We start from the raw sequence: 112,706 nt of genomic DNA on the forward strand, positions 1-112,706 counted from the left end.
GTCGAGCTGAGCGTGTCCGTCCCGCCTGCGCGGACCCCTCCGGGGCCCACTCGGCGCGACCCCGCGGCCAGGAGCCGTTCCCCGGTCGAGCTGAGCGTGTCCGTCCCGCCTGCGCGGACCCCTCCGGCGCCCACTCGGCGCGACACCGCGGCCAGGAGCCGTTCCCCGGTCGAGCTGAGCGTGTCCGTCCCGCCTGCGCGGACCCCTCCGGGGCCCACTCGGCGCGACCCCGCGACCGGTCGATGGTGCTGCGCCGTCGTAGTGTCGGGGTGTGACGACTGCTGGTGCCGAACTGACCCTGCGGCACCCGGTGGAGCGGTTCACGCTCGACAACGGGTTGCGCGTGGTGCTCGCCCCCGACCGGAGCGTCCCCGTGGTCGCCGTCAGCGTCTTCTACGACGTCGGCATGCGGAACGAGCCCGAGGGGCGCACGGGATTCGCCCACCTCTTCGAGCACATGATGTTCCAGGGGTCGGCCAACGTCCCGAAGATGGAGCACGCCCGCCTGGTGCAGGCCGCCGGCGGCACGTTCAACGGCTCGACCCACCAGGACTACACCAACTACTTCGAGGCGCTCCCGGCCGAGGCGCTGGAGCGGGCGCTGTTCCTCGAGGCCGACCGCATGGCGGCACCGGCCATCACCGAGGAGAACCTCCGCAACCAGATCGACGTGGTCAAGGAGGAGATCCGGGTCAACGTCCTCAACCGGCCCTACGGCGCCTTCCCCTGGCTGCAGCTGCCGCAGGTGGCGTTCGAGAGCTTCGCCAACACCCACGACGGCTACGGGTCCTTCGTCGACCTGGAGTCCTCCACCGTCGACGACGCGGCCGACTTCTTCTCCACCTACTACGCGCCGGGCAACGCCGTCCTCTGCATCGGCGGGGACCTCGACGTCGCCGAGACCGAGCGGCTGGTGCAGCGCTGGTTCGGCCCGGTCGCCGCCCGGGAGGTGCCGCCCACCCCGCGCACCGGCGAGCCCGCGCCCACCTCGGTGCGCTCCGCCCTGGTCGAGGACCGGCTGGTCACCGCTCCGGCCGTCGCCCTGGGCTGGCGGGTGCCCGACCCCGTCGCCGAATTCAACTCCTACCTCGGCACGGTGCTGCTCGCCGAGCTGCTCAGCGAGGGCGACGCCTCCCGGCTGGAGCGCCGGCTGATCCACGACGACCGCATCGCCATCGCCCAGAGCAGCTACGTCGGCCTGTTCGGCGACCCCTTCGACGTCCGGGACGCCACCCTGCTCACCACCCAGGTCCACCACCCGGCCGGCGTGCCGGTCGAGCGGGTCACCGCCGCCGTGCACGAGGAGATCGCCCGGGTCGCCGCCGACGGCGTCCCCGCCGACGAACTGCGCCGCGTGCAGGCGCGCACCGAGGCGCAGCTGCTGCGGCAGGCCGATTCCGTGCTCGGCCGCACGCTCGCCTTCGCCGCCGCCGAGCTGGTCCACGGCCGCGCCGAGCTGGCCGGCGAGCTCGCCGCGAGGCTGGCCGCAGTAACCCCCGAGCAGGTGCAGGCCGCCGCCCGCGGCCTGGATCCCGGCACCGTGGCGATGCTGGAGCTGCGACCGGCGGGCGGCCGGGCATGACCGCGACCCTGGACCACTCCCTGATCCCGCCGCTCGGTGACCCGCGGCCCCAGCCGGTCCCCGCCGCCTCGGAGACGACGCTGGACAACGGCCTGCGGCTGGTGGTCGTCCCGCGCCCCGGCGTGCCCCTGATCGAGCTGCGGCTGCGGGTGCCCTTCGCGGCGACGAGCGCCCGGTCCGCCGGTGCGCACACCGCGCGCGCATCCGTCCTCTCCGGCGCCGTCCTGCTGGGCACGGCGTCGCACGACCAGACCGGCATCGCCGAGCTCCTGCAGAGCCACGGCGCCGAGATGTCGGTGTCCGCGGACAGCGACCGGCTGCTGTTCGCCACGGCCCTGCTGCCCGGCGGGCTGCGTCCGGTCCTGGGGGTGCTCGCCGAGCTGCTCACCAGCGCGACGTATCCCGCCGACGGGGTCGAGGGGGAGCGCGACCGGCTCGCTGAGCGGATCACCATCGCCCGCTCGCAACCCGCCGTGCTGGCCCGGGCCGCGCTGAGCGCCCGCCGCTACGCCGGTCATCCGTACTCCGTCACGCTCCCGGACGAGGCGCTGGTCTCCGGCGTCACCGGCTCCGCGCTCCGCCGCCTGCACCGCGAGCGCGTGCTGCCCGCCGGCAGCACGCTCGTGCTCGTCGGCGACCTCGACCCCACCGCCGCCACCGACGCGGTCGCCGACGCGCTGGCCGGCTGGACGGCTCCCGGGACCGCCACGGAGTCCACACCGGCCACAGCGCTGCACGCCCCGGTGCTGGAGCTGGTCGACCGGCCCGGAGCCGTGCAGTCCAACATCCGGCTGGGTGGTCCCGCGCCCCGGCGCACCGATCCCGACCTGGCCGCCGCCCGGCTCGCCGCGATGGTGTTCGGCGGGTACTTCTCCTCGCGCCTGGTCGAGAACATCCGCGAGCGTCGTGGCTACAGCTACAGCCCGCGCAGCGCGGTGGAGCACCAGGCCGCCGACGCGTCCTTCCTCGTCGAGGCCGACGTCGCCACCGAGGTGACCGGCCCGGCGCTGATGGAGACGCTGTACGAGCTGGGCCGCATGGCCCTGACCCCGGTCACCGAGGCCGAGCTCGACGCGGCCCGCCGGTACGTCGTGGGCAGCATGGCCCTGTCGACGGCGACCCACGCCGGCCTGGCGAGCACGCTGTCCGCCCTGGTCGGTGCCGGACTGCCCGTCGGCTGGCTGGCCGAGCACCAGCGGGCGCTCGAGGCGGTCACCGTCGAGCAGGTGCAGGAGGTGTCGCGCCGCTACCTCGCCCCCGGTGCGCTCACCGCCGTCGTCGTCGGGGACGCCGGTCCGGTCGAGGCACAGCTGGCCGCGCTGGGCCCGCTGACCGTCCGCCGGGAGCCCGGGGCATGACCGTCCCCCCGGGCGGCAGCACTCCGGCCGACAACCCGCCACCGCCGCAGGGGCGGGCCGCCGCGTGGCCGGACGGCACGACGCCCTCGATCGGCTCCGTGCCGGTGCTCTCCCGGGTGGCGCACGACCGGGCGCACCTTTCGCGCGCCCTGCCCGATCCCACCGGCGGCCGACCGGTCCGGGTGCTCACGGTCGACGGGCAGCGCACCGTGCCCGTGCGCGAGACCCCGGAGGGCCCGCGGCTGATCTGGGACGAGCAGCCGGCGCTGCCCACGGGTGCGATCTTCCTCGGCGAGGCCGACGGCGTGCCCTACGCCGCCGTCCGGGGGGAGCGGGCCCTCACCGTCAGCGGGCAGCCGGTCGACAGCTGGACCGGCCTGCGGGACCTGGCCACCGTGCTGGGTGACCTGGACGCCGGCCTGCTGGTCCAGGCCATCGGCATCGTCGAGTGGCACGAGCGCAACCGCTTCAGCCCGCTGACCGGGGCGGCGACGACCATCGAGCGGGCCGGCTGGGTGCAGCGCGACCCCACCACCGGGACCGACATCTTCCCGCGGACCGACCCCGCCGTGATCATGCTGGTCCACGACGGGGCCGGTCGCCTGGTGCTGGGCCGGCAGTCGATCTGGCCGCCGGGACGGTTCTCCATCCTGGCCGGCTTCGTCGAGCCGGGGGAGTCCGCCGAGGCAGCGGTCGCCCGCGAGGTCGCCGAGGAGGTCGGGTTGACCGTCACCGACGTGCGCTACGTGGGCAGCCAGCCCTGGCCCTTCCCGCAGTCGCTCATGCTCGGTTTCGTCGCCCGGGCCGAGGAGGCGGGGGAGCTCGTCCTGGACCCCGACGAGATCGAGGAGGCCCGCTGGTTCTCCCGCGACGAGCTGGTGGCCGGCGGCAAGCTCGCGGCCCTGCCACCGGCGGTCTCGATCGCCCGGTACGTCATCGACCGCTGGCTCACCGGCGAGTTCGACGACTGCTGAAGGACCCCTTGAAGGACCCCCTCCTCCCCACCCACTCGCACGCTCGCGGCGGTTCCCAGGAGGGGGCCTGAGGCCGCTCGCAAGCTCGCGGCGAGCCTCCGGACGGGGCCACCCGGTCAGCTGAAGCGGTCGCCGAGTACGAGAGCCGGGCGGTCGGGGTGGTCGGCCAGCACCACGGCGTCGGCGAGGCCGGCCGGATCCACCTCGTCGTCGTAGCGGTCGAAGGCGGGCAGCGCCCAGGCCTGGTGGGCCGGCGTGCGCCGTCGCCGCGCGGCCGGGGCGACCCGCAGGTGGACCACGACGTCGAAGGGCAGCCCGATGCCCTGCAGCAGGGCGCCGGCGACCAGCAGGACGGCCTCGGGAGGCACGGGTTGTCGCCGCGCGCGGACGGCGCGGTCCCGCTCCAGGTCCCACAGCACCGGCAGGTAGCGGCCCGATCCGCCGGGCCCCAGCGGGGCGAGCACCTCGCGGGCCAGGGCTCCCGCGTCGAGCCAGTCGCTGTACCTCGCGTCGGGATCGGTGCGGCCGTGCTCCAGACGGAGCGAGGCCGGGCGGTAGAAGCCGTCGGCGCGGACGACGACCGCGCCCCGGCCGAGAGCCGGGAGACGTTCGGCGATCGCCTCGCCGAGGCTTTCCGGCCTGGCGAGCTCGGGACCGTCGACGGCGACGCGCAGCGCAGCGGCACCGGGTTCCGGCGGCCGGCCGGCGAGCAGCGTGGCGAGCCGGTCGGCCAGCGCGGCGGGGGTGAGCGGTTCGGGGCGGGTCAGGACCGGCCGTCCGCCGCGGCGACCGGAACGGCCGGTCCCGCAGCGACCGGTGGCGCCGGCGGTGCGTCCTGCGGGAGCCCGTCGAGCAGGGCCCGTGCCAGCTCTGCGACCGGCCGACCCTGCGAGCGGGCATCCCGGCGCAGCGTCTCGAACGCGGCGCGGACGCTGAGGCCGTGCCGTTCGGCGAGCACCCCGATGGCTCGCTCGGTGCTCACCCGGGCGGCGAGTGCGTGCTCGAGCTGGGACACGATGCGCTCCAGCGCGGCGATCCGCAGGGCGGCCTCGTCCACCACGGGCGGCGTGGCACCGGCGGCGACGACGGCCCCGCGAGCGGAGCGGCGGGTGGAGCGATCGGGTTCGGGCAACGAGCCGAACTCCTCGGCGATGAGGTCGGCCAGCGACATGCCCTCGACGACGTCGCCGACGGCGTGGCTGCCGGTGTCCGACCGGACGACCCAGCCTCGCGGCGTGCGCGTCAGCGCGACGGGCGCGGGGTCGCGGTCGAGGGCTCGGTGAACCGGGTCACCCGGCCCCGAGAGCGGGCGGGACTGCCCGTCGGAGGGGCGGGGACCGGGGATCATCGGCTGGTCACGCTCCTGCGGCCGCGGCGAGCTGCGCCTTGACCTGGTCGATGCTGGGGTTGGTCAGCGCGGTGCCGTCGGCGAAGATCAGCGTGGGGACCGTGCGGTTGCCACCGTTGGCGTTCATGACCAGGTCCGCCGCCGCCGGGTCGGCCTCGATGTCGACCTCGGCGAAGCCGATGCCCTCCATCTGCATGAGCTTCTTCAGGCGCAGGCAGTAGCCGCACCACGTGGTGGTGTACATCGTCACGTCGGTGCCGGGGATCGTGGTCATCGCGGTGGAGTCTCCCTGCTAGTTCGTGGTGGGTCCAGCCCCGAGAGGGCGTACCGCACGGTGTGTCGGGGGCAACGCGGCCGTCCTGGGGATGCTTCCCCGCGACGTCGGGGTCGGCTGGGAGGATCGGCACGTGACGCGAGCGAGGATCCGATGAGTGCGGCCACCCGATCGGGGTCCCGCGCCGAGGACGTCCTCGCCGGTCTCGACGAGGAGCAGCGGGCCGCGGCCCAGGCGGTGAACGGGCCCGTCTGCATCCTGGCCGGCGCGGGCACCGGCAAGACCCGCACGATCACCCACAGGATCGCCTACGGCGTGCACACCGGTGTCTACGTGCCCGAGCAGGTGCTCGCGGTGACCTTCACCGCGCGCGCGGCCGGCGAGCTGCGCACCCGGCTGGGCGCCCTCGACGTCGGCGGCGTGCAGGCGCGCACCTTCCACGCCGCCGCGATGCGGCAGCTGCGCTACTTCGCGCCGCGCGTCCTGGGCGGCCCCATGCCGCCGCTGATCGAGAACAAGCTGCGGGTGGTGGCCACCGCGGCGGCGCGCAACCGGCTCACCACCGACCGGACCAGCCTGCGCGACCTCGCCAGCGAGATCGAGTGGGCCAAGACCACCCTCGCGATGCCGGAGGACTACCCGGCGCGCGCCAAGGCGGCCGGTCGCGAGCCACCGTTCGAGGCCGCCGCCGTCGCCGCGGTCTACGCCAGCTACGAGTCGGCCAAGGAGCGCGACGGGGCACTGGACTTCGAGGACCTGCTGCTGGTCACCGCCTACGCGCTCGAGGGCCATCCCGACGTCGCCCGGACGGTCCGGGACCAGTACCGGCACTTCGTCGTCGACGAGTACCAGGACGTCAACCCGCTGCAGCAGCGGCTGCTGGACGCCTGGCTCGGCGGCCGTGCCGCGGTGTGCGTCGTCGGTGACCCGAACCAGACGATCTACTCCTTCACCGGCGCCGACCCCGACTACCTGCTGGGCTTCGCCGACCGCTATCCCGACGCCGAGGTCGTCAAGCTCGAGCGCGACTACCGGTCCACGCCCCAGGTGGTCGGCCTGGCCAACCGGCTGATCGGCATGGCCCCGCGGCGCAAGGGCCTTCCCGGCCTGCGCCTGCTGGGCCAGCGAGCCGACGGCGTGGAGCCCCGCTTCGTCGAGCACGCCGACGAGCCCGCCGAGGCAGCCGCCGTCGCGGCCCGCTGCAAGGCGCTGATCGACGAGGGGACGCCGGCCAGCGAGATCGCGGTGCTGTTCCGCATCAACGCGCAGTCCCAGGTGTACGAGTCGGCGCTGGCCGACGTCGGCGTCCCGTACGTCCTCCGCGGGGGTGAGCGGTTCTTCGAGCGGCCCGAGGTGCGGGAGGCCGTGCTGCTCCTGCGCGGGGCGGCCGCCGGTGGCAGCGAGCCGGGCATGCTCGTGCCGACCGTCCGCGACGTCCTGGCCTCCACGGGGTGGGTCGAGCACCGGCCGCCCGCCGGGGGAGCGGCCCGCGACCGCTGGCAGTCCCTCGCCGCCCTGGTCGACCTCGCCGTCGACCTGGTCGCGGAGAACCCGGAGCTGGACCTCCCCGGCTTCGTCACCCACCTGGCCCAGCGGGCCGACGCCCAGCACGCGCCCACCGTGCAGGGCGTGACGCTGGCGTCGATGCACGCGGCCAAGGGCCTGGAGTGGGACGCCGTGTTCGTCGTCGGCCTGGTCGACGGCGTGCTCCCCATCGCCCAGTCGCTGTCCCGCCCGGAGGCGGTGGAGGAGGAACGGCGGCTGCTCTACGTCGCCATCACCCGTGCCCGCGAGCAGCTGACCCTCTCCTGGTCGCTGGCGCGCAACCCCGGGGGCAAGCGGGCCCGGCCGCGGAGCCGGTTCCTCACCGGGCTGGCCCCTGACAGCGGGCCCACCGCGCCGCCGGCCCGCAAGGCCGCCAAGCGGCCCAAGGTGGTGCTCGAGGGCGAGGCCGGGGAGCTGTTCGAGCGGCTGCGCACCTGGCGCAGCCAGGCGGCCCAGACGGCCTCGGTGCCGGCCTACGTCGTCTTCACCGACGCGACCCTCCAGGCGATCGCCGAGACCCGGCCGGCGAACCTGCGGGAGCTGTCCGCGCTGCCGGGCATCGGCTCCCGCAAGCTCGAGCTCTACGGCGAGGACGTGCTCGCCACCGTCGCCGGCTGAGGTCCGCAGCACCGCTCCGGACCTTGATCGGTGGACGTGCCGATTAAATCGATTGACCCGGTCGGAGACGCCCCCCTAGTGTCCTGACCCAACGAGCTGCACCCAGCCCGAGCACGGCCGACCGGCCGCGCTGGCGACCCGGAAGGAGGGGTGGACGTGATCAGCACGACGTGGACCGACGCCCCCGCCGGGTTCTCCGGCCCGGGCCGCATCGGCGTGTCCCGGTACGCATGTTCCTCCGCCCTCCTCGGCGGCACCCCGGTCGTCATGGCGCCCATGGCAGCTCCGATCCGCGGGACCGGTCTGCCCGTCGCCGCCCGCCTGCGTCCGATCGATGAGCGCGGCGTGACCCACAAGTCCTTCCTGCAGGCAATCGCCGTCGCCGGCGCCGCCTCGCTCAGCACCACCACCGACAACAACGGCACCACCCTCGGGATCCACCCCCCGGGGAGACCGCAGAGCTAACCGCTCGCCGGTCCTCCTCGAGGCCGCGGAACCCGAACCCGGGATCCGCGGCCTCTTCGTTTCTCCGCGGCACCCGGCCCCGACTTCGGTCGGCGGGCCACCGCCGGCCGTCTGACGACGAGCACGAGGAGGAGCGGCAGTGCCGCAGACGATCGAGCGCGCGACGTCCCACCGCCGGACCGGCATGTCCGGAACCGGTGGCACGACGCCGCCGTACGGACCCCATCCACCCCGCCGGTGGCCGACGCCACCGCTGTCCCCGGCGCCGGTGCGGCGCCCCGTGCCGTGCCGCGAGGAGGACCCCGAGCTCTGGTTCGCCGAGAGCCCGACGGTCCTCGAGCAGGCCAAAGCGCTCTGCACCACGTGCCCGCTCCGGGACGCCTGCCTGGCCGGCGCCCTGGACCGGGCCGAGCCGTGGGGCGTCTGGGGCGGCGAGATCTTCGACCGCGGGGTGGTGATCGCCCGCAAGCGCCCCCGCGGGCGTCCCCGGAAGGTGACCGCCGCATGAGCACCGCAGAGCAGTCCGCCCCCGTCCTCCTGGCGGAGGCGTCCACACCGGACACGAGAACCGAGGAACCGATCATGTACGGCTACGAGCACGCACTGGCCCACAGCCGGATGCGCGAGATGCAGGAGGAGGCGATGGCCTCCTCCTGCGCGCACCGGCTGTACCGGGCCCGCAAGGCCGCACGTCGCGCGGAGCGGGCGGTGCGTCGCGCCGCCCGGCTCAGCGCGTCGGTCTACTGAGCACATCGCGACCCTGCGGGTCGCACCGCGGCCAAGACACTGTCATCCTCCGGATGACACCGCGATCAACGGCCGTCCCCCTGCTGCGCCGAGCGCGTCCGCCACGCCTGCGCGGAACCCTCCGGGTCCCACGCGGCGCGGCGGGGGGAGCCCGGCGTCAGCCGTTGAAGCCGGGAAGCCATTCCTCCAGGACGCCTCGGAAGTCACCCTCGGCGTCCAGCTGGCACAGGACACCGATGGAACCGATCGTCACCCGGTGGATGAGCAGGTAGGCCGGCGGCAGGTTGAGCTGCCGGCCCAGCCGGCTCGCCTCGAGGCGGGGGTCGGCAACCCGGGCCGCCTGCTCCTGCATCCAGGCCCGGGTGAAGTGGAAGCGGGGCTCCGCGATCGGGTCGAGCATCGGTCGCAGGAAGTCGTGCACGCCCTGGGCGTCGATCTGCGCGGTGGGCAGCACGAAGCCCTCGGCGCGGAGGTCGGCCAGCACCTCCTCCGCCTTGCCCTCCAGGGCCCAGCGCAGCAGCCGGCCGATCGGCTCCGGGTGGCCGTCGGGCAGCCGCGCCGTCGCCCCGAAGTCGATGACCCCGAGCCGGCCGTCGGGCACCAGCCGGAAGTTGCCCGGGTGCGGGTCGGCGTGCAGCAACCCGGCCCGCTGGGGTGCGGAGAAGTGCAGCATCGCCATCAGGACACCGGCCCGGTCGCGCTGCTCCCGGCTGCCGGTGGCGATGATCCGTGACAGCGGTATGCCCTCGAGCCACTCGGAGACGATCACCTTCGGCGCGCTGGCGACCACCCGGGGTACGGCGATCTGGGGGTCGTCGGCGAACGCGGCGGCGAAGCCCCGCTGGGCGTCGGCCTCCAGGCTGTAGTCCAGCTCCTCGACGACCCGTGCCTTGAGCTCGGCGATGAGCGGCTTGACGTCCATCCCCGGGAAGAGGACGGCGAACAGGCGGGCGAAGCGGCTGAGCTGGTTGAGGTCGGACATCAGCGCGGTGGCCGCGCCCGGGTACTGGATCTTCACCGCGACGTCGCGGCCGTCGCGCCAGGTCGCCCGGTGCACCTGGCCGATGCTCGCCGCTGCCGCCGGCTGGTCGTCGAACTCCTTGAACCGCTGCCGCCACGTGCCGCCGAGCTGCTGTGCGAGCACCGCGTGCACGGTGCGCACCGGCATCGGTGGCGCCTCCTCCTGCAGCTTCACCAGCGCTTCGCGGTAGGGGGCGGCCATCTCCTCGGGCACCGCCGCCTCGAAGACCGACAGCGTCTGCCCGAGCTTCATGGCCCCGCCCTTGAGCTGCCCCAGGACGGCGAACAGCTGTTCGGCGGTGCGCTGCTGCAGCTCTGCGGAGACCGCGTCGGCGGACTGGCCGGACAGCCGCTTGCCCAGCCCGAGGGTGGCCCGGCCGGCGGCCCCCAGAGGGAGGGAGGCCAGCCGCGCGGTCCGGGAGACCGACCCCCGCGGCATCACCGGTCCGTCGTCACTCACGCGGTCTCCTCGCTGGCGCTCGTCGGCCGCGTTCGCGGGACTGCTCTGCCCGTTGGTGAGCTCGCAAGCTCGCTCACTGGTCCTCCTCGTCGGCGCCGTGCCCGGCCTCCGCGGCCGCGCGGAGGCGTCTCGGGCGAACCCGCGAGCGCGCTCACGGGTCATTGTCCCCTGCCCGGGGGCCCACCCGCTGGGCGCAGCCGCACTGGGGGTGCGTCGTCCAGCGGCGCACCCCCGGAACCAGGTCGGGCGGAGCCAGCTCCAGGGTCGCATCCAGCACGATCGGGGCGGCGGTGCCGTCCAGGTAGGCGAGCACCTGCACCGCGGCGGTCACCGCCGTCAGCAGGCAGGTGACCGTGGCGCCGCTGGGCGGCGGTTCGGCAGCGGTCAGCTGAGCAGCGAGGTACGGCCAGCGTGGATCCGCGTCACGCCGGTGCAGGTCGGCGCAGCGCAGGCAGCTGGTGACCCCCGGCACCACCAGGGGCCCGACCACACCGGTGGCGCCGCGCACGGTGGCGACCAGGTGCGGCACGCCGGCCCGGGACCAACCGGCCGCGGTGGGATCGGAGGCAGCCCAGGGGCGGGCCAGCACGACGAGGTCCGGGACGGCCCCGTCGGTCAGGGGGCGCAGGTCGGTCAGCGGGCTGGCCCGCCGCACGGCGTCGGCCGCGGCCGCGGGCCGGGGGCGCCCTTCGTCCGCGGCGGTGGCGCCACCGACGACGGCGTCCCCCGCGGCCACCAGGCCGGTGTCCTGGACGCTCACCCGGCCGACGCCGCTGGCCGCCAGGACAGCGGCCAGCGGCGTGCCGACCCGGGTCGCGCCGTCGACGACGACGACGGCGGCGCGCCGGGCGCGCCAGCCGCCGGCCGGTGGCGTCTCCGCGGCGCGGCGGGCGACGGCGGCCGGCCCGGCGTCGGCGGCCAGCAGGTCGGCGGCGTCGACGTCCACCAGGAGGTCGGTGGCGCGCAGGCCGTCGAGGACGGCGGTCACCGCGTCGGCATCCAGGCCCTGACGCGCAGCGTCGGCGAGCACCGCGCGCTGGACCCGTCGCCCGTCCAGGCTGCGCAGCAGCGCGGCCAGCCCGTCCGGGTGCGGGCTCACCAGCAGGCCGTCGGCCGAGTCCACGCCGCCGATCTGGAGCGAGTCGGCGTCGCAGCGCAGCAACGGGACGGCGGAGGGCAGCAGGGGACGGGCCGTGTCGCTCACCGGGGGAGCGTGACAGCGCCGGGGAACGCGCCCGAGTCTCCGTCCACAGGCAGGCACCCGGAACGACGACGGCGGCGCCCCGAGGAGAGCGCCGCCGTGGTGACGTGATGGAGCGGCCCTCCTGCAGGGGCCCGCCGCGAGCCTGCGAGCGGTGGGGAGCAGGAGGGTCCTTCTTCAGGCCTTGCCGAGGATCCGGTTCATCTTGGTCCCGCACACCGGGCAGGTGCCCTGGGCCATGCGACGACCGGACTCGCTGACCTTGACCTCGCCGTCGAAGTCGCGCTTCTCCTTGCACTTCACGCAGTAGCCGTTGTAGCTCTCCGCCACGGGGATCTCCTCGCCTCAGGGGCGCCTCGGCATGCGCGCCGGGCGTCGTTGCGCAGGCACGCTACCCGTGTCGGCGCGTCCCGATACCGGCGGCGGCCCTCCGCCGACCACCGGCTTCCCACACCCTGTGGACAACGTTGTGGAGCACGTGGGGACCCGTCGGCGTGTCCCTGTGTGCGGCCAGGGGGCGTAGCGGGGGACAACGTCCCCGCGGTGGGGCACGCATGCGGTCCGACCTGCGCGGACGCCCCCGGCCGGGTTGTGGAACGTACCGGCCGGGGCGGGCGGTGACGCGGTGCGCCCGGGCCGTGTCCACCGTCCGTGCGACCTGTACCCGAGAGGGTGTCTCCGGGCGGGCGCGCTGGCGGTGGAGTGGCTTACGGTTCCCCCGTGCACGGACCGCCCCCCGACGCCTCCGCACACCCCGAGCTCTCCGGCGTCCCGCCGCTGCCTCCGGGTGCGGGCCGAGCCGTGCCCATGGCGCGGGGCCGGGCGCGCGGGGACGGCGCTGCCGTACCCCTCACCGGCGGGGACGCCGGGTCCGTCGTCGAGGTCCGTCGCAGCGCCCGCCGCCGGCGCACCGTGACCGCCTACCGCGAGAGCGGCCGCACCGTCGTGCTCATCCCGGCGGCGTTCAGCCCCGCCGAGGAACGCCGGTGGGTGGCCCAGATGGTCGCCAAGCTCCAGACCCGCGAGGAGCGGCGGCGCCGGTCCCTCGGGGGCGACGACGAGCTGATGGTCCGGGCCCGCGCGCTCTCGGCCGCGCACCTGGACGGACTCGCCGAGCCGGCGTCGGTGCGGTGGGTGGACAACCAGCAGCGGCGGTGGGGGTCCTGCACCCCGGCCGACCGCAGCATCCGGTTGTCCAGCCGACTGCGCTCGATGCCCGAGTACGTCGTGGACTACGTGCTCGTCCACGAGCTGGTCCACCTGCTCGAACCCGGCCACGACGAGCGGTTCTGGGCTCTCGTGGCGCGCTACCCGCGGGCCGAGCGGGCGCGCGGCTTCCTCGAGGGTGTGGAGCTGGCGAACACCGCGGGCGCGGCCGACGCCGACGAGGTGTCGGACGCCGATCTCGTCGACTGACGGCCCCCTCCCGGGCACCGCCCCGAGCCTGCGAGGGGTGGGGAGGAGGGGGTCCTTCTACTCCTCGGGCTTCTCCCGCTCGGCGTCGCCGTCGGTCAGCGCCTCGAGTTCGTCGTCCAGCCCGTGGCGGGCGACGAAGTCCATGGGCTCGTCGAGATCGTCCGACGTCGGCAGCAGGTCGGGGTGGTTCCACAGCCGGTCGCGATCGGCGCCGCCGTGCTGCTGGGTCATGGCCGCCCACACGGTGGCGGCGTCGCGCAGCCGGCGGGGGCGCAGCTGGAGTCCGACCAGGGTGGCGAAGGTCTGCTCGGCCGGTCCGCCGGAGGCCCGCCGACGACGCATGGTCTCGGCCAGGGCGGAGTGGCCGGGCAGCCGGTCCTTCGCGGCCGCCGCGACGACGGTGTCGATCCAGCCCTCGACCAGGGCGAGCAGCGTCTCCAGCCGGCGCAGCGCCATCGCCTGCTCGGGCGTCTCCTCGGGCTCCAGCACCCCGCTGCCCAGCAGCCGCTGGATGCTCTCGGGATCGCTGGGGTCCAGGCCCTCCATGCCGCCGCCGGCCATGGCCTCGGATATGCCGCGCTCGATGGCCTCGCGGTCGATGGTGATGCCGCGGGCGTAGGCGTGGACGGCGTCCTGCAGCTGCTGCCGCAGCCAGGGGACGTGCGCGAACAACCGCTGGGCTGCGGCCTCGCGGAGCGCGAGGAACAACCGCACCTCGTCGGCCGGGCGGTCGAGCCCGGCGGCGAACGCGGCGACGTTCTGCGGCACGAGCACGCCGGTGCCGGGCGGGGCCAGCTGCAGGCCGACGTCGGTGCTGGTGAGCACCTCGTCGGCAAGCTTGCCCAGCGCCGACCCGACCTGGGCGCCGAACATCATCCCGCCCATCCGGCCCATGATCCCGGCGATGGGGCCGAAGCTCATGGCCGCCTCCTGCGGCAGCGCGCTGGTCATCGCCGCCACGACCTTCTCCGCGAGCGGATCGATCAGCTCGGCCCAGGCCGGGTGGGTCTGCTCCACCCACTCGACCCGCGACCACGCGGCCGTGCGGTCGATGCCCGAGGGCAGCTCGGTGACCTGGTCCAGCCACAGGTCGGCCAGCCGCAGCGCCTCGGCCACGGCGGTGCGCTCGCCGTCGGAGGAGGGCTGGTGGCCCGCGGCCAGCTGGCTGATGGCGCTCTGCCGGGCGAGGTCCCAGTTGACCGGGCCGCCCGACCAGTTCATCAGCTTCTGCAGCTCGGCGAACAGCGGCATCTTGCCCAGCACGTCCTCGGGGGAGCCGCCGCCGGCGATGCCGCCGAACAGCGCACCCAGGCCGAACGGATCGCTCCCGCCCGGGTTGCCCCCGCCGTCGTCACGGCGATCGGGATCGCGGTCGGGGACACCGAAACCGAAGGGCACGTCGCTCATGCGTCCACGGTAGACGCGTGATCTTCTCCGAGGGGCCGGGAGCGCTCCGCTCACAGCGCACTCCCCGGCCGGGCACCGGGCAACCGCTCTAAGCTGGCCCGTCGTGACCCGTCGCAACGCCGTCCTGAGCGCCGGTGGCGTGCTGCTGGTGCTCTTCGGCCTGCTCGGCACGACGCTGCCGGTGCCGTACGTCGCCCAGGTGCCCGGACCCACCTACGACACGCTGGGCGAGATCGACGGCGAGCCGATCATCGCGATCGAGGGCCGGGAGCGGAACGAGGTCGACGGCAACCTCAACCTCACCACGGTGGGGGTGGGGCAGCGCGGGCTGAGCCTGGTCCAGGCGGTCCGCGGGTGGTTCGACGACGAGGTCGCCGTCGTGCCGGAGGAGTCGGTCTACCCGCCCGACCGCACGGTGGAGGAGACCCGCGAGGTCAACCGCCAGGCGTTCCTGACCTCCGAGCAGGCCGCGGAGTCCGTGGCGCTGGGACGTCTGGGTTTCCCGCGGAAGGTGGTCGTGCGGGCCGTCCCGGAAGGCTCGCCGTCGGAGTCGCTGCTGGAGGAGGGGGACGCCATCGAGTCGGTCGACGGCCGCCCGACCCCGGACTTCGCGGCGCTGGACTCCGTTCTCTCCTCGATCCCGCCGGGGACCGAGGTGACGGTCGAGTACAGGCGGCTCGGCACCCCGGGGAGCACGACGGTGACCACGCGCGCCGCCGAGGAGGGCGAGGGCTCCGCGCTCGGGGTCAGCGTGCTCGAGCAGCCCTCCGCGCCGTTCGACATCGACATCCAGGTGGAGGACGTCGGCGGCCCGTCGGCAGGGCTCATGCTCACCCTGGGCATCCTCGACCTCGTGGGGGACGAGGACCTGACCGGAGGCGCGCTCGTCGCCGGCACCGGCACGATCGACGGGGACGGGAACGTCGGGCCCATCGGTGGGATCCCGCTGAAGATGGTCGCCGCCCGCGAGATCGACGCCGACCTCTTCCTCGTCCCGGCGGCCAACTGCGCCGAGGCCCTCGCCGCCGAGGACCCCGGCTACCCGCTGGCGAAGGTCGCCACGCTCGACGACGCGCTCACCGCGCTGGCGGACCTGAAGGCCGGGCGCACCCCCGCCGGCTGCTGAGGCGGGGCGCCCGGGAACCCCGGCGTGCCTGGTGCGTTGTGCTGGGATGAGCGGGGGCGGCGCCGAGGTCGGGCGCCTCCACCTCGCCGGTGCCAGTGGCTGTGGCCGCACCACCGGATCCGCACCTGACGACCCGTAACTGAAGGAGACCGCTCGTGGCCATGCGGCCCCCCGTGCCGGTGCCGACGCTGTCGCGCCGCGCGAAGCTGGTCCTCGGCGCCATCGCCGTGCTGCTCGTGCTGTTCACCGTGATCGGCTCGCTGACCAACGTCTACGTCGACTACCTCTGGTTCGCCGAGACCGACTACACCGAGGTCTTCTGGACCGAGCTGCAGAGCCGTGCCCTGCTCTTCGCGGTGGCAGCGGTGGCGACCGGTGGGCTGACCGGGCTGGCGATCTACCTCGCCTACCGGTTCCGCCCCACCTTCCGGCCGATGTCGCTGGAGCAGCAGAACCTCGAGCGCTACCGGCAGTCGCTGGAGCCGCGCGCCGGCCTGGTGCTCACCGCCGTCGCCGTCGTCCTGGGGCTGTTCGCGGGCTTCGCCGCGCAGGGCAGCTGGGAGACCTGGCTGACCTTTCGCAACAGCACCGACTTCGGCGAGACCGACCCCCAGTTCGGGCTCGACCTGTCCTTCTTCGTGTTCGAGTACCCCTTCTACCGGCTCGTGCTGGGCTTCGGCTTCGCCATCGTGATCCTGGCGCTGATCGGCTCGCTGCTGACCCACTACGTGTTCGGCGGCCTGCGTCTGCAGACGCCCGGCCAGAAGCTGACCTCGGCGGCACGGGTGCAGATCTCGGTGCTGGTGGGCTTCTTCGTCGCCCTGAAGGCGGTCGCGTACTGGCTGGACCGCTACGGCCTGGTCTACTCCGACCGCGGTGACGTGTTCACCGGTGCCAGCTACACCGACGTCAACGCCCTGCTCGTGCCCAAGACGATCCTGGTGTTCGTGGCCGCGGTCTGCGCGATCGCGTTCTTCGCCAACATCTTCGTCCGCAACTTCCTGCTGCCGGCGGCGGCCCTGGTGCTGCTGCTGGTGTCGAGCCTGGTCATCGGCGTGGCCTACCCGGCGATCGTGCAGCAGTTCGTGGTGAAGTCCAGCGCCAACGAGCGCGAGGCCCCCTACATCGAGCGGGCCATCGAGCTGACCCGGCAGGCCTACGGCCTGGACCAGGTCGAGTACGTCAACTACGCCCAGGAGACGACCGGTGACGAGGTCGACCCGGAGGTGGCGCTCGCCGAGCTCCGGAACGACACCGAGACGATCCCGAACGCACGCCTGCTGGACCCCAACGTGCTGACCGACACCTTCACCGCACGCCAGCAGATCCGGAACGTCTACGGCTTCCCCGACAAGCTCGACATCGACCGCTACACCCTCGACGGCGAGACCGGCGACTACGTCGTGGCGGTCCGGGAGCTCAACAGCGCCGGGCTGTCGGAGAACCAGAGCACCTGGATCAACCGGCACACCGTCTACACCCACGGCAACGGGTTCGTCGCCGCCCCGGCGAACGAGGTGGTCGCCGGTACGGAGGGCGGGGAGCCGAACTTCACCACCCGTGACCTGCCCGTCCGCGGCGAAATCGTGCCCGACGAGTCGCGCATCTACTACGGGGAGCTGATCGAGGACTACTCGGTGGTCGGCGCTCCCGAGGGCGCCGAGCCGCGGGAGTTCGACCTGCCCGAGGGTGGCTCCGACGACCGGCAGATCAACAACACCTACGACGGCGAGGGCGGGGTGTCGGTCGGCAGCTTCTTCCGGCAGCTGACGTTCGCCATCTACTACCGCGAGCGCAACTTCCTGCTCTCCAGCGCGGTGAACGAGGAGTCGAAGGTGCTCTACGTCCGCGACCCGCGTGAGCGGGTCGAGAAGGTGGCACCCTTCCTCGAGGTCGACGGCGACCCGTACCCCGCGGTCGTCGACGGGCGGGTCGTCTGGATCGTCGACGGCTACACGACGTCGGACTCCTACCCCTACGCCGAGCAGATGGAGCTGGGCGAGGCCGCGGCGGACGCGCTCACCGGTACCGGCACGACCGCGCTGCCGAACGACACGTTCAACTACATCCGCAACTCGGTGAAGGCCACCGTGGATGCCTACGACGGCACGATCACCATGTACGCCTGGGACCAGGAGGAGAACCCGGACCCGGTCCTGCAGACCTACATGAAGGCCTTCCCCGGGGTGGTCCAGCCGCAGAGCGAGGCGTCCGAGGAACTGGTGAGCCACGTCCGGTACCCCGAGGACCTGTTCAAGGTCCAGCGCGACATCCTCACCCGGTACCACGTCGACGAGCCGATCACGTTCTACGAGGGCAGCGACAGGTGGCAGATCCCCGAGGACCCGACGCAGGACACCCAGCAGAACCAGCCGCCGTACTACATCCTGGCCCAGCGGCCGGGTGACGACGAGGCCAGCTTCCAGCTGACCAGCGCGCTGAACGCGTTCGAGCGGGACAACCTGTCGGCGTTCGTCTCGGCCTCCAGTGCGCCGGACACCTACGGCGAGCTGCAGGTGCTGCAGCTGCCCGGCAACACTCCGTTCCGGGGGCCGGGGCAGGTGCAGAACTCGTTCACGACGAACAACCAGGTCCGGCCCGACCTGACGCTGTTCGAGAGCGACAACTCCAACGCGGTGTTCGGCAACCTGCTGACCCTGCCCATCGGTGACGCGGGCCTGCTCTACGTCGAGCCCCTCTACGTGGAGGGGGCCGGCGACAGCGGCTTCCCGCTGCTGCAGCGGGTGCTGGTCAACTTCGGTGACCGGATCGGCTACGCGAACACCCTCGCCGAGGCCCTGGACCAGGTCTTCGGCCCGGGTGCCGGCGTGGTCGCCTCCGACGCCGATGCCGTGCCGGACGACGTGACGGAGGACGAGGACGTTCCCGGGGAGGAGACGCCGGCGGATCCGTCCCCGGTCCCGCTCCCGGAGGACGACGAGGGCGGCGAGGCGGCCACCCCGGACACGGAGCAGGCCGTGGACGACATCAACGCGGCGCTGAACCGGCTGCGCGAGGCCCAGCAGGGCGGGTCCTTCGCCGAGCAGGGGCAGGCCCTGGAAGACCTGGACGTCGCCGTCCGCGCCTACCAGGCGGCGCAGGCCGCGGGTTCGGGCGGCGGCTGATCCACGGGGGAGGGGAGGCTCTGCGACCGTGCGGAGCCGCCCCTCCCGGTGGCTGGTAGGGTTGGGCCACCGACGCGGGGTGGAGCAGCTCGGTAGCTCGCTGGGCTCATAACCCAGAGGTCGCAGGTTCGAATCCTGCCCCCGCTACTCGCACACGCAGGGCCCGGTCACCACGGTGACCGGGCCCTGCGTCATCTCCTGTCTCGACCTCGTCTGTCTCGACCTCGTCCCCGCTTCGTGGTTCGCTCGTCCCGCTTCCGGCTCGTCCGGACGACGTCCACCCGCACCGGACCACCGGGGAGTCGCAATGGCGCTGACGCGTGAGGCCACCGTCGAGGAAGCCGTCGAGGCCGTGGATCGCGACGGGTACGTCCTGATCGAGGGGCTGATGGACCCCGAGTGGGTGTCGGCCGCCCGGGCCGACCTGCAGCGGGTGCTGGCGGAGACGGGCACGGGGCGCAACTCGTTCGAGGGCTTCTCCACCCAGCGCGTCTACGCACTCTTCGCGAAGACCCGCTTCTTCGACGGCCCCGGTACCCATCCGCTCGTCCTCGGGGTCCTCGACCACGTGCTGGGCCACTACCAGTTCAGCGCGCCGGTCGGCATCCAGATCGGCCCGGGCGAGGTCGCGCAGGTCCTGCACCGCGACGACGACGTCTACCCGCTGCCCCGGACCGGCAGGGACGTCGTCGTCAACACCATGTGGCCGCTCGACGACTTCACCGTCGAGAACGGCGCGACGCGGTTCGTACCGGGGAGCCACCGGTGGGAGCCGGGTCGGAAGGCCACGGAGGAGGAGACGACGGCTGCGGTCATGCCGGCGGGCTCGGTGCTGATCTACGTCGGAAACCTCATCCACGGCGGGGGTGCGAACACCACCGACCGGCCCCGCCTCGGGGTCATCCTCGAGTACGCGGCCTCGTGGCTGCGGCCGCAGGAGAACCATGTCCTGGCCGTGCCGAGGGAGATCGTGCGAGAGCTGCCCGAGCGGCTGCAGGAGCTGCTGGGCTACAACATCCACCCGCCGTTCCTGGGATACGTCGACGGGCGCCACCCCCGGCGGTCGCTCTCCTCGACCTGACACCGGCGGGTGCGGGTGACCTAGGTTGGCGTCGTGGCCACCCCCGTGACGGAGATCCAGGTCCAGGCCGGCGGCCTGACGTTCGGCTGCCTGACGGCGGGACCGGAGGACGGGCCCCTGGCGCTGTGCCTGCACGGGTTCCCCGACACCGCGCACACCTACCGGCACCTGCTGCCCGAGCTGGCCGCTGCCGGCTTCCGGGCGGTCGCCCCGTTCTCCCGGGGGTACGCGCCGACCGGCATCCCCGCCGACGGGCGCTACCAGACCGGCGCCCTGGCCAGGGACGCCAACGCGCTGCACGAGGCCCTGGGCGGGAACGACCGCGCCGTGGTGATCGGCCACGACTGGGGTGCGCAGGCGACGTACGGCGCCGCGGTCGGCGCTCCCGAGCGCTGGCGCAGGGTCGTGGCCATGGCGGTCCCGGTCGGCCCCGCGCTGGCCGGCTCCTTCTTCACCTACGACCAGATCAAGCGGTCGTTCTACATGTACTTCTTCCAGAACCCGCTGGCCGACGTGCTGGTGGCGGCCGATGACCTCGCGTTCGTCGCGTGGCTGTGGGCGGACTGGTCGCCCGGGTACGACGCCACCGAGGACCTGGTTTGCGTCCGCGCCTCGCTCGGGACGCCGGAGAACCTGGCCGCGGCGCTCGGCTACTACCGGGCGCTGTTCGACCCGGCCCGGCAGTCACCCGAGCTCGCCGCCGAGCAGCAGGCGGTCAGCGGTGTTCCGCCGCAGCCGACCCTGTACCTGCACGGGAACCAGGACGGTTGCATGGGCGTCGAGGCCGCCGAGGCGTCCCGCGCCGTGTTCGCACCAGGCTCGGAGGTCGTGGTCGTCGAGGATGCCGGGCACTTCCTGCACCTGGAGCAGCCCGCCGAGGTCAACCGCCGGATCGTCGACTTCCTGACGCGGTGAGCGGCGCCCGGCGGGCCGCCGTCAGACGGGGCCGAGTACGGCAGCAAGATGAGTTGGTGTGTATATGGCTGGAAGCCGTGTAGGGCCGAGAGGCTCGGTCACAGCGGTCCGCTGAGCGGCACTTTGCGCACCGCATCGCTAGGTTCACGGCCATGACGGTGCTCGACTGGTTGCTCGACTCCGGTCCCGCCATCCGCTGGCAAGCGCTGCGGGACCTGGCCGACGCGCCGGAGGACGTCGTGGCCGCCGAGCGGGCCCGGGTGGCCACCGAGGGGTGGGGCGCCCGGCTGCTGGCGCAGCGGGAGCCGGACGGCCAGTGGGCCGGCGGAGCGTACTTCCCGGCGGCCTGGAGGCCCTCTGAGGGATCCGGACAGCCCTGGACCTCCACGCTGCCCGCCCTCGTGCTGCTCAAGGACCTCGGCCTGGAGCCGGAATCGGCCGCCGCGCGGGAGACGGTGGCGCTGGTCCGCGAGAACTGCCGCTGGGAGCACGCCGGCCAGCGCTTCTTCGACGGTGAGGTGGAGCCCTGCATCAACGGTAGGACCCTCGCCCTCGGCGCCTACTTCGGCGAGGACGTCGACGGGACCGCGCAGCGCCTGCTCGACGACCAGCTCGACGACGGCGGCTGGAACTGCTGGACGGAGCACGGCTCGACCCGCTCGTCGTTCCACTCGACCATCAACGTGCTTGAGGGACTCCTCGCGCACGAGCGGGCCACCGGCGGCACGCCCCAGACCGCGGCGGCCCGGCGCCGCGGCGAGGAGTACCTGCTCGAACGGTCCCTGTTCCGGCGCAAGGCCACGGGCGAGGTGGTCTCGCCCGCCTACCTGACGTTCGCCTTCCCGCCGCGGTGGCACTACGACGTGCTGCGGGCGCTGGACTACTTCCGCGAGGCCGGTGCCGCTCCCGACGAACGGGCGGCCGAGGCGGTCGAGCTGGTCCGCGGCAAGCAGCAGCCCGACGGCACCTGGCTGCTGGAGAACACCCACCCCGGCACCGTCCACTTCGCGCTCGAGGACGGCGACGGCCGGCCCAGCCGCTGGAACACTCTCCGGGCGCTGCGCGTGCTCCGGTGGTACGAGGGCTCGCCCCGCTAATCCGCGCGGCCGTCCGCAGGACCACAGCTGCACCGATGAGGACGCCGGCCTGGGTGGCAACGTCGGGCATGGAGAGTTCAGCGGCCGGCGCGGTCTCCCGGAAGCCGTCTACAGGGCGAAGACTGACGGTCGCGGTACCAGGCCGAACCTCGGAGGCGTTGGCGGCCGGCGGGATTTATACCCACCGACTCATCTTGCTGCCGTACTCAGACGGGGCTGAGCTCGTCGCTGTGACGTCGCCGGTTCGGGAACGTCTGCGGTGCGGCGGCCCGGACGGCCGGTTCCGGGCGGGAGGCCGGCGCGAGCCGGTCGTGGACGGCCGGCGGCGTCCGTGCGTGCTCCGGCTTCTGCGGCCGGACGCGCGCTCCGGCGAGCAGCGCGTGCGGGCGGGTGGCGTCGTCGTCGTCCGCCGTGTCGGGCAGGGCGCGGCCCGGGGCGGCGGGGAAGGTCTCGCAGCGGGGCGGGCGGGCCGGGTCGGGGAGCCGGAGCTCGGCGAGGTCCTTCCAGGTGGAGTGGCGCAGACCGTCGACGACGCAGCGGACGCGGGCCAGCACCCGCCCGTCCTGCGTGGTCCAGCCCAGCAGCTCGCCGGAGTACCAGATGCCGCGGTGGTGGATCTCCACGGGCTGCGGGTCGCCGATGAAGAGGCTCACCCCCGGATTCCCGCTCACGTGGCGGACTGTAGGTGTGGGCTCCGGTCCGACCCGGAAGGCGCGCGTGCGCCCGGCGGCCCGCGTGACGGGGCAGTCCCACCACTCACTCCGGTGCCTGCCGCACCCCCCGGCGGGCCGGGCCCCGACGCCGTGTAGAGTGGTACCTACCGACGCGGGGTGGAGCAGCTCGGTAGCTCGCTGGGCTCATAACCCAGAGGTCACAGGTTCGAATCCTGTCCCCGCTACCACGTTGGAACGGCCCTCACAGTCGCACTGTGAGGGCCGTTTCCCGTTCGGCCGACGTCGGCACCGCTCCGGCGCAGGAACTCCTGCGCTCCGCCGGGGCGAGCGTGCCGGCAGTCTCGAGGAGGAGCAGTGGCTCGACGAGGCCAGCCCCAGACGGGGGCTCGCCGCACCGCACCGCGCAACCAGCGGCGTGCCCGCGGGCCGGAGGACGTGATCTCCGTGCTCGCCCGCGCCGTGCGCGAGGTCGAGGCCGCGGTGCAGCGGGGTGCGGTGACCGGCTCGGTGCGCACGAAGTTCCAGGCCGTCGCCCTGGTGGCGCGGGACGAGCGGGCGCGGGTCCGGGCCGACGAGGAGGGCGGGCCGGCCCACAAGGCCGAGCAGCTCAAGCGCCTCGACGGCATCGCCACCATCCTGGCGAGGACCGCGGTGCGCGACTCGGGGCTCCTCGCACTCCTCGGCGAGGACGCCGTCGTCTCGGGATCGGCCAAGGCGCTCCGGCTGGAGATGCTGCGGGCCGCCGGCGTCGAGCCCGCCGTGGAGGAGGCGCCGCCCGAGGAGGCCGAGCCGGCCCTGGTCGCGCCCGAACGCCGCGTCGTCCCCCAGTCGGTGGTCTCCCGGCAGCTGGCCAACCCCTTCCTGGCTCCCGACTTCGAGGCCGCCCGGCAGAACACCCCCCGGCCGCGCCGGCTGGCCGGGTGGGAGCTCCTCGCGCCGCTGCTCAACTCCTTCGAGCGGGCCGGCGGCGGGGCCCCGGCGTGCATGGACCTGCCCTTCCCGACCTCCCGGTTCACGCCTATGGGCTCGGACCTCATGCCGCACCAGGGTCAGCTGGTCGCCGCGGCGGCGGCCGGCCACCGCACGTTCCTGCTCGCCGACGAGCCCGGACTGGGCAAGACGGCCCAGTCCCTGCTCGCCGCCGAGGCGGCCGACGCCTATCCGCTGCTGGTCGTGGTGCCCAACGTGGTCAAGACCAACTGGGCGCGGGAGGCCGGCCGCTGGACGCCGCACCGCAAGGCCACCGTCGTCCAGGGCAACGGCGAGACCGTCGACGGGTTCGCCGACATCGTCGTCGTCAACTACGAGGTTCTCGACCGCCACGTGGGCTGGCTCGGCGAGTTCGGGTTCCGCGGCATGGTCGTCGACGAGGCGCACTTCATCAAGAACAAGACCTCGCAGCGGTCGCAGCACGTGCTGGAGCTCTCCGAGCGCATCCGCGTCCGGACCCCGCGCCCGCTGCTCATGGCGCTGACCGGCACCCCGCTGATCAACGACATCGACGACTTCCGGGCGATCTGGCAGTTCCTGGGCTGGATCGACGAGGAGAAGCCGCTGGGCGAGCTGATGGAGTGCCTGGAGGACGCCGGTCTGACCCCGGCCGATCCGGGCTTCTACCCCGCGGCCCGGCAGTGCGTCATCGACATGGGCATCGTCCGCCGCCGCAAGGTGGACGTCGCGGCCGACATCCCCGCCCGCCGGATCGCCGACCTTCCCGTCGAGCTCGACGACAAGGCCGGCAGCTCGATCCGCAAGGCCGAGCGCGAGCTCGCCCGCCGGCTGGTCAAGCGCTACGAGAGCGCGCTGGCGGCCCGGGAGTCGGCCACCGAGGTCGAGGGCATCGACACCGACCTGGTGCGCAAGGTGGCCGGCTGGGAGCTCAAGGACACCAGCTCGAAGACCACCGGCGAGAACGTGTTCGGCATGATGCGGCGCATCGGCCAGGCGAAGGCGGCGCTGGCCGCGGACTACGCGGCCCAGCTCGCCCGCAGCGCCGGCAAGGTCGTGTTCTTCGCCAAGCACGTCGACGTCATGGACGTCGCGGAGGAGTCCTTCGAGCGGCAGGGCATCTCGTACGCGTCCATCCGTGGCGACCAGACCCCGGCCGCGCGGCAGCGCAACATCGACGCCTTCGTCAACGACCCCGACGTCGCGATCGCCGTGTGCTCGCTGACCGCGGCCGGCGTGGGGCTCAACCTGCAGGTCGCCTCCAACATCGTGCTCGCCGAGCTGAGTTGGACCGACGCCGAGCAGACGCAGGCCATCGACCGGAGCCACCGCATCGGGCAGACCGAGCCGGTGACCGCCTGGCGCATCATCGCCGCGCAGACGCTCGACGCCCGGATCGCCGAGCTCATCGACAGCAAGGCGGGCCTCGCCGCCCGGGCGCTGGACGGCTCGGACGAGGTGTTCTCCTCCACTGACGTGCAGCTCGAGGCGCTCGTCGCGCTGCTCACCGCTGCGCTCTCGGAGGCGCCGTAACCAGGGACCGGGCCGGTCGGACCGGGGAGAGCCGGCAGGAGTTGCCCTCGAGTGTTGTGCGTCACCCGTCGGCTCTCTACCGTCAGCGCTGACCGTTTGTCTTCGACAGTGAGGCGCGCCCCGTGTCCGTGAACACCCCCGTCGACCCCTCGCAGTTCGACATCGAGGCGATCGACCTCTCCGACCGCGACTTCTGGGCGGAGCCGCCGGCGGTGCGGCACGCGGTCTTCGACCGGCTGCGCGCCGAGCGCCCCTTCGCGCACTTCGCCGAGCCGGAGATGCCGGGGATGGAGGGGGAGCCCGGGCCCGGCTACATCGCGGTCACCCGGCACGCCGACCTGGACGCCATCAGCTCGCAGCCGCTCGTGTTCTGCTCCGGCAAGGGCGCGGTGTCGATCCAGGACATCCCGGCCGACCTCAACGAGTTCTACGGCTCGATGATCAGCATGGACGACCCGCGGCACGCCCGGATCCGGCGGATCGTGTCCAAGACCTTCACCCCGCGGATGCTCGAGCAGGTCATCGACTCCGTCGTCGGCATCGTCGACGACGTGCTGGCCGAGGCGCGCCGCAAGGCCGAGGCGGGGGACGGGTCCCTCGACGTCGTCGCCGACATCGCCGCCCCCATCCCGCTGCGGATCATCTGCGACATGATGGGCGTCCCCGAGGAGGACCGCGCCGAGGTGCTGGCGGCCTCCAACGTCATCCTCGCCGGTGGTGACCCGGAGCTGACCGACCCGGTCGACCCGCTGGGCGCGCTGATCAACGCCGGCATCACGCTGGCCGGGATCATGGAGCGCCTCGCCGCCGAGCGACTGGCCCGCCCCACCGACGACCTGACGACGGCGCTGGTCACCACCGAGGTCGAGGGCGAGAAGCTGTCCCACCAGGAGATCGCCTCGTTCTTCATCCTGCTGCTGGTGGCCGGCAACGAGACCACCCGCAACGCCATCTCCCAGGGCCTGCTCACGCTGTCGGAGAACCCGGACCAGCGGGCCCGCTGGATGGCCGACTCGTCCCTCGACAAGACCGCCGTCGAGGAGATCGTGCGCTACATCAGCCCGGTCACCTGGATGCGCCGCACCGCCACCCAGGACGGCGAGGTGAACGGCCACGCCTTCAAGGAGGGCGACAAGTTCCTGCTGTTCTACGCCGCGGCCAACCGCGACCCGGAGCTGTTCGCCGACCCGCACGTGTTCGACCTGACCCGCAACCCGAACCCGCACGTCGGCTTCGGCGGCCACGGCCCGCACTTCTGCCTGGGTGCGCACCTGGCCCGGCGGGAGCTGGCGGTCACCTTCCGCCGGCTGTTCGAGATCTGCCCCGACCTGGAGATCACGGGGGAGCCGGCCCGGTTGCGCTCCTCGTTCGTCAACGGCCTCAAGCGGCTGCCGGCGCGGCTGACGGGCGAGCGATGAGCCGGGTGCAGGTGGACCGGGAGCGCTGCGTGGGCTCGGGCGTGTGCGAGTCGCTGGCGCCGGACGTGTTCGAGGTGGACGACGACGGACTGCTGATCGTGCACCGCGAGGAGCCCGGCGACGACCAGTTGGACGACGTCCGGGACGCCGTCCAGCAATGTCCCGTGCGGGCGCTCGCGTTGGAGGAATGATCGAAGCAGCCGGTCGCGGGTAGGGCCCCACCATGGAACCCACGGTCACGAACGCCCCGGACGCCAGCCGCTACGAGATCCGCGACGGCGACCGGCTGCTCGGCCACGCCGACTACCAGCGGGACGGCGACACCTTCGTGTTCACGCACACGGAGGTCGACCCGGACGCCGGGCAGTCCGGTCTCGGCAGCACCCTGGTCCGGTCCGCCCTGGACGACGTGCGCGCCCAGGGCGGGTCGGTCGTCCCGGAGTGCTCGTTCGTCCGCGGCTGGATCGGCAAGCACGACGACTACGCCGACCTGGTCGCGGGCCAGGGGAGCTGAGCCGGCCGGTGGCCGTACGGTCAGCGGGATGATCCTCGAGCACGCACTGCTGACCGTCCGGCCGGGGGAGCAGGAGGCCTTCGAGTCGGCCTTCGGGCAGGCGCGGCGGCTGATCGCCGCCGCGCCCGGGTTCCGGGGGCTGCGACTGTCGCGGTGCCTGGAGCGCGACACCGGCTACCTGCTCCTCGTCGAGTGGGACCGGCTGGAGGACCACACCGACGGTTTCCGCGGCTCGCCGGCCTACCAGGAGTGGAAGGCGCTGCTGCACCACTTCTACGACCCGTTCCCGGTCGTCGAGCACTTCGCGACCGTGCTGACGGCGGACCCGACGTCCTGACTCAGGCGGTCAGCGCGGCCCGGGCCGGGGAGTCGCCGAGCTGCTCGACCAGGCCGTCGAGGGGCAGGCCCAGCGCTTGGGCCAGCGCGGCCACGGTGAAGAAGGTGGGGGTCGGCACGCGTCCGGACTCGATCTTGCGCAGCACCTCGAGGCTCACCCCGGAAGTCGCCGACACCTCGGCCGCCGTCCGATCGCCACGGGCCTGCCGGAGCAGCGCGCCGAGCCGGCGGCCGCGCTCGCGCTCCTCGGGTGTCAGGGGCGGCCGGACCATGGGCGTGATAGTAATACCGGCCTAGCGTCACCGGAAGCACCGAGGAGAGACCCGTGATCGAGCTGCGCACCCCCGGCGAGCTGGATGCCATGCGTGCGGCCGGCGCCGTGGTCGCCGACATGCACGCCGCCGTCCGTGCGCTCGCCGCACCCGGCGTGCGCCTGACCCAGCTGGACGCCGTCGCCCGTGACGTCCTGTCCGACGCGGGCGCGACCTCGCCGTTCCTCGGGTACGCGCCCCTGTCGACCACCCCGCCCTTCCCGGGCGTGCTGTGCCTGTCGGTCAACGACGTCGCACTGCACGGCATCCCGACGCCGGAGGTCCTCGACGACGGCGACCTGCTCAGCGTGGACGCCGGCGCGGTGCTCGACGGCTGGGTGGGCGATGCGGCGATGACCTACCCGATCGGCACGCCCCGGCCCGAGGACCTCGAGCTCGTCGCCACCACCGAGCGGGCGCTGGCCGCGGGCATCGCGGCGGCCGTCGTCGGCAACCGGATCGGTGACATCTCCGCCGCCATCGGCGCCGTCGGCCGGGCCGGTGGCTGCGGCATCAACACCGACCAGGGCGGGCACGGGGTCGGGCGCAGCATGCACGAGCCACCGTCGGTGCCCAACGAGGGCCGTGCCGGTCGCGGCGTGAAGCTGCGGGCCGGACTGGTCATCGCCATCGAGCCGTGGTTCCTGGCCGGCGGCAGCGACGACTACACCGTCGACGCCGACGGCTGGACGCTGCGCAGTGCCGACGGCAGCCGCGCCGCCCACGTGGAGCACACCGTCGCGGTCACCGAGGACGGGCCGCGCATCCTCACCCTTCCCCGCTGAGCTCCCGCTCCAGCTCGAGTTCGTTACCCGCCACGGTCGTGATCCGCGTCCCGGTGGCCCGGAAACCGGACTTCTCGTAGGCGCGCCGCGCCCGGGCGTTGTCCACGTGCACGAAGAGGTGGGCGCGAGGGAGGCCCCGCTCCCGGAACCAGCCGGCGGCCGCGTCGAGCAGCTGCGCCAGGACACCCGCGCCGCGGTGTGCGGGTGCGACGTAGACGGCGACCACATGACCGCCCGGCCGGTCGGTGACCGCACCCTCGAAGGCCACGTCACCGGGCTGCTCGACCAGCGCGAGTGCCGACCCGACCCAGCTCCCGTCGTCGGCGACCGCCACGAACTGGCGCGCGCGAGCACCCTCGCCGGCCTCGACCGAGGAGCTCCGGACCCGGTCCCGCCAGAAGCCGTCGGGCCAGGCGGCGGCCACCTCGTGCGTCTGGAGGAACGCCATCGGTGCCGCCTCGTCGGACAGCGCCTCCAGCCGGAGCGCCTTGACCGCACGCCACTCGTCCCCCCGCACCGGGCGGACCATGTACCCCAGCGCCATGCGCTCAGCCCAGTGCCTGCTCGAGGTCGGCGAGCAGGTCGTCGACGTCCTCGATGCCGACGGAGAGCCGGACCAGATCGCTGGGCACCTCCAGCGGCGAGCCGGCGGCGCTGGCGTGCGTCATCCGGCCCGGGTGCTCGATCAGCGACTCGACGCCGCCCAGCGACTCCGCCAGCGTGAACAGCTCCGTGCGCTCGCACACCCGCAGGGCCGCGTCCTCGCCGTCCCGGAGCCGGAAGGAGACCATCCCGCCGAAGCCCGACATCTGCTTCGCGGCCACCGCGTGACCGGGATGGCCGGGCAGCCCCGGGTAGAGCACCGCCGACACGTCGCTCCGGGCGACGAGGAACTCCGCGACCCGGGCGGCGTTGGCGCAGTGCCGGTCCATCCGGACCCCGAGGGTCTTGAGGCTGCGCAGCACCATCCACGAGTCGAACGGGCCGGCGACCGCACCCATCGCGTTGTGGTTGTAGGCCAGCCGCTCGCCGAGCGTGGTGTGCCGGACCACCAGCGCGCCGCCCACCACGTCGGAGTGCCCGCCCAGGTACTTCGTCGTCGAGTGCACCACCACGTCGGCGCCGAGCGTGAGCGGCCGCTGCAGGTAGGGCGAGGCGAAGGTGTTGTCGACGACGAGCAGCGCGCCGGCCTCGTGCGCGATCGCCGCCGTCGCCTCGATGTCGGTGATGTTCAGCAGCGGGTTGCTGGGCGTCTCGCACCAGACCACCCGCGTGGTGGGGCGGATCGCCGCGCGCAGGGCGCCGGCGTCGTCGAGGTCGACCGGGGTGTGCTCCAGGCCCCACTCCGACAGCACGCGGGAGATCAGCCGGAAGGTGCCGCCGTACGCGTCGCCGCCCAGGACGACGTGGTCGCCCGACCGGCAGAGGGTGCGCAGCAGGGTGTCCTCGGCGGCGAGCCCCGACGCGAACGCCAAGGCTGTCGTGCCCTCCTCCAGCGCGGCCAGCGCGGCGTGCAGGGTGTCGCGGGTCGGGTTGCCGCTGCGGCTGTACTCGTAGCCGCCGCGCAGCCCGCCGACGCCGTCCTGCTTGTACGTCGTCGTCAGGTGCAGCGGGGGGATGACCGCGCCGGTCGCCGGGTCGGGGTCCTGGCCCGCGTGGATGGCGCGGGTGTTGAAACCCTGCTCGTTCTCGCGGCTCATGAGCCGACCGTAGGGGCCAGCCCCGCGATGTGTCCCAGCACGTCCTGGCGGGTGACCACGCCGGCCGGCTTGCCGTCGACGTGCACCAGCAGCGCGTCCGCGCCACCGAGCTGGGCGACCGCCGCGCGGACCGCCTCGCCCGATCCCACGATGGGCAGCGGCGGCGACATGTGCTTCTCGACCCGGTCGGCCAGCGACGCCTTGCCGGCGAACAGCGCGTCCAGCAGCGTCTTCTCGTCGATGGAGCCGACCACCTCGCCGGCGGTGACCGGCGGCTCGGCCCGCACCACGGGCAGCTGGCTGACGCCGTACTCGCGGAGGATGTCGATGGCGTCGCGGACGGTCTCGTTCGGGTGCGTGTGCACCAGGGTCGGGGTGCTGCCGCCCTTGGCCTCGAGCAGCTCGCCGATGGTCTCGCCCCCGGCGGCCTCGAGGAACCCGTAGTCGGCCATCCAGGCGTCGTTGAAGATCTTGTTCAGGTAGCCGCGCCCGCCGTCGGGCAGCAGCACCACGAGGACGTCGTCCTTCGTCAGCCGCCCGGCCACCCGCAGCGCCGCGACCACGGCCATGCCGCACGAGCCGCCGACCAGCAGCCCCTCCTCGCGGGCCAGCCGGCGGGTCATCGCGAACGAGTCGCCGTCGGACACCGCGATGATCTCGTCGGCGACGTCCTGGTCGTAGGTGCTGGGCCAGAAGTCCTCGCCCACGCCCTCCACCAGGTACGGGCGGCCGGTGCCGCCGGAGTAGACCGAGCCCTCCGGGTCGGCGCCGATGACCTGCACCCGCCCGCCGGAGGACTCCTTGAGGTAGCGGCCGACGCCGCTGATGGTGCCGCCGGTGCCCGCACCGGTGACGAAGTGCGTGATCCGGCCCTCGGTCTGCGTCCAGATCTCCGGGCCGGTCGTCTCGTAGTGCGAGCGCGGGTTGTTCGGATTGGAGTACTGGTCGGGCTTCCACGCGCCGGGCGTCTCGCGGCTGAGCCGGTCGGACACCGAGTAGTAGGAGCGGGGGTCGGCCGGGTCCACCGCGGTCGGGCAGACGACCACCTCGGCGCCGTAGGCCCGCAGCACGTTGACCTTCTCCTGCCCGACCTTGTCGGGGCAGACGAAGATGCATTTGTAGCCGCGCTGCTGGGCCACGAGCGCCAGACCGATGCCGGTGTTGCCGCTGGTCGGCTCCACGATGGTGCCGCCGGGCTCCAGCTCGCCGCTGGCCTCTGCGGCGTCCACCATGCGGACCGCGATCCGGTCCTTCACCGAGCCGCCGGGGTTGAGGTACTCGACCTTGGCGAGCACCAGCGGCGCGTCGGGACCCAGGTCCCGGGTGACCGAGGACAGCCGCACCAGCGGGGTGTTGCCGACCAGGTCGATGACGGACTCGGCGTACTGCACGGCAGGCCTCCTCGCGGGCCCCGACCACCAGGACCCGTCGGCCACCATCCCACCAGAGGTGCCCAATCCGGTCACCTGGGACCAGGATGCGGGCATGACGCTTCCAGCACCTACGCGATCCCTCGGCGGCCTGACCGTCTCCGCCCTCGGTCTCGGCTGCATGGGCATGAGCCAGAGCTACGGCACGGCCGACCGCTCGGAGTCCCTCGCCACGATCCACCGCGCCCTCGACCTGGGCGTGACCTTGCTCGACACCTCGGACGTGTACGGCAGCGGGCACAACGAGGAGCTGGTCGGCGAGGCGATCGCCGGGCGCCGCGACGAGGTGCAGCTGGCCACCAAGTTCGCCATCTCGCGCGACGAGCGCGGCCGGATGCGGATCGACGGCCGGCCGGAGAACGTGCGGGCGTGCGCCGAGGCCAGCCTGCGGCGGCTCGGCGTCGACGTCATCGACCTCTACTACCAGCACCGGGTCGACGCCAAGGTGCCCATCGAGGACACCGTCGGCGCCATGGCCGAGCTCGTGCAGGAGGGCAAGGTCCGCCACCTCGGGCTGTCGGAGGCCAGCGCCGCCTCGATCCGGCGCGCGGTCGCCGTGCACCCGATCGCGGCGCTGCAGAGCGAGTGGTCGCTGTGGACCCGCGACCTGGAGGGCGGTGGGGCGGGTGGCGAGTCAGTGCTCGGGGTCGCCCGCGAGCACGGGATCGGCATCGTGCCGTTCAGCCCGCTGGGCCGCGGCTTCCTCACCGGCGCCATCACCAGCCCCGACGACTTCGACGACGACGACTTCCGCAAGAACCAGCCCCGCTTCCAGGGCGAGGCGTTCCAGGCCAACCTGCTGCTGGTCGAGGCGGTCCGCGAGTTGGCCACCGAGAAGGGCGTCTCGCCCGGTCAGCTCGCACTGGCCTGGGTGATGGCCCAGGGCGAGGACGTCGTCCCCATCCCGGGCACGAAGCGGCGCAGCTACCTGGAGGAGAACGCCGGCGCGACGGCGGTGCAGCTGACCGCCGACGACCTGGCCCGCCTCGACGCGATCGCGCCCCCCGGGGCGGCCGAGGGCAGCCGGTACCCCGACAGCGGCTACACCTACGGCGACAGCCCGGAGCGCGCCGCGTGAGTGCCGCGCCCGCCGCGCCGGTCACGAGCCGGGTGCCCGGCCGGGACGGCGTCGAGGTGGCGGTGCACCGCTGGGGTTCGCCGGGGGACCGGCCACCGGTGGTGCTCCAGCACGGGTTCGCCGCCGACAGCCTGCGCAACTGGCGGGACAGCGGTGTCGTGGCGGCGCTGCTGGCCGAGGGCCGCGAGGTGGCAGCCGTCGACGCCCGCGGGCACGGCGCCTCCGACAAGCCGCACGACCCGGCGCGTTACGGCGAGAGGGCCATGGCCGGCGACCTCGCGTCGGTCGCCGACGCCCTCGGGCTGGAGCAGTTCGACCTCGCCGGCTACTCGATGGGCGGGATCGTCTCCCTGGTGCTGGCCGGCACCGACCGGCGGGTGCGCCGGCTGGTGGTCGGCGGCATCGGGGCCGGCGTCGTGGAGCGGGGCGGCCTGGACACGAGGGCCGTTCGCACCACGGCCCTCGCGGCCGCGCTCGAGACCGACGACCCGGCGTCGATCCCCGACCCGATGGCTGCGGCCTTCCGCACCTTCGCCGACAGCACCGGTGCCGACCGGCTGGCGCTGGCCGCGCACGTCCGCGCGGTCAACGCGGAGCCGCTGCCGCTGGGGAAGATCGCGGCCCCGACGCTGGTGGTCGCCGGCGACGCCGATCCGCTCGCCGCCCGGCCCCAGGTGCTCGCCGACGCGATCCCCGGCGCCCGCCTGGTGACGGTGCCCGGCGACCACCTGGGCGCGGTGTCCACGCCGGTCTTCGTCGGCGCGCTGGTCGGCTTCCTGGGGGACGACGGGGGCGCGTGACCGGCGGGGTGTTCCTCGGCGCCGACCTCGGCACCAGCGGGCTCAAGGTGGTGGCCCTCGACGACGCCGGCGCCGTGGTGGCCCAGGCGGAGCGGGAGTACGCCTACGACCGGCCGGCACCCGGCCGGGCGGAGATCGACGTGCGCGTGTGGCGGACGGCGTTCGACGCCGCGGTCGGCGAGCTGGGAGCTGCGCTGGACGGACGGCCCGTCCGGGCGCTGGGACTCTCCGGGCAGATGCACGGCGCCGTGCTGGTCGACGCCGCGGGTCGGCCCGTCCGGCCGGCGCTGCTGTGGCCCGACGGCCGTGCCGCCGGCGAGCTGGTGCGCTGGCGGCGGCTGCCGGACGCCGACCGCGCCGCCCTCGCCAACCCGCTCGTCGCGGGCATGACCGGGCCGATGCTGGCCTGGCTCGCTGCCCACGAACCGGACGCCGTCGCCCGCGCGGCGGCGGTCCTGCTGCCCAAGGACGCGCTCCGGGCCGCGCTCGTCCCCGGCGGTCCGCCGGTGACCGATCGCAGCGACGCGTCGGCCACCCTGTTGTGGGACGTCGTCGCCGACGGCTGGTCACCGGCGGCCACCGCGGCGGCAGGCGTGCCGGCCGGGCTCCTGCCGGGCGTGCGTCCGGCCGGCGAGGTCGTCGGGACGACGTCGGTGGGCGGCGCCGAGGTGCCGGTGGTGGTCGGCGGCGCGGACACGCCGCTGGCGCTGCTCGCGGCCGGCACGACCAGGGGGCTGCAGGTCAACCTCGGCACCGGCGCCCAGGTGCTGCGTCCGGGGTGGGCGCCGCGGCCGGTCACCGACCCGGCCACGCACGGCTACGCCGACGTCTCGGGGAGCTGGTATGCGATGGCGGCGCTGCGGAACGGCGGCTCGGCGTGGGCGTGGGTCCGGGCGGTCCTCGGGCTGGGCTGGGCGGAGCTGGTCGATGTCGCTTCGGGTGCCGGGCCCGGTGCCGGCGGTGTGCTGTTCCGGCCGTTCCTGACCGGCGAGCGCGGCGGGGTCGCCGGACCGGACGACCGCGGGAGCTGGACCGGCCTGCACGGCGGCACGACCCGCGCGGACCTGGCTCGGTCGGCGGTCGAGGGGGTGGCGTTCGCGATCGCGGCGGCGGCGGAATCCCTCGGGGGTGCGGGCGGGGGAGACCCCGTGGTGCTCACCGGAGGCGGCGTCCGGTCGCCCCTGGTGCAGCAGGTGCTGGCCGACGTCCTCGGCCGTCCCGTCCGGCACCTGCGGCTGCGCAGCGCGTCGGCGATCGGTGCGGCCGTGCTGGCCGCCCGGGGCGTGGGTGTCGACCTCGTCCCCGAGCGGAGGCACGGGCCGGTGGTGGAGCCCCGGGCCGACCCCCGGCTGACCGACGCCGCCCGGCGGTGGACCGGCTCGCCCTGACCCGGGGCCGGCCCGCGGCCCCGTGGCTCAGTCGCTGGCGGGGCGGAGGTGCCGCAGCGCGGCGTCGTGCAGCGCGCCGTTGGTCGCCAGCGCGCTGCCGCCCGCGGGCCCGGGGGTGCCGGCCAGGTCGGTGAACCGGCCGCCGGCCTCGCGCACGATGACGTCGAGCGCGGCGAGGTCCCACAGCGACACCTCCGGCTCGCAGGCGATGTCGACCGCGCCCTCGGCCAGCAGCACGTAGCTCCAGAAGTCCCCGTACGCGCGGGTGCGCCACACCGAGCGGGTGAGGTCCAGGAAGCCGTCGAGGGCGTTGCGCTCCTCCCAGCCGGACAGGCTCGAGTACGACAGGCTCGCGTCGCCGAGCTCGCGCACCCCGGAGACGGTGCAGCGGACGGCGTTCTCCAGCCGGCGCCCGGTCCACGCGCCGACGTCCTTGGCCGCCCACCAGCGGCGGTTCAGCGCGGGGGCCGAGACCAGGCCGACGACGGCCTCGTCGCCGTCCATGAGCGCGATGAGCGTCGCCCACACCGGTACGCCGCGGACGAAGTTCTTCGTCCCGTCGATCGGGTCGAGCACCCACTTGCGCGAGCCGTGCCCGGTGGTGCCGAACTCCTCGCCCATGACGGCGTCACGGGTGCGGGCCCGGCTCAGCGTGATCCGCAGCTGCTCCTCGACGGCCCGGTCGGCGTCGGTCACCGGGGTCAGGTCGGGCTTGGTCTCGACCTGCAGGTCCTGCGCCTTGAACCGCTCCATGCTGATCGAGTCGGCCTGGTCGGCCAGCACGTGTGCCAGCCGCATGTCCTCTGAGAAGCCCCGACCCGACGTCATGGGCACCCAACCTAGTCGGGCTCAGTCGAAGACCGCGGAACTGACGCCGCTGGGTCCCTCGTACTCGCGGTCCTCGATGCCGCGCAGGGCCTCGAGCACGGCGTCGTCGCCGCCGTGCTGCTCGGCGTGGGTGACGATGTCGTCCTTGCTCGCCGGGTAGTCGATGCCGGACAGGGCCTTCTGGATGTCGATGGGGCTCACCATGGCTCCGGGCTACCCGCAGCCGCTCGCGTCGATGCGCCGATACCGTCGGGGAATGGACGCCGCGACGATCGCCGGGCTGCTCGCCGACCCGGCCCGGCTGAAGGTCGTCGCCGCTCTGGCGCTGGGCGCCGGCACCCTCGAGGAGGTCGCAGCGGCGGCCGGGCTGCCGCTCAAGGACGTCGCGCTCGCCGCCCGGAGACTGGCTCGCGCGGGGCTGGTGACCCGCGACCGGCACGCCCTCGCGCTGCGCGCCGAGCTGTTCGGGGCCGCCGCGCGTGCCGCCGCGGAGGCGGCGCCGCCGCCGGAACCGCTGTCGGCGGACCCCGCGCAGGACGCCGTCCTGTCCGCATTCGTGCGCGACGGCCGGCTGACGTCCATCCCCGCGCACCGGAGCAAGCGACTGGTGGTGCTCGACCACCTGGTCCGCGTCTTCGAGCCCGGCGTCCGCTATCCCGAGCGGGAGGTCAACGCGCTGCTGGCCGTCTGGCACCCCGACGTCGCGGCCCTGCGCCGCTATCTCGTCGACGAGGGGCTCCTGTCCCGCGAGGCAGGCGTCTACTGGCGCAGCGGCGGCTACGTCGAGGTGTGAGTCGGTGCATCGACGAGTCGACAGGTCGCCGAATCGCCTCGACGACCCGGGCCCACGTCTCCACACTGCTCCCGTGCCCACTCCCTCGGCCGACTCCTTCGCCGCTCTCGCGCGTTCCTCGCCGTGGCGGTGGTCGATGCTGCGCTTCTCGGTGTCCTGGTCCGGTGAGAGGTGGGGGACCGGTGCGGTGCGGGCCTGGCTGAGCCGGCCCGACCGGCTGCGGGTCGAGGATCTGGACGGCGCGCTGCTGCAGGTGGTGCGGGACGCTCCGGACGGCGATCGCGCGGTGCCGGTGCTGCGACCCGACGGGCTCGTCGCGTCCCGGCCCGCGCCGTGGGCGTCCGGCACCGACGCCCCGATGTACCGGAACTATCACTGGGTGGCGATGCTGGACCCGGCTGAGCTCGCCGACGGGATCGATCCCGACACCGACCTCCCGGTGCCCGGCGTCGGCTTCGGGTCGGTCGCCGAGGTCGAGCACGGCGGACGCCCGGCCTGGGAGGTCGTCGCCCGCCCGACCCCCGCCTACGAACCGCGCTGCGGGTGCTGCGCGCTGCTGCGGTCCCGCGCGGTCGACGTCGTCGAGTACCGGGACCATCCCGAGCACGTCCTTCCCGCCTATCCCGACGCTTACCGGGTGCGGCTGGACGTGCAGACCGGGGTCTGCGTGCTGACCGAGGAGCTCGGCGGGCTCGCCCCCGGCAAGGGCCACGACGTGCGGATCGAGGCGGTCGACGAGGCGATGGACGACGCGCTGTTCGTCCGCCCACGGCGAAAGTGACGCGATGGAGCGGCCATCCTTCAGGGGCCCGCGCCGAGCGTGCGAGGCGTGGGGGGAAGGGTGGTCCTTCTAGTAGCCGGGGCCGACCTGGCCGACCGCGCCGAGCAGCACGCGGAGCGCGGCCAGTTGCTCCTGCCGCTCCGGCGGGCCGGCCGCCGCCCACGGGTCCAGCGCGCAGTCGGGGTCCTCGGCGGTGTGCCCGCAGCCGGGCGGGCAGTCGGCCGCGACCTCGGCCATCTCCGCGAACGCGGAGAGGACGTCGGCAGCGGTGACGTGCGCCAGCCCGAACGAGCGGATGCCCGGGGTGTCGATGACCGTGCCCCCACCGGGCAGGTCGAAGAGCACGGCCGACGACGACGTGTGCCGACCCTTGCCGATCTTGCTGACGTCGCCGGTGGCCCGCAGCGCGTCAGGCACGAGCCGGTTGACCAGGGTCGACTTGCCGACCCCGGACTGCCCGACGAACACGCTCATCCGGTCGCGGATGCGGCTCAGCAGCTCGTCCAGCGGCAGCTCGCGGGACATCGGCACGGCCTCGAGGCGCAGTCCGGCGTACCGGTCGAGCAGCGGCTGCGCGGAGGCCAGGTCGGTCTTGGTCAGGCACAGCAGCGGTTCCAGCCCACCGGCGTACGCGGCGACCAGGCAGCGGTCCAGGAACCCCAGCGCGGGCTCCGGATCGGTGACCGAGGTGACGATGACCAGCAGGTCGGCGTTGGCCACGACCACCCGCTCGGTGGGATCGGTGTCGTCGGCGGTCCGGCGCAGCGACGTCGTCCGCTCCTGGATCGTCACGATCCGCGCCAGGCTGTCGGTGCGGCCGCTGGTGTCGCCGACCACTCGCACGCGGTCGCCGACGACGACGCCGTGCTTGCCCAGCTCCCGGGCGCGCATGGTCGTCACGTCCACCGGGCCCTCGGGCCCCTCCACCCGCACCGTCATCCGCCCGCGGTCGACGGCGATCACGAGCCCGGGGACGGCGTCGTCGTGTGCGGGCCGGATGCGGGTGCGCGGGCGGGAGCCCCGTCGCCCGGGCCGGACGCGGACATCGTCCTCGTCCATCCGCCGGGCGTCGCGCTGGTGGGCGCTCAGCGGGGCGCTCCGACCGGCTCGCCGAGCAGCCCGGCCCACCGCTCGCGGAAGTCCGGCAGCGTCTTGGTGACCGCCCCGGGGTCGGCCACCTCGACGCCGTCGATCGCCAGTCCCAGGACGGCGGCGGCCATGACCATGCGGTGGTCGGCGTAGGAGTCCAGGCGTGCCGGCCGGCGTGGGCCAGGCTCGATCTCCAGCCCGTCGGGCAGTTGCCGGACGTGCGCCCCGACGGCGCTCAGCACCTCGTCGAGCGCCTGCAGCCGGTCGGTCTCGTGCCCGCGCATGTGCGTGATGCCGGTGAACCGGGAGGGGCCGTCGGCCAGCGCGGCGAGTGCGGCGAGTACGGGGACGAGTTCGGTGACCTCGCCGAGATCGGCGGTCAGCGGCCGGATCGACCCCGTGCCCGTCGCCTGCAGCCCCTCGGCGGTACCCGTCACCTCGGCGCCCATCGTCGCCAGCAACCCGACCAGCTGGGCGCCGGCCTGGGTGGTCGCCTCCGGCCAGTCGCGCACGGTGACCCGGCCACCGGTCACCAGCGCGGCAGCGAGGAAAGGTGCGGCGTTGGAGAGATCAGGCTCCACCACGACATCGCGGGCGGCGACCGGTCCGGGGAAGACCCGCCAGCCCCCGTCGGTCGCGGCGACCTGGACACCGTGCTCGCGCAGCGACGCGACGGTCATCTCGACGTGCGGCATCGACGGGACGGCACCGATCAGGGAGAGGTCGATCCCTTCGTCGAACAGGGACGCCGCGAGCAGCAGACCCGACACGATCTGGGACGAGGCGCTGGCATCGACCTCCACCGCGCCGCCCCGGACCCGGCCGGTGCCGTGGACGGTGAACGGCGCCCGGCCGCGCCCACCGTCGTCGATCTGCACACCCGCGGCCCGCAGTCCGTTCAGGAGTCCGGCGTTGGGGCGCTCCCGCAGCCGCTGGTCCCCGTCGACCGTCACCGGGCCGACGGCCAGGGCGGCGACGGGAGGCAGGAAGCGCAGCACCGTGCCCGACAGCCCGGCGTCGACGGCCGAGGGACCGCGCAGGGGCTGCGGGGTCACCAGCCAGTCCGCACCGTCGTCCTCGACGCGAGTGCCCAGGGACCGCAGCCCGGCCGCCATCAACTCGCTGTCCCGAGCGCGTAGCGGGCGCACCAGACGGCTGGGCCCATCGGCGATCGAGGCCAGGACGAGCTCTCTGGCGGTGATCGACTTGGACCCCGGCAGCGACACGACGGCGTCGACCGGAGCGGGATGGTGCGGCGCGGACCAGACGTCACTCACGTGATCAGTCTGCCCGTCCGCGCCGCACCAGCGTGCACCTGCTCAGCCGGCCTGCGGCTTCTCGGTCTTCTTGACCGGGACCGTGCGCAGCAGCCGCCGGTTGGCGAACTCGAACATCGCCAGCTCGGAGAGCTCGCGGCCGTAGCCCGACCGCTTGATGCCACCGAAGGGCAGCTCCGGCGAGGAACCGGTGGGCTGGTTGATCCAGACCATGCCGGCCTCGAGCCGCTCGGCCACCGACCGCGCGTGGTCGAGGTCGCTGCCCATGACGGTGGCGCCCAGGCCGAAGTCGCTGTCGTTGGCCAGTGCGATCGCCTCGTCGGCGTCCTTCACCTTGTAGACGACGGCCGCCGGACCGAACAGCTCCTCGCGGTAGGCGCGCATCTCCGGGGTCACGTCGGTGAGGATCGTGGCTGCCACGAACGCCCCGGCGTGCTCCGGCCGCTGGCCACCGGCCACCACGGTGGCGCCCTTGTCGATGGCGTCCTGGATCTGGGCCTGCAGGTCCTGCGCCGCCTTCTCGCTCGACAGCGGCGCCAGCGACGTCGCCGGGTCGGCCGGGTCGCCGGGAGCGAAGATGCCGAACGCCTGCTTCAGGCCCTCGACGAAGGGCTCGAAGGCGTCCTCGGTCACGATCAGCCGCTTGGACGCCGTGCAGGCCTGTCCGGTGTTCCCCATGCGCCCGGCGGTGGCCGCCTTGACGGTCGCCTCCAGGTTCTCCCCGTCGAGGACGATGAACGGGTCGCTGCCGCCGAGCTCCAGCACCGACTTCTTGAGGTGCTTGCCGGCGAGCGCGGCGACCGAGGAGCCGGCCCGCTCGCTGCCGGTCAGGGTGACGCCCTGGATGCGGGGATCGGCGATGACCTGCTCGACGTCCTCGATGCGCAGGAAGGTGTTGGTGAAGACGCCCGCCGGGGCGCCGGCGTCGGTGAACAGCTGCTCGATCGCGACGGCGCACTGCGGGTTGATCTCCGAGTGCTTGAGGATGACCGTGTTGCCCAGCACCAGGTTCGGGCCGACCACGCGGACGACCTGGTAGAAGGGGAAGTTCCACGGCTCGATGGCCAGCAGGACGCCGACCGGCTTGGTCTCGATGACCGCCTCGCCGCCGCCCATCATCGGCTCGATGGACGTGGGCTCGAGGAACTTCGGGCCGTTGCCGGCGTAGTACTTCAGGATCATCGAGCAGAGGAAGAGCTCGCCGACGGCCTCGTCGCGGCGCTTGCCCATCTCCTTGGTGATGAGGGCGGCGTAGTCCATGATCCGCTCGTCGAGCAGCTCGGCGGCCTTCTGGACCACGGCCGCGCGCTCCTCGACGGAGCGGTCCCGCCACTCCTGGTAGGCGGTGTGCGCCTTCCCGATGATGCCGTCGATCTCCGACGTCTCGGTGAAGGGGAACTCCTTCTCCGTCTCCCCGGTGAACGGGTTGACGGTCGCGTAGCGCCGTTCGGCGCTGTCGCTGGCGGTCGTGGGGGCGTTCTGCGTAGCGGTCACGCGGTGATCCTCGTCTCTGGGGGGCTGTTCCGCCTAGGCCTACCCCACGAGTGCCCGGCTGTCACGGGCGGCCGGGTGTCAGCGCACGCACCTAGAGTGCGAACGGTCAGCCGTTCGGCGCCCAGGAGGCCACCCATGTGCGGTCGTTACGCCGCCAGCCGCAAGCCCGAGGACCTGGCGCTGGAGTTCGAGGCCGTGCCGGCGGGGGGACAGCCGCCGGTGCCGGCCGACTTCAACGTCGCGCCGACCAAGGACGTGCACGCGGTGCGCTGGAAGAAGGAGCGCGACGCGGAGGGCGCGCTGACCGGCGGCGGACACCGGGAGCTCCGGGCGGTGCGCTGGGGGCTGGTGCCCTCGTGGGCCAAGGACGCCGCCATCGGCAACCGGATGATCAACGCCCGCGTCGAGTCGCTGACCGAGAAGCCGGCCTTCCGCACCGCGGCGCGCACCCGTCGCTGCCTGGTACCGGCCGACGGGTGGTACGAGTGGGCGAAGCGGCTGGACAGCCCGGGCAAGCAGCCGTACTTCATCACCCCGCAGGACGGCTCGGTGCTCGCGCTCGCGGGGCTCTGGGAGGTGTGGGGCCGCGGTGAGGACCGCCTCTACACCTGCACCGTGGTCACGTCCCCCGCCACCGGTGCGCTGCAGGAGATCCACGACCGCATGCCGCTGGTCCTGCCGCGCGACCGGTGGGCGGCCTGGCTGGACCCGGCCCGGGAGGACGTCGAGGAGCTGGCCGGGCCCACGCCGCCGGAGCTCGTCGAGACCCTCGAGCTGCGGCCGGTGAGCACCGCGGTGAACAACGTGGCCCACAACGGCCGGCAGCTGACCGAGCGGGCCGAGACGGTGGCGGAACCGGCCGATCAGCCGGCGCTGTTCTGACGTGAGCCGCACCGAGTCGACGACCGGCGCGACCACCGAGGGCACAGGGGCGAGCGCGCCGCTGCCCGGCTGGGTCGCCGCCACCGTCACCTTCCTCAGCTCCGGGGCCGTCCTGGTCATGGAGATCGTGGGCCTGCGGCTCATCGCGCCCTACGTCGGCGTCACGCTGCAGACCAGCACCGCCGTCATCGGGTTCGCCCTCGCCGCCATCGCGCTCGGGGCGTGGACGGGCGGCGCCGTCGCCGACCGCGTCGATCCCCGCAGGCTGATCGCCCCGCTGATGGTGGCCGGCGGCGCGCTGGTCATCGCCGTCCTCCCGCTCGTGCGCTTCGCGGGCTCCGTCGTGAGCGGAGCGGACGCGGGCGCGGTGCTGCTGCTGGCCGCGGTCGCCGTCGTGGTGCCGGCCGCGCTGCTCTCGGCCGTTCCGCCCATGGTGGTCAAGCTGCAGCTGTCGAACCTGGACGAGACCGGCGCGGTGGTCGGCCGGCTGTCCGGGATCGGCACGCTGGGTGCGATTGCGGCCACCTTCGTCACCGGGTTCCTGCTGATCGCCGTCCTCCCGAGCAGCGTGATCCTGGTCGGCACCGGAGTGGTCACGGTCGCCGCCGGTCTGGCTCTGGGCGTGCTGCTGCGCCGGGGAGCGGCCGGTGCGCAGGGGCGGGTGCCGGTGGGGCTGGTGCTCCTCGCGGTGGTCGGAGCGCTGCTGGCCGCGGTCGCGCCGACCCCGTGCGAGGAGGAGACGGCCTACCACTGCGCACGGGTGGTCGCGGACCCCGAGCGGGAGTCCGGCCGGGTGCTGATGCTCGACACGCTCCGGCACTCCTACGTCGACCTCGACGACCCCACCCACCTCGAGTTCGACTACGTGCGGGCCATCGCCGCGGTCACCGACGCCTCCTTCCCGGCGGGGGAGCCGGTCTCCGCCCTGCACATCGGGGGCGGCGGGCTGACGCTGCCGCGCTACCTGGCGGAGGTCCGGCCCGGCACCGTGAGCCGGGTGGTCGAGGTGGATCCCGGTGTGGTGGCCATCGACCGCGAGCAGCTGGGCCTGGAGACCTCCGACGCGCTGCGTGTCGACGTGGCCGACGGCCGGGTGGGGCTGGCCGAGGAGCCGGCGGGGGAGCGGGACCTCGTCGTCGGGGACGCCTTCGGTGGTCTCTCCGTCCCGTGGCAGCTCACCACCGTCGAAGCCCTGGAGCTGGTCGACCGGTCGCTGACCGCCGGAGGGGTCTACGCCGTCAACCTCATCGACCACCCGCCGCTGGACTTCGTGCGGGCGGAGCTCGCCACGCTGCGCGAGGTGTTCGACCACGTGGCGCTGCTGGCGCGGGTGCCGGTGCTCACGGGTGAGGACGGGGGCAACGTCATCGCGGTCGCCTCCCAGCGGCCGCTGGACACCGAGGGGATCGCCGCCGCGCTGCTCGACCACGACCTCGCCTGGCGGGTCGCCGAGGGCGCGGACCTGGACGCCTTCGTCGGCGACGCCCCGGTGCTCACCGACGACCACGCCCCGGTCGACCAGCTGCTCACCCCGTACGGCCGGCCGTGACGGGCGTCGTCAGCGCGCAACCGCGGCGGTCCGGGCGCCGGTGAGCCGGATCAGCTGGTCCGGCGGCAGCTCCACCTGCAGCCCGCGCCGGCCGGCGCTGACCAGCACCGTGGGGAAGTCCAGCGCCGACCCGTCGACGACGGTGGGCAGCCGCGTGCGCTGGCCGAACGGGCTGATCCCGCCCCGCACGTAGCCCGTCGCCCGCTCGGCGTCGGAGGCCTCGGCCATCACCGCCTTGCGGCCTCCCGTGGCCGCGGCCAGCGCCTTGAGGTCGAGCTCCCCGCTCACCGGGACGACGGCCACCGTCATCGCCCCGTCCACCCGGGCGACCAGCGTCTTGAACAACCGCCGGGGGTCGACGCCGAGTGCGGCCGCGGCGGCCTCGCCGTACCCGGCACCGGCCACGGCGGGACCTGGGTCGTAGGGGCGGAGCGCGTGCGGCACGGACGCCTGCTCCAGGGCCCGGATCGCCGGGGTCGCTGCCACGGACGGAGCCTAGGACGCCCGGCGCAGCGGGAATCGGCGTGCACCCCGTCCCGTTGCACCGGCCGTGAGCAGCACCGTCTCCAGCACCCGCCCGCGGGTCGCGCGCCGGCGGCCCCCGGGCCGTCCGGATGCCGCGCGGCTAGGATCGATCGACGTGGCGCCCCGGATCAGGGGTGCCCAGAGAGGACGGTCGGTGCCCGAGGAGCCCACGATCGAGAACCCCGGTCAGCTGCCCGGTGCCCCGGTGGACGTTCCCGAGGCGCGCGAGGGCGGTAGCCGCACGGAGGTCGCCGAGACCCGTGCCGAGCGGGACGCCCGCTTCGAGCGCGACGCCCTGCCCTTCCTCGACCAGCTCTACCCGGCCGCACTGCGGATGACCCGCAACCCGGCCGACGCCGAGGACCTGGTCCAGGAGACGTTCGTCAAGGCGTACTCGGCCTTCCACCAGTTCGCCGAGGGCACCAACCTCAAGGCGTGGCTGTACCGGATCCTGACCAACACCTACATCAACAGCTACCGCAAGAAGCAGCGGCAGCCGCAGCAGTACCCGACCGACGAGATCCAGGACTGGCAGCTCTACGCCGCCGAGGAGCACAGCTCCAGCGGGCTGCGCTCGGCGGAGATCGAGGCGCTGGACCACCTGCCGGACTCCGACATCAAGGAAGCCCTGCAGCAGCTGCCCGAGGACTTCCGGCTGGCGGTGTACCTGGCCGACGTCGAGGGCTTCGCCTACAAGGAGATCGCCGAGATCATGGGCACGCCCATCGGCACGGTGATGTCCCGGCTGCACCGCGGCCGCCGCGGCCTGCAGAAGCTGCTGGCCGATTACGCCCGGGAGCGCGGTTTCGTCCGCGCCGGAGCCGGTGAGGAGGCGAGCTCCTGATGGCCGACGATGCCCCTGGGGTTGACGAGCCGATCGAGATCAACTCCTGCGACGACGTCCTGACCCACGTGTTCGAGTTCCTCGACCACGAGACCAGCGACGCACGCCGGGGCGTGATCGCCGAGCACCTCGAGGACTGTTCGTCGTGCCTGCGCGAGTTCGGCATCGAGCAGGAGTTCAAGGCGCTGGTCCGGCGCCGCTGCGGTGGCGACAAGCCGCCGCCGTCGCTGCGCGAGCGGATCAAGATGCAGCTGACCAGCGTCTCCTTCGAGGAGGACGGCACGCAGGTCACCGTCGAGCGGATCACGGTCGAGCGCTCCGGCGACCAGCCCCGGTAGAACGGCGAAGGCCCCGTTCCCGCAGCAGCGGGGACGGGGCCTTCGTGCGTTCGCAGCCCTCGACGAGAGCGCGTGCTCAAGCGTTGGGGCGCTTGCCGTGGTTGGCGCCGCTCTTCTTGCGAGCGCGACGCTTGCGTCCTCGCTTGGACATCGCTGCCCTCCTTCCTCTGCCGGTGGGCCGTCGTGACCCGGTGGTTCGCGGACCCGGCCGACGGCGCACGTATCGTGCGCGGCGACGCAGGACCCGCCAAGCTGACAGCGCCAGCCTCTCACGGGGCAGCGGCGGGCATGCGCGGGTGGGGGAACGCAGGAGGAGCCGTGGCACAGGTGGGTATCGAGAGCGTGCTCGTGGCCGGGCGCGGGCCCGCCGCCTGCGGCGTGATCGCCTCGTGTTCGCGGCTGGGTGTGAAGGCCGTGGCCGTGCACTCCGAGACCGAGCGCTCGGCGCGGCACGTGCGGATGGCCGACGAGGCCGTCCTGCTCGGCCCGGCGCCGGCAGCCGAGTCCTACCTCGCCGTCGACCGCATCGTCGAGGCCGCGCGCCGCAGCGGCGTCTCGGCGGTGCTGCCGGTCCCGCCCGCGCTGGCCGGCAACGTGCGGCTGGCCGCCGCCGTCCGCAAGGCCGGCCTGCTGTGGGTCGGCCCGGACGCGGACGTGCTCGAGCGGCTCGGGGGCGACGGCGTCGAACCGGCCAGCGAGCGCGGGCTGCTGGCCTGGGTGACCGACGACGGGCTGCACTTCCCCACACCGGTCGTGCGCGACCGTGCCGCCGGCATCGCGCGGGTCTCCTGGACCCCCGACGTCCCGGCGCCGGTACCCGCCGCTGCCGGCCGCCTCGCGGAGGTGGGCTGGCGCGGCCTGGTGACGGTGGGCATCGCGCCCGACGGCGAACTGGCCGAGGTGGCCGCCGGCTTCTCCTTGGACATCGCCGTCCTCGAGCGCGCGCACGGAGTGGATGCCGTGGAACTGGCCCTGCACAGCGCGGCGCCTCCGCGAGGCGACGCCGCCGCCCCCACCTCGGCGCCGTGGCGCGCGGCCGTGGCCGTGCAGCTGCGTGCCACGCTCCCGCCGGGGGAGGCGGGGCGGATCACCGGTCGGCTGCCCGGCACCGGGCGTCCCCAGCCGCGGCCCGAGGGGAGCGTCGACCTGGTCGCCGTGGGCGGGTACGAGCCGGGCGATCGGCTGGACGCCTGGTACGACGCGCTGCTGGCCACGGTCAGCGCCGGCGCCGGCGCCGCCGACACCGCCTCGGCCGCGCGCGCCGCGAGCCAGGTCCTGTCCGGGCTGGCGGAGGTCGGGGTGCCGCACGACGGCGCGGAGGTCTGCGGCGTGCTGCGACGGCTCGCCGACTCCGCCGCCGTGCCGGGGGCCTGAGCCCGGGCGCCGTGCCAGGATGACGGCAGGCGCCGTGATCTCGGCGCCGCGGTGCGCGAAGGGGGTCCGGTGGCGGTCGAGGAGATCCACGCCGAGATGGTCTCCAGCGTGTGGAAGGTGCTGGTGACGCCCGGCGCGCAGGTCGCCGCCGGGGACACCCTGGTCATCCTCGAGTCGATGAAGATGGAGATCCCCGTCCTCACCGAACTGGCCGGCGTCGTCCAGGCGCTGCACGTCGTCGAGGGGGAGGTGCTCCAGGAGGGCGACCTCATCGCGACCGTCGTCGACGGCTGACGGCCCCGTCCAGAGGCTCACCCGAGCGTGCGAGGGGTGAGGAGGACGGGGTCCTTCCTCAGAGGTCGAGCGTGTAGACGAGCAGGTCGATGCCGGGGACCGGTGACCAGTCCCGCTCCGGCAGCCGCGTGAAGCCCAGCCGCTCGTAGAGCCGGTGCGCCGCGGTCATCGCCGTGCTGGTGGACAGCACCATGCGCCGCTTGCCGGCTGCGCGCGCACGCCGCAGGCACTCGGTCATCAGCAACGCCCCGATGCCCTGGCCCTGCGCAGCCGGGTCGACGACCAGCATGCGCACCGCGGCCTCGTCGTCGGACTGCGCGACCTCGCCGAAGTCGCCGTCGAGGACGAGGGCCACGCTGCCGACCAGCCGGTCGGCCGCATCGCGGACGACGAGCAGCTCGGCCAGTCCGGCCCGCCGCGCCACGTCGGCCAGCTCCACGCCGTAGTCGGGGCCGGCCAGTCCGCCGCCGACGTAGATCGAGACGGTCAGCTCGGCGATGGCCGCGTGGTCCGCGGCGGTGGCGCGCTCGATCCGGACGGCGGGCGGGGCGGGGACGTCGACCACGTGATCAGCCTATGCGGCCCCGTCCCGGGCCCCTGCCCGAGCGGGCGAGGGCTGGGGAGGACGGGGTCCTTCTAGGCTCGGTCGCACCATGAACAGCCTCTCCGAGCGCCTCACCCGTGGATCGGCCTCCGGGCCCGCCCAGATCGACCACTGCCGCCGCCTGGTCGCCGACTGGCAGCTGCTGGCCGACCTGTCCTTCGCCGACCTGACGCTGTGGGTGCCGCTGGCCGAGGGGGCGTGGTGGTGCGTCGCCCAGGTGCGCCCGCTGACCGCCCCGACCAGCCGCCCCGAGGACCTGGTCGGGGTCGAGGTCGCGGGTGCCGGCGCCCAGCCCTTCCAGGCCGCCTACCGGGAGGGGCGCCCCGTGACCGACGGCGTTCCCGACCGGTCCGGGGCCGCACCCCGCCGCCGCGAGGTGATCCCGGTCCGCCACGATCGCGTGGTCGTGGCGGTGCTCGCCCGGGACACCAACCTGGCCGTGACCCGTGCCCCGTCCACGCTGGAGCTCACCTACCTCGACATCGCGGCCGACCTCTGCCTCATGGTCTCGGCGGGGACCTTCCCGCCGGAGAAGCTGCAGGACGCCGAGATGAGCCCGCGGGTGGGTGACGGGCTGCTCCGGCTCGACGGCCAGGGCCGCGCCGTCTACGCCAGCCCGAACGCCCTGTCGGCCTATCGGCGGATCGGGGTGGCCGGCGACGTCGTCGGCTGCGACCTGGCCGAGGTGACCCGGTCGGCAGCGCGCGAGCGCGTGGCCGGGGAGGAGGTCGGCGCAGGCATCGCGGCCGCCGTCGCGGGGCGGTTCCCCGACCCGATGGACGTCGAGGCAGCCGCCGCCACGATGTTCGTGCGGGCTCTGCCCCTGCGCGCTCCCGGCGCCGAGCCCGGCGCGCTGGTGCTGGTCCGGGACGTGACCGACGTGCGCCGCCGTGATCGGGCGCTGCTGAGCAAGGACGCGACGATCCGCGAGATCCACCACCGCGTGAAGAACAACCTGCAGACGGTCGCTGCGCTGCTGCGGCTGCAGGCCCGGCGCATGACCGAGCCTGCCGCGCGTGCCGCCCTGGAGGAGTCGGTGCGCCGGGTCGCCTCCATCGCGGTGGTGCACGAGACGCTGGCCGGCAGCCGGGAGGACGTCGTCGACGTCGACCAGGTGCTCGACCAGGTGATGCCGATGCTGGGTGACCTCACGTCCGTGGGCCCGGCCGCGCGCACCCGGCGCACGGGCTCGTTCGGCGAGCTGCCGGCGGCTGCGGCGACGCCGCTCGTCCTCGCCGTCACCGAGCTGCTGCACAACGCCGCGGAGCACGCCTTCCCCGAGGGTGAGCCCGGGGTCATCGAACTGGTAGCCGAGCGGACCGGTGACGACCTGGTCGTGCGGGTCCGCGACGACGGCCAGGGGCTGCCGGAGGAGTTCGACCCTGCCGCCGGTCAGGGCCTGGGGCTGCAGATCGTGCGGACGCTCGTGGTCAGCGAGCTGGGCGGCACCCTGGACATGGGGCTGCCGCCGGGGGAACGCGGCACCGAGGTCGTGCTCACGCTGCCGGGAGCGGGCCTGCCCCGGCGTTGAGGGGAGGACAGCAAGCGCCCGCTCCCTGCGGGAGCGGGCGCTGTGCGATGAGGTCTATCGGCCCCGCTGCAGGGCCCGCGATGAGCGTGCGAAGCGTGGGGGGCAGCGGGGTCCTTCGTCAGGCGGTGCGGACCCGGGTGCGAGCCTGGCGACGCTTGAGGGCGCGCCGCTCGTCCTCGGACAGCCCGCCCCAGACGCCGGAGTCCTGACCCGAGCTGAGGGCCCAGTCCAGGCACGACTGCACCACGGGACAGCGCTGGCACACGGCCTTGGCCTGGTCGATCTGGACGACTGCGGGGCCGGCTGTCCCGATCGGGAAGAACAGCTCGGGGTCTTCGTCCCGGCAGAGCGCGCGGTGGCGCCAGTCCATGGCTGTGTTCTCCTCGGTGTCGTCTACGGCTGCTACGTCAGTCGCTGAACCCGGTCCGGCGTGCCGGACCGACGCGGCCGGGCGGACACCGGAAGTCCCAGCGCCTTGTCGGCAGCGACTGCCTGCCTCGTTACCGGCAGGTTGCGTTCTGGATGCGATGCTTTCACGCGACCGTCGCCTGTCAAGCGAAACCGGCTCGACGTCGACCCCCGCGTGAGCAACCTCACCACGGCCGTGCTAGGCCCGCCACTCGGCGGGGCGAGGCTGCTTGCGCCGGCCGCGGATACCTGCGTAGCCGGAGTCAGGAGACGACGCGCAAGGCGTCCGGCACGGAGCGCAGGCGCAGCGCCGTCGCGGTGCCGAGGTGGTCGCCGTCGACCTGCCAGCCCTGCGGCCGCCCCGCGGTCAGCGACAGCTCCGGCACGTCGTGCCGACGGTGCAGTCCGCGACCCCGGAGCTGCGGCCGGGGGGACAGGGCCTGGCGCAGGGTGCGCAGCATGCCGACCGGGTTCGTGCGGCCCAGACCGAAGACGTCGAGACCGGTGTCGAAGGAGGCCTCGGGGGAGGGGTTGACCGGCCGCGCGCCCAGGTAGGTCCACGGGCTGACGTTGGAGATCAGGCAGAGGAAGAGGTCCTCGACCGGGGCCTCGCCGGGGACCTGCAGGGTCATGGCCGGCCGCCGCCGCTCGCGGCCCACCAGGAAGGCGCTGGTCGCCTCCCGGACGTACAGCGCCCCCGTGGAGCGGCGACCGCGGGACCGCTGCGCCTCCACCCGCGCGATGACCTCGGCGTCGAATCCGAGGCCGGCGGCGAAGACGAACCAGCGAGGCGTCGTCCACCCCGGCTGCTGCGCCGCGTCGACCTCGGCGGCGCGGGCGGCGGCGTCCGGGTCCCCACCGGCCAGCGGGGCGGTGCTGGTGCCTGCGGCGCTCGCCGTCCCCAGGGACACCGTGCGGGTCCGGCCGGCCCGGATCGAGGCGAGAATCTCGGCGGTGGCCTCCACCGGGTCCCGGGACCTGCCGAGCGCGCGGGAGAACACGTTGGTCGAACCGCCGGGCACGACGGCCAGCATGGGCAGGTCGGGGCGGGGGCCCTTCCCGAGCAGCCCGTTGACCACCTCGTTGACGGTGCCGTCGCCCCCGAGCGTGACCACCAGGTCCAGCCCGTCGGCCGCGGCGCACGCGCCCAGCTCCCGACCGTGCCCGCGGTGCGCGGTCTCGGCGACGTCGACCTTCAACTCGCTGGCCAGGGCGCCGACCAGGACGTCGCGCATCTTGGCGGTGGTGCTGGTCGCCGCCGGGTTGACCACCACGAGCGCACGCATGATCTCCAGGCTAACTGCGGGCCGTTGCGGGGCGTGGGAGGTGCGCTCGACGACGACGCCGGCCGGGGGCGGGACCGCGTAATCTCGCCGTCGTGCCCGAGCAGACGCCGTCGCCGCGCCGGCTGGCCGATCGCCTCTTCGGTGCGGTCACCGCCGCGCCCGACCCGCGGCCGCGGCAGCCGCGCCCCGAGGCCCCCTCGGCGGTGCGCCACGCCGCCGTGCTCGTCGCCGTGGAGTCCGCCTGCCTGGTCGCGCTCGCCGCGGTGCTGCTGTGGCTGACCCTCACCGGGGACCCCGAGAGCGTGTCCCGTGCCCTGGCCGAGGTCGTCCTCGCGGGGTTGGTCGCGGGCCTGCTGGGCGCGGCCGCCGCGGGGCTGCGCCGCCTCGCCGGCTGGGCGCGCGGACCGGTGATCGCCCTGCAGATCTTCTTCGCCGCCTCCGGCTTCGTCGCGGCCTTCCAGGCCGGCCGTCCCGGGATCGGCGTCCCGCTGCTGGCCGTGTCCGCGGCCGTGCTCTACCTGCTGCTGACGCCCGAGGCGCGGCTCGCCTACCTGGACCGTTAGGCCCCCTTCAGGGGCCCGCCCCGAGCGCGCGAGGGGTGGGGAGAAGGGGGTCCTTCTTCAGACGAGGTCGATGACGTCGGCGATCGAGTCGAGGATCCGCCCGGGGCGGAACGGGAACTTGGCCACGTCGGCCGCCGCGGTGGAGCCGGAGAGCACGAGGATCGTGTCCAGCCCGGCCTCGATGCCGGCGACGACGTCGGTGTCCATGCGGTCGCCGACCATGATCGTGGACTCCGAGTGCGCCTCGATCCGGTTCATCGCGCTGCGGAACATCATCGGGTTCGGCTTGCCCACGAAGTAGGGCTCGGCGCCCGTCGCGCGGGTGATCATCGCCGCGACCGACCCGGTGGCCGGCAGCGGACCCTCCGGCGAGGGGCCGGTCACGTCCGGGTTGGTGGCGATGAACCGTGCACCGCGGCCGACCAGGCGGATCGCGCGGGTGATGGCCTCGAAGGAGTAGGTGCGCGTCTCGCCGAGCACCACGTAGTCCGGGTCGGTGTCGGTCATGACGTACCCGACCTCGTGCAGCGCGGTGGTCAGGCCGGCCTCGCCGATCACGTAGGCGGAGCCACCCGGGAGCTGGGTGTGCAGGAAGTCGGCGGTGGCCAGCGCGGAGGTCCAGAGGGACTCCTCCGGCACGTGCAGCCCGGTACGGGCGAGGCGCGCGGCGAGGTCACGGGGCGTGAAGATCGAGTTGTTGGTGAGGACGAGGAAGCGGCGGCCGCGATCGACCAGCCGCTCGAGGAACTCGGCCGCTCCGGGGAGCGCCTTCTCCTCGTGGACGAGGACGCCGTCCATGTCGGTCAGCCAGCACTCCGCGGGGAGGCGCTCGGTGGTCACGTCGGCCACGCTAGTGCCCGGAGGGGACCGGGAGCGGTCCTACGGCCGGCCGGCGTCGGCGAAGCCGGCGAGGGCGTCGTCGGTGAGCCGGAAGACGGTCCACTCGTCCATGGGGACGGCGCCCGCGGCGCGGTAGAAGTCGATCGACGGGGTGTTCCAGTCGAGGACCGACCACTCCAGGCGCGAGTAGCCCCGCTCCACGCAGACCGCCGCCAGCGTTCGGAGCAGCTCCCGGCCCAGCCCCCGCCCGCGGTGCCCGGGCTGCACGTACAGGTCCTCCAGGTAGATGCCGTGGGTGCCCCGCCAGGTGGAGAAGTTGAGGAACCACAGCGCCACGCCCACGATCTGCCCGTCGTCGTCCTGGGCGACGTGGCCGAACAGGGCGGGGGAGTCGCTGAACAGGCACGCGTGGAGCTGCTCCTCGGTGAGCCGCACCTCCGACAGGGCGCGCTCGTAGTCGGCCAGCTCCCGCACCAGCCCCACCACCACCGGGACGTCGTCCGGACGGATCGGCCGCACGCTCACGTGCCCTCCTCGCCGGCGCTCGTCGTTCCCGTGCCCGCCGCTGCTCTGTCCTCTCGTGACCTCGCGAGCTCGGTCACGAGAGCGCCTCCTTCACCGAGGCCGGCACGAAGCGGGCCAGCGGGGTCAGCACCGGCACCAGCACCGGTGCGGACAGGTAGCCGTAGGCCAGCACGATGGCGGTGACGACCGGCGCCACCGCGACGGCGACGACGAGCACCGCGGCCACCGCCACCGGGCCGTAGGGCTTGCCGCTGCGCGGACTGACCAGCGAGCGGAACGAGCGGTAGCGGACGTTGCTCACCATCAGCAGCGCCGGGACCGCCATGACGAGCAGCACCCACAGCCGGTCGCGGCCCTGCATCTGGTCGCCGAACGCGAACACCGACGCCAGCACCACGCCGGCCGCGCCGGGGCTGGGCAGGCCGGTGAAGTACCGCTTGTCGGCGGTCGGGTCGATGGTGACGTTGAAGCGGGCCAGCCGGATGGCCGCGCACGCCACCCACAGGAAGCAGACCACCCAGCCCAGCAGGTCCCACTCGTCGCGGCCCTCGGAGAAGAGGGTGAAGGCCACCAGGGAGGGCGCGAGCCCGAAGGAGACGAGGTCGGCGAGGGAGTCGAACTGCAGCCCGAAGGGCGTCACGGCGCCGACCTTGCGGGCCACGGCGCCGTCGACGATGTCGAAGAGCACCGACAACCCGATGAGGATCGCGGCCAGCCCGTGCTCGCCGCGGATGGAGACCAGGATCGCGCCGAAGCCGCACCCCATGTTGGCCAGGGTGAACAAGCTGGGCAGGGTCGCCAGGGCGCGTCGGCGGGAGCCGCGGACGGACCCCCGGACGAACTCGACGGTAGCCGTGCGCCGTGTCGGCACCGGGGACCTCAGCGGGTCGCGGGCCAGCGGGCGATGACGGTCTCGCCGCCCCGCACGCGCTGTCCCTTCGTCACGGTGAGCTCGCACTCGAGCGGCACGAAGACGTCCATCCGGGAGCCGAACTTCATCAGGCCCATCCGTTCGCCGGTCTCGAGGCGCTGGCCGACGCCGGTGCGGGTGACGATCCGGCGGGCCAGGACGCCGACGATCTGCCGGAAGACGACGGTGCGGGTGGTGGGGCCCTCGACGTTGCGGAGCCGCAGCTCGCTGCGCTCGTTGCGGTGGGCGGACTCCCGCCGGTAGGCGGCCAGGAAGCTGCCCGGGCGGTACGAGCTCTCGACCACCTCGCCGCGGTAGGGGGATCGGTTGACGTGCACGTCGACGACGGACAGGAAGACGCTCACCTGCTGCCAGTCGCCGTCGGGCGCCACGCCCTCCTGCGGCTCGCCGGCGACCATGACGACGCCGTCGGCGGGGGAGAGAACCTCGTCGGGCGCGGGCGGCTCCCGGTCGCAGCGCCGGTCGGGATCCCGGAAGAAGAGGGCCATGTAGGCCGACAGCGCCAGGAACGGCCATCCGGCCCGGCCCATGCCGCGGCGTCCGGTCACCCGGCCGGCGACCGACAGCACGGCAGCCGGGACCAGGGGTCCGGAGAGGAAAGGCCACCCGGCCCGGTCGATGCGCATCGTGACTGAACCGTACCGGCCCGCGGACCGGCCGGTCGGGGGTCCGCCTAGGCCGGCCCGGACACCCGTGCCGGATCAGCGCCCTGCTCGGAGTCGCGGTCGCGCGGGCTCCCGCCGTACCAGTCGAGGCACACCATCGTCGCGTCGTCCTGCAGGTCGTCGTTCGTGGCCCGCAGGATGGCCGAGCCCAGCTCGTGGACCACCTCGCGAGGATGGAGGTGGGAGCTCTCGGCCAGTGCCTGCCCGACGTCCAGGTTGACGGCGTTGCGCTCCTGCATGCCGTCGGTGAGCAGGACGATGCGGTCCCCGGGCTCGAGGGAGAACTCCTGGACCTCGAAGGTCTTGCCCGGGATGACGCCGAACGGTGGCTCGATGCGCAGCTCCACCTCCTCGACCCTGCCGTTGCGGAGGCGCAGCGGGAGCGGATGACCGGCGTTCACGATCGCGGCCGTGCCGGCATGCAGGTCGATCCGCATCAGCTGACCGGTGACGAACTGCCCGGGCGGCGCGTTCTCGGCGAGGGCGTCATTGGCGTGCCCGGCCTGCGCCTCCAGATCGAGCCCCTTCCGCCGCCCGTTGCGCAGTGCCCCGACCAGCAGGGTCGCCAGCAGCGCGGCGGACACCTGATGGCCGACCGCGTCGGTGATCGACACCTGGAGCGAATCGCGGTCCAGCGTGTAGTCGAACGTGTCCCCGCCGACCGAGCTCGCCGGCTCGAGCCAGCCGGCGAGCGTGAACTGCCCCGCCTCGCAGGTGTAGGAGGCCGGGAGCAGGCGGCGCTGGATCTCGGCGGCGAGAGCGAACGGCGTGGAGCGCTGGCCCCACTCGAAGACGTCCGTGTGCCTGCGGGCGGCGATGACGACGTAGGCGAGCGCGTGGGCGGCGCTCACGATGTCGCCGACCTCCGCCGGCGAGGGGGGACGGCGGAGCACGAGGTCGAGCAGACCTATCGCGTCCCCGCGATCGGTGACCGGGACGATCATCCGGGCACCCTCGTCCAGCCGCTGGACGTCGGCCTGCTGGGTGCGCAGGACGCGCTCGTACACGGTTCCGGCCAGCGGGAGGGTCTGGGCCTGCTCGACGCCGTGGCTGCGGGCCCCGTCGACCCGGTCCGTGGACGTGAGGCGGACGACTGCCCGGCCGGTGAAGTCCGTGATCAGCAGGCTCGCGTCCCGCGCGTCCACCATGTCGCCGAGCGTGGACGCCACGGCCTGCACCGCCTCGATCGGTGGTGCGTTCTCGACCCGCCGGAGCAGAGCGCCGATGTCGATCAAGAGATCCTCCGACCCGCGCATGGGCAGACCCCAGGCGCACGCGCGGGCGCGCTCGGGCGTGGAGGACAGACGACTGCCGGGCCGCCCACGAGGGCGACCCGGCAGCCGGCCCCGTCCAGAGGCTCACCCCGAGCTGGCGAGGGGTGAGGAGGACGGGGTGTTTCTTCAGGCGGCCTTGGTCTCCCAGAAGATCTTGTCGATCTCGGCGATGTGGTCCAGCAGCTTCTGGCCCTCGGCGGGGTCCATGCTGCCCTTGCCGCCGGCGGCGCCGGCCTGCTTGGTGGCCTTGTTGAACAGCTCGTGCAGGTGCGGGTACTTCTCGAAGTGCGGGGCCTTGAAGTAGTCGGTCCAGAGCACCCACAGGTGGTGCTTGACCAGCTCGGCGCGCTGCTCCTTGATGAGCACGCAGCGCATCTTGAAGACCTCGTCGTCGCTGCCCTGGAACTTCTCCTGGATGGCCTTGACGGACTCCGCCTCGATGCGGGCCTGGGCGGGGTCGTAGACGCCGCAGGGGAGGTCGCAGTGCGCGGTGGCCTCCACGGCGGAGAACAGGCGGGTGAGACGCATGGAGGTGCCTCCGAATGTCGTGGAAAACGGTCGTCTGCGACCCTACCCGCGGTGAGCGACGTCGACAGTGCGGGTGACCAGCGGATACCGCCCCTGGCCAGCGCCTGGGCGCTCGCCCGGGTGCGCGGCCCCTCCATGTCGCCGACCGTGGCGTCCGGGGACCTGCTGATGGTCCGCCGGGTCCGCGACGCGACGTCGGTCCGGGACGGCGACGTCGTCCTGGCGCGGTTCCCGGCCCGGCCGGAGCTGCTCGTGGTCAAGCGCGTGCACCACGCCGTCGACGGTGGTCACTGGGTGCAGGGCGACAACGCGTTAGTCACCGACGACAGCCGGGCGTTCGGTACCGCCGTCGTGGTGGGCCGCGTCGTGGGCAGGCTGTGGCCGCGGCCGGGCCCGCTCCGGCCCGCGCCGGCCGCCGGGTGAGTCAGCGACCGCGCAGCTCGGCGTACCGGGCCATGCTCTCCGCGTAGGTGGGCAGCAGGCCCTGCTCCTGCGCCTCGGCCAGCGTGGGCGCCTCGCGGTCCTTGGCCGACAGCTCGAGCTCGACGTCGGCCGGCCAGGGCAGGTCCAGCACCGGGTCCAGCGGGTGGAGACCGAACTCGCGGGCGGGGTCATAGCCGCTGGAGACCAGGTAGGTGACCGAACTGCCGTCGGCGAGCGAGACGAACGCGTGACCCAGCCCCTCGGCGAGGTACACGGCCCGCGGCTGCTCGCTGTCCAGCAGCACGCTGTCGTGCACGCCGAAGGTGGGCGAGCCGACCCGCACGTCGACGACGACGTCGAGCACCCGGCCCACCGGGCAGTAGATGTACTTGGCCTGCCCCGGCGGGACCAGGGCGAAGTGCACGCCGCGGAGGGCGCCCCGCGCGGAGACGCTGTGGTTGGCCTGGGCGAGGGTCAGCGGGTGTCCCACTGACTGGGACAGCACGTCGGCGCGGTACCACTCCGTGAAACGGCCCCGTGTGTCGCCGTGTGGCACCAGGTCGACGACGTAGCTGTCCGACACGGCCAGTTCGCGGATCTCCACGGGGGCACGGTAGCGGCAGGAGTGCCCACGGCCACGGTTACGCTCTTGCATCCATGAGCGGGATTCGGCGCGCACAGGACGACGACCAGACCGACCGCTTCGCCGACGACCCGGCGTTCGCGGTGCACGAGGGCGGGAAGCTCTCGGTGGTACCCACGCGCAGGATCGAGTCGATCGCCGACCTGTCGCTCACCTACACCCCCGGCGTCGCGCGCGTGTCCAGCGCCATCGCGGCCGAGCCGGCCCTGGCGCGCCGGTTCACCTGGGCTCCGCGGGTGGTCGCCGTCGTCTCCGACGGCACGGCCGTCCTCGGGCTGGGCGACATCGGGCCGGCCGCGGCCCTGCCGGTGATGGAGGGCAAGGCGTGCCTGTTCTCCGAGTTCGCCGGTCTCGACGCCGTGCCGATCGTGCTGGCGACGACGGACGTGGACCAGATCGTGGACACGGTCGTGGCGATCGCCCCGTCCTTCGGGGGCATCAACCTCGAGGACATCAGCGCGCCCCGCTGCTTCGAGATCGAGGCCCGGCTGCGCGAGCGGCTGTCCATCCCGGTCATGCACGACGACCAGCACGGGACGGCGATCGTCGTGCTCGCCGCGCTGCGCAACGCCGCCCGGGTGACCGGCCGGACCCTCGCGGACCTGCGGGTGGTGGTCTCCGGCGCCGGTGCGGCCGGGGTGGCGTGCACCAAGATCCTGCTGGAGGCGGGCGTCGGGGAGCTCGCGGTGGCCGACTCGCGCGGCCTGCTGCACGCCGGCCGCGGCGACCTCTCCTCGAGCAAGCAGTGGCTGGTCGAGAACACCAACTCCGCCGGTCACGCCGGGACGATGGCCGACGCCCTCGCCGGCGCGGACGTCTACCTGGGGCTCTCGGGCGGCACGGTGCCGGAGTCGGCGATCGCGGCCATGGCCGACGACTGCATCGTCTTCTCGCTGGCCAACCCCATCCCCGAGGTGGACCCGCAGATGGCGGCCCGGCACGCCGCCGTCGTCGCCACCGGGCGCAGCGACCTGGCCAACCAGATCAACAACGTCCTGGCCTTCCCGGGTGTGTTCCGCGGCGCCATCGACGCCGGGGCCACGAGCATCACAGAGGAGATGAAGCTGGCGGCCGCCGAGGCGATCGCCGGCGTCGTCGGGGACGACCTGCATCCGGACTACATCGTGCCGAGCCCGCTGGACCGGCGAGTGGCCACCGCTGTCGCCGACGCCGTCGCCGCCTGTGCCCGGGAGCAGCACATCACGGTCTGAATCGGCCCTAGCCGCCGAGCATGCCGCTGCCGTCGCTGTTCGAACCGTGGGCGGGTGCGCCCGGGCTCGGGGGCAGGTGCGGCGAGCCCGTGTCGGCTCTCCGCTGGCGACGGTCGGCGACCAGCACGAGCACCAGCAGCAGCACGGCGGCGCCGGCCGCCCAGATCAGCAGTTCCACGTCGGTCCTCCCGGGGTCGGTCTCAACCGGAGCTGACGAACCGGTCGACGACCGGGTCGAACGTCTCACGGACGTCGGTGTTGATCCAGAGGAACGCAACGGTGGCGACCAGGAACAGCGGCACCAGGATCGACTTCTCCACGGTGGCGCCGGTGCGCAGCGGCAGGAAGACCAGGCGTCCGCGGTTGACCAGCCACAGCAGGGGAGTGGGCACGCCGGCCGTGGTGATGGCGTCGCCGACGATGTGGGTGAGCACGCCGGCGGCCACGGCCCAGGGGAGCCAGCCCGGCTGCGGGCTGTGCTCGAGGAGCTGCCAGGCGCCGCCCCAGGACAGGGCCAGGTTGCCCAGCACGGTGTTCTCGGTCCGTCCCGGGATGACGAAGTGCAGCGCCCTCAGGGCCAGCCCGATGGCCAGCGCCATGAGCAGCAGGCTGGACCAGTACGTGTCGGCGGCGAGCACGGCCAGCCCGCCGAAGGCCGCCGGGGCGAGGAGGGCGTCGTGGGTGCCCCAGCGGTGTCCGCCGGCCAGCCGGCCCACCGCGCCGGAGGGGACGTCGGTCACCGGCCCCCACATGTCCGAGACGGTCGAGCCCCGCTGGTCGAGATCGGGCAGCATCGCGAACCCGCCGACGGCGGCCACCCAGGAGATCTGCGCGACCGCGCCGTGGACGGGGGCCCAGGGGAGCGTCGCGGCCCCGACCGCCAGACCGGAGAGCGCGTGCGAGTGACCGAGCATTCACCCAGCGTGCAGTGGCCGCGCCGGGACGAGCGGTAGGCGCGCGACAACAGTGCGATCCTCCGGATCGCTCCGCGGCCACGAGCCGTCCTCCGGCAGCGTGGAGCCCCGTCGCTCGGACACGGGAGGAGCCTCCGGCCCCGTCCGTCCCTCGCAGGGCGGCTCCCGTCTACTCCTCGTCGTCCGGGTCAGCGCCGCCGCGGGCCAGCCAGGTGGCCAGCCGCTCGACGGGCACCTCGAAGTCGGGGTGCTGGTCGACGAACGCCTGCAGCTGGTCGGCGAGCCAGGCGAGGGTCACCTGCTCCTCGCCGCGCCGCTCGGCGAGCTCCTCCAGGCCGCGATCGGTGAAGTACATGCCGCAGAACCTACGACGCCCGGTCCCCGAGTAGATCTGGGACCGGGCGTCGACGGGGGACCGGGCTCAGTCGGCGAAGGCCTCGGCGACGAGCTGGCGCTGCTCGACGTCGTGCACCTTGGCCGAGCCGACGGCGGGGCTGGCCGACGCACGACGGCTGACGCGCCGGAAGGTCCGCCCCTGCGGCAGGTGCTCGGGGAGGTTGACGGCCATGAATTGCCAGGCGCCCATGTTCGCCGGCTCCTCCTGCACCCACACCACGTCGGTGGCGTTCGGGTACTGCTCCAGCGCGTCGGCGATCTGCTGGACCGGCAGCGGGTAGAGCTGCTCGACCCGGATCACGGCGACGTCGGTCGTGCCCTCGGACTCGCGCTGCGCCATGAGGTCGTAGGCGACCTTGCCGCTGCACAGCAGCACCCGACGGACGGCGGAGCCGTCCAGCGGCGTGCCGCCCACACCCGGGTCGGGCAGGACGGGCCGGAAGACCTCGTCGGTGAAGTCGCTGACCGGGCTGACCGCCACCTTGGCCCGCAGCAGCGACTTGGGCGTGAACACGACCAGCGGCCGGTGCACGTCCGAGAGCGCCTGGCGGCGGAGCAGGTGGAAGTAGTTGCCGGGCGTCGTGCAGTTCGCGACGGTCATGTTGTTCTCCGCCGACAGCTGCAGGAAGCGCTCGGGCCGGCCGCTGGAGTGGTCCGGGCCCTGGCCCTCCATGCCGTGCGGCAGCAGCAGGACGACGCCGGAGCGCTGGCCCCACTTGGCCTCGCCGGAGCTGATGAACTCGTCGATGACCATCTGGGCGCCGTCGACGAAGTCGCCGAACTGGGCCTCCCAGAGCACCAGGGCCTTCGGGTTGGCGACCGAGTAGCCGTACTCGAAGCCCACGGCCGCGTACTCGCTCAGCAGCGAGTCGTAGACGAAGAACTTCGCCTGGTCGTCGGTGAGGTTGGCCAGCGGCGTGTACTCCGAGCCGTTCTCCCGGTCGATGAGCACCGAGTGCCGCTGCACGAAGGTGCCGCGCCGCGAGTCCTGCCCGGCCAGCCGGACGGGGACGCCCTGCATGAGCAGGGAGCCGAAGGCGAGCAGCTCGCCCATCGCCCAGTCGATGCCGCCCTCGGTCACCATCGCGGCGCGCCGCTCGAGCATCTTCTTGAGCTTCGGGTGCGGGGTGAAGTCGGTCGGGAAGGAGACGTGCGCGTCGCCGATGGCCTTGAGCACCTCGGGGGTGATCGCCGTCGTGAGCTGCGACTCCTCCGCGGTGCGCGGGTCCATGACCGGCTCGGGCTTCGAGGAGTCCTTGGCGTCGTGCGTCTCGGCGAACGCCCGCTCCAGCTGGCCGCGGTAGTCCTTGAGGGCCTCCTCGGCGTCCTCGAGGGTGATGTCGCCACGACCCACCAGCGCCTCGGTGTAGAGCTTCCGGACCGAGCGCTTGCGGTCGATGATGTCGTACATCAGCGGCTGGGTCATCGACGGGTCGTCGCCCTCGTTGTGCCCGCGGCGGCGGTAGCAGACGAGGTCGACGACGACGTCCTTCCGGAACGCCTGCCGGTACTCCACGGCCAGCCGGGCCACCCGCACGCACGCCTCGGGGTCGTCGCCGTTCACGTGGAAGATCGGCGCGTTGACCATGCGGGCCACGTCGGTCGAGTAGAGGGTCGAGCGGGCCGAGGCGGGGCTCGTCGTGAAGCCCACCTGGTTGTTGATGACCACGTGCACGGTGCCGCCGGTGCGGTAGCCGCGCAGCTGCGACAGGTTCAGCGTCTCCTGGATGACGCCCTGGCCGGCGAAGGCGGAGTCACCGTGCAGCAGCACGGGCAGGACGGTGAACCCCTGCTCACCCTTGTCGATCATGTCCTGCTTGGCGCGGACGATGCCCTCGAGGACCGGGTTGACCGTCTCGAGGTGGGAGGGGTTGCTCGCCAGCGAGACCGCGATCTCCGCCTCGGTCCGGAACGGGTTGCGGAAGGTGCCCTCGGCGCCGAGGTGGTACTTGACGTCCCCGGAGCCCTGCACCGTCGACGGGTCGATGTTCCCCTCGAACTCGCCGAAGATCTTGGCGTAGCTCTTGCCGAGCACGTTGGCCAGCACGTTGAGCCGGCCGCGGTGCGCCATGGCGATGGCGACCTCGTCGAGGCCGTGCTCGGTGCCGGCGATCAGCACCTCGTCGAGGATCGGGATGACCGACTCGCCGCCCTCGAGGCTGAAGCGCTTCTGCCCGACGTACTTGGTCTGCAGGAAGGTCTCGAACGCCTCAGCGGCGTTGAGCCGGCCGAGGATGTGCTTCTGCTTCTCGCGCTCGGGCTGCTCGTGGGCCACCTCGATGCGCTTCTGCAGCCACTCGCGCTCCTCGGGGTCGGTGATGTGCATGTACTCCACGCCGACGGTGCGGCAGTAGGAGTTGCGCAGCACGCCGAGGATGTCGCGCAGCGGCATCATCCGCTCGCCGGCGAAGCCGCCGACCGGGAACGTGCGGTCGAGGTCCCAGAGGGTCAGGCCGTGCTCGCGGATGTCGAGGTCGGGGTGGGTGCGGACCTTGAACTCGAGCGGGTCGGTGTCGGCCATGAGGTGGCCGTTGCGCCGGTAGGCCTCGATGACCTCGATGACGCGCGCTTCCTTGTCGATCTGCCCCTCGTGGCTGAACCGGACGTCGGGCATCCAGCGCACCGGCTCGTACGGGATCCGCAGCGAGCGGAAGACCTCGTCGTAGAAGCCGTCCTCGCCGAGGAGCAGTCCGTGCAGGGTGCGCAGGAAGTCGCCGGACTCCGCACCCTGGATGACGCGGTGGTCGTAGGTGGAGGTGAGCGTGATGATCTTGGAGATGCCCATCTCGGTGAGCGCCTCGGGGCTCATCCCCTGGAACTCCGCCGGGTACTCCATGGCGCCGACGCCGATGATCGCGCCCTGGCCCGCGGTCAGCCGCGGTACCGAGTGGTTGGTGCCGATCGTGCCCGGGTTGGTCAGGCTGATCGTGGTGCCGGAGAAGTCCTCCATGGTCAGCTTGTTGTTCCGCGCCCGGCGGATGATGTCCTCGTAGGCGGCCCAGAACTGGGCGAAGTCCATCTCCTCGGCGGACTTGATCGAGGCGACCACGAGCGACCGCGAGCCGTCGGGCTTCGGCAGGTCGATGGCCAGACCGAAGTTCACGTGCTCCGGCTGGACGTGCACCGGCTTGCCGTCGACCTCGGCGAACGCGCTGTTCATGTTCGGGAAGGCGTCGAGCGCGCGCACCAGCGCGTAGCCGATGAGGTGGGTGAAGGAGATCTTCCCGCCCCGGGCGCGCTTGAGGTGGTTGTTGATCACGATGCGGTTGTCGGCCAGCAGCTTGGCCGGCACCGCACGCACGCTCGTCGCCGTCGGCACGGTGAGCGAGGCGTTCATGTTCTTGACGACGGCCGCGGCGGCGCCGCGCAGCGGCGACTGCTTGGCACCCTCGGCCGGGGCCGGGGTCGCCGGCTTCGGTGCGGAGGGGGTCGGTTGCTTGCCGGCGCGTTCTGCGGTGCGGTCGACCACGGTTTCCTCGGACTGCGACTCGACGCGCGCCGGGCGCGCGGAGGTGGACGGGGCGGCGGGAGCCGGGGCCTTGCCCGGCGCGGCCGGCGCCTGGGTCGGCGCGGCCGGGGCCTGCGTCGGCGCCGCGGCGGGTGCGGGTGCGCTGGCGCGGCCGCCGCCCTCGAGCGGGCTGCCGGGCCGGTAGTCGGCGAAGAACTCGTGCCAGGCCTGGTCCACGCTGGACGGATCGGCCTGGTACTGCTGGTACATCTCCTCGACCAGCCACTCGTTGGTGCCGAAGCCCGTCACCGGGGACTGGGCGGAGGGCCGGGTTGAGTTCTCGCTTGACACGGGGTCGAGTGCCTTCTTCGTCTCTGGGCTGCGTCGTCAGGGCATCGCTGGCTGAGGGGGCAGTCTACGCCCGTCGGCGGTGCCGGACCCGGCGCGGGAGGAGCCGCGTCGCGGGTCCGGCTCCGGTCAGACGACGTCGCGCCGGACCGCCAGCAGGGTCCCCAGGAGGGCGGCGAGCAGGCCGTACGCCAGGAGGAGCAGGCCGCCCTGCCAGGCCGCGAGGAGCCCCGGCGTCTCGAAGTCGCTGGTGAGCGACTGCACCGCACCGCCGGGGAGCCACTTGTAGACGTCGCGGATCGCTCCGATGGCCGAGACGATCGACTCGACCACGAGCAGGTACACCAGCGCGCCGACGATGGCGCCCACCTGGTTGCGCAGCAGCGCCCCGACTCCCACGCCGATGATCGTGAACAGGACCAGCACCACGAAGGACATCGCCAGGGTGGTCAGGTTGTCCCCGCTCAGGGAGGGGGCGTCGCCGCGCGCGCCGGCGTAGATCATCACGACGAGCACGTTGATGGCCAGGACGACCAGGGCGAACGGGACCGCGGCCAGGGCGTAGGCGATCAGCTTGGCGAGGACCACGTGGCTGCGCCGGGGGGTGGTCAGGAAGGTCGGCGTGGCGGTCCGGTGCCGGTACTCCTGGGTCATGCCGATGATCCCCAGGATCAGCATCAGGATGTACGCCTGCGCGCCGACCGAGAGCGCGAGCTCCTCGTACACCGGGTTGCCGACCGGGGGGATGCCCGGCCCGCCGTCGGTCTCGGCGCCCGCCAGGGCGGTGAACAGGACGGCGAAACCGGCCACCATCACGACCGCGCCCAGCAGCAGGCCGAGCCACACCTTGGTCGTGAAGAGCTTGGTCCACTCGGCGCGGACGAGGGCGATCATCGGGCTGCTCCCTGGGCGACCGGAGCGCCGGCCGTCGGAGCGGCGAACTGCTCCTGGCCGGCGGTGAGCTGGAAGTAGATCTCCTCGAGCCCGCTGGTGTGCGGCCGCAGCTCGTGCAGCTCCACCCCCGCGGCGAAGGCCCGGGCGCCGATCTCGGCGGCCGAGCGGCCGGTGACGGTGAGCGCGCAGTCCCCGTCCTGTGCCACCTGGGCGCCCTCGCTCCGCAGGACCTCGGTCAGCCGCTGGGCCTCGGGGCTGCGCACGACCACCGTCCCGGCGTTGGCGGCACCGGCGCGCAGGTCGGCGATGGATCCCTCGCGGACCAGGCGGCCGGCGCCCACGATCACGACGCGGTCGGCGGTCTGCTCGACCTCGGAGAGCAGATGGCTGGAGACCAGGACCGTGCGCCCCTGGTCGTGCGCCAGGTGCCGGAGGAAGCCGCGCAGCCACTGGATGCCCTCGGGGTCCAGCCCGTTGGCCGGCTCGTCGAGGATCAGCACGCCGGGGTCGCCCAGCAACGCGGCGGCCAGCGCCAGCCGCTGCCGCATGCCGAGGGAGTAGCTGCCCGCGCGGCGTCCGCCGGCGTCGAGCAGGCCGACCTGGCGCAGCACCTCGTCGGCGCGCTCGACCGGCAGCCCGGCGGCGCGGCAGTACACCCGGAGGTGGTTGCGCCCTGACCGGGCGGGGTGGAAGGCGGTCTCGAGCACCGCGCCGACCGTGCGCGTGGGGTCCGGCAGCGCCGCGTAGGGGACGCCGTCGAAGGTGGCCGTCCCGGTGTCGGGACGGATGAGCCCGAGCACCATGCGGAGGGTGGTGGTCTTGCCGGCGCCGTTGGGTCCGAGGAAGCCGGTGACCGAACCCGGCTCGACGGTGAAGCCCAGGTCGCTCACCGCCCGGACGGCCCCGAAGGACTTGGTCAGGCCGCGTACCTCGACCCGCACGGGGCCGGTCGGCGCGGCCGATGCGCTGGAAATGGCGTGCTCCTCGTCGTCGGCCCGTTACCCGGGCATCCAATCGCACCCGGCCCCCCACGCGGGAGTCCCGTCGCCCGGTCGGCGCTTCCCCGGGCCCGGCCGGCGGGGGCGTCGGGGACGGGTGCCCCGGTGCGTCGGCGCTGGTGGGGCGCGCACCGCGTCGTCCTCCCGCCCGGCCGGCGGAGCGGCTCTCCGGGTGTCCCCGTGCAATTCGGTCGCCTAGAGTGCGCGCCGTGAGCGACAGCGCGAACGCCTACCGCACGGTCGTCGTCGGCACCGACGGGTCGGAATCCTCTCTGCGGGCCGTGTCCCGGGCCGGGTCCATCGCCGGTGCGTGCGGGGCCACCCTCGTCATCGCCTGCGCCTACCTGCCCACCGAGACCGACGACCGGGAGCTCTCCCGCGCGCAGGACGTCCTGGGCGACGAGGCCTACCAGGTCGTGGGATCGCACCCCGCCGAGGACACCGTGCGCACCGCGGCCGAGCGGGCCGCCGCGGCCGGCGCACGCAGCGTGCGCACCATCGCGGTCCAGGGCTCGCCGGTCGAGGCGCTGCTCGACGTCGTCCGCCGCGAGGACGCCGACCTGCTCGTGGTCGGCAACCGGGGCCTGAACGGCATCAAGGGCCGGCTGCTCGGCTCGGTCCCGGCCGACGCCACCCGCCGCTCGACGTGCGACGTGCTCGTCGTCCACACCACCGGCTGAGCCCGGGTTCGCATGGACGACCCCGGGCCCCTCCCGGGCTCCGACGCCCGGGACGCGCTGGAGCGGTTGCTGCTCGACGGCCCGCGCCGGTACACCCGGCTGCAGATCGCCGAGATGGCCGGCATGCCGCCGTCCCGGACGCAGCGGCTGTGGCGCGCGTTGGGCTTCCCCGATGCCGCGGACGACGCGGTGGCCTTCACCGACGCCGACGTGCAGGCGCTGCACGTGCTGTCGACGCTGATCGACTCCGGCTTCGTGGGCCCCGACACGGAGGCCTCGATCGCCCGGGCCATGGGCCAGTCGCTCTCCCGGCTGGCCGACTGGCAGACCGACATGCTCGCCGACGCCCTCGCCCGCGGCGCCGGGACCGACACCGAGCCGGGGGAGCGCGCCGCCGCCACGGCCGACGAGGCGGTCGCGGCAGCCGAGGAACTGCTGCCCCGGTTGCGGGAGGTGCAGGACTACGTCTGGCGCCGCCACCTGGCGGCCAACGCGGAACGGCTGCTGGCCGTGACCGGCAGCGGCGACCGGCGGGAGCTCGCGGTCGGGTTCGTCGACCTCGTCGGCTACACCTCCCGCAGCCGCGGCATGGGTGGGCAGGAACTCGGGGAGATGGTCGAGGACTTCGAGAGCACCGCCGCGGAGGTCATCGCCCGCCACCACGGCCGGGTCGTCAAGACCGTCGGTGACGGCGTCCTGTTCACCGCGGCGACGGCGGCCGACGCGGTGGAGATCGGTCTCCTGCTGCCCCAGGTCTGGGACACCGAGGAGCGGCTGCCGCTGCGGGTCGGGGCCGCGTACGGGCGGGTGCTCACGCGGCTGGGTGACATCTACTCACCGGTGGTCAACCTGGCGGCCCGGCTGACCTCCCTCGCCCGGCCCGGGACCCTGCTGGTCGACCGCGACCTCGCCGACCGGATCCGGGGCCTGCCCGAGTACAAGGTCCGGCCGCTGCGGCGGGTGTCGGTCCGGGGCTACGACCACCTGCAGCCGTGGCTGGTCCGCCGGCGGCGCGCCGACGACACCCCGGACGACAGCGGTTACGACGAGGACTCGTTCGACCAGGAGTGACGGGGGCCGCGACGGCGGATGGGACGCTGGGCCGGTGAGTGCCACCCTCGTCGCGCGCGGCCTGGCCGCCGGTCACGGCGCCCGCGTGCTGTTCGCCGACCTCGATCTCGTCGTCGCCCCCGGCAACGTGGTGGGACTGGTCGGGGTGAACGGCGCGGGCAAGTCCACCCTGCTGCGCACGCTGGCGGGTGAGCTGCCGCCCGAGGACGGCAGCATCGCGGTCAGCCCGCCGTCGGCGACGCTGGGCTACCTCCCGCAGGAGCACGAGCGGTACCCGGGGGAGAGCGTGCTCGCCGCCCTCGCGCGGCGGACCGGCGTCGCGACCGCCCAGAGCGCCCTCGACGACGCGACCGAGCGGCTGACCGCGGGGGAGGACGGCGCCGACGACGCCTACGGCGACGCGCTGGAGCGCTGGCTGGCCCTCGGGGGCGCCGACCTCGAGGAGCGCGCCCTCGAGGTCGTCGCCGAGGTTGCGCCCGGTGTCGGGCTCGACGCGCCGATGACCGGGCTGTCCGGCGGGCAGGCCGCGCGGGTGGGCCTGGCCTCACTGCTGCTGTCCCGCTACGACCTGCTGCTCCTCGACGAGCCCACCAACGACCTCGACCTGGCCGGCCTGGACCAGCTGGAGCGGTTCGTCGCCGGCTCGCGCGCGGGCATCGTCGTGGTCAGCCACGACCGCGAGTTCCTCTCCCGCACGGTCACCCGCGTCGTGGAGCTCGACCTCGCCCAGCAGCTGGTCCGGGTCGTCGACGGCGGCTACGAGGCCTACCTGGCCGAGCGCGAGGTGGCCCGCCGGCACGCGCGCGAGGAGTACGACGAGTTCGCCGACACCAAGGCGGGTCTCGAGGCCCGTGCGCGGATGCAGCGCAACTGGATGGCCAAGGGCGTGCGCGACTCGATCAAGAAGTCCAAGGACGGCGACAAGCACATCAAGGCGGCCAACCGCGCCTCCTCGGAGAAGCAGGCGGCCAAGGCCAAGCAGACCCAGCGGATGATCGAGCGGCTCGACGTCGTGGAGGAGCCCCGCAAGGAGTGGGAGCTGCGGATGGAGATCGCCGCAGCCCCCCGCGCCGGGGCGGTCGTCGCGACGCTGCGCGGCGCCGTCGTCCGCCGCGGGGACTTCGTGCTCGGCCCGCTGGACCTGCAGGTCGACGGGGGCGACCGGGTGGCGATCACCGGTGCGAACGGGTCGGGGAAGTCCACGCTGCTCGCGGCGCTGCTCGCCCGTGTCCCGCTGGACGAGGGGACGGCGTCGCTGGGGCCGGCGGTGCGGATCGGGGAGATCGACCAGGCCCGCGGGCTCTTCTTCGGGGCCCAGCAGCTGCTGGACGCCTTCGGTGCCGAGGTGCCCGACTGGCCGACGTCGGAGGTGCGGACGCTGCTGGCGAAGTTCGGGCTGACCGCCGAGCACGTGCTGCGGCCGGCCGAGACGCTGTCGCCGGGGGAGCGGACCCGGGCCGCGCTGGCGCTGCTGCAGGCGCGCGGCGTGAACGTGCTGGTGCTCGACGAGCCGACCAACCACCTCGACCTGCCGGCCATCGAGCAGCTGGAGCGGGCGCTGGCCGAGTACGCGGGCACGCTCCTCCTGGTCACCCACGACCGCCGGATGCTCGACGCGGTCTCCACCACCCGTCGCCTGGAGGTCTCCGGTGGACGGGTCGTCGAGATCTGACCGCTGGGCTAGGTTCGGGCGGTGACCGAGCGCCCGATCCTGGACCTGTTCCGCCTCGACGGCCGCGTCGCGGTCGTCACGGGGGCCTCCTCGGGCCTCGGGGCGGTGTTCGCCCGGGCGCTGGCCGAGGCCGGCGCCGACGTCGTCCTCGGGGCGCGACGGGTGGACCGGCTGGCCGAGACACAGCGCGCGGTGGAGGAGACCGGCCGGCGGGCGCTCGCCGCCCGCACCGACGTCGCCCTCCCGGAGGACTGCACCGGCCTCGTCGAGGCCGCGATGGCCGAGTTCGGGCGGGTCGACATCCTGGTCAACAACGCCGGGGTCGGGACGGCCTACCCGGCGACCCGCGAGACCCCCGAGCAGTTCCGCTCGGTGATCGACGTCAACCTCAACGGCTGCTACTGGATGGCGCAGGCCTGCGGGCGGGTCATGCAGCCGGGCAGCTCCATCGTCAACATCTCGAGCATGCTCGGCCTGACCACGGCCGGGCTGCCGCAGGCCGCCTACGCCGCGAGCAAGGCGGGCCTCATCGGCCTCACCCGCGACCTCGCCCAGCAGTGGACCGGGCGCAAGGGCATCAGGGTGAACGCCCTCGCTCCCGGGTTCTTCGCCTCGGAGATGACCGACGCCTATCCCGAGGAGTACCTCGACTCCCAGATGCCCCGCATCCTGGTGGGCCGCAAGGGGCGCCCCGAGGAGCTGGCGGCCGCGCTCATCTTCCTGGTGAGCGACGCCGGCGGATACGTCACCGGCACGACCATCCCGGTCGAGGGCGGGATGCTCACCAGCTGAGCCCCGGGTCGGTCAGACCCGGCCCTCGACCCGGCTGACGAGGCCGGCGATCCGCTCGGTGAGCTCCGGCCACAGCGGCCGGGGCAGGTCGTGGCCCATCCCCTCGAGGACCACCAGCTCGGCGCCGGGGACGGCGGCCGCGGTGGCGCGGCCACCCGACACGTTCACCAGGGCGTCGTCCGAGCCGTGGATCACCAGGGTGGGGACGGCCACCCGGCCGAGGTCCGCGGTCCGGTCGGGGCTGGTGACGATGGCGGCCATCTGGCGCGCCACCCCGGCCGGGTCGTGCGCCCGGTCGTAGGCGAGGCCGGCCCGCGCGCGGACCGCCTCCTCGTCGAGGGGGAAGCCGGGGGAGCCGATCACCCGGTAGGTCTCCAGCTGGCGCTGGATCGCGGCGTCCCGGTCGTGGGCCGGCGGTGCGTAGAGCACGGCCGTGGCCGCCTCCGACGCGCCGCCCACCGACCGGTCCCCGGTGGTGGACATGATCGAGGTGAGGCTGCGGACCCGCTCCGGGTACGTGATGGCGACCCGCTGGGCGATCATCCCGCCCATGGAGACCCCGACCAGGTGCACCGACTCCAGGCCCAGGACCTCGATCAGCCCGGCGGTGTCGGCCGCCATGTCGGCCAGCTCGTAGTGGACGCTCGACCGGTCCCCGCGGCGGACGTCGCCGAGGCGGGGAGTGCCGGCGGAGTGCAGGTGGGTGGACAGGCCGACGTCGCGGTTGTCGAACCGGATGACGAACAGGCCGCGCGCGGCGAGGCCGGTGCAGAACTCGTCGGCGTAGCTGATCATCTGCGAGCCCAGACCGCTCACCAGCAGCAGCGGGGTGTCCGCCCGGTCGCCGAAGGTCTCGTAGGCCAGTTCGATGTCGCCGACGGTGGCCGTCGCGATGCCGCTGCTCTGCATGACCGCGGAACCTAGTGCAGCCGGCTGAGAGGCCGGTCACTGCCCCGGGGCGGAACTGTCGGCGGCGGGTGCTGGAGTGCCTCGACCGCCGGACCCGGCGGCGCGCCGTCCGAGGAGGAACCGTGCCCGTCCAGCTGCTGAACCCCGAGGGGCTGCCCCGGCCCGAGCACTACGTCCAGGTCGCCGTCGCCACCGGCAGCCGCACCGTCCACCTCTCCGGGCAGGTGGCCCGCGACGCGGACGGCAACCCGGTGGGTCCCGGCGACCTCGCCGCCCAGGTGGCGCAGGCCTACTCGAACGTCGCCACCGCACTGGCTGCCGTGGGAGGCACCTTCGACGACGTCGCGAAGGTGACCGTCTACGTCGTCGACTGGACGCCGGAGAAGCTGGCCGATCTGGGGGCGGGGGTGGCGCGGGCGGCGGAGCGGCTGGGCGTCGACCTGCGCAAGCCGATCACCCTGCTGGGTGTGGCCGCGCTGGGCGAGCCGGACCTGCTCGTGGAGGTCGAGGCGGTCGCCGTGCTGGCGTGACGCCCGGGCCGGTGCGGAACCGGCGGATGTCGAAGAGTGCCCCCGGCAGGATTCGAACCTGCGCCCCTGCCTCCGGAGGGCAGTGCTCTATCCCCTGAGCTACGGGGGCTCGTCTCGTTCGGCAGAACCGTATCAGCCCCGGAGGGCCGGACGGGCGGAGGGCCTCAGGGCGCCGGAAGGGGTGTGCCGCCGCGCGCCGTGAGCATGTCGGTCATGGTGTCCACCTCGAAGCTCTGGGACGCCTCGATGCTCTTCGCGAGGTCCTGCACGGCGTCGACGTCGGCGTGCTCGGCGGCGTACTGCGCCATGTCGAAACCGCCCTGGTGGTGACGGATCATCAGTCGCAGGAACTCCACGTCGAAGGCGTCACCCGAGAGGCTGCGCAGATTCGCCAGTTCCGCCTCGGTGGCCATCCCGGGCATGAGCGCACCGCTGGGCATGGCCGCCATGCCGTGCCCCGCGTGGTCGCCGTCCGCCATCCAGGACATCGTGTCGCCGCCGGTGGGGGAGACACCCCACAGCGCCAGCCAGCCCTGCATGCGGCCCGCCTGGTTGGTCTGCGTGGCCGAGATGTCGAACCCCAGCGACCCGACCTCCGGGTCGTCACTCCGCTCGGCGACCAGGTTGGCCATCTCGACCCCCTGCAGGTGGTGCACGGACATGTCGCGGGCGAACCCGGCGTCGACCGAGTCCGCGGCCGGGGTCACCGGCATGCGGTCGACGGCGACGGCGACCGTGACGGCCAGCCCGCCGCCGATGAGCATGAGGCCGACGGCGATCAGGGCCAGCAGGGCTGTCCGCAGCGGCGTGCGCGAGTTCCGGACGGGCTCGGTGGGTCGGGAGGGGGTCGCGTCAGCCGTTCGACTCGCCACCCTCGGTCGCGGAGCCGTCGACGGGGGCGTCGCCCTCGTCAGGCGTCGTGGCGCTGGGGGTGTCGGCGACGACCGGGTCCGCGAGGAAGTCGGGCCGCTCGCAGGTGGCGCCGGGCTCGGGGAACTCCCCGGCCTTGAAGGTCAGCAGGTCCGCGAACTGCTCCAGCCGCTCGTCGTCCGCGGTGTCCACCTTCAGCTGCTTGCCCCAGGACTGGATGCTGATCGGGGAGTCCAGGCCCACGTAGGGCGACATCATCCGGCCGTTCACGCCCTCGACCAGCTCGGCGAGCGTCTCGATCTCGGCGTCGGACACCTCGTCGGGGTTGTAGGTGACCCAGACGCCGCCGTGCTCGAGGCTGTGCACCGCGTTCTCGTGCCGGATGTCGACCTCGTAGACCGTGCCGGTGCAGTCGGCCCAGACACCGTCGTGCTCCCCGCCGACCGGTGGGGACTCCGAGTAGTCGACCGACGTGACGACGTGGTTGCCGCCCTCGTACTCGTAGGTCTCGACGCCGGCGATCTCGTCCACCGCCTCGACCTTGTTGGCGTTCGCCTCGTTGACCTGCACCACGGCGTAACCGATGACGGCTGCGGCGAAGACGACGACGGCCAGCGCGCCCGCGATGAGGCCCCACGGGCGCTTCTGCGCGTTGGCCACCACCGCCGTGGGAGGCCGGGTCCGGCCGCCCTTGCCGCCGGCCCGGGCGCGGTTGGGGTTGCCGCCCCCCGACCGGGTGGCGCCGCCGGTGGGGCGGGCGTCGTCGGGCTTGCGGTCCTTGGCCAAGGCCACTCCTCTGATGCGGGGTGCACGGTGCGGCGGCGAGTCTAGGTCGCGAACCTGGACGTTCCCTGCATCCGCCGGGCGGGGGCGCCGAGGCGGCAGGGGCCCGGTCAGTACGCTCGTGCGGTGACACCGGAGCAGCTGCAGGCCGTCGTCCGTACCGCCGTGGGCGCGGTCGTCGACCGCGGCGCGCTGCCCGTCGAGGTCCCCGCCGAGGTCGTCGTCGAGCGGCCGAAGAACCCCGAGCACGGCGACTACGCCACGAACATCGCCCTCCGGCTGGCCAAGCCCGCGGGCCGCCCGCCCCGCGAGGTGGCCGAACTGCTCGCCGGGGAGCTGCGGGCGCACGAGGGCATCGCGTCGGTCGACGTCGCCGGTCCCGGGTTCCTCAACATCACGCTGGCCAAGGGCGCGCTCGGGACCATCGCGGTGCGGGCCGTCACGGCGGGCGCGGGCTACGGCCGCACCGACGCGTTCGCCGGCCAGAAGCTGAACCTGGAGTTCGTGTCGGCGAACCCGACCGGCCCGGTCACCCTCGGGTCGACCCGGTGGGCCGCCGTGGGCGACGCGCTGGCGCGGCTGCTCGAGGCGACCGGCGCCGAGGTGAGCCGGGAGTACTACGTCAACGACGCCGGCGCGCAGATCGAGCGGTTCGGGCGCAGCCTGCAGGCGGTCGCGCACGGCCGGTCGGTGCCCGAGGACGGCTACCAGGGCGACTACGTCGAGGCGGTGGCGCAGCAGGTGGTGGCCGGCGTGCCCGGTCTCCTCGACCTGCCGGAGGAGGACCAGGTCGCGGTCTTCGCCGAGCAGGGCGTCGCGGCGATGGTGGCCGAGATCCGCACCACCCTCGACGGCTTCGGCGTCCACTACGACCGGTTCTTCTCGGAGCGGACGCTGCACGAGTCCGGCGCCCTGGAGAAGGCGGTGGCCCGGCTCCGCGAGCAGGGCCACGTCTTCGAGGCCGACGGCGCCGTGTGGCTCCGCACGACGACGTTCGGGGACGACAAGGACCGCGTCCTCGTCAAGGCCGGCGGCGAGCCCACCTACTTCGCCGCCGACTGCGCCTACTACCTGGACAAGCGGTCGCGCGGCTTCGAGCGGGTCGTGATCATGCTCGGCGCGGACCACTCCGGCTACGTCGGCCGGTACAAGGCGCTGGTGGCCGCCACGGGCGACGACCCCGACGCCAACCTCGAGATCCTCATCGGCCAGTTGGTGAACCTGGTCAAGGACGGCGAGCCGGTCCGGATGAGCAAGCGCAGGGGCAACTTCGTGCTGCTCACCGACCTGGTCGACGCCGTCGGCATCGACGCCGCCCGCTACGCGCTGGCCCGCGCCTCGGTCGACCAGCAGATCGACATCGACGCCGACCTGTGGAGCCGGAAGACCAACGACAACCCGGTCTTCTACGTGCAGTACGCGCACGCCCGCATCTCCTCGCTGCTGCGCAACGCGGCCGACCTGGGGGTTCGGCTCGGCGAGGCCGGCGACGTGGACGTCGCGGCGCTGGACCACCCGCGGGAGAGCGACCTCCTGCGCGCCGTCGGCGAGTTCCCCCGGGTGCTCGCCTCCGCCGCCGAGCTGCGCGCCCCGCACCGGGTCGCCCGGTACCTGGAGGAGCTGGCCGGCACCTACCACCGCTTCTACGACTCGTGCCGCGTGCTGCCCCGCGGCGACGAGGAGGTCACCTCGCTGACCACCGCCCGGCTGTGGCTGTGCGCGGCGACGGCGACCGTCCTGCGCAACGGTCTCGACGTGCTCGGCGTCAGCGCTCCGGAGCGGATGTGAGAGCGCATCCGGCGGGGCCGCTGCACGGCAACATCCAGCAGCCGACCGGCGCGGGCGCGCCACCGGCCGAGCTGGGCGCCCTGGACCCGCAGGTCTGGCCGAGGTCGGCCACCCGGGTCGACGGCGAGCTGCACCTGGCCGGCCGTGCCGTCACCGACCTCGCCCGCGAGCACGGCACCCCGCTGTTCGTCCTGGACGAGGCCGACTTCCGGGGCCGCGCCGCCGACTTCGCGACCGCGTTCGAGGGCGCCGACGTGCACTACGCCTCCAAGGCGTTCCTCTGCGGCCAGGTGGCCCGGTGGATCGCCGAGGACGGTCTGCACCTGGACGCCTGCAGCGGCAACGAGCTGGCCCTGGCGCTGGCCGCCGGCTTCCCGGCCGGGCGGATCGCGCTGCACGGCAACAACAAGTCCCTCGTGGAGCTGCAGCTGGCCGTCGACTCGGGGATCGGGCACGTCGTGCTCGACTCCTTCGACGAGATCGACCGGCTCGCCCCGCTGGCCGCCGCGCGGGTCGCCGCCGGCGGCGACCCCGTACCGGTGCTCATCCGCGCCACCGTCGGCATCGAGGCGCACACCCACGAGTTCATCGCCACGGCGCACGAGGACCAGAAGTTCGGCTTCTCCCTCGCGACCGGCGACGCCCTCACCGCGGCGGTGCGGGTCATCCGCGAACCCGCGCTGCGGCTGGCCGGCCTGCACAGCCACATCGGCTCGCAGATCTTCGACACCGCCGGCTTCGAGGCGGCCGCGCACCGCGTCGTCGGCCTGCTCGGCCAGATCCACCAGGCCACCGGTGAGCTGCTCGGGGAGCTGAACCTCGGCGGCGGCTTCGGTATCGCCTACCTCCCCGAGGACGACCCGGTCAGCCCGGCCGACGTCGCCGCGAAGCTGCGGACCGTCGTCGCCGCGGAGTGCGCCGCACTGGGCCTGCCGGTCCCGCGGCTGGCCGTCGAGCCGGGCCGGGCGATCGCCGGTCCCGGCACGGTGACGCTGTACGAGATCGGCACCATCAAGCCGGTGCGGCTCGGCTCGGGCGGCACGCCGGGGACCGGGGCGGGTGGGGGAATGCCCGTGCGCAACTACGTGTCGGTCGACGGCGGGATGAGCGACAACATCCGCACCGCGCTCTACGACGCCAGCTACACCTGCGTGCTGGCGAACCGCACCTCCGACGCGCCGCCGGCGCTGTGCCGCGTCGTGGGCAAGCACTGCGAGAGCGGCGACATCCTGGTGCGCGACCTGTGGCTGCCCTCCGACGTCGCCCCGGGCGACCTGCTCGCCGTCGCGGCCACCGGTGCCTACTGCTGGTCCATGGCGAGCAACTACAACTACCTGCTCAAGCCGCCGGTGGTGGCCGTCCGGGAGGCCGTGGCCACCGAGATCGTGCGGCGTCAGACACTGTCGGACGTGTTCGCCCTCGACGCCGTCCTCGCCGACGTGCCCGCGCCCTCCCCGGCCATCGACCAGCCCGCGCCCGAGCACGCCGCGGGAGCCCGCTCGTGAGCGGCCCGTCGTCCACCCCGCTGCGGGTCGCCCTGCTGGGCTGCGGCACGGTCGGCAGCGCCGTCCTGCGGCTCGTCGGTGACCAGGCCGGTGACCTCGCCGCCCGCATCGGCCGGCCGGTCGAGGTCGTCGGCATCGCGGTGCGCCGCCCCGCGCACCACCCCGACGTCCCGCAGCACCTGCTGACCACCGACGCCGCCGCACTCGTGCGCCGCGACGACGTCGACCTCGTCGTCGAGGTCATCGGGGGCATCGAGCCCGCCCGCAGCCTCATGTACGCCGCCTTCGAGGCCGGGAAGTCGGTCGTCAGCGCCAACAAGGCGCTGCTGGCCGAGGACGGCCCGGGCCTGCACGCGGCCGCCGCCGAGGCCGGGGTCGACCTGTACTACGAGGCCGCCGTCGCCGGTGCGATCCCGCTGCTGCGGCCGCTGCGCGAGTCGCTGGCCGGGGACCAGCTGCGCCGGGTCGTCGGCATCGTCAACGGGACGACGAACTACATCCTGTCGCGCATGGCCGAGACCGGCGCCGGGTTCGCCGAGGCGCTGGCCGAGGCCACCGAGCTGGGCTACGCCGAGGCCGACCCGACCGCCGACGTCGACGGCTTCGACGCCGCGGCGAAGGCGGCCATCCTCGCCTCGCTGGCCTTCCACACGCCGGTGTCGTCGGCCGACGTGCACCGCGAGGGCATCTCGGCGGTGTCGGCCACGGACGTCGCCCGGGCCGCGGAGATCGGCTGCACCGTGAAGCTGCTGGCGATCTGCGAGCGCGTCCCGAACGGTGCGGGGGACTCCGTGGCCGTCCGCGTGCACCCGGCGATGATCCCCACGACCCACCCCCTGGCGTCGGTCGGCGGCGCCTTCAACGCCGTCTTCGTCGAGGCCGAGGCCGCCGGGCAGCTGATGTTCTACGGCCAGGGCGCCGGTGGCGAGCCCACCGCCAGCGCCGTCCTCGGCGACCTCGTGGCGGTGGCTCGCAACCGGGTGGCCGGCGCCTCGGGCCAGGGGCCGACCGGGTACGCCGACCTCGCGGTGCGCCCCATGGCCGAGACCCCGACGCGGTACCACGTCAGCCTCGACGTGGCCGACAAGCCCGGCGTCCTCGCGGCCGTCGCGCAGGAGTTCGCCCGGCAGGACGTGAGCATCTCCACCGTCCGCCAGACCGGCCGCGGCGACGCCGCCACGCTGGTCATCGTCACGCACAGCGCGCCCGACGCGGCGCTGTCCGCCACCATCGCCGCGCTGCGGGACATGCCTGCGGTCCGCGGGGTCACCAGCGTCCTGCGCGTGGAGGGTCTGTCATGAGCGTCTCGAAAGCACAGGTGTCCCCGGGCTGGCCGGGGCTGATCGAGGCCTACCGGTCGCGGCTGCCGGTCAGCGACACCACGCCCGTCATCACCCTGCACGAGGGCGCCACCCCGCTCGTGCACGCCCGGGAACTGAGCAGCCGCACCGGCTGCGAGGTCTACCTCAAGGTCGAGGGCGCCAACCCGACGGGCTCGTTCAAGGACCGCGGCATGACGATGGCCATCACCAAGGCCGTCGAGGAGGGCGCCAAGGCGGTCATCTGCGCCTCCACCGGCAACACCAGCGCCAGTGCCGCCGCCTACGCCGCCCGCGCGGGCATCACCTGCGCCGTGCTCGTGCCCCAGGGCAAGATCGCCATGGGCAAGCTGGCCCAGGCGCTGGTGCACGGCGCCCAGTTGCTGCAGGTCGAGGGCAACTTCGACGACTGCCTCGCACTGGCCAGCAAGCTCGCCATCGACTACCCGGTGAGCCTGGTCAACAGCGTCAACCAGTACCGCATCGAGGGCCAGAAGACGGCGTCGTTCGAGATCGTCGACGTGCTCGGGGACGCCCCGGACATCCACTGCCTCCCGGTCGGCAACGCCGGCAACATCACCGCCTACTGGCAGGGCTACCGCGAGTACGCGGCCGACGGCACGGCCACCTCCACGCCGCGGATGTGGGGGTTCCAGGCCGCCGGTGCCGCCCCCATCGTCAACGGGGCCGTGGTCGAGAACCCGAGCACGATCGCGACCGCGATCCGGATCGGCAATCCGGCGTCCTGGACCAAGGCGCTGGCCGCCCGCGACGACTCCGGCGGGCGGATCGACGCCGTCACCGACCGCGCCATCCTCTCGGCCTACCGGCTGCTGGCCCGCACGGAGGCGGTCTTCGTCGAGCCCGCGTCCGCGGCGTCGGTGGCCGGGCTGCTCCAGGTGCACGCCGCCGGTGAGCTCGAGCCCGGTCAGCGGATCGTCTGCACGGTCACGGGCAACGGTCTCAAGGACCCCGAGTGGGCGATCTCCGGGGCGCCGGCGCCTATCACCATCCCGGTCGATGCGGCGGCGGCCGCAGCGCAGCTGGGCCTGTGATGGAAGGACCACGTCCTCCCCTCCGCTCGCAGGCTCGCGAGGGAACCCGGGACGCGGCCGGTACCGATCGGGTCGCGGTGCGCGTCCCGGCGACCAGCGCCAACCTCGGACCGGCGTTCGACTGCGCAGGTCTGGCGCTGGCGCAGCACGACGTACTCGAGTTCTCCGTCCTCCCCGACGGCCTCGCCGTGGACATCGCCGGCGTGGGCGTCGGTGAGCTGCCCACCGACGAGTCGCACCTGGTGGTGCGCGCCTTCCGGGCGGCCTGCGCCGAGCTCGGCTGGACGCCGTCCGGACTGCACGTGTCGGCGCGCAACGCCATTCCGCAGGGGAGGGGCATGGGCTCCTCCGCCGCCGCGGTGGTGGCCGGCGTGCTGGCCGCCTGGGCGCTGTGCCCGGACGTCGACACCGTCGACGGGAACGCCGTCCTGCGGCTGACCACCGAGCTGGAGGGGCACCCCGACAACGTCGCGGCCTGCCTGCTCGGCGGCCTGACGCTGTCCTGGACGGGGGAGCGCGGGGTCGGTGCGGACAGCCTGCCGGTGCACGAGAGCGTGCTACCGGTGGTCCTGGTCCCCGACGCGACGCTGTCGACGGAGGTGGCCCGCGGGCTGCTGCCGGACGTCGTGCCGCACGCCGATGCCGCGTTCAACGCGGGACGGTCCGCGCTGCTCGTGCACGCGCTGACCTCGGGCGCCCTGCTGCTCGAGGCCACCGAGGACCGGCTGCACCAGCGGCAGCGCACCGCGGCGATGCCCGGGTCACTGGCCCTGGTCGACCGGCTGCGGGCGGAGGGGCACGCCGCCGTCGTCTCCGGCGCCGGGCCGTCGGTGCTGGTGCTCGGCCGCCGCACCGTGGTGGACGCGGACGGGCGCCCCGGCGACCACGAGGTGCGGGCCATCGCCGGACTCGCGCCCGAGGGGTGGACGGTCCTGCCGCTGGACGTCGATCCCGCCGGGGCGCACGTCGGCCGCCCGATGAGCCGGGTATCGTCTCGATAACGACGAACACGCTGGAACCAACCGGTGTTGTCCTGTCCGTGGGCTGGCGTCTAGGCTCACGGCGTAGCCGCCCACTCGGGCGAGCCTCGCGTGAGGCCGAAGCCGGCGATTCCGCCGCTGATCCGCCCCACATTCTCGACCCGCTCCCTCTCGTGCCCCCGCCTCATGCCCGGGCCCACAGGGAGCGGTGCACCCCCTGCGCTGGAACGCGCAGGTCACCGCAGGGAAGGACCTGTACGTGAGCGAAAGCACCGACCTCGCCATGACCGGCGCGCCCGACGCCGCCGACACGAGCGAGGCACCCGCCGCTCCTGAGACGGCGGGCCGCGCCCGGCGCCGCGGCACCGGCCTGTCCGGGATGCTGCTGCCCGAGCTGCAGCGCCTGGCCGCCGAGCTGGGCATCTCCGGCACGGGACGCATGCGCAAGGGCGACCTCGTCGCCGCCATCTCCGCCCGCCAGGTCGGCGGTGAGACCCCCGCCCCGGCGCCGCGCAGCGAGGGTCAGGACGACGGTGCCGACCGTGCGCGCGGCGTGGCCGCCACGGCCGCGCCCCTCGAGGCACCCATCAGCGGTGGCGCCAACGGCGGTCCCCTCACCACGACCGACGCCGAGGCACGGCCTCCGCGCGCCCGTCGCGGCGCCAGCCGCCCCGCCGGGTCCCCGACCGCCGACGTCGCGCCGGCCGGTGACGGCACCGACGCCGCCGCGGCGCCCGCCGAGGCCGCGCCGGCCGACACCGCACCGGCCGACACCGCACCGGCCGAGACCGGTCCCCGGGACGGCGAGCAGTCCGACGGCGAGCGCGACGGCGACCGTCCGCAGCGCAACCGCGACCGGAACCGCAACCGCGGCGACCGCGAGAACAACCGCGACCGCGAGAACAACCGCGAGGGCGCCAACCGCGAGGGCGGGGACCGCGCCGAGCGGGGTGACAGCCCCGAGCGCGCCACCCGCGACGGGAACGACCGAACCGACCGCACCGAGCGGAACGACCGCACCGACCGCACCGACCGCACCGAGCGGGGCGCCCGCGACGGCGGCGAGCGGGGCGACCGCCCCGAACGCGGCAACCGGGACGGCAGCCGGGACGGCAACCGCGGTCCCGACCGCGGGGACCGCACCGAGCGCGACGGCCGGCCGGGCAACCGCGCCGACAACCGCACGGACGCCGGCCGCGGGCCGAACGCCGGCGACGAGGACGACGACGACTTCGAGGGCGGCCGCGGCCGTCGCGGACGTCGCTACCGCGACCGGAACAAGCGCGGCGCTGCCGTGGGCGGTCGCGACCGCTTCGACCAGGGCGAGCCGACGATCAGCGAGGACGACGTCCTGCTACCCGTCGCCGGCATCCTCGACGTGCTCGACAACTACGCGTTCGTCCGCACCTCGGGCTACCTCACCGGGCCGAACGACGTCTACGTGTCGCTGTCGCAGGTGCGCCGCTACGGCCTGCGCCGCGGTGACGCGATCACCGGCGCCGTCCGCCAGCCTCGTGAGGGCGAGCGCAAGGACAAGTACAACGCGCTGGTCCGGCTGGACACCGTCAACGGGCTGGACCCGGAGCAGGCCAAGGACCGGCCCGAGTTCACCAAGCTGACCCCGCTCTACCCGCAGGACCGCCTGCGGCTGGAGACCGAGCCGCACCTGCTCACCACCCGGGTCATCGACCTGGTCATGCCGATCGGCAAGGGGCAGCGGGCGCTCATCGTGTCGCCGCCCAAGGCCGGCAAGACGATGGTGCTGCAGTCGCTGGCCAACGCCATCACGACGAACAACCCCGAGTGCCACCTCATGGTGGTCCTCGTCGACGAGCGGCCCGAAGAGGTCACCGACATGCAGCGCTCGGTGAAGGGCGAGGTCATCGCCTCGACCTTCGACCGGCCGCCGTCGGACCACACCACGGTCGCCGAGCTGTCCATCGAGCGGGCCAAGCGCCTGGTCGAGATGGGCCACGACGTCGTCGTGCTGCTGGACTCGATCACCCGCCTGGGCCGCGCCTACAACCTGGCGGCCCCCGCCAGCGGGCGCATCCTCTCCGGTGGTGTCGACTCCACGGCGCTCTACCCGCCCAAGCGCTTCCTGGGTGCTGCCCGCAACATCGAGAACGGCGGCTCCCTCACGATCATCGCCTCGGCGCTGGTCGAGACCGGCTCCACGATGGACACGGTCATCTTCGAGGAGTTCAAGGGCACCGGGAACGCCGAGATCAAGCTGGACCGCCGGCTGGCGGACAAGCGGGTCTTCCCGGCCGTCGACGTCAACGCGTCGGGCACGCGCAAGGAGGAGATCCTCATGTCGCCCGACGAGCTGGCCATCGTCATCAAGCTGCGCCGGGTCCTCGGCGCGCTGGAGCCCCAGCAGGCGCTGGAACTGCTGCTCGACAAGCTCAAGAAGACCCGCAACAACGTCGAGTTCCTCATGCAGATCCAGAAGACGACGCTGGGCCCCGGCCAGGAATGAAGGACCTCGTCCTCCTCACCCCTCGCGAGCTCGGGGTGAGCCTCGGGACGAGGCCGACCGGCCGGCCGGTCTCCCGATCTGGGAGACTGGTCGACCGAGCCCCGCCGGCTCGCCGGAAATAGCCCTCCGGTCCCCGGCGTTCACAGCACTGGACGACACAGACTTCGTAGAAGAGGCGCAGCCATGAAGCCCGACATCCACCCGGCCTACAACGTCACCACGGTGACCTGCGGCTGCGGCAACACCTTCACCACCCGCAGCACCTCGCCGACCGGTCAGCTGACCGTCGAGACCTGCTCCGCCTGCCACCCCTTCTACACCGGCAAGCAGCGCATCCTCGACACCGGTGGCCGCGTGGCCCGCTTCGAGAAGCGGTTCGGCAAGCGCGCTGCGGCCGGCGCCGAGACCGCCGACAAGTAGCACGTCCGACGGCGCCCGTCCCACCTCGCGGTGGGGCGGGCGCCGTCGTCATGTCCGGACCCGACCGCGCCGAGGAGTGACCCCGTGAGCAGCCCCGCACGCGACCGGCTGGCGAGCCTGCTCGCCGAGCACGCGTCGCTGGAGCAGGAGCTCGCCGACCCGGCGGTGCACGGCGACCAGGCCCGCGCCCGCCGGCTGAGCCGCCGCTACGCCCGGCTGGCTCCGCTCGTGGAGACCGCCCGCGCCCTCGACGAGGCCCGTGGAGATCTCGGCACCGCCCGGGAGCTCGCCGCCGAGGACGCCTCCTTCGCCGCCGAGGCGACTGCTCTCGAGCGCCGGATCGAGGAGCTCACCGGCCGGCTGAACGAGGAACTGCTGCCCAAGGACCCCGACGACGACAAGGACGTCATCCTCGAGATCAAGGCGGGGGAGGGCGGCGCGGAGTCGGCGCTGTTCGCCGGTGACCTGCTGCGCATGTACTTGCGCTACGCCGAGCGCCGCGGCTGGTCCACCGAGGTGCTCGACGCCCAGGACGCCGAGCTCGGTGGCTACAAGGACGTGGCGGTCGCCATCAAGTCGCGCAGTGACGAGGGCATCTGGTCCCGGCTGAAGTTCGAGGGCGGCGTCCACCGGGTGCAGCGCGTGCCGGCCACCGAGAGCCAGGGCCGCATCCACACCTCGGCGGCCGGCGTCCTGGTGCTGCCGGAGGCCGAGGAGGTCGACGTGACCGTCGACCCGAACGACCTGCGCATCGACGTCTTCCGGTCCTCCGGGCCGGGCGGGCAGAGCGTGAACACCACCGACTCCGCCGTCCGCATCACCCACCTGCCCAGCGGGATCGTGGTGAGCTCGCAGAACGAGAAGAGCCAGCTGCAGAACCGGGAGTCGGCGCTGCGCGTGCTGCGCTCCCGGCTGCTGGCCGCAGCCCGCGAGGAGGCGGCGGCCACCGCCAGCGACCAGCGCCGCAGCCAGGTCCGCACCGTCGACCGCAGCGAGCGCGTGCGCACGTACAACTTCCCGGAGAACCGGATCTCCGACCACCGGGTCGGCTACAAGTCGCACAACCTCGACCAGGTGCTCGACGGCGAACTCGACGCGGTGATCGACGCGCTGAGCAGCGCGCACACGGCCGAGCTGCTGGCGGCCGGGTCCTAGGGGTGGGGCGGTCGGGATCAGGGGTGGGTTGGCCGGGATGAATGTCAGGACGCTCCTGGCCGATGCGGCCCGGCGGCTCGCCGAGGCCGGCGTCGAGTCGCCCCGGGTGGACGCCGAGCTGCTGATGGCGCACGTGGTCGGCCGCCCGCGCGCCGGGCTGCTCACGCTCGACGACGTCGCCGCCGAGGACGCCGCCCGGTTCGCCGGCCTGCTGGAGCAGCGGGCCGACCGGGTGCCCCTGCAGCACCTGACGGGCCGGGCCCCGTTCCGGCAGCTCGAGCTGGCGGTCGGGCCCGGGGTGTTCGTCCCGCGCCCGGAGACCGAGCTGCTGGTCGAATGGGCGCTGGAGCAGCTGGCCGGGCTGGACGGGCCGATCGTCGTGGACCTGGGCAGCGGGTCGGGCGCCATCGCGCTGTCGATCGCGCACGAGCACCCGGGCGCACGGGTGACCGCGGTCGAGCGCGACCCCGGGGCGCTGGCCTGGACGCGGCACAACGCGCTGACGCGGGCGGGGGCGCGGGACACCCCGGTGGGCGTCGTCGCCGGTGACATGACCGACGCAGGCCTGCTCCCCGAGCTGGACGGGCGGGTCGACGTGGTCGTGTCCAACCCGCCCTACGTGCCCGACGGCGCCCGGGTCCCGCGAGAGGTGGCCGACCACGACCCACCGCTGGCGCTGTGGGGCGGGCCCGACGGCCTCGATGTCGTACGGGGCATGCTCGACGTCGCCGCCCGGCTGCTGCGTCCGGGCGGCCGGCTGGGCATCGAGCACGCCGACCAGCAGGGGACGGCGTTGCCGGCGGTGGTCCGGTCGCACGGCGCCTTCTCCGAGGTGGCCGACCACCCCGACCTCGCCGGCCGGCCGAGGTTCACGACGGCTCGCCGCGGCTGACTGGAGGACCGGTGACGGAATCGCAGACCGGACTGATCGCGAACAGGTACCGCCTGGGGACGCTGATCGCCGGTGGCGGCATGGGCCAGGTGTGGCGCGGCCGCGACACGCTCCTCGACCGCCCCGTCGCGGTCAAGGTGCTGCGCGACCAGTTCGCCGCCGACCCGGCCTTCCGCACCCGCTTCCGGGCGGAGGCCCAGCACGCCGCGACGCTCACGCACCCGCACATCGCCGCGGTGTTCGACTACGGCGAGCAACCGGGATCGCCCGGCACCCCGCCGGTGGCCTACCTGGTGATGGAGCTGGTCGAGGGCGAGTCGCTGGCCGACGTGCTCCACCGCGAGGGGCACCTGGACGTGCCGCGCACCCTCGACGTGCTGCGGCAGGCCGCGGACGGGCTCGGCGCCGCGCACGCCGCGGGCGTCGTGCACCGCGACATCAAGCCGGCCAACCTGCTGGTCGGTCGCGACGGCCGGGTGAAGCTCACCGACTTCGGGATCGCCCGCTCGGCCGCCAGCGTCGCGATCACCGCCACGGGGCAGGTGCTCGGTACCGCGCACTACCTGTCCCCGGAGCAGGCCTCCGGTCGGCCGGCGAGCCCCGCGAGCGACGTCTACGCCCTCGGTGCCGTCGGCTACGAGTGCCTGACCGGCAGGCGGGCGTTCGAGGGCGAGAGCGCCGTCCAGATCGCGGTCATGCAGATCCGCGAGCACCCCGACCCGCTGCCGGCGGCGGTCCCGCCCGCGGTGCGGGCGCTGGTGGAGCGGGCCATGGCCAAGGACCCCGCCGTCCGCTTCCCGGACGGGACGGCGCTGCGCGACGGCGTCGACGCCGTGCTCGCCGGTGCATCCGCCACGGCGCTGCCGGCGACCGCGGTCCTCCCGGTCGTGCCGGCGGCCGCGGCCGTGCCGGCGGCCGGGGCCGTGCCGGCGACCGCGGCCACCGCGGTCGCGGCACCCGAGGACCGGCCGCGCCGGCGTCGGTGGCCGGTCGTGCTCCTCGTGGCGGCGCTGCTCGGCGCCGCGGGCGTGGGCATCGTCGCGTCGGCGCTCCGCGACGGCGCGCCACCGGCCACGGCGGAGGAGACCGCTCCTGAGGAGCCCGCGGGCATCGACGTGGTCGCCGCGGACCTCCTCGGCCGCCCGGTCCGGGAGGTGCAGGCCGAGCTGATCGGTCGCGGCCTCCGGGTCGAGCTCGTGCCGGTCGAGACGGCGGACGCGACCGCCGGCACGGTCACCGCCGTGGGCCCGACCGGTACCCTGCCGGCCGACTCGCTGGTCCGGCTCACCTACGCCGTGCCCCCGGTGCCCGAGCCCGAGCCGGTCCCCGCGCCGGTCCCCGCGCCGCTCCCGGCGCCCGCCCCGGCGGACGAGGGCAACGGCGGCGGGGGGAACGGGAACGAGGGCAACCAGGGCAACGGCAACGGCAACCAGGGCAACGGGAACGGGAACGGCAAGGACGACGACGAGGACAAGAAGGACGACGAGGAGGGCGGCGGCGACGAGGAGGGGGGCGGCGACGACGAGTGAGCCCGGGCGCCGCCGGACGTCGACGGGCCCGGTGACACACTTCGTCCCCGTGGCCGATCTCTACGACTGCTCCGATCCCGACGTGCGCGCGGCCGGTCTCGACGCCGCCGCGGCGGCCATCAGCCGGGGCGAGCTGGTCCTGCTGCCCACGGACACCGTCTACGGCGTGGCCGCCGACGCGTTCAGCCCCGGTGCGGTCACGGGGCTGCTGGCCGCCAAGAACCGCGGTCGCGCGATGCCGGTGCCCGTGCTGATCGGCGAGGCCTCCACCATGGCGGGCCTGGTGATGCAGACGCCGCCCGCGGCGACCGCGCTCGCGCAGGCGTTCTGGCCCGGCGGGCTGACCCTGGTCGTGGAACACGCGCCGTCGCTGGCCTGGGACCTGGGCGACGCCGAGGGGACGGTGGCCGTCCGGCTACCCGACGACGAGCTGACCCGGGACCTGCTCCGGCGCACCGGTCCGCTGGCGGTGTCCAGCGCCAACCGCTCGGGGCGCCCGGCGGCCACCACCGCGCAGGAGGCGGCGGTCCAGTTGGGCGAGCACGCCGCGGTGATCCTCGACGGCGGGCCCCGCGCCGACTCCGCGCCCAGCACCATCGTCGACTGCACCGGTCCGGTGCCACGGGTCCTGCGGGTCGGTGCCATCCCGGTCGACCGGCTCCGGGACGCCGTCCCCGACCTGACCGATTGAGTCGACGCGAGCCGGCCCGGAGGGTCGGCGATGCGGCGGCTCGCGTCCTTCGACTCGACGAGTGGGGGCCCGGAGGGTTCCCCGAGTAGGGGCGGGGACAGCTCGTCGCAGCAGGGGCACGGCTCCTGGCCGCGGTGCAACGCGGAGCGTTGCCATGTCGGAGCGCTACCGTGGGACGACCGCCGCGGCGCCCAGAGGTGTCGCGGCACGACGACGTCCGGGAGGGCGGCTGGATGAGCAGGCCTGCTCCTCGGACCCGTCCCGAGCCGATCCCCGCCGGCTGAGCCGATGCGCGAGTACGCCGTCGTCATGCTCACCGCCGCGCTGGTCACCTTCCTGACCACCCCGGTGGTGCGGAAGCTCGCCGTCCGCTTCCGGATGATGGCCGCGCCGCGGGAACGCGACGTGCACTCCATCCCCACGCCCCGCGGGGGAGGCGTGGCCATGTACCTGGGCGTGGTGACGGCGGTGCTGGTGGCCAGCCGGCTGCCGGCGCTGCAGCGGACCTTCGACGACACCCAGACCTACGCGGTCCTGGTCGGCGGCGGCGTGATCTGCGCCCTGGGCGTGCTGGACGACAAGTGGGGCCTGGACGCCCTGACGAAACTCACCGGGCAGATCGCCGCCGCGGGCCTCATGGGCCTGCTGGGGGTCCAGCTGTCGATCCTGTTCCTGCCGGTGGCCGACATCGGGACGCTCACGCTGGGGCCCGACGTCGGGCTGCCGCTCACGATCCTGCTCACCGTGCTGGTCGTCAACGCGCTCAACTTCATCGACGGCCTGGACGGACTGGCGGCCGGCGTCTCCGCCATCGCGGCGCTGGCCTTCTTCGCCTACAGCTACCACCTGGGCCTGGTCGGGTACGACGACGTGGCGAGCGCACCGGCGCTGATCACCGCCGTGCTGGCCGGCGCCTGCCTGGGCTTCCTCCCGCACAACTTCAGCCCGGCGCGCATCTTCATGGGCGACTCCGGCTCGATGCTGGTGGGCCTGATGCTGTCGGCCGCGGCGGTCACGGCGACCGGGGGAGTGGACCCGCAGTCCTTCGACTCGGCGGCCACCCTGCTGCCGCTCACGCTGCCCCTGCTCGTGCCGGTCGCGGTGCTCTTCATTCCCTTCATCGACCTGGTGATGGCGGTGGTGCGGCGCACCCGGCAGGGCCGCTCGCCCTTCGCCCCGGACAAGATGCACCTGCACCACCGGCTGCTGTCGATCGGCCACTCGCACCGGCGGGCCGTGCTGGTCATGTACTTCTGGGCCGCGCTGCTGTCCTTCGGTGCGGTCGCGCTGTCGATCACCGGCGGGACGGCGGAGCTCCTGGTGGCGATCGCCGTGCTCCTGGTCGTGGGGCTCGTCGTCGTCCTCAGCCCGCGGGCCCGCCGCGCCGCCCGCGAGGCCCGGGCGGCCGAACTCGCGGCCCAGCGGCAGCGCAGCCGCGCCGACCACCCGACCGCCCGGGCGGTGCGGGGGCGCGGCAGCGAGACGCGCGCCAGCCGGGCCGCCGCACGCAACGCCCGCAAGACCGACGCCCCGGAGGTCGTCCGATGAGCACCGGCAGCACCACCCGACCGCCACCCGCACGCAGCACGGCGCCCTGGGACGTCTCGTTCCTCCGTGTCGGGACGCTCCTCACCGTGGCCGTCGCCGCGGTCGCCGCGCTGGTCGCGGGCCTGGTCGCAGGATGGGAGCACGCCGCCGCGATCGGGCTCTCCGCCGTCATCGTGACGGCGTTCTTCGCGGTGTCGGGCCTGGCGGTCGCCTTCGCGGGACGCATCGGGGACACCCTCACCCTGCCGGCGGCCCTGCTCGCCTTCTTCGTCAAGGCCATCGTGCTGTTCGCCGTCCTGGACGCGCTGCCCGCCGACGGGTGGCTCGACCGGCGCACCGTGGCGTGGGCCGTCGTCGTCGGCGCTCTTCTCTGGAGCGGCATCCAGCTCCGCTGGGTGTGGACCCGTCAGATCTTCTACGTGCCCCCGCCCGAGCCGCCGTCGGGGTCGTCCGACCAGGTGGTTGCCCGGGAGCCGGGCAGCACCGGAAAGGCCGGCTGATAGTGTCCGATCCGATGGCCGAGAACACCTCCGGAGACGGAGGCGCTCGACCACGCCCTGCGAGTCCAGCCCGTCAGCCCAGTGGGGCCGACATGGGCTGGTCGGTCACCGGGACGCTCCTCTCCGGTATGGCCGTGTGGGGTGGGGCCGGGTGGCTGCTCGACCGGTGGTTGGACGTTCGCCTGTTCGCCCCGATCGGCATCATCCTCGGCATGGCGGTGGCCATCTACGTGGTCGTCGTCAAGTACGGAGCCGCCGATCCAGTCCCCGGATCGCGGAGCAGCCACACCCCGGGCGGGCGAGGTAGCCGGTCCAGGACGCAGAAAGGACAACGGTGACCTCCAGCGCCCACGCGCTCGGCGACGTCCTCGCCGTGGAGAGCGACCCCGGCGGCGGGTTCACGCCCCCCGGCATCGGGGAGTTCTTCCCCGAGGTGCTCTGGAGCCCCTCGGTGCTCGGCATCGAGTTCGAGATCACCCGCATCACGCTGCTGCTCTGGATCGCGACCGCCGCGGTGGTCGCCTTCCTGCTCGCCACCGTGCGCAGCCCGCAGATCGTGCCGGGCAAGATGCAGTTCCTCGGTGAGTCGGGCTACTCGTTCGTCCGCGACGGGATCGCCCGCGACGTCATCGGCCCCAAGGGTTTGCCGTTCGCGCCGTTCCTCGCCGCGCTCTTCTTCTTCATCCTCGCGAACAACCTGATGGCGATCATCCCGTTCGCCCAGATCTCGCCGATGTCGAAGTTCGCCTTCCCGCTCGTCCTCGCGCTCATCTGCTGGGTCGTCTACATCGCGGTCGGCATCAAGAACCAGGGCCTGTGGCCGTACTTCCGCGACATCATGTTCCTGCCCGGCGTGCCCAAGCCGATGTACATCCTGATCACGCCGCTGGAGCTGCTGCAGAACTTCGTCGTCCGGCCGTTCACGCTGGCGATCCGACTCTTCGCCAACATGTTCGCCGGCCACATGCTGCTGGTGACGTTCTCCCTCGGCGCGGTCTACCTGCTGCAGGTGGGCAACTTCTCGGCCGTCTTCGGCCCGATCTCGGCGCTCATGGCGATCGTGATGACCTTCTTCGAGCTGCTGGTCATCTTCCTGCAGGCCTACGTCTTCACCATGCTGATGGGCACGTACCTCAACGGTTCCGTCGAGGCCGCGCACTGAGCTGACCCCGGTGGCCGCGCTCGGCCGCCCCACGCACTGCACCACCGCACCACACCGCACTACCGCACGACCCCGCCAGCCGCCCGGTGACCGCCGGGCGACGACACAGGAGGAACACCCCGCAATGATCGAGGTTCTCGCAGAGCTCGAAGGCAGCATCGGTTCGGTCGGCTACGGCATCGCCACGATCGGCCCGGGCATCGGTGTCGGTCTGGTGTGGGCCGCCTACATCCAGGCCACCGCTCGCCAGCCGGAGTCGGCCGGCCTGACCCGCACCTACGCCTTCCTGGGCTTCGCGCTCGCCGAGGCGCTGGCCCTGATCGGCTTCGTCGCCCCCCTCGTCTACGGCACCTGATCCGTACGCCTCCCGCGTACGGTCACCGATTCCAGACAGGGACGTTGAGAGCATGAGCATCCTGGCCGCTGAAGAACCGAGCGTCCTGGTCCCGCCCGTCGGCGAGATCATCATCGGTCTGATCGCCTTCGCGATCGTGCTGTTCGTGGTGATCAAGTTCGTCGCGCCCCGCTTCGAGCAGGTCTTCCAGGCTCGTCGCGCGGCGATCGAGGGCGGCATCGAGCGCGCCGAGGCCATGCAGGCCGAGGCGAAGGCATCGCTCGAGCAGTACCGCGCGCAGCTCGCCGAGGCGCGGAACGAGGCGGCGCAGATCCGTGACGCCGCGCGCGCCGAGGGGCAGCAGATCCTCGAGGAGCTGCGTACCCAGGCGCAGGAGGAGTCGGCCCGCATCGTCGCCCGCGGCGAGGAGCAGCTGACCGCTCAGCGGCAGCAGATCGTGCACGAGCTCCGTGGGCAGATCGGCACCCTGGCCGTCGACCTCGCCGGTCGCGTGGTCGGCGAGTCGCTGGCCGACGACGCCCGCCGCAGCGGCACCGTCGACCGCTTCCTCGCGGAGCTGGACGGCATGGCCGCGTCCGGCGACGGCCGGGGTGGCGCCGTCGTCGCGGGCGAGAGCAACCGCTGATGGAGGCATCCAGCAGGGCGGCCACGCTCCAGGTGCACGAGCGCCTGGAGCAGCTGACGCGACCCGCCTCCGGGGTGCTCGAGCGGGCCAAGGACCGGATCACCGGCCAGCCCGCCCGCGCCGCCACCGGACCGGAGCTGCTGGCGCTGGCCGACGAGCTGTTCGCGGTGTCGCGCGTGCTCACCTCACAGCTGTCGCTGCGCCGCGCCATGGCCGACCCGGCGGGGAAGCCGGAGGAGCGCGCCGAGCTGGTGCGCCGCCTCTTCGCCTCGCAGCTGTCCTCGACCGCGCTGGACCTGGTCGAGACGATCGCCCGGCAGCGGTGGTCGCACCCGATCGACCTGGTCGACGCCACCATCACCGTGGCCACCGAGGCGTCGCTGGACGCAGCGGACGCCCGTGGTGAGCTCGACGGCGTCGAGGACGAGCTCTTCCGGTTCGGGCGGATCGTCGCCGGCGACCGGGAGCTGGCCCGCATCCTCAGCGACCGCAAGGCGTCGGTGGAGGGCCGGTCGGCCCTGCTCGACCGGCTGCTGTCCGGCCGGGTGAGCCCGGTGACCGAGCAGCTGCTGCGCAACGTGCTGACCGGCGCACACGTCGGCACCGCCGAGGTCGCCATCGAGCGGCTGTCCGAGGTGGCCAGCCGCCGCCGCGGTCAGTCGGTCGCCCGTGTGACATCCGCGGTCCCGCTCACCCGGGCCCAGGAACAGCGCCTGACGGAGGTGCTGGGCCGGCTCTACGGGCGGGCCGTCGGACTCCAGGTGACCGTCGACCCCGACGTGCTGGGCGGCCTGGTCATCCAGGTCGGCGACGAGGTCATCGACGGCAGCATCGCCCACCGGCTGGAAGCCGCCCGCCGGCGGCTGGCCGGCTGACCGCCCGCTCCCACGACAACGACACGAACCCTGCAGGGAAGAGGACCAGAGCCATGGCCGAGCTGACGATCTCCGCTGATGAGATCCGCAGTGCCATCCAGAACTACGTCACCGAGTACCGCCCCGACGTCTCCCGCGAGGAGGTCGGCACGGTCACCGAGGCGGGTGACGGCATCGCCCGCGTCGAGGGCCTGCCCTCGGTCATGACCAACGAGCTGCTCGAGTTCGAGAGCGGCGTCCGCGGCCTGGCCCTGAACCTCGACGTCCGCGAGATCGGTGTCGTCGTCCTGGGTGACTTCTCCGGGATCGAGGAGGGCCAGCAGGTCCGCCGCACCGGCGAGGTCCTCTCGGTCGCCGTCGGCGACGGATACCTCGGCCGGGTCGTCGACCCGCTGGGCAACCCGATCGACGGTGGCGGCCCCCTCGCGACCACCGGACGCCGGGCGCTCGAGCTGCAGGCCCCCAACGTCATGCAGCGCCAGTCGGTGCACGAGCCGCTGCAGACCGGCATCAAGGCCATCGACGCCATGACGCCGGTCGGCCGTGGCCAGCGCCAGCTGATCATCGGTGACCGCCAGACCGGCAAGACCGCCATCGCCATCGACGCGATCATCAACCAGAAGCAGGCCTGGGCCACCGGTGACCCGGCTCAGCAGGTGCGGTGCATCTACGTCGCCGTCGGCCAGAAGGGCTCGACGATCGCCGCGATCCGTTCGGCCCTCGAGGAGGCCGGGGCGATGGAGTACACGACCATCGTCGCCGCCCCCGCCTCCGAGGCCGCCGGCTTCAAGTACATCGCCCCGTACACCGGCTCGGCCATCGGGCAGCACTGGATGTACGAGGGCAAGCACGTTCTGATCGTCTTCGACGACCTGACCAAGCAGGCCGAGGCCTACCGCGCGGTGTCGCTGCTGCTGCGCCGTCCGCCGGGCCGCGAGGCCTACCCGGGCGACGTCTTCTACCTGCACTCCCGTCTGCTGGAGCGCTGCGCGAAGCTCTCCGACGACCTGGGTGCCGGTTCGATGACGGGTCTGCCGCTCATCGAGACCAAGGGCAACGACGTGTCGGCCTACATCCCGACCAACGTCATCTCCATCACCGACGGGCAGATCTTCCTCGAGACCGGTCTGTTCAACTCCGGTGTCCGCCCGGCCATCAACGTCGGCATCTCGGTGTCCCGCGTCGGCGGCTCGGCCCAGATCAAGGCGATGAAGTCCGTCGCCGGCCGGCTGCGCCTGGACCTGGCCCAGTTCCGCGAGCTCGAGGCGTTCTCCTCGTTCTCCTCGGACCTGGACGCCTCCAGCCGGGCCACCCTCGACCGCGGGCAGCGGCTCGTCGAGCTGCTCAAGCAGGGCCAGTACTCCCCGTTCCCGGTGGAGCGGCAGGTCGTCTCCCTGTGGCTGGGCACCACCGGCCGGCTCGACCGGGTACCGGTCTCCGACGTGCGCCGGTTCGAGGGCGAGTTCCTCGACTACATCGGACGCGGTGACAGCGGCATCCTCGACACGATCCGCTCGTCGAAGAAGCTCGAGGACGACACCGTGGCCGCGCTCGAGCGGGCCGTCGAGTCCTTCTACGGGCAGTTCACGACCTCCGACGGTGAGTCGCTCCTGGGCAACGAGCCCGAGGCCGAGGCCATGGACGCCTCGGAGCGGGGTCAGGAGCGCGTCCAGGTCAAGCGGGGCAGCTGACCGATGGCCGGTAACCTCCGCGCGCTGCGGCGCCGCATTCGCTCCACCAGGTCGACGAAGAAGATCTTCTCGGCCCAGGAGCTGATCGCCGGTGCCCGCATCGTGCGTGCCCAGGCCCGGGTGGAGGCGTCGAAGCCCTACGCCCGGGAGATCACGCGCGTGCTGTCGGCGCTGGCGTCGTCGGCGTCGCTGGACCACCCGCTGCTCACGGAGCGGGAGAACCCGCGGCGCGCGGCCGTCCTGGTCATCACCTCCGACCGTGGGTTCGCCGGCTCGTACAACGTCAACGTGCTGCGACGCACCGAGGAGCTGCTCGCCCTGCTGCGCCAGGAGGGCAAGCAGCCGGTGCTCTACGTGGTCGGCCGCAAGGGCGAGACGTACTACCGCTTCCGCGACCGCGAGATGGAGCAGACCTTCACCGGGTTCTCCGAGCAGCCCGGATACGCCGACGCCCAGGAGGTCGGGCGGGCCCTGATCGACGTCTTCACAGCCGGTGAGGACGACGACGAGCAGGGCGGCGCCGGTGACGACGGGCTGCTGGGGGTCGACGAGCTCCACATCGTCTACACCGAGTTCCGCTCGCTGCTCGCCCAGGTGCCCGTCGCCAAGCGCATGGCGCCCCTGGAGGTCGAGGAGGTCGACGAGTTCGACTACGAGCGCGAGGCCAGGGAAGCCAACCCCGCGAGCGGGTCGGGTGACTCGGGCGTCCCCACCTCCTACGAGTTCGAGCCGTCGGCCGAGGGGCTGCTGGACGCCCTGCTGCCGAAGTACGTCACCACCCGCATCTACGCGGCGATGCTGGAGGCCGCGGCCTCCGAGTCGGCGTCCCGGCGGCGGGCGATGAAGTCCGCCTCGGACAACGCGGAGGAGCTGGCGAAGAACCTCTCGCGCCAGGCCAACCAGATCCGCCAGGCAGAGATCACCCAGGAGATCAGCGAGATCGTCGGCGGCGCCGACGCACTGGTCTCCTCCGGCGCCAACGACTGAATCCACGCAACGATCCCCCGAGCCCCAGGGCAGGAGAGCACTACAGATGACCGTCACCGAGGACCGTCCGTCCACCACGCAGACGCAGGCCACCGGCCGCGTCGTGCGGGTCACCGGGCCGGTCGTCGACGTCGAGTTCCCCCGCGACGCGATGCCCGACCTCTTCAACGCGCTGAAGGTCGATGTCACGCTCGCCGACCTCAGCAAGACCCTCACCCTCGAGGTCGCGCAGCACCTGGGCGAGAACGTCGTCCGCACCATCTCGATGGCGCCGACCGACGGTCTGATCCGCGGGGCCGACGTCGCCGACACGGGGAAGCCGATCTCCGTCCCCGTCGGTGACGTCACCAAGGGCCACGTCTGGAACACCCTCGGCGAGTGCCTGGACACCCCCGGCCACGGCGCGGACGCGCTGCACTGGGGCATCCACCGGAACCCGCCGCGGTTCGACCAGCTCGAGGGCCGCACCGAGATGCTGGAGACCGGCATCAAGGTCATCGACCTGCTGACGCCCTACGTGGCGGGCGGGAAGATCGGCCTGTTCGGCGGTGCCGGCGTCGGCAAGACGGTCCTCATCCAGGAGATGATCCGTCGTGTCGCGCAGGAGTTCGGTGGCGTCTCGGTGTTCGCCGGCGTCGGCGAGCGCACCCGTGAGGGCAACGACCTCATCGCGGAGATGACCGAGTCCGGCGTCATCGAGTCCACCGCGCTGGTGTTCGGCCAGATGGACGAGCCGCCGGGCACCCGCCTGCGGGTCGCGCTGTCGGCGCTGACGATGGCCGAGTACTTCCGGGACGAGCAGAACCAGGACGTGCTGCTCTTCATCGACAACATCTTCCGGTTCACCCAGGCCGGCTCCGAGGTCTCCACGCTGCTGGGCCGCATGCCCTCGGCCGTGGGCTACCAGCCGACCCTGGCCGACGAGATGGGTCAGCTGCAGGAGCGGATCACCTCGACCCGGGGCCGCTCGATCACCTCGCTGCAGGCGATCTACGTGCCCGCCGACGACATCACCGACCCGGCGCCGCACACCACGTTCGCCCACCTGGACGCCACGACGAACCTGTCGCGGCCCATCTCGGAGAAGGGCATCTACCCGGCCGTGGACCCGCTGGACTCCACCAGCCGGATCCTCGACCCGCAGTACGTCGGCGAGGAGCACTACCAGATCGCCCAGCGGGTGAAGCAGATCCTGCAGCGCTACCAGGAGCTGCAGGACATCATCGCGATCCTCGGCATCGACGAGCTCGGTGAAGAGGACAAGGTCACCGTGAACCGGGCCCGGCGCATCGAGCGCTTCCTCTCGCAGAACATGTTCGTGGCCGAGGCCTTCACCGGTCAGCCCGGCTCGTTCGTCCCGCTGTCGGAGACCCTCGAGTCCTTCAAGGCGCTCACCGAGGGCACCTACGACAACGTCCCCGAGCAGGCCTTCTTCATGTGCGGTGGGCTTGAGGACCTCGAGCGCAACGCGGCCAAGCTCAAGAAGGCGTAGCGGAAGGACCCCGTCCCTCTCACCCCTCGCACGCTCGGGGCGAGCCTCCGGACGGGGCCGTGAACGACCTGCTGACGGCCGGGTCCCCTCGGGGCCCGGCCGTCGGCGTCCTGTCACTCGTCCGTGTGGTTCCTGCCCCGGGGCACTCCAGTTCCCCGGCCTGTCTGCCGACGATGGGCGGTGGAGCGCCCGAGCGGCGGGCGCCGTCGCAGAGGCTCGACGTGGAACCGACCAGCGCAGCGCAGCACCCCGAGGGCAGCGGGCACGATCCCGCCTGGACGTGGGCTCCCTACGCGCCCGAGGAGCCGGTCGACCTGGCCCGCTACCGCATCGACGAGTGGGCGCCGGCGTCCACCGTGCGTCACCCCTGGGTGCGCGTGGGCCGCTTCACGCTGCTGTACCGCCGCGCCGCCTGAGAGGGGCCCGGCACAGCCCGCTCGCCCCCGGCGTTACTGTTGGGGCCCCGTCCGTGGATCCCGAGGAGTGTCGTGGCGACCCTGCAGGTCGAGTTGGTGGCCGTAGAGCGCAAGATCTGGTCCGGTGAGGCCACGATGGTCATCGCGCGCACGACGGAGGGTGAACTGGGCGTGCTGCCCGGCCACGCGCCGCTGCTTGGCCAGCTGGCCCCCGGCGGTGTCGTCACGATCCGCACCGACACCGGCGAGGACCTCACCGTCGCCGCACACGGCGGCTTCCTCTCGGTGAGCGAGCAGGGCGTGTCCATCCTGGCGGAGACCGCCGAGATCTCTTCGGAGATCGACGTCGAGCGCGCCCGCGACGCGCTGCGCCGGGCAGAGTCCGCCGGCGACGACCCGGACGCCCTCGACGCCGCCCGGCGGGCGCAGTCCCGGCTCCGCGCCGCCGGCGAGACCGTCTGAGGCGGCCGGCACCCTCAGCGCGGAACCTGCTCCTCCCGTGACCACGGTCCTGCTGGTCCTGCTCGGCCTGCTGCTCGTCGTGGTCGCCGTCGCCTTCCTGCTCCGCCGCCGCTTCCTGCTCTCCGGTCTCGGGGCGGTCACCATGTGGCTGCGCACGCCGAACTCGTCGCGCTGGTCGGTGGGCGTCGCGTGGTACGGCGGGGAGGAGCTGCTCTGGTACCGCGCCCTGTCGCTGTCCGTGCGGCCGCAGCACCGGCTGTGCCGGTCGGGCTTCTCCGTCGAGTCACAGCGCCGGGCGGGCCGGGAGGACCTGGCACTCCCCGAGGACGTCGTCGTCCTCTCCTGCTCGACCGCCGCAGGGCACCGTGACCTGGCCATGGACCGCTCGACGGTGACCGGCTTCCTCTCCTGGGTCGAATCCGCCCCGCCCCGGCACTGAAGAAGGACCTCCCTGCCCCCCGCGACTCGCACGCTCGCAGCGGGGCCCTGCAGGAAGGCCGTCCTCACTCCGGTCGGTCGGTGCTCTCGCTCCGGGTGGGGCCGCCGGGCTCCCACAGGATGTCGCCGCCGGGGTTGGCCACCCGGGACAGGATGAACAGCAGGTCCGACAGCCGGTTGAGGTAGCGGGCCGTCTCCTGGTTGGTGACGCCGGTCCGGCCGTCCGCCTCGTCGGCCTCCAACAGCGCCCAGACGCTGCGCTCCGCCCTCCGGGCCACGACACGTGCCTGGTGCAGGAGGGCGGCCAGCGGGGTGCCGCCGGGGAGGATGAAGCTGTTCAGCTTGGGCAGCGACTCGTTGTACTCGTCGCAGGCGGCCTCCAGCCGCTCGGTGTACGCCGCCGTGATGCGCAGCGGCGGGTACTGCGGGTCCGGCGTGATCGGGGTGCAGAGGTCGGCGCCGACGTCGAACAGGTCGTTCTGGATGCTGCGCAGCAGGTCGGCCAGGGCCGGCTCGGGGGAGCCCAGGGCCAGCGCCGTCCCGAGCACGCTGTTGGTCTCGTCCACGTCGGCGTAGGCCACCAGCCGTGGGTCGGTCTTCGACACCCGGCTCATGTCGCCCAGGTGGGTCTGACCGGCGTCGCCGGTCTTCGTGTAGATGCGGGTGAGCCGGACGGTCATGACGTCAGCGTAGGAGAAGGACCCCGTCGGCCCCCCACCGCTCGCACGCTCGCGGCGGGACCCTGCGGCGGGGCCACGAGACGGAGGGTCCCCGGCTGCCGCCGTAGGGTGGTCGGGTGGAGTGCTTCGAGGTGTCCGGGGGAGCGGCCCTGTCCGGCAGGGTGCGGGTCACCGGGGCGAAGAACAGTGCGCTGAAGCTCATGGCCGCCGCGTTGCTGGCGCCGGGGCGCACCGCGATCGACGAGGTCCCCGACATCCTCGACGTCTCGATCATGAGCGAGGTGCTGCGCCGGCTCGGGTGCGGGGTGACCTACACGCCCCGGCCCGGCAGCGGAGGCGGCGGCCGGGTGGTCGTCGACGTGCCCGAGCAGCCCTCGACGGAGACCGACTACGACCTCGTGCGCCGCATGCGCGCCTCGATCAGCGTGCTGGGCCCGCTGGTCGCGCGGTGCGGCAGCGCCCGGGTCGCCCTGCCGGGCGGCGACGCCATCGGCTCCCGCGGGCTGGACATGCACATCGCCGGCCTGGAGCGGCTGGGCGCCACCGTCATCAGCGAGCACGGCTTCCTCGTCGCCACCGCGCCGCGGCTGACCGGCACCTCGATCTGGCTGGACTTCCCCTCCGTCGGCGCCACCGAGAACCTCGTCATGGCGGCGGTGCTCGCCGAGGGGACGACGGTCATCGACAACGCGGCCCGGGAGCCGGAGATCGTCGACCTCTGCGCGATGCTCACGGCGATGGGGGCGCAGATCGACGGCGCGGGCACCTCGACGCTCACCGTCGAGGGCGTCGAGGGGCTCTCGCCGGTCACCTTCACCACCGTGCCCGACCGGATCGTCGCCGGTACGTGGGCCATCGGCGCCGTCATGACCCGGGGCGACGTGGTCATCGAGCGGGCGGTCGCCGGTCACCTGCGCGTGGCCCTGGACAAGCTCGCCGACGCCGGGGCGACGGTCGAGGAGCTGCCCGGCGGGCTGCGCGTGGCGATGGCCGACCGGCCGCGCGCGGTCGACGTCGTCACGCTGCCGTTCCCGGGATTCCCGACCGACCTGCAGCCCATGGCGGTGGCGCTGGCCGCCGTGTCGACCGGCACGGCCCTGATCACCGAGAACGTGTTCGAGGGCCGGTTCATGTTCGTCAACGAACTGGTGCGCCTCGGTGCCGACGTGCGCATCGACGGCCACCACGCCGTCGTCCGCGGCCGGGAGCGGCTCTCCAGCGCGCCGGTCGTGGCCACCGACATCCGGGCCGGGGCCGGGCTGGTCCTGGCCGGCCTGCTCTCCGACGGCCTCACCGAGGTGCAGGACGTGCACCACGTCGACCGCGGGTACCCCGACTTCGTCCAGCAGTTGCGCAGCCTCGGCGCGAAGGTCGAGCGGACGCAGCGGCCCGGCTGAAGAAGGACCCCCTCGCCCCCCACCGCTCGCAGGCTCGCGGCGGGTCCCTGCGACGGGGCCTCACGGGCTGAAGGAGGCCGCCAGGCTGCGGGCGCGGGCCGCGTCGTCCGGGAAGACCAGCACGTCGGTGCGGTGCGGCGCGGGCGAGCGCTGGGTGGAGCGGATGCCGGCATCGGAGAGAACCGCTCGCAGCGCGCGGGCGGTGGCCGGTGCCGAGACCGTGGCCACGAGCACGAGCAGCCCTTCCTCCGCCGGGACGGCGGGGCGGGTCGTCCGGCCGTAGCCCGACCCGAAGGCCCACCGCATGACCAGCGCCAGACCGGCCAGGACGAGGACGATCACCAGCATCGGCCCCAGGGCCCCGATCCCTCTGGTCACGACGGTCCCTTTCCGGCCCCGTCCCGAGGCTCGCCCCGAGCGTGCAAGGGGTGAGGAGGAGGGGGTCCTTACGCCGAACGAGTGTGCCACCGGTCATCGTCGCCCGGGTGGGGCTGCTCCGGCCTCCGGACCGCCCTACACTCCGCCGGTATGCCGTTCCCGTCATCGCCGGAGCGTGACCGTCCCTGGGTCATGCGCACCTACGCCGGTCACTCCTCGCCGGCCGAGTCCAACGCCCTGTACCGGCGCAACCTGGCCAAGGGGCAGACCGGCCTCTCGGTGGCCTTCGACCTGCCGACCCAGACCGGGTACGACCCCGACGACGAGCTGGCCGTCGGCGAGGTCGGCAAGGTGGGCGTCCCGGTCACCCACATCGGCGACATGCGCGCCCTCTTCGACGGCATCCCGCTCGACGAGATGAACACGTCGATGACGATCAACGCCACCGCGATGTGGCTGCTCGCGCTCTACCAGGCGGTCGCCGAGGAGCACGGGCACGACGTCAGCAAGCTGGCGGGGACCACGCAGAACGACATCATCAAGGAGTACCTGTCGCGGGGGACCTACGTCTTCCCGCCGGCTCCCTCGATGCGGCTGATCACCGACATGGTCGCCTACACGGTCACGACCATGCCGAAGTGGAATCCGATCAACATCTGCAGCTACCACCTGCAGGAGGCCGGGGCGACGCCGGAGCAGGAGATCGCCTACGCGATCAGCACCGCCATCGCCGTCCTGGACTCGGTGCGCGACTCCGGGCAGGTGCCGCAGGAGAAGTTCGGCGAGGTCGTCGCCCGCATCTCCTTCTTCGTCAACGCGGGCGTCCGCTTCGTCGAGGAGATGTGCAAGATGCGCGCCTTCACCCAGCTCTGGGACGAGCTGACGAAGGAGCGCTACGGCGTCGAGGACCCCAAGCAGCGCCGCTTCCGCTACGGCGTGCAGGTCAACTCCCTCGGCCTGACCGAGGCGCAGCCGGAGAACAACGTCCAGCGCATCGTGCTGGAGATGCTGGCGGTCACGCTGTCCCGCGACTCCCGAGCACGTGCGGTGCAGCTGCCGGCCTGGAACGAGGCGCTGGGCCTGCCCCGGCCCTGGGACCAGCAGTGGTCGCTGCGGCTGCAGCAGGTGCTCGCCTACGAGACCGACCTGCTCGAGTACGAGGACCTCTTCACCGGCTCGGTCGTCGTGGAGCAGAAGGTGGCCGACCTCGTCGAGGGCGCCAAGGCCGAGATGGCCCGCGTCGAGGAGATGGGCGGCGCCGTCGCCGCCGTCGAGTCCGGCTACATGAAGAGCGCGATGGTCGGCTCGCTGGCCGAGCGCCGCCGGCGGATCGAGAGCGGTGCGGACGTCGTCGTCGGCGTCAACAAGTTCGAGACCACCGAGCCCAACCCGCTCACCGCCGACCTCGACGCCGCCATCATGGTCGTCGACCAGGCCGTGGAGGCCTCCGCGCAGGAAGCCGTGCGGAAGTGGCGCGCCGAGCGCGACCAGGCCGCGGCCGACCGGGCGCTGGCGGCCCTGCGCGAGGCCGCCGGCACCGACGTCAACCTGATGGCCGCCACCCTCGACTGCGCCCGCGCCGGCGTGACGACGGGGGAGTGGGCCGGGGTGCTGCGCGAGGTGTTCGGCGAGTACCGGGCGCCCACGGGCGTCGCGGCGGCGAGCAGCGGCGGGGAGGCCGACGAGACGCTCACCGACGTGCGCGAGCGGGTGCGGGCTACCGGCGAGGAGCTCGGCGGCCGGCTGCGCTTCCTGGTCGGCAAGCCCGGCCTGGACGGCCACTCCAACGGCGCCGAGCAGATCGCCGTCCGCGCCCGGGACGCCGGCTTCGAGGTCATCTACCAGGGCATCCGGCTCACCCCGGCGCAGATCGTCTCGGCCGCGGTCGAGGAGGACGTGCACGTCGTCGGTCTGTCGGTGCTCTCCGGCTCGCACCTGCAGGTGGTGCCGGCGGTGCTGCGGGGCCTCAAGGAGGCCGGGCTGGACGACGTGCCCGTGGTCGTCGGCGGGATCATCCCCGACAGCGACGCACGGCGGCTGCGGGAGCAGGGCGTCGCCCGCGTCTTCACTCCCAAGGACTTCGGCCTGACCGAGATCATGGGATCGGTGGTCGACGTGATCCGCGAGGCCAACGGCCTGGACACGCTGGTTCCCGAACCGGCCTGATGGACGTCGCGGCGCGGCCGCTCACGTACTCCTCGCCCGGCGCCCCCGCGCCCGGCGAGGAGACGTGGGCGCCGCCCGCCGGCTTCCGCGCCCACGAGCGCACGGTCCCGGTCGGCTCGGGTGACGCGCGCTGGGAGAAGCTCCGCGAGGCCGTGCTCGGCTGGGGCGTGAAGGTCCGCAGCGGTTTCGACGTCGAGCCCGTCGATGGCGCCGGCCTGCGCGTGGCCGAGGGGCGGACCTTCCTGCTGCATGCGCGTCTCGGCCCGCTGACGGTTCGTGAACCGGTCCGGGTGGTGGCGGTCGTCGAGCAGGACCGGCGCTGCGGGTTCGCCTACGGGACGCTGACCGGCCATCCGGTCTCCGGTGAGGAGGCGTTCGTGCTGACCCGGGACGGCTCCGGGGCGATCGCGCTGACGCTGCGCTCGCTCACCCGGGCGGGCCACGGCCCCTGGCGCCCGGTGTTCCCCGCCCTGCTCGTCGCCCAGCGTCTGTACCGACGGCGGTACGAGCGGGCTCTGCTGCGCCCGCCGGGTGATCCCTCGCACAGTGCGGCATGAGGGCCCGCCGTCGCGCCTTGACCTGATCCGTGCAGAACCTGTGGGGCCTCACGCGCCGACGTGCGCTGGACTACGGCCGGACGACGACCGCGAGCTGTTGACGCCCACCGCTCCCGTCGTCCCCTTCCTCCCGTAGACAGGTCTCCCTCCCGTGCTCGCTCGTCTCCGCCGTGTGCCCTTCGCGGCGCAGGTGCTCCTCGCCCTCGTGCTGGGCATCGCCCTCGGGCTGGTCGCCCGCGAGATCGGCCCCGTCGCCGACGGCTCGCCGAACTGGCTCACCAGCACCCTCCAGACCATCGGCGGCAGCTTCGTCACGCTGCTCAAGGCGCTGGTCCCGCCGCTGATCGTCACCGCGGTCATCGTCTCCATCGCCAACCTCCAGCAGGTCTCCAACGCAGCGAGGCTGGCCGGCCAGACCCTCCTCTGGTTCGCCCTCACCGCGCTCATCGCCGTCGCCATCGGCATCGGTCTGGGACTGCTCACCGAGCCCGGCCGCAACAGCTCGGTCGACGCCGCGACCGCCACCGACCCGGCCACGACCGGCGGGTGGTGGGACTTCCTGACCGGCCTGGTGCCCGGCAACATCCTGGGCCTGCAGGCGTCGGCCGGCAGCGACGGGTCGATCGGCCTGTCGTTCAACGTGCTGCAGCTGATCGTCATCTCGGTCGCGATCGGCATCGCGATCCTCAAGGTGGGCTCCGCCGCGGAGCCGTTCCTGAACCTCACCCGCTCGGCCCTCGCGGTCGTCCAGAAGGTGCTGTGGTGGGTCATCCTGCTGGCCCCGATCGGCACCGTCGGCCTCATCGGCAACGCCGTCGCCAGCTACGGCTGGAGCTCGCTGGGGTCGCTCGGCGTCTTCGCCGGCGCCGTCTACGCCGGGCTGGCCCTCGTGCTCTTCGTCGTCTACCCGGTGCTGCTCCGTGCCCACGGACTGTCGCCGCTGCGGTGGTTCGCCGGTGCCTGGCCGGCCATCCAGCTGGCCTTCGTCTCCCGCTCGTCGATCGGCACCCTGCCGGTCACCGAGCGCGTGACCGAGCAGAACCTCGGCGTCCCGCGGTCCTACGCGTCGTTCGCCGTGCCGCTGGGCGCGACGACCAAGATGGACGGTTGCGCCGCGATCTACCCGGCGCTGTCGGCGATCTTCGTGGCGCAGTTCTTCGGGATCGACCTCGCGATCACCGACTACCTGCTCATCGCGCTGGTGTCGGTCATCGGTTCGGCGGCCACGGCCGGTGTCACCGGCGCGGTGGTCATGCTGACGCTCACGCTGTCGACCCTCGGCCTGCCGCTGGCCGGCGTCGGGCTGCTGCTGGCGATCGATCCCATCCTCGACATGGGGCGCACCGCGGTGAACGTCGCCGGTCAGGCGCTGGTGCCGACCATCGTGGCCAAGCGCGAAGGCATCCTCGACCTCGAGCGCTACAACGCGACCTCGACGGTGGACCCGCTGGCGGCGGCCGACGAGCACGGTGGTGTGGACGCCGACCTGCGGCGGCCCGCCACGGTCTGAGCAAGGACCCCGTCCTCCCCACCCTTCGCACGCTCAGGGCGGGCCTCTGGACGGGGCCGCGAGACGGGCCCGGTTCCTCCCGAGGACCGGGCCCGTCGGCGTCTCAGCCGACCAGGTCGGCGCAGCCGGACTCGTCGGGCAGCAGCGGCCGGAAGGTGAGCGACCAGCGGGCGCCGTCCGCGCCGAGCCAGGGCGTGGCGGAGGTGGCCTGGCGGGCGGCGTCGAGGACCGGTGCCAGCTGGTCCCCGCCCACCGTCAGGCAGGTCTGCTCCGGCAGCGCGCCCAGCGGCTCTCCCGGGAGGGGCGGTCCGGGCCAGGGCTGGGCGGGGTGCTCCAGGCCGTCCCCGGGGTCGATCCAGGGGCTGACCACCACGGCCAGGGCGTCGGGCCGGTACGGCTCCACGGGCGCCGTCCCCGTGGACGGAACGGTCAGCTCGTCGAGGAACGCGGCCAGCTCCGCGCGGGCGGCGGCCTGCTCCTCGGTGAGCCCCGCGTCCGGCGCCGGGCCCAGGTCGCGGGGGAGGGACTCCCGGAGCGCGTAGGCCTCACGCACGTAGCGCCCGTCCGCGGTGACGAGCGTGAACCGGGTCGTCGTGGCGTCCGCCACCGGCGGCGTCCCGAGATCGGCCGTCTCCCGGATCCCGGCCTCGAGCGCCTGCTCGGCCAGCGTCCGCACCTCGGCGGGGTCGAGGCGGGTGACCTGCAGGTTGGGCAGGGCCGGCCCCGGATAGATCGCGGGGACCGGACCATCGGTGATCACCCGACCGTCGGCGTACACGCTGACCACCGGCAGCCGGGCGGCCAGCATGTCCGGCGTCGTGAACCCGCCGACGTGCTGCACGCGCAGCACCAGGGCATCGGGTCCGGCCGGGAGCTCGACGCGGGGCGAGGGAGCGGGGGAGGACGGCCGGCTCCCGGTCGAGGGCGGGTCCGCGCAGGCGGCCAGCGTCAGGAGGGCGAGCAGGACGGCGACACCGCGGACGGAACTCATGCCCCCCGATGCTGCCAGCCCGACGGGGCGCCCGGGGCGGTTCGCGGCCGGCGGGTACCGTCGGCGCCCGTGCGTCTGGTCATCGCCCGCTGCTCCGTGGACTACATCGGACGGCTCACCGCCCACCTGCCGATGGCGACCCGTCTGCTGCTGGTCAAGGCCGACGGCTCGGTGTCCATCCACGCCGACGACCGCGCCTACAAGCCGCTGAACTGGATGACCCCGCCCTGCGCGCTCAAGGACGAGCTGACCGACGGGTCGGGCACCTGGACGGTCACGAACAAGGCCGGCGAGCAGCTGGTCATCACCATCGAGGCCGTCGAGCACGACCACGCCCACGAGCTCGGTGTGGACCCCGGCCTGCAGAAGGACGGCGTCGAGGCCGAGCTGCAGCGGCTGCTGGCCCTGCACGTGGAGACCTTCGGCGCCGGGTGGTCCCTGGTGCGCCGCGAGTACCCGACCGCCATCGGCCCGGTCGACCTGCTCTGCCGTGACGCGGCCGGGACGACCGTCGCCGTGGAGATCAAGCGGCGCGGTGAGATCGACGGAGTAGAGCAGCTGTCGAGATACTTGGAGCTGTTGAACCGCGACCCGCTCCTGGCGCCGGTCAAGGGGGTGTTCGCCGCGCAGGAGATCAAGCCGCAGGCGAAGGTGCTCGCCCAGGACCGCGGCATCGACTGCGTGACCGTCGACTACGCCGTCCTCAAGGGCACCGACGATCCCTCCCAGCGCCTCTTCTGACAGAAGGACCCCTGCGCCCCCCACCACTCGCGAGCTCGCGGCGGGCCCCTGCGCAGGGGCCTGACCGGGTGACCCTGGCGCGGTGCTGGAGGGGCGGGTGAGAGACTGCCCACGATCACCGACGGTGGAGGGATGGCAGCGTGGCCAGGGAATTGAACGAGGTCGGCATCGTGGGGCTGGGCACCGCGGGTGCCGCCATCGCGGAGGTACTGGCACGGGCGGGCCTGTCGGTCACCGCCGTCGAGGTCGACGACGAGGCGGCCGCACGCGGCCGCGCCGCGATCGAGCGCTCGGTCGCCGGGGGCGAGCCGGACGACGCCGCACTCGGCCGGATCCGGTACAGCACCTCGCTGGAGGACCTGTCCTCCGCGGAGCTGGTCATCGAGGCCGTTCCCGAGCGCCTGGCGCTCAAGGCGGAGATCTTCGCCCAGCTCGACGGCGTCTGCGGGCCGGACACCGTGCTCGCGACCAACACCTCGAGCCTCTCGGTCACCGAGCTCGCGGTGGGCACCGGGCGGCCGAGCAAGGTCCTCGGCCTGCACTTCGCCAACGCCGTGCCGACGGCGACGCTGGTGCAGGTCGTCCGCACCGCCGTCACCGACGCCTCGGTGGTCGACGACGCGGTGGCCCTGGTCGAGCGCGTGGGCAAGGTGGCGGTGACCGTGGGCGACGAGCCCGGGTTCATCACCGACGCCCTGCTGTACGCCTACCTCAACCACGCGGTCTCGATGTTCGAGAACCACTACGCCAGCCGCGAGGACATCGACGCCGCCATGCGGCTCGGCTGCGGTCTGCCCGTCGGCCCGCTGGCCGTCGTCGACGCCATCGGCGTCGACACCACCTACGACGTGCTCGACGCCCTGCACGCCGAGACCGGCAACCGGCTGCACGCGCCGAGCCCGATCCTCAAGCAGATGCTGACCGCCGGGCTGCTCGGCCAGAAGAGCGGCCGCGGCTTCTACACCTACGCCGCGGCCGGCTCGGCCGAGGTCGTCGCCGACGCCGCCACCCCGACCCCCGGAGGTGCCGCCGAGGGCGCCCGTCCGGTGCAGTCGGTGGGCGTCGTCGGTTCGGGCACGATGGCCACCGGCATCATCGAGGTGGTCGCCAAGGGCGGCTACGACGTCACCTTCATCGCCCGCTCGGACGAGAAGGTCGCCGGCGTCACCGCCGCGCTGACCAAGTCGCTGGACAAGCAGGTGCAGCGCGGCCGCCTCGAGGAGTCCGCGAAGGCGGACATCCTCGGCCGCGTCTCCGGCGCCAGCTCCGTGGAGGCGCTGTCCGACGTCGACCTGGTGATCGAGGCCGTCATCGAGTCACTGCCGGTCAAGGAGGCGCTCTTCGCCGACCTGGGCCGGATCGCGAAGCCCGGTGCGGTGCTCGCGACGACGACCTCCAGCCTGCCGGTCATCAAGTGCGCGCAGGCCAGCGGCCGCCCGGCCGACGTCGTGGGCATGCACTTCTTCAACCCCGCGCAGGTCATGAAGCTGGTCGAGGTGGTCTCCACCGTCTCCACCGCGCCGGACGTGGCCGCCACGGTGCACGCCGTCTCGGGGAAGCTGAAGAAGCACGCGGTGTCCTGCACCGACCGTGCGGGCTTCATCGTCAACGCGCTGCTCTTCCCGTACCTCAACGACGCGGTGTCGATGCTGGCGGCGCACTACGCCTCGATGACCGACATCGACACGGCCGTCAAGGCGGGGCTGGGCTACCCGATGGGGCCGTTCGAGCTGCTGGACGTGGTCGGCAACGACGTCTCGCTGGCCATCGAGCAGGAGCTGCACACCGAGTTCCGGGACCCGGCGCTCGCGCCGGCGCCGCTGCTCGAGCAGCTGGTCACCGCCGGGTACCTGGGCCGCAAGACGGGCCGCGGCTTCCACGACTACGCCAAGCGCTGACCTCTCGGTGCCACGCCGGCGCGTCCGGACCGGGTCACGTCCTGCGGGACGCGACCCGGTCCGGCGCGCCGATCCCGTCGAGGAGGCGGGGGACGGGGACTGGGTGGTGCGTGCCGTCACGGGCTCCAGCACCGGCAAGACCTACCGCTGCCCCGGCTGCGACCAGGAGATCAGGCCCGGCACGCCGCACGTGGTGACCTGGCCCGCCTACGCGAGGGACTCCGACCTCGAGCCCTGGGACACGGACTCGGCGGCCGACCGGCGGCGGCACTGGCACACCACCTGCTGGCGGGCCCGCGACCGGCGCCGTTAGCCGACCAGCCGGGCGAACACCACCAAGTTGTCCCGATAGCTTCCTGCGGCGGGGTCGAAGACCCCGCCGCAGGTGATCAGCCGGAGCTCCGCGCCGGACACCGGCCCGTAGACGGCGTCGGTCGGGAAGGCGTCCTTGGGCGACCGGACCACCCGGTCGACGGCGAACCGCACGCTGGTGCCGTCGGCCCGGTCGACCGCGATCTCGTCCCCGGGAACCAACCGGTCGAGCCCGGCGAACACCGCGGGGCGGCCGGTCCAGTCCACGTGCCCGGCGAGCACGGCGGGCCCCGGGCGGCCCGGGGCCGGACCCGCGGCGTACCAGCCGGCCACCGCGGGGTCGGCCGGCACGGTGAGGGCACCGGTGGTCTCCAGGCCGGAGCCGGTCACCGCGGCGTCCACGCCGGCTGCGGGCACCCGCACCCGCACCGGCAGGCCGTCGCCGGCCGCCCGGTCGTGCGCGGCCGCGGCGACAGCGGCGGACAGCCGGGGGAACCGGGCGGCCCGGGTCGTCGATCCGCCGGCCTCCACCCCGCCCACCGGCCGCACGGCCGGTGCGACGGCGTCCACGAGCGTCCGGACGGTCAGCCCGCCGCCGGGGGCGTCCAGGACCAGCAGGCTCACGACGGTGCCCGCGGCGAGGTCCACCGGCACGGCCGTGCCGTCCGCACCGCTGGTCAGCCGCACCGTCGCAGGGCCGGCCGGGACGGCGGTGTAGCCGGACTCGGCGGCGAAGGGGAGCCCCGCGGCCAGCGCCGGACCGTTGTCGACGAGCACGTCGAGGGTGGGCGCCGTGGCGGCCGCCGCGAGGACCCGGACCCGGGCGGTGCCGTCGGCCGGCGCGGTGAGGTCGTCGGGGAGGGGCGTCAGCGCCAGCTCGGCGAAGGTGCCGGAGAGCGCGAGCGTGCGGGCCCCGCCGGCGGGCACGTCCACGACGGCGGAGAGTGCCGGTGGTCTGCCCGGGAACGTGCCCGCCGGTCGGACGCTCACCGCGTAGCTCCCTGCGGGGAGAGCGCGGTAGCCGCCCACCTCGCCGTAGCCGAGTGCGCCGGCCACGTCGGGTCCCGGGTCCACGGCAGGCCCGCCGGCCGGGGCGGGCGTCAGGGCGACGTCGACGGCCGGTGTGTCGGGGGACAGGTGCGCGATCCGGAGCAGACCCGTCTCACCGTCCGCCTGCGCCGGCCCCATCGAGACCAGCCAGCACAGCAGGGCGACGAGAGCGACCGCCGACGCCCTCAGGCCCCGCTGCAGGGGCCCGACGCGAGCGGGCGAGTGGCGGGGGGCAGTGGGGTCCTTCTTCAGGAACGCCCCTGCCTGACGGGCTGGTCGATCGACTGGGTGGACGGACCGCCGGCCGGAGCCGTGGTCGCACCCGCGGGGGTCTGGCTCGGGCGGGGCGGCAGCGGCAGCTGACGGGTGTTGGGCGTCTCGGCCCTGGTGGGCTGCCGGACGGCTGCGGACTCGCCGTCGCCGCGCGACACCGGCGAGGCAGCGGGTGCAGGCTGGGCCGGCTCGGTGGACTGCTCCGCGGCGGGAGCGGGCTGGGGAGCCGGCTGGGTGACCCGGGGCGTGGGCTGGGGGCGCTGCTCGGCGGCGGTGCGGATCGCCTCGGGCCGCTCGGTCCCGGTGCGCGCGGGCTCCGGACGGGGGGCCGGCTCCGTACGGGGCTGCTCCGTACGGGGCTGCTCCGGACGGGCCTGCTCGGGCCGCTCCGTCGCGCGGGGCGCCGGCTGCTCGGCGCGGTCGCCGAGGTCGGGGAGGTTGTCCAGCAGGCGGCGGGCCTGGACCAGCCGGCTGGTGAGCTCGTCGCGGACACCGCGGATGGCCTCGGCCCTGGCCTCGGCGTCGGCGACCAGCTGGGCGGCGTGCTGCTCGGCGGCGGCGACCCGCTGCCGTGCGGCCTGCGTGGAGATGCGCTCGCGCTCCTCCTCGGCACGCGCCGCCTCGGCTCGGCGGGCGCGCTGGGCGATGTCGAAGTCCTCCTCGACCTTGGCGCGCCGGGCCTGCGACTCGGCGTCGAGGCGGGCCACCCGCTCCTGGGCCTTGGCGACCAGCTCGTCGGCGCGCAGCTGGGCCTTCTGCATGATCTGCTCGGCGGCCTGGCGCGCCTCGGCGATCATCCGCTCGACCTCGGCCTGCCCGGCCGCGTGGCGCTCGAGCAGCGCGCGCTCCTCGGCGTCGGTCTGCTCGCGGACCGCCTGGGCGTCGAGCTCGGCGGCCCGGCGGATCTCGCCCGCCTCCTCCTCGGCGAGCTGCAGCATGTGCTGGATGCGCTCGCTGATGTTCTCGAAGGTGGGGGCGGAGGCGGTGGCCGCCTTGCGGCGCAGCGACTCGATCTCGCCGTGCATCGCGGAGAGCTGCCCGGCCAGGTCGGCGGTGCGGGCGACGGCGGCGTCGCGGTCGGCCAGCGCGATGCGGAAGTCCGCCTCCAGGCGCTCGATCGTGTCGGCGACCTGGCTGCGGTCGTACCCCCGCAGCACCACGTCGAACGAGTGCTGGGCCTCGTGCATCGGCAGTTCGTGGCGGGGGTCGCTCATGGCCCCATCCTCGCAGACGGGGTATGGGTCAGTCACCGTGTCCGGCCCGTCATATCCCAGGAGTCCCGGACGCCCCGGGGGCAACGGCAGGCCCCTCGGACGTGCCGAGGGCCCGGCCCCCGCAGGGGAACCGGGCCCTCGGGCTCCGTCGTCCGCTCAGACGCCGCGGAAGCGGTTGATCGCCTCGACGTGCTTCGCGCGCTTCTCGGCGTCCTTGACGCCGAGGCCCTCCTCGGGGGCGAGGGTGAGGACGCCGACCTTGCCCTGGTGGGCGTTGCGGTGGACGTCGAGGGCGGCCTGGCCGACCTCCTCCATCGGGTACACCTTCGACAGGGTCGGGTGGACGAAGCCCTTGTCGATCAGCCGGTTGGCCTCCCACGCCTCCTTGTAGTTGGCGAAGTGCGAGCTGAGGATGTTCTTCAGGTTCATCCACAGGTAGCGATTGTCGTACTGGTGCATGTAGCCGCTGGTGGAGGCGCAGGTGACGATCGTCCCGCCCTTCTTGGCGACGTAGACGCTGGCACCGAAGGTCTCGCGGCCGGGGTGCTCGAAGACGATGTCCACGTCCTCGCCACCGGTCAGCTCACGGATCTTCTTGCCGAAGCGCTGCCACTCCTTGGGGTCCTGGTTGTGCTCGTCCTTCCAGAACTTGTAGCCCTCGGCGGAGCGGTCGATGACCAGCTCGGCGCCCATCTTGCGGACGATCTCCGCCTTCTCCGGGCTGCTGACGACGCACACCGGGATCGCGCCGCCGTTGAGCGCCATCTGCGTGGCGTAGGAGCCCAGGCCGCCCGAGGCGCCCCAGATGAGCACCGTGTCGCCCTGCTTCATGTGGGCGCCGTTGCGGCTGACCAGCTGGCGGTACGCGGTGGAGTTGACCAGGCCCGGGGCGGCAGCCTCCTCCCAGGAGAGGTGCGCCGGCTTGGGCATGAGCTGGTTGCTCTTCACGAGGGCCAGCTCGGCGAGCCCGCCGAAGTTGGTCTCGAAGCCCCAGATCCGCTGCTGCGGGTCCATCATCGTGTCGTCGTGGCCGGCCGGGTCCTCGAGCTCGACCGAGAGGCAGTGCGCGACGACCTCGTCGCCGGCCTTCCACTTGTTGACGCCGGGGCCCACCCGCAGGACGACGCCGGCGAGGTCGGACCCGACCACGTGGTAGGGCAGGTCGTGCCGCTTGGTGAGCTCCGACTGCCGGCCGTAGCGCTCGAGGAAGCCGAACGTCGAGACCGGCTCGAAGATCGACGTCCACACGGTGTTGTAGTTCACCGAGGAGGCCATGACCGCGACGATGGCCTCGCCGGGGCCCAGCTCCGGGGTCGGCACCTCGTCGATGTGGAGGGACTTGCGGGGGTCCTTGTCCTTCGTGGCCACCCCCTCGAACATGTTCTGCTCGTCCTTGCGCACGACGACGGCGCGGTAGGACTCCGGCACGGCGAGGCCGCCCAGTGCGTCCAGCTGGTCGGCGAGGATGGCGTCCCTGATCTCGTTCACGCGAACTCCTGTTCGTGGAAGGCCGTCGACGGCCGGCTCCGAGGGCGGTACGGGGCAGTGCGGTGCTGGAGGTTACCGAGCGTTAACCCGGCCGCCGGAAAAGGGTGGTGCCGAGCGGCGGCGGCTCAGTGCGCGGAGGCCGCCGGCTGGACGAGCTCGACGAGGACGCCGCCGGCGTCCTTCGGGTGGATGAAGTTCACCCGGCTGTCGGAGGTGCCGCGCTTGGGGACGTCGTAGAGCAGCCGCAGGCCGCGCTCGCGCAGGGTGGCGCTGACGGCCTCGACGTCGTCCACCCGGAAGGCCAGCTGCTGCAGGCCCGGGCCCGAGCGGCCGATGAACTTCGCGATCGTCGACTCCGGGGTCAGCGGTGCGAGCAGCTGGATGCGGGTGTCCCCATCGCCGACGGCGAGCATCGCCTCGCGGACGCCCTGCTCCTCGTTGGTCTCCTCGTGCACCGAGTGCACGCCGAAGGCCTGGGCGTAGAAGGCGATCGCCTCGTCCAGGTCGGGCACGGCGATGCCCACGTGGTCGATGGTGGTGAACAGTCCGGCGGGCAGACCCGAGGACGGCGCGTCGTTGGTGGTCACGTCGGGCATCCTGCCGCGCTCCCGCGCGAGGCGACACTCCGGGGCCGCCGGGATGCCCGGGTCGGGTGACGGACGTGGGCCACGCCACGCCCCTGGACCGGTGGTCCTATCCTGTATAGAGCCCGACGCCGCGCGATCAGCGCGGTCTGCTCTGTCATTCCTCGGTCGCCGGCGTCGGCGGCCCGGCACTGGAGGTCCCCCCATGAGCGAGAACAACCGAGCCCGCTCGGTCATCGTCAGCGGTGCCCGTACCCCGATGGGCCGGCTCCTCGGCGGGCTCAAGGACTTCTCGGCCGCCGACCTCGGGGGCTTCGCGATCAAGGCGGCGCTCGAGCGCGCCGGTATCTCCGGCGACCAGGTCGAGTACGTGATCATGGGCCAGGTCATCCAGGCCGGTGCCGGGCAGAACCCCGCCCGCCCCGCGGCCGTCAACGGCGGCATCCCGATGTCGGTGCCCGCGCTGACCATCAACAAGGTCTGCCTCTCGGGTCTGTCGGCCATCGCGATGGCCGACCAGCTCATCCGCGCCGGCGAGTACGACATCGTCGTCGCCGGCGGCCAGGAGTCGATGACCCAGGCGCCGCACCTCCTGGCGAACTCGCGCACCGGCACGAAGTT

At 73.5% G+C, this 112,706-nt stretch carries 115 protein-coding genes and 3 tRNA genes (1 of these 118 running past the window's edge); 72 read left to right on the plus strand and 46 right to left on the minus strand.

What is annotated here, in order from left to right:
• The first annotated feature begins 271 nt into the window (after positions 1-271).
• Genes RM425_RS17210 through nudC form a run of 3 tightly spaced genes read left to right on the plus strand, consistent with a single transcriptional unit; the run spans position 272 to position 3,914 of the window.
• Positions 272-1,582, plus strand: a complete 1,311-nt coding sequence (locus RM425_RS17210) for a M16 family metallopeptidase (RefSeq protein ID WP_311346447.1) — start codon at positions 272-274, stop codon at positions 1,580-1,582.
• Positions 1,579-2,940: a M16 family metallopeptidase gene (locus RM425_RS17215; protein WP_311346448.1), complete on the plus strand. Its 1,362-nt coding sequence runs from the start codon at positions 1,579-1,581 to the stop codon at positions 2,938-2,940. The genes RM425_RS17210 and RM425_RS17215 overlap by 4 nt, the downstream gene beginning before the upstream one ends.
• Positions 2,937-3,914 (plus strand): NAD(+) diphosphatase, encoded by a 978-nt coding sequence (gene nudC, locus RM425_RS17220; protein ID WP_311346449.1) that lies wholly within the window; start codon positions 2,937-2,939, stop codon positions 3,912-3,914. Before RM425_RS17215 ends, nudC begins: the two co-directional genes overlap by 4 nt.
• A 116-nt stretch (positions 3,915-4,030) precedes the next feature.
• Here the strand turns inward: nudC and RM425_RS17225 are convergent, their stop codons facing one another.
• The 3 genes from RM425_RS17225 to RM425_RS17235 form a co-directional block, all read right to left on the minus strand.
• Positions 4,031-4,378: a nucleoside/nucleotide kinase family protein gene (locus tag RM425_RS17225; RefSeq protein WP_311346450.1), complete on the minus strand. Its 348-nt coding sequence runs from the start codon at positions 4,376-4,378 to the stop codon at positions 4,031-4,033.
• Between the two features lie 299 nt (positions 4,379-4,677).
• Positions 4,678-5,262: an ANTAR domain-containing protein gene (locus RM425_RS17230; protein ID WP_311346451.1), complete on the minus strand. Its 585-nt coding sequence runs from the start codon at positions 5,260-5,262 to the stop codon at positions 4,678-4,680.
• A gap of 7 nt (positions 5,263-5,269) precedes the next feature.
• Entirely contained in the window at positions 5,270-5,536 is a 267-nt protein-coding gene (locus tag RM425_RS17235) for a mycoredoxin (protein ID WP_311346452.1), read from the minus strand.
• 153 nt (positions 5,537-5,689) lie between these two features.
• On the opposite strand from RM425_RS17235, the gene RM425_RS17240 reads away from it, so the two are divergent.
• The 4 genes from RM425_RS17240 to RM425_RS17255 all read left to right on the plus strand — a co-directional run bounded on the left by RM425_RS17240 (position 5,690) and on the right by RM425_RS17255 (position 8,911).
• Positions 5,690-7,699 (plus strand): ATP-dependent helicase, encoded by a 2,010-nt coding sequence (locus RM425_RS17240; RefSeq protein ID WP_311346453.1) that lies wholly within the window; start codon positions 5,690-5,692, stop codon positions 7,697-7,699.
• A gap of 156 nt (positions 7,700-7,855) precedes the next feature.
• Positions 7,856-8,164: a hypothetical protein gene (locus RM425_RS17245; RefSeq protein WP_311346454.1), complete on the plus strand. Its 309-nt coding sequence runs from the start codon at positions 7,856-7,858 to the stop codon at positions 8,162-8,164.
• 139 nt (positions 8,165-8,303) lie between these two features.
• Positions 8,304-8,672 (plus strand): WhiB family transcriptional regulator, encoded by a 369-nt coding sequence (locus RM425_RS17250; protein ID WP_311346455.1) that lies wholly within the window; start codon positions 8,304-8,306, stop codon positions 8,670-8,672.
• Entirely contained in the window at positions 8,669-8,911 is a 243-nt protein-coding gene (locus RM425_RS17255; RefSeq protein ID WP_311346456.1) for a hypothetical protein, read from the plus strand. The genes RM425_RS17250 and RM425_RS17255 overlap by 4 nt, the downstream gene beginning before the upstream one ends.
• 157 nt (positions 8,912-9,068) lie before the next feature.
• On the opposite strand, the gene RM425_RS17260 is transcribed toward RM425_RS17255, so the two are convergent.
• From RM425_RS17260 to RM425_RS17270, 3 genes are all read right to left on the minus strand, one after another.
• A complete protein-coding gene (locus tag RM425_RS17260; protein ID WP_311346457.1) occupies positions 9,069-10,391 on the minus strand; it encodes an ABC1 kinase family protein in 1,323 nt (440 codons plus the stop codon).
• 151 nt (positions 10,392-10,542) lie between these two features.
• Positions 10,543-11,595, minus strand: a complete 1,053-nt coding sequence (locus tag RM425_RS17265; protein WP_311346458.1) for a ThiF family adenylyltransferase — start codon at positions 11,593-11,595, stop codon at positions 10,543-10,545.
• A 174-nt stretch (positions 11,596-11,769) separates the two neighbouring features.
• A complete protein-coding gene (locus tag RM425_RS17270; RefSeq protein ID WP_012950213.1) occupies positions 11,770-11,922 on the minus strand; it encodes a DUF5679 domain-containing protein in 153 nt (50 codons plus the stop codon).
• A gap of 390 nt (positions 11,923-12,312) precedes the next feature.
• On the opposite strand from RM425_RS17270, the gene RM425_RS17275 reads away from it, so the two are divergent.
• Complete coding sequence (locus RM425_RS17275) at positions 12,313-13,008, plus strand: M48 metallopeptidase family protein (protein ID WP_311346459.1); 696 nt, start codon at positions 12,313-12,315, stop codon at positions 13,006-13,008.
• Positions 13,009-13,065: 57 nt separating this feature from the next.
• On the opposite strand, the gene RM425_RS17280 is transcribed toward RM425_RS17275, so the two are convergent.
• Positions 13,066-14,415: a zinc-dependent metalloprotease gene (locus tag RM425_RS17280; RefSeq protein ID WP_311346460.1), complete on the minus strand. Its 1,350-nt coding sequence runs from the start codon at positions 14,413-14,415 to the stop codon at positions 13,066-13,068.
• 103 nt (positions 14,416-14,518) lie between these two features.
• On the opposite strand from RM425_RS17280, the gene RM425_RS17285 reads away from it, so the two are divergent.
• From RM425_RS17285 to RM425_RS17310, 6 genes are all read left to right on the plus strand, one after another.
• Positions 14,519-15,541, plus strand: coding sequence for a YlbL family protein (locus tag RM425_RS17285; protein WP_311346461.1), 1,023 nt, complete (start codon positions 14,519-14,521; stop codon positions 15,539-15,541).
• 161 nt (positions 15,542-15,702) lie between these two features.
• Positions 15,703-18,666, plus strand: coding sequence for a UPF0182 family membrane protein (locus RM425_RS17290; RefSeq protein WP_311346563.1), 2,964 nt, complete (start codon positions 15,703-15,705; stop codon positions 18,664-18,666).
• Between the two features lie 73 nt (positions 18,667-18,739).
• Positions 18,740-18,813, plus strand: a tRNA-Met gene (locus RM425_RS17295).
• Positions 18,814-18,973: 160 nt separating this feature from the next.
• A complete protein-coding gene (locus tag RM425_RS17300; protein WP_311346462.1) occupies positions 18,974-19,747 on the plus strand; it encodes a phytanoyl-CoA dioxygenase family protein in 774 nt (257 codons plus the stop codon).
• 33 nt (positions 19,748-19,780) lie between these two features.
• A complete protein-coding gene (locus tag RM425_RS17305; RefSeq protein ID WP_311346463.1) occupies positions 19,781-20,662 on the plus strand; it encodes an alpha/beta fold hydrolase in 882 nt (293 codons plus the stop codon).
• Positions 20,663-20,814: 152 nt separating this feature from the next.
• A complete protein-coding gene (locus RM425_RS17310; RefSeq protein ID WP_311346464.1) occupies positions 20,815-21,759 on the plus strand; it encodes a hypothetical protein in 945 nt (314 codons plus the stop codon).
• 206 nt (positions 21,760-21,965) lie between these two features.
• On the opposite strand, the gene RM425_RS17315 is transcribed toward RM425_RS17310, so the two are convergent.
• On the minus strand, positions 21,966-22,430 hold the full coding sequence (locus tag RM425_RS17315) for a hypothetical protein (RefSeq protein ID WP_311346465.1): 465 nt from the start codon (positions 22,428-22,430) through the stop codon (positions 21,966-21,968).
• A gap of 153 nt (positions 22,431-22,583) precedes the next feature.
• On the opposite strand from RM425_RS17315, the gene RM425_RS17320 reads away from it, so the two are divergent.
• The 6 genes from RM425_RS17320 (at position 22,584) to RM425_RS17345 (ending at position 27,183) form a co-directional block, all read left to right on the plus strand.
• A tRNA-Met gene (locus RM425_RS17320) sits at positions 22,584-22,660 on the plus strand.
• A gap of 127 nt (positions 22,661-22,787) precedes the next feature.
• Positions 22,788-24,914 (plus strand): DEAD/DEAH box helicase, encoded by a 2,127-nt coding sequence (locus RM425_RS17325; protein ID WP_311346466.1) that lies wholly within the window; start codon positions 22,788-22,790, stop codon positions 24,912-24,914.
• A 122-nt stretch (positions 24,915-25,036) separates the two neighbouring features.
• Complete coding sequence (locus tag RM425_RS17330; RefSeq protein WP_311346467.1) at positions 25,037-26,332, plus strand: cytochrome P450; 1,296 nt, start codon at positions 25,037-25,039, stop codon at positions 26,330-26,332.
• Entirely contained in the window at positions 26,329-26,523 is a 195-nt protein-coding gene (locus RM425_RS17335; protein WP_311346468.1) for a ferredoxin, read from the plus strand. Before RM425_RS17330 ends, RM425_RS17335 begins: the two co-directional genes overlap by 4 nt.
• 32 nt (positions 26,524-26,555) lie before the next feature.
• The gene (locus RM425_RS17340) at positions 26,556-26,846 is read left to right on the plus strand and encodes a GNAT family N-acetyltransferase (protein ID WP_311346469.1); all 291 of its coding nucleotides are present in this window, start codon (positions 26,556-26,558) and stop codon (positions 26,844-26,846) included.
• Positions 26,847-26,874: 28 nt separating this feature from the next.
• Positions 26,875-27,183: an antibiotic biosynthesis monooxygenase family protein gene (locus RM425_RS17345; RefSeq protein ID WP_311346470.1), complete on the plus strand. Its 309-nt coding sequence runs from the start codon at positions 26,875-26,877 to the stop codon at positions 27,181-27,183.
• A 1-nt stretch (position 27,184) separates the two neighbouring features.
• On the opposite strand, the gene RM425_RS17350 is transcribed toward RM425_RS17345, so the two are convergent.
• Positions 27,185-27,454 carry a helix-turn-helix domain-containing protein gene (locus RM425_RS17350; RefSeq protein ID WP_311346471.1) on the minus strand — a complete coding sequence of 90 codons (270 nt, stop codon included), beginning with the start codon at positions 27,452-27,454 and terminating at the stop codon, positions 27,185-27,187.
• Between the two features lie 53 nt (positions 27,455-27,507).
• Here RM425_RS17350 and map point away from each other — a divergent pair, with 53 nt between their 5' ends.
• Positions 27,508-28,278 carry a type I methionyl aminopeptidase gene (map, locus tag RM425_RS17355; protein ID WP_311346472.1) on the plus strand — a complete coding sequence of 257 codons (771 nt, stop codon included), beginning with the start codon at positions 27,508-27,510 and terminating at the stop codon, positions 28,276-28,278.
• Here map and RM425_RS17360 read toward each other — a convergent pair.
• From RM425_RS17360 to RM425_RS17370, 3 genes are read right to left on the minus strand one after another with little or no spacing between them, the layout of a single operon-like run.
• Positions 28,262-28,822 carry a GNAT family N-acetyltransferase gene (locus tag RM425_RS17360; RefSeq protein ID WP_311346473.1) on the minus strand — a complete coding sequence of 187 codons (561 nt, stop codon included), beginning with the start codon at positions 28,820-28,822 and terminating at the stop codon, positions 28,262-28,264. The genes map and RM425_RS17360 overlap by 17 nt on opposite strands.
• A gap of 4 nt (positions 28,823-28,826) precedes the next feature.
• A complete protein-coding gene (locus RM425_RS17365) occupies positions 28,827-29,978 on the minus strand; it encodes a cystathionine gamma-synthase (RefSeq protein WP_311346474.1) in 1,152 nt (383 codons plus the stop codon).
• The gene (locus tag RM425_RS17370) at positions 29,975-31,369 is read right to left on the minus strand and encodes a cystathionine beta-synthase (protein ID WP_311346475.1); all 1,395 of its coding nucleotides are present in this window, start codon (positions 31,367-31,369) and stop codon (positions 29,975-29,977) included. The genes RM425_RS17365 and RM425_RS17370 overlap by 4 nt, the downstream gene beginning before the upstream one ends.
• Positions 31,370-31,463: 94 nt before the next feature.
• On the opposite strand from RM425_RS17370, the gene RM425_RS17375 reads away from it, so the two are divergent.
• From RM425_RS17375 to RM425_RS17385, 3 genes are read left to right on the plus strand one after another with little or no spacing between them, the layout of a single operon-like run.
• A complete protein-coding gene (locus RM425_RS17375) occupies positions 31,464-32,486 on the plus strand; it encodes an aldo/keto reductase (RefSeq protein WP_311346476.1) in 1,023 nt (340 codons plus the stop codon).
• Positions 32,483-33,286: an alpha/beta fold hydrolase gene (locus tag RM425_RS17380; RefSeq protein ID WP_311346477.1), complete on the plus strand. Its 804-nt coding sequence runs from the start codon at positions 32,483-32,485 to the stop codon at positions 33,284-33,286. Before RM425_RS17375 ends, RM425_RS17380 begins: the two co-directional genes overlap by 4 nt.
• Positions 33,283-34,674 carry an FGGY family carbohydrate kinase gene (locus tag RM425_RS17385; protein ID WP_311346478.1) on the plus strand — a complete coding sequence of 464 codons (1,392 nt, stop codon included), beginning with the start codon at positions 33,283-33,285 and terminating at the stop codon, positions 34,672-34,674. The genes RM425_RS17380 and RM425_RS17385 overlap by 4 nt, the downstream gene beginning before the upstream one ends.
• Positions 34,675-34,701: 27 nt before the next feature.
• Here the strand turns inward: RM425_RS17385 and hisN are convergent, their stop codons facing one another.
• Both hisN and RM425_RS17395 read right to left on the minus strand, forming a co-directional pair.
• Entirely contained in the window at positions 34,702-35,502 is an 801-nt protein-coding gene (gene hisN / locus RM425_RS17390) for a histidinol-phosphatase (protein ID WP_311346479.1), read from the minus strand.
• Between the two features lie 21 nt (positions 35,503-35,523).
• Positions 35,524-35,706 carry a DUF2795 domain-containing protein gene (locus RM425_RS17395; RefSeq protein ID WP_311346480.1) on the minus strand — a complete coding sequence of 61 codons (183 nt, stop codon included), beginning with the start codon at positions 35,704-35,706 and terminating at the stop codon, positions 35,524-35,526.
• Positions 35,707-35,758: 52 nt separating this feature from the next.
• On the opposite strand from RM425_RS17395, the gene RM425_RS17400 reads away from it, so the two are divergent.
• Positions 35,759-36,295, plus strand: a complete 537-nt coding sequence (locus RM425_RS17400; RefSeq protein ID WP_311346481.1) for a DUF2087 domain-containing protein — start codon at positions 35,759-35,761, stop codon at positions 36,293-36,295.
• 73 nt (positions 36,296-36,368) lie between these two features.
• Entirely contained in the window at positions 36,369-37,076 is a 708-nt protein-coding gene (locus RM425_RS17405) for a hypothetical protein (protein WP_311346482.1), read from the plus strand.
• Between the two features lie 69 nt (positions 37,077-37,145).
• On the opposite strand, the gene rsgA is transcribed toward RM425_RS17405, so the two are convergent.
• Genes rsgA through RM425_RS17420 form a run of 3 tightly spaced genes read right to left on the minus strand, consistent with a single transcriptional unit; the run spans position 37,146 to position 40,936 of the window.
• Positions 37,146-38,135: a ribosome small subunit-dependent GTPase A gene (gene rsgA / locus RM425_RS17410; RefSeq protein ID WP_311346483.1), complete on the minus strand. Its 990-nt coding sequence runs from the start codon at positions 38,133-38,135 to the stop codon at positions 37,146-37,148.
• A gap of 26 nt (positions 38,136-38,161) precedes the next feature.
• Complete coding sequence (gene aroA / locus RM425_RS17415; RefSeq protein ID WP_311346484.1) at positions 38,162-39,442, minus strand: 3-phosphoshikimate 1-carboxyvinyltransferase; 1,281 nt, start codon at positions 39,440-39,442, stop codon at positions 38,162-38,164.
• A 42-nt stretch (positions 39,443-39,484) separates the two neighbouring features.
• Positions 39,485-40,936, minus strand: a complete 1,452-nt coding sequence (locus RM425_RS17420) for an NAD-dependent succinate-semialdehyde dehydrogenase (protein ID WP_311346485.1) — start codon at positions 40,934-40,936, stop codon at positions 39,485-39,487.
• Between the two features lie 135 nt (positions 40,937-41,071).
• On the opposite strand from RM425_RS17420, the gene RM425_RS17425 reads away from it, so the two are divergent.
• Both RM425_RS17425 and RM425_RS17430 read left to right on the plus strand, forming a co-directional pair.
• Positions 41,072-41,818: an SOS response-associated peptidase gene (locus tag RM425_RS17425; RefSeq protein WP_311346486.1), complete on the plus strand. Its 747-nt coding sequence runs from the start codon at positions 41,072-41,074 to the stop codon at positions 41,816-41,818.
• Between the two features lies 1 nt (position 41,819).
• Entirely contained in the window at positions 41,820-43,367 is a 1,548-nt protein-coding gene (locus RM425_RS17430; RefSeq protein ID WP_311346487.1) for a fused MFS/spermidine synthase, read from the plus strand.
• A 9-nt stretch (positions 43,368-43,376) separates the two neighbouring features.
• Here the strand turns inward: RM425_RS17430 and ybaK are convergent, their stop codons facing one another.
• Positions 43,377-43,853, minus strand: a complete 477-nt coding sequence (ybaK, locus tag RM425_RS17435; protein ID WP_311346488.1) for a Cys-tRNA(Pro) deacylase — start codon at positions 43,851-43,853, stop codon at positions 43,377-43,379.
• A gap of 193 nt (positions 43,854-44,046) precedes the next feature.
• Here ybaK and RM425_RS17440 point away from each other — a divergent pair, with 193 nt between their 5' ends.
• Together RM425_RS17440 and rsrA are read left to right on the plus strand one after the other, a co-directional pair.
• Positions 44,047-44,736 (plus strand): sigma-70 family RNA polymerase sigma factor, encoded by a 690-nt coding sequence (locus tag RM425_RS17440; RefSeq protein WP_311346489.1) that lies wholly within the window; start codon positions 44,047-44,049, stop codon positions 44,734-44,736.
• A complete protein-coding gene (rsrA, locus tag RM425_RS17445) occupies positions 44,736-45,074 on the plus strand; it encodes a mycothiol system anti-sigma-R factor (RefSeq protein WP_311346490.1) in 339 nt (112 codons plus the stop codon). The genes RM425_RS17440 and rsrA overlap by 1 nt, the downstream gene beginning before the upstream one ends.
• 76 nt (positions 45,075-45,150) lie before the next feature.
• Here rsrA and RM425_RS21720 read toward each other — a convergent pair whose 3' ends face one another.
• A complete protein-coding gene (locus tag RM425_RS21720; protein ID WP_014742531.1) occupies positions 45,151-45,225 on the minus strand; it encodes a 50S ribosomal protein bL37 in 75 nt (24 codons plus the stop codon).
• A 167-nt stretch (positions 45,226-45,392) separates the two neighbouring features.
• Between RM425_RS21720 and RM425_RS17450 the strand changes: the two genes are divergently transcribed.
• Complete coding sequence (locus RM425_RS17450; protein WP_311346491.1) at positions 45,393-46,448, plus strand: biotin carboxylase N-terminal domain-containing protein; 1,056 nt, start codon at positions 45,393-45,395, stop codon at positions 46,446-46,448.
• A 69-nt stretch (positions 46,449-46,517) separates the two neighbouring features.
• Complete coding sequence (locus RM425_RS17455; RefSeq protein WP_311346492.1) at positions 46,518-46,742, plus strand: biotin/lipoyl-binding carrier protein; 225 nt, start codon at positions 46,518-46,520, stop codon at positions 46,740-46,742.
• 58 nt (positions 46,743-46,800) lie between these two features.
• Here RM425_RS17455 and RM425_RS17460 read toward each other — a convergent pair whose 3' ends face one another.
• Positions 46,801-47,307, minus strand: coding sequence for a GNAT family N-acetyltransferase (locus tag RM425_RS17460; protein ID WP_311346493.1), 507 nt, complete (start codon positions 47,305-47,307; stop codon positions 46,801-46,803).
• 88 nt (positions 47,308-47,395) lie between these two features.
• Between RM425_RS17460 and RM425_RS17465 the strand changes: the two genes are divergently transcribed.
• On the plus strand, positions 47,396-48,877 hold the full coding sequence (locus tag RM425_RS17465; protein ID WP_311346494.1) for a sensor histidine kinase: 1,482 nt from the start codon (positions 47,396-47,398) through the stop codon (positions 48,875-48,877).
• Between the two features lie 118 nt (positions 48,878-48,995).
• Here RM425_RS17465 and RM425_RS17470 read toward each other — a convergent pair whose 3' ends face one another.
• Positions 48,996-49,247, minus strand: coding sequence for a WhiB family transcriptional regulator (locus RM425_RS17470; protein WP_091980873.1), 252 nt, complete (start codon positions 49,245-49,247; stop codon positions 48,996-48,998).
• 301 nt (positions 49,248-49,548) lie between these two features.
• Positions 49,549-50,571, minus strand: coding sequence for a diacylglycerol/lipid kinase family protein (locus tag RM425_RS17475; protein ID WP_311346495.1), 1,023 nt, complete (start codon positions 50,569-50,571; stop codon positions 49,549-49,551).
• A 92-nt stretch (positions 50,572-50,663) separates the two neighbouring features.
• On the opposite strand from RM425_RS17475, the gene RM425_RS17480 reads away from it, so the two are divergent.
• On the plus strand, positions 50,664-51,134 hold the full coding sequence (locus RM425_RS17480) for a hypothetical protein (protein WP_311346496.1): 471 nt from the start codon (positions 50,664-50,666) through the stop codon (positions 51,132-51,134).
• 57 nt (positions 51,135-51,191) lie between these two features.
• Here the strand turns inward: RM425_RS17480 and RM425_RS17485 are convergent, their stop codons facing one another.
• The 6 genes from RM425_RS17485 to sodN form a co-directional block, all read right to left on the minus strand.
• The gene (locus RM425_RS17485) at positions 51,192-51,974 is read right to left on the minus strand and encodes an HAD-IIA family hydrolase (protein ID WP_311346497.1); all 783 of its coding nucleotides are present in this window, start codon (positions 51,972-51,974) and stop codon (positions 51,192-51,194) included.
• A 39-nt stretch (positions 51,975-52,013) separates the two neighbouring features.
• Positions 52,014-52,499, minus strand: coding sequence for a GNAT family N-acetyltransferase (locus RM425_RS17490; protein WP_311346498.1), 486 nt, complete (start codon positions 52,497-52,499; stop codon positions 52,014-52,016).
• A 73-nt stretch (positions 52,500-52,572) separates the two neighbouring features.
• Positions 52,573-53,283 carry a CDP-diacylglycerol--serine O-phosphatidyltransferase gene (pssA, locus tag RM425_RS17495; RefSeq protein ID WP_311346499.1) on the minus strand — a complete coding sequence of 237 codons (711 nt, stop codon included), beginning with the start codon at positions 53,281-53,283 and terminating at the stop codon, positions 52,573-52,575.
• 95 nt (positions 53,284-53,378) lie between these two features.
• Positions 53,379-54,056 carry a phosphatidylserine decarboxylase gene (locus RM425_RS17500; protein WP_311346500.1) on the minus strand — a complete coding sequence of 226 codons (678 nt, stop codon included), beginning with the start codon at positions 54,054-54,056 and terminating at the stop codon, positions 53,379-53,381.
• A gap of 47 nt (positions 54,057-54,103) precedes the next feature.
• Complete coding sequence (locus tag RM425_RS17505) at positions 54,104-55,351, minus strand: PP2C family protein-serine/threonine phosphatase (protein ID WP_311346501.1); 1,248 nt, start codon at positions 55,349-55,351, stop codon at positions 54,104-54,106.
• Positions 55,352-55,495: 144 nt separating this feature from the next.
• Positions 55,496-55,897 (minus strand): superoxide dismutase, Ni, encoded by a 402-nt coding sequence (sodN, locus tag RM425_RS17510; protein WP_311346502.1) that lies wholly within the window; start codon positions 55,895-55,897, stop codon positions 55,496-55,498.
• A gap of 51 nt (positions 55,898-55,948) precedes the next feature.
• Here sodN and RM425_RS17515 point away from each other — a divergent pair, with 51 nt between their 5' ends.
• On the plus strand, positions 55,949-56,320 hold the full coding sequence (locus tag RM425_RS17515) for a S26 family signal peptidase (RefSeq protein WP_311346503.1): 372 nt from the start codon (positions 55,949-55,951) through the stop codon (positions 56,318-56,320).
• Position 56,321: 1 nt separating this feature from the next.
• Here RM425_RS17515 and RM425_RS17520 read toward each other — a convergent pair whose 3' ends face one another.
• A complete protein-coding gene (locus tag RM425_RS17520; RefSeq protein ID WP_311346504.1) occupies positions 56,322-56,924 on the minus strand; it encodes a dTDP-4-dehydrorhamnose 3,5-epimerase family protein in 603 nt (200 codons plus the stop codon).
• 53 nt (positions 56,925-56,977) lie between these two features.
• Between RM425_RS17520 and RM425_RS17525 the strand changes: the two genes are divergently transcribed.
• Entirely contained in the window at positions 56,978-58,174 is a 1,197-nt protein-coding gene (locus RM425_RS17525; RefSeq protein WP_311346505.1) for an NAD(P)-dependent malic enzyme, read from the plus strand.
• Positions 58,175-58,181: 7 nt separating this feature from the next.
• Here RM425_RS17525 and RM425_RS17530 read toward each other — a convergent pair whose 3' ends face one another.
• The 6 genes from RM425_RS17530 to RM425_RS17555 form a co-directional block, all read right to left on the minus strand.
• Positions 58,182-58,352 (minus strand): hypothetical protein, encoded by a 171-nt coding sequence (locus RM425_RS17530; RefSeq protein WP_311346506.1) that lies wholly within the window; start codon positions 58,350-58,352, stop codon positions 58,182-58,184.
• A gap of 22 nt (positions 58,353-58,374) precedes the next feature.
• Positions 58,375-59,088 carry a metal-dependent hydrolase gene (locus RM425_RS17535; RefSeq protein WP_311346507.1) on the minus strand — a complete coding sequence of 238 codons (714 nt, stop codon included), beginning with the start codon at positions 59,086-59,088 and terminating at the stop codon, positions 58,375-58,377.
• 169 nt (positions 59,089-59,257) lie between these two features.
• Positions 59,258-59,443 carry a DUF6104 family protein gene (locus tag RM425_RS17540; RefSeq protein WP_311346508.1) on the minus strand — a complete coding sequence of 62 codons (186 nt, stop codon included), beginning with the start codon at positions 59,441-59,443 and terminating at the stop codon, positions 59,258-59,260.
• A 66-nt stretch (positions 59,444-59,509) separates the two neighbouring features.
• Positions 59,510-63,283, minus strand: coding sequence for a multifunctional oxoglutarate decarboxylase/oxoglutarate dehydrogenase thiamine pyrophosphate-binding subunit/dihydrolipoyllysine-residue succinyltransferase subunit (locus RM425_RS17545; RefSeq protein WP_311346509.1), 3,774 nt, complete (start codon positions 63,281-63,283; stop codon positions 59,510-59,512).
• Positions 63,284-63,409: 126 nt separating this feature from the next.
• Positions 63,410-64,174, minus strand: coding sequence for an ABC transporter permease (locus RM425_RS17550; RefSeq protein ID WP_311346510.1), 765 nt, complete (start codon positions 64,172-64,174; stop codon positions 63,410-63,412).
• Complete coding sequence (locus tag RM425_RS17555) at positions 64,171-65,115, minus strand: ATP-binding cassette domain-containing protein (RefSeq protein ID WP_311346511.1); 945 nt, start codon at positions 65,113-65,115, stop codon at positions 64,171-64,173. Before RM425_RS17555 ends, RM425_RS17550 begins: the two co-directional genes overlap by 4 nt.
• 266 nt (positions 65,116-65,381) lie before the next feature.
• Between RM425_RS17555 and RM425_RS17560 the strand changes: the two genes are divergently transcribed.
• The 4 genes from RM425_RS17560 to RM425_RS17575 are packed head-to-tail and all read left to right on the plus strand — an operon-like array spanning position 65,382 to position 69,387.
• Positions 65,382-65,852, plus strand: a complete 471-nt coding sequence (locus RM425_RS17560) for a universal stress protein (RefSeq protein WP_311346512.1) — start codon at positions 65,382-65,384, stop codon at positions 65,850-65,852.
• A gap of 12 nt (positions 65,853-65,864) precedes the next feature.
• Entirely contained in the window at positions 65,865-66,923 is a 1,059-nt protein-coding gene (locus RM425_RS17565) for an adenylate/guanylate cyclase domain-containing protein (protein WP_311346513.1), read from the plus strand.
• A gap of 34 nt (positions 66,924-66,957) precedes the next feature.
• Entirely contained in the window at positions 66,958-68,595 is a 1,638-nt protein-coding gene (locus tag RM425_RS17570; protein ID WP_311346514.1) for an ABC-F family ATP-binding cassette domain-containing protein, read from the plus strand.
• Between the two features lie 21 nt (positions 68,596-68,616).
• Positions 68,617-69,387, plus strand: a complete 771-nt coding sequence (locus tag RM425_RS17575) for an SDR family NAD(P)-dependent oxidoreductase (protein WP_311346515.1) — start codon at positions 68,617-68,619, stop codon at positions 69,385-69,387.
• A 12-nt stretch (positions 69,388-69,399) separates the two neighbouring features.
• Here the strand turns inward: RM425_RS17575 and RM425_RS17580 are convergent, their stop codons facing one another.
• The gene (locus tag RM425_RS17580; protein ID WP_311346516.1) at positions 69,400-70,296 is read right to left on the minus strand and encodes an alpha/beta fold hydrolase; all 897 of its coding nucleotides are present in this window, start codon (positions 70,294-70,296) and stop codon (positions 69,400-69,402) included.
• Between the two features lie 122 nt (positions 70,297-70,418).
• On the opposite strand from RM425_RS17580, the gene RM425_RS17585 reads away from it, so the two are divergent.
• Entirely contained in the window at positions 70,419-70,826 is a 408-nt protein-coding gene (locus RM425_RS17585) for a RidA family protein (protein WP_311346517.1), read from the plus strand.
• Between the two features lie 37 nt (positions 70,827-70,863).
• On the opposite strand, the gene RM425_RS17590 is transcribed toward RM425_RS17585, so the two are convergent.
• The 3 genes from RM425_RS17590 to RM425_RS17600 all read right to left on the minus strand — a co-directional run bounded on the left by RM425_RS17590 (position 70,864) and on the right by RM425_RS17600 (position 72,488).
• A tRNA-Arg gene (locus RM425_RS17590) sits at positions 70,864-70,935 on the minus strand.
• A gap of 55 nt (positions 70,936-70,990) precedes the next feature.
• Entirely contained in the window at positions 70,991-71,698 is a 708-nt protein-coding gene (locus RM425_RS17595; RefSeq protein WP_311346518.1) for a DUF305 domain-containing protein, read from the minus strand.
• Positions 71,679-72,488, minus strand: coding sequence for a DUF3105 domain-containing protein (locus RM425_RS17600; RefSeq protein WP_396137063.1), 810 nt, complete (start codon positions 72,486-72,488; stop codon positions 71,679-71,681). The genes RM425_RS17595 and RM425_RS17600 overlap by 20 nt, the downstream gene beginning before the upstream one ends.
• A 117-nt stretch (positions 72,489-72,605) precedes the next feature.
• Between RM425_RS17600 and argS the strand changes: the two genes are divergently transcribed.
• The 23 genes from argS to RM425_RS17715 all read left to right on the plus strand — a co-directional run bounded on the left by argS (position 72,606) and on the right by RM425_RS17715 (position 96,847).
• The gene (gene argS / locus RM425_RS17605) at positions 72,606-74,267 is read left to right on the plus strand and encodes an arginine--tRNA ligase (protein ID WP_311346520.1); all 1,662 of its coding nucleotides are present in this window, start codon (positions 72,606-72,608) and stop codon (positions 74,265-74,267) included.
• Positions 74,264-75,772 (plus strand): diaminopimelate decarboxylase, encoded by a 1,509-nt coding sequence (gene lysA, locus RM425_RS17610; protein ID WP_311346521.1) that lies wholly within the window; start codon positions 74,264-74,266, stop codon positions 75,770-75,772. The genes argS and lysA overlap by 4 nt, the downstream gene beginning before the upstream one ends.
• Positions 75,769-77,073, plus strand: coding sequence for a homoserine dehydrogenase (locus RM425_RS17615; protein WP_311346522.1), 1,305 nt, complete (start codon positions 75,769-75,771; stop codon positions 77,071-77,073). The genes lysA and RM425_RS17615 overlap by 4 nt, the downstream gene beginning before the upstream one ends.
• Positions 77,070-78,146 carry a threonine synthase gene (gene thrC / locus RM425_RS17620; RefSeq protein WP_311346523.1) on the plus strand — a complete coding sequence of 359 codons (1,077 nt, stop codon included), beginning with the start codon at positions 77,070-77,072 and terminating at the stop codon, positions 78,144-78,146. Before RM425_RS17615 ends, thrC begins: the two co-directional genes overlap by 4 nt.
• A gap of 77 nt (positions 78,147-78,223) precedes the next feature.
• Entirely contained in the window at positions 78,224-79,147 is a 924-nt protein-coding gene (gene thrB, locus RM425_RS17625; protein ID WP_311346524.1) for a homoserine kinase, read from the plus strand.
• Positions 79,148-79,385: 238 nt separating this feature from the next.
• The gene (gene rho / locus RM425_RS17630) at positions 79,386-81,608 is read left to right on the plus strand and encodes a transcription termination factor Rho (RefSeq protein WP_311346525.1); all 2,223 of its coding nucleotides are present in this window, start codon (positions 79,386-79,388) and stop codon (positions 81,606-81,608) included.
• 183 nt (positions 81,609-81,791) lie between these two features.
• Positions 81,792-82,028 carry a 50S ribosomal protein L31 gene (rpmE, locus tag RM425_RS17635; RefSeq protein WP_311346526.1) on the plus strand — a complete coding sequence of 79 codons (237 nt, stop codon included), beginning with the start codon at positions 81,792-81,794 and terminating at the stop codon, positions 82,026-82,028.
• A gap of 84 nt (positions 82,029-82,112) precedes the next feature.
• Positions 82,113-83,183 carry a peptide chain release factor 1 gene (gene prfA / locus RM425_RS17640; RefSeq protein WP_311346527.1) on the plus strand — a complete coding sequence of 357 codons (1,071 nt, stop codon included), beginning with the start codon at positions 82,113-82,115 and terminating at the stop codon, positions 83,181-83,183.
• Between the two features lie 37 nt (positions 83,184-83,220).
• Positions 83,221-84,075 (plus strand): peptide chain release factor N(5)-glutamine methyltransferase, encoded by an 855-nt coding sequence (prmC, locus tag RM425_RS17645; protein ID WP_311346528.1) that lies wholly within the window; start codon positions 83,221-83,223, stop codon positions 84,073-84,075.
• A gap of 11 nt (positions 84,076-84,086) precedes the next feature.
• Complete coding sequence (locus tag RM425_RS17650) at positions 84,087-85,604, plus strand: protein kinase domain-containing protein (RefSeq protein ID WP_311346529.1); 1,518 nt, start codon at positions 84,087-84,089, stop codon at positions 85,602-85,604.
• 49 nt (positions 85,605-85,653) lie between these two features.
• Entirely contained in the window at positions 85,654-86,295 is a 642-nt protein-coding gene (locus RM425_RS17655; protein WP_311346530.1) for an L-threonylcarbamoyladenylate synthase, read from the plus strand.
• Between the two features lie 288 nt (positions 86,296-86,583).
• Positions 86,584-87,843 (plus strand): glycosyltransferase family 4 protein, encoded by a 1,260-nt coding sequence (locus RM425_RS17660; protein WP_311346531.1) that lies wholly within the window; start codon positions 86,584-86,586, stop codon positions 87,841-87,843.
• The gene (locus RM425_RS17665) at positions 87,840-88,343 is read left to right on the plus strand and encodes a hypothetical protein (RefSeq protein ID WP_311346532.1); all 504 of its coding nucleotides are present in this window, start codon (positions 87,840-87,842) and stop codon (positions 88,341-88,343) included. The genes RM425_RS17660 and RM425_RS17665 overlap by 4 nt, the downstream gene beginning before the upstream one ends.
• 334 nt (positions 88,344-88,677) lie before the next feature.
• A complete protein-coding gene (gene atpB / locus RM425_RS17670; protein ID WP_311346533.1) occupies positions 88,678-89,505 on the plus strand; it encodes a F0F1 ATP synthase subunit A in 828 nt (275 codons plus the stop codon).
• A 124-nt stretch (positions 89,506-89,629) separates the two neighbouring features.
• Complete coding sequence (gene atpE, locus RM425_RS17675; protein WP_014377627.1) at positions 89,630-89,860, plus strand: ATP synthase F0 subunit C; 231 nt, start codon at positions 89,630-89,632, stop codon at positions 89,858-89,860.
• 52 nt (positions 89,861-89,912) lie between these two features.
• Positions 89,913-90,485 carry a F0F1 ATP synthase subunit B gene (locus RM425_RS17680; protein WP_311346534.1) on the plus strand — a complete coding sequence of 191 codons (573 nt, stop codon included), beginning with the start codon at positions 89,913-89,915 and terminating at the stop codon, positions 90,483-90,485.
• Positions 90,485-91,360 (plus strand): F0F1 ATP synthase subunit delta, encoded by an 876-nt coding sequence (locus tag RM425_RS17685; RefSeq protein ID WP_311346535.1) that lies wholly within the window; start codon positions 90,485-90,487, stop codon positions 91,358-91,360. The genes RM425_RS17680 and RM425_RS17685 overlap by 1 nt, the downstream gene beginning before the upstream one ends.
• Positions 91,361-91,413: 53 nt before the next feature.
• Positions 91,414-93,051 carry a F0F1 ATP synthase subunit alpha gene (gene atpA / locus RM425_RS17690; protein ID WP_311346536.1) on the plus strand — a complete coding sequence of 546 codons (1,638 nt, stop codon included), beginning with the start codon at positions 91,414-91,416 and terminating at the stop codon, positions 93,049-93,051.
• A 3-nt stretch (positions 93,052-93,054) separates the two neighbouring features.
• Complete coding sequence (locus RM425_RS17695) at positions 93,055-94,038, plus strand: F0F1 ATP synthase subunit gamma (RefSeq protein WP_311346537.1); 984 nt, start codon at positions 93,055-93,057, stop codon at positions 94,036-94,038.
• Positions 94,039-94,084: 46 nt separating this feature from the next.
• Positions 94,085-95,530 (plus strand): F0F1 ATP synthase subunit beta, encoded by a 1,446-nt coding sequence (atpD, locus tag RM425_RS17700; protein WP_311346538.1) that lies wholly within the window; start codon positions 94,085-94,087, stop codon positions 95,528-95,530.
• A 221-nt stretch (positions 95,531-95,751) separates the two neighbouring features.
• Entirely contained in the window at positions 95,752-95,946 is a 195-nt protein-coding gene (locus RM425_RS17705) for a hypothetical protein (protein ID WP_311346539.1), read from the plus strand.
• A 72-nt stretch (positions 95,947-96,018) separates the two neighbouring features.
• Positions 96,019-96,408, plus strand: coding sequence for a F0F1 ATP synthase subunit epsilon (locus RM425_RS17710; RefSeq protein WP_311346540.1), 390 nt, complete (start codon positions 96,019-96,021; stop codon positions 96,406-96,408).
• A 37-nt stretch (positions 96,409-96,445) separates the two neighbouring features.
• Complete coding sequence (locus RM425_RS17715) at positions 96,446-96,847, plus strand: DUF2550 domain-containing protein (RefSeq protein ID WP_311346541.1); 402 nt, start codon at positions 96,446-96,448, stop codon at positions 96,845-96,847.
• A gap of 64 nt (positions 96,848-96,911) precedes the next feature.
• Here RM425_RS17715 and RM425_RS17720 read toward each other — a convergent pair whose 3' ends face one another.
• Positions 96,912-97,526: a cob(I)yrinic acid a,c-diamide adenosyltransferase gene (locus RM425_RS17720; RefSeq protein ID WP_311346542.1), complete on the minus strand. Its 615-nt coding sequence runs from the start codon at positions 97,524-97,526 to the stop codon at positions 96,912-96,914.
• A 116-nt stretch (positions 97,527-97,642) separates the two neighbouring features.
• Here RM425_RS17720 and murA point away from each other — a divergent pair, with 116 nt between their 5' ends.
• Positions 97,643-98,923: a UDP-N-acetylglucosamine 1-carboxyvinyltransferase gene (gene murA, locus RM425_RS17725; RefSeq protein WP_311346543.1), complete on the plus strand. Its 1,281-nt coding sequence runs from the start codon at positions 97,643-97,645 to the stop codon at positions 98,921-98,923.
• A 60-nt stretch (positions 98,924-98,983) separates the two neighbouring features.
• On the opposite strand, the gene RM425_RS17730 is transcribed toward murA, so the two are convergent.
• Positions 98,984-99,301, minus strand: a complete 318-nt coding sequence (locus RM425_RS17730) for a hypothetical protein (protein WP_311346544.1) — start codon at positions 99,299-99,301, stop codon at positions 98,984-98,986.
• Positions 99,302-99,451: 150 nt separating this feature from the next.
• Between RM425_RS17730 and RM425_RS17735 the strand changes: the two genes are divergently transcribed.
• From RM425_RS17735 to RM425_RS17745, 3 genes are all read left to right on the plus strand, one after another.
• Complete coding sequence (locus RM425_RS17735; RefSeq protein WP_311346545.1) at positions 99,452-101,467, plus strand: protein meaA; 2,016 nt, start codon at positions 99,452-99,454, stop codon at positions 101,465-101,467.
• A complete protein-coding gene (locus RM425_RS17740) occupies positions 101,467-102,024 on the plus strand; it encodes a DUF1990 family protein (protein ID WP_311346546.1) in 558 nt (185 codons plus the stop codon). The genes RM425_RS17735 and RM425_RS17740 overlap by 1 nt, the downstream gene beginning before the upstream one ends.
• Positions 102,025-102,175: 151 nt before the next feature.
• Entirely contained in the window at positions 102,176-103,534 is a 1,359-nt protein-coding gene (locus tag RM425_RS17745) for a dicarboxylate/amino acid:cation symporter (protein WP_311346547.1), read from the plus strand.
• A gap of 103 nt (positions 103,535-103,637) precedes the next feature.
• On the opposite strand, the gene RM425_RS17750 is transcribed toward RM425_RS17745, so the two are convergent.
• The gene (locus RM425_RS17750; protein WP_311346548.1) at positions 103,638-104,525 is read right to left on the minus strand and encodes a hypothetical protein; all 888 of its coding nucleotides are present in this window, start codon (positions 104,523-104,525) and stop codon (positions 103,638-103,640) included.
• A gap of 69 nt (positions 104,526-104,594) precedes the next feature.
• On the opposite strand from RM425_RS17750, the gene nucS reads away from it, so the two are divergent.
• From nucS to RM425_RS17765, 3 genes are all read left to right on the plus strand, one after another.
• Positions 104,595-105,266 carry an endonuclease NucS gene (nucS, locus tag RM425_RS17755; protein ID WP_311346549.1) on the plus strand — a complete coding sequence of 224 codons (672 nt, stop codon included), beginning with the start codon at positions 104,595-104,597 and terminating at the stop codon, positions 105,264-105,266.
• 140 nt (positions 105,267-105,406) lie between these two features.
• A complete protein-coding gene (locus RM425_RS17760; protein WP_311346550.1) occupies positions 105,407-107,164 on the plus strand; it encodes a 3-hydroxyacyl-CoA dehydrogenase family protein in 1,758 nt (585 codons plus the stop codon).
• Between the two features lie 106 nt (positions 107,165-107,270).
• The gene (locus RM425_RS17765; RefSeq protein ID WP_311346551.1) at positions 107,271-107,477 is read left to right on the plus strand and encodes a hypothetical protein; all 207 of its coding nucleotides are present in this window, start codon (positions 107,271-107,273) and stop codon (positions 107,475-107,477) included.
• Here the strand turns inward: RM425_RS17765 and RM425_RS17770 are convergent.
• From RM425_RS17770 to mce, 4 genes are all read right to left on the minus strand, one after another.
• On the minus strand, positions 107,474-108,664 hold the full coding sequence (locus tag RM425_RS17770; protein ID WP_311346552.1) for a class F sortase: 1,191 nt from the start codon (positions 108,662-108,664) through the stop codon (positions 107,474-107,476). The two genes, RM425_RS17765 and RM425_RS17770, sit on opposite strands and share 4 nt — an antisense overlap.
• A gap of 110 nt (positions 108,665-108,774) precedes the next feature.
• Positions 108,775-110,013, minus strand: coding sequence for a coiled-coil domain-containing protein (locus RM425_RS17775; protein WP_311346553.1), 1,239 nt, complete (start codon positions 110,011-110,013; stop codon positions 108,775-108,777).
• A gap of 156 nt (positions 110,014-110,169) precedes the next feature.
• Complete coding sequence (ccrA, locus tag RM425_RS17780; protein ID WP_311346554.1) at positions 110,170-111,501, minus strand: crotonyl-CoA carboxylase/reductase; 1,332 nt, start codon at positions 111,499-111,501, stop codon at positions 110,170-110,172.
• A gap of 125 nt (positions 111,502-111,626) precedes the next feature.
• A complete protein-coding gene (mce, locus tag RM425_RS17785) occupies positions 111,627-112,088 on the minus strand; it encodes a methylmalonyl-CoA epimerase (RefSeq protein ID WP_396137064.1) in 462 nt (153 codons plus the stop codon).
• A 202-nt stretch (positions 112,089-112,290) separates the two neighbouring features.
• On the opposite strand from mce, the gene RM425_RS17790 reads away from it, so the two are divergent.
• Positions 112,291-112,706 carry the beginning of an acetyl-CoA C-acetyltransferase gene (locus tag RM425_RS17790; RefSeq protein ID WP_311346556.1) on the plus strand. It continues 793 nt past the right edge of the window, so the window shows 416 of its 1,209 coding nt (coding positions 1-416); its start codon is at positions 112,291-112,293; the stop codon falls past the right edge of the window.

It is taken from the genome of Blastococcus goldschmidtiae, from assembly GCF_031845325.1.
In the GTDB taxonomy this organism is placed as follows: Bacteria; Actinomycetota; Actinomycetes; order Mycobacteriales; family Geodermatophilaceae; genus Blastococcus; species Blastococcus goldschmidtiae.

What these genes read in the sequence shown, in the direction of transcription:
- RM425_RS17215 (WP_311346448.1), top strand. Translation starts at nt 1,579, where the DNA reads ATGACCGCGACCCTGGACCACTCCCTGATCCCGCCGCTCGGTGACCCG.
- nudC (WP_311346449.1), top strand. Translation starts at nt 2,937, where the DNA reads ATGACCGTCCCCCCGGGCGGCAGCACTCCGGCCGACAACCCGCCACCG.
- RM425_RS17230 (WP_311346451.1), bottom strand. Translation starts at nt 5,262, where the DNA reads ATGATCCCCGGTCCCCGCCCCTCCGACGGGCAGTCCCGCCCGCTCTCG.
- RM425_RS17235 (WP_311346452.1), bottom strand. Translation starts at nt 5,536, where the DNA reads ATGACCACGATCCCCGGCACCGACGTGACGATGTACACCACCACGTGG.
- RM425_RS17240 (WP_311346453.1), top strand. Translation starts at nt 5,690, where the DNA reads ATGAGTGCGGCCACCCGATCGGGGTCCCGCGCCGAGGACGTCCTCGCC.
- RM425_RS17255 (WP_311346456.1), top strand. Translation starts at nt 8,669, where the DNA reads ATGAGCACCGCAGAGCAGTCCGCCCCCGTCCTCCTGGCGGAGGCGTCC.
- RM425_RS17280 (WP_311346460.1), bottom strand. Translation starts at nt 14,415, where the DNA reads ATGAGCGACGTGCCCTTCGGTTTCGGTGTCCCCGACCGCGATCCCGAT.
- RM425_RS17290 (WP_311346563.1), top strand. Translation starts at nt 15,703, where the DNA reads ATGCGGCCCCCCGTGCCGGTGCCGACGCTGTCGCGCCGCGCGAAGCTG.
- RM425_RS17300 (WP_311346462.1), top strand. Translation starts at nt 18,974, where the DNA reads ATGGCGCTGACGCGTGAGGCCACCGTCGAGGAAGCCGTCGAGGCCGTG.
- RM425_RS17310 (WP_311346464.1), top strand. Translation starts at nt 20,815, where the DNA reads ATGACGGTGCTCGACTGGTTGCTCGACTCCGGTCCCGCCATCCGCTGG.
- RM425_RS17335 (WP_311346468.1), top strand. Translation starts at nt 26,329, where the DNA reads ATGAGCCGGGTGCAGGTGGACCGGGAGCGCTGCGTGGGCTCGGGCGTG.
- RM425_RS17340 (WP_311346469.1), top strand. Translation starts at nt 26,556, where the DNA reads ATGGAACCCACGGTCACGAACGCCCCGGACGCCAGCCGCTACGAGATC.
- RM425_RS17345 (WP_311346470.1), top strand. Translation starts at nt 26,875, where the DNA reads ATGATCCTCGAGCACGCACTGCTGACCGTCCGGCCGGGGGAGCAGGAG.
- RM425_RS17350 (WP_311346471.1), bottom strand. Translation starts at nt 27,454, where the DNA reads ATGGTCCGGCCGCCCCTGACACCCGAGGAGCGCGAGCGCGGCCGCCGG.
- RM425_RS17360 (WP_311346473.1), bottom strand. Translation starts at nt 28,822, where the DNA reads ATGGCGCTGGGGTACATGGTCCGCCCGGTGCGGGGGGACGAGTGGCGT.
- RM425_RS17365 (WP_311346474.1), bottom strand. Translation starts at nt 29,978, where the DNA reads ATGAGCCGCGAGAACGAGCAGGGTTTCAACACCCGCGCCATCCACGCG.
- RM425_RS17375 (WP_311346476.1), top strand. Translation starts at nt 31,464, where the DNA reads ATGACGCTTCCAGCACCTACGCGATCCCTCGGCGGCCTGACCGTCTCC.
- hisN (WP_311346479.1), bottom strand. Translation starts at nt 35,502, where the DNA reads ATGACGTCGGGTCGGGGCTTCTCAGAGGACATGCGGCTGGCACACGTG.
- RM425_RS17395 (WP_311346480.1), bottom strand. Translation starts at nt 35,706, where the DNA reads ATGGTGAGCCCCATCGACATCCAGAAGGCCCTGTCCGGCATCGACTAC.
- RM425_RS17400 (WP_311346481.1), top strand. Translation starts at nt 35,759, where the DNA reads ATGGACGCCGCGACGATCGCCGGGCTGCTCGCCGACCCGGCCCGGCTG.
- rsgA (WP_311346483.1), bottom strand. Translation starts at nt 38,135, where the DNA reads ATGGACGAGGACGATGTCCGCGTCCGGCCCGGGCGACGGGGCTCCCGC.
- RM425_RS17425 (WP_311346486.1), top strand. Translation starts at nt 41,072, where the DNA reads ATGTGCGGTCGTTACGCCGCCAGCCGCAAGCCCGAGGACCTGGCGCTG.
- rsrA (WP_311346490.1), top strand. Translation starts at nt 44,736, where the DNA reads ATGGCCGACGATGCCCCTGGGGTTGACGAGCCGATCGAGATCAACTCC.
- RM425_RS17465 (WP_311346494.1), top strand. Translation starts at nt 47,396, where the DNA reads ATGAACAGCCTCTCCGAGCGCCTCACCCGTGGATCGGCCTCCGGGCCC.
- RM425_RS17470 (WP_091980873.1), bottom strand. Translation starts at nt 49,247, where the DNA reads ATGGACTGGCGCCACCGCGCGCTCTGCCGGGACGAAGACCCCGAGCTG.
- RM425_RS17475 (WP_311346495.1), bottom strand. Translation starts at nt 50,571, where the DNA reads ATGCGTGCGCTCGTGGTGGTCAACCCGGCGGCGACCAGCACCACCGCC.
- RM425_RS17500 (WP_311346500.1), bottom strand. Translation starts at nt 54,056, where the DNA reads ATGCGCATCGACCGGGCCGGGTGGCCTTTCCTCTCCGGACCCCTGGTC.
- RM425_RS17505 (WP_311346501.1), bottom strand. Translation starts at nt 55,351, where the DNA reads ATGCGCGGGTCGGAGGATCTCTTGATCGACATCGGCGCTCTGCTCCGG.
- sodN (WP_311346502.1), bottom strand. Translation starts at nt 55,897, where the DNA reads ATGCGTCTCACCCGCCTGTTCTCCGCCGTGGAGGCCACCGCGCACTGC.
- RM425_RS17525 (WP_311346505.1), top strand. Translation starts at nt 56,978, where the DNA reads ATGAGCGGGATTCGGCGCGCACAGGACGACGACCAGACCGACCGCTTC.
- RM425_RS17535 (WP_311346507.1), bottom strand. Translation starts at nt 59,088, where the DNA reads ATGCTCGGTCACTCGCACGCGCTCTCCGGTCTGGCGGTCGGGGCCGCG.
- RM425_RS17540 (WP_311346508.1), bottom strand. Translation starts at nt 59,443, where the DNA reads ATGTACTTCACCGATCGCGGCCTGGAGGAGCTCGCCGAGCGGCGCGGC.
- RM425_RS17550 (WP_311346510.1), bottom strand. Translation starts at nt 64,174, where the DNA reads ATGATCGCCCTCGTCCGCGCCGAGTGGACCAAGCTCTTCACGACCAAG.
- RM425_RS17565 (WP_311346513.1), top strand. Translation starts at nt 65,865, where the DNA reads ATGGACGACCCCGGGCCCCTCCCGGGCTCCGACGCCCGGGACGCGCTG.
- RM425_RS17580 (WP_311346516.1), bottom strand. Translation starts at nt 70,296, where the DNA reads ATGCAGAGCAGCGGCATCGCGACGGCCACCGTCGGCGACATCGAACTG.
- thrC (WP_311346523.1), top strand. Translation starts at nt 77,070, where the DNA reads ATGAGCGTCTCGAAAGCACAGGTGTCCCCGGGCTGGCCGGGGCTGATC.
- rpmE (WP_311346526.1), top strand. Translation starts at nt 81,792, where the DNA reads ATGAAGCCCGACATCCACCCGGCCTACAACGTCACCACGGTGACCTGC.
- prmC (WP_311346528.1), top strand. Translation starts at nt 83,221, where the DNA reads ATGAATGTCAGGACGCTCCTGGCCGATGCGGCCCGGCGGCTCGCCGAG.
- RM425_RS17660 (WP_311346531.1), top strand. Translation starts at nt 86,584, where the DNA reads ATGCGCGAGTACGCCGTCGTCATGCTCACCGCCGCGCTGGTCACCTTC.
- RM425_RS17665 (WP_311346532.1), top strand. Translation starts at nt 87,840, where the DNA reads ATGAGCACCGGCAGCACCACCCGACCGCCACCCGCACGCAGCACGGCG.
- atpE (WP_014377627.1), top strand. Translation starts at nt 89,630, where the DNA reads ATGATCGAGGTTCTCGCAGAGCTCGAAGGCAGCATCGGTTCGGTCGGC.
- RM425_RS17680 (WP_311346534.1), top strand. Translation starts at nt 89,913, where the DNA reads ATGAGCATCCTGGCCGCTGAAGAACCGAGCGTCCTGGTCCCGCCCGTC.
- RM425_RS17685 (WP_311346535.1), top strand. Translation starts at nt 90,485, where the DNA reads ATGGAGGCATCCAGCAGGGCGGCCACGCTCCAGGTGCACGAGCGCCTG.
- atpA (WP_311346536.1), top strand. Translation starts at nt 91,414, where the DNA reads ATGGCCGAGCTGACGATCTCCGCTGATGAGATCCGCAGTGCCATCCAG.
- RM425_RS17695 (WP_311346537.1), top strand. Translation starts at nt 93,055, where the DNA reads ATGGCCGGTAACCTCCGCGCGCTGCGGCGCCGCATTCGCTCCACCAGG.
- atpD (WP_311346538.1), top strand. Translation starts at nt 94,085, where the DNA reads ATGACCGTCACCGAGGACCGTCCGTCCACCACGCAGACGCAGGCCACC.
- RM425_RS17720 (WP_311346542.1), bottom strand. Translation starts at nt 97,526, where the DNA reads ATGACCGTCCGGCTCACCCGCATCTACACGAAGACCGGCGACGCCGGT.
- RM425_RS17735 (WP_311346545.1), top strand. Translation starts at nt 99,452, where the DNA reads ATGCCGTTCCCGTCATCGCCGGAGCGTGACCGTCCCTGGGTCATGCGC.
- RM425_RS17740 (WP_311346546.1), top strand. Translation starts at nt 101,467, where the DNA reads ATGGACGTCGCGGCGCGGCCGCTCACGTACTCCTCGCCCGGCGCCCCC.
- RM425_RS17750 (WP_311346548.1), bottom strand. Translation starts at nt 104,525, where the DNA reads ATGAGTTCCGTCCGCGGTGTCGCCGTCCTGCTCGCCCTCCTGACGCTG.
- RM425_RS17770 (WP_311346552.1), bottom strand. Translation starts at nt 108,664, where the DNA reads ATGGGGCCGGCGCAGGCGGACGGTGAGACGGGTCTGCTCCGGATCGCG.
- RM425_RS17775 (WP_311346553.1), bottom strand. Translation starts at nt 110,013, where the DNA reads ATGAGCGACCCCCGCCACGAACTGCCGATGCACGAGGCCCAGCACTCG.